We start from the raw sequence: 115343 nt of genomic DNA, 5'->3' as shown, positions 1-115343 counted from the left end.
GCGGCGCTCCTCACTGTCGCGGCCGAGGAACAGAGCAACTTACCCCTGCCGCCCGGCCCCTGGCAGGCGCGGAATGGCTGGCGGCTGGGAGCACCGGCACCCCGGCGGATCAGTTTGGGAACGCCGGACGGCGGCGTCGCAACAGTGCGAATCAGCGGCGCCGACTCCGGTGCGGTGGTGGGAGACGGCATGGTGGCCCGGGGTGCAGTTCCTGACTTCACTGTCTCTGGCGGCACTGTCCTTGCGGCGGTGGACAACGGGTCCGCACGTCCGGCGCGGCTGGAGTTCCTTTCCCCGCGCGCGGCCGTGCTGACCCTGGACGGCCGCGCAACAACCTATGCTGTGGCGCCGGTCTTCCGTGGCCCGGTGACCCCTACACGTGATTCGCCGGTCATCGGGGTACCCGCGGAGCTGTTCCTAGGCAACGAAGGCTGGTCCTGCCGGCTGGAGGTGCTTACCCGCGAGTCGCGGCTTGAGCGGGTGCTCGCTGCCATCCACCGGGAGGAGGGCGCCGCCGATCCCGCGGTACGCTCACCGATGCCGGGAACAGTGGTGTCCGTTCCGGTCAGCGACGGCGACGCCGTGGTGGCCGGACAGGTGTTGCTGTCCGTAGAGGCGATGAAGATGGAGCACCAGTTGCTGGCACCCCTGGACGGGACGGTCCACCTAAGCATCCGGCCGGGTGACCTCGTAAAGGCGGACCAGGTCCTGGCCACCATCCACCCGTATGCCCCCACAGATGGCACCCGCCCCATAAACATCAATTCATCCAACGGCAGAGGAGCCTAGACATGGCAGGTTTTGAACTCAGCGAGGAATACCAGGACCTCAGCGACACCGTGCGGGACTTCGCGGACAACGTGGTTGCCCCGGTATCGGCCAAGCACGACGAGGAACACAGCTTCCCGTATGAGGTAGTGAAGCAGATGGCGGAAATGGGGCTGTTCGGCCTGCCCTTCCCGGAGGAGTTTGGCGGAATGGGCGGGGACTACTTCGCCCTTGCCCTCGCGCTGGAGCAGCTGGGCCGGGTGGACCAGTCCGTTGCCATCACCCTCGAGGCGGGTGTCTCCCTGGGTGCCATGCCGATCCACCGCTTCGGAACCGAGCAACAGAAGCAGGAATGGTTGCCCATGCTGGCATCCGGCCAGGCGCTCGCCGGCTTCGGCCTGACCGAACCGGAGGCGGGCTCGGACGCGGGCGGCACCAAAACCCACGCCCGGCGGGAGGGAGGGCAATGGGTGATCAACGGCAACAAGGAGTTCATCACCAACTCCGGCACTGACATCACACGCCTGGTCACCGTCACCGCCGTCACCGGCCAAAAGGAACGCGCGGACGGCAGCATCCAGAAAGAAATCTCCACCATCCTGGTCCCCACCGACACCCCCGGCTTCAGGGCGGAGAAGCCCTACAACAAGGTGGGCTGGAACGCCTCGGATACCCATCCGCTGACACTGAAGGACGTGCGCGTCCCGGAGGCAAACTTGTTGGGAGTGGAAGGCCGCGGCTACGCCAACTTCCTGTCCATCCTGGATGAGGGCCGCATCGCCATCGCGGCACTTGCCACCGGCGCAGCCCAGGGCTGCGTGGACCTTTCGGTTAAATACGCCAAGGAACGCAGTGCCTTCGGCAACCAGATCGGCAAGTACCAGGCGATCTCGTTCAAGATCGCGCGCATGGAGGCAAGGGCCCATACCGCCCGGCTGGCCTACTACGATGCGGCGTTCCGGATGCTCGCCGGAAGGCCGTTCAAGACCCAGGCGGCCATCGCTAAGATGGTCGCAGGCGAGGCGGCCATGGACAACGCGCGGGATGCCACCCAGGTATTCGGCGGCTATGGCTTTATCAACGAGTTCACCGTGGCACGCCATTACCGCGACTCCAAGATCCTTGAAGTGGGGGAGGGCACCACGGAGGTCCAGCTGATGCTGATCGCCCGCGAACTGGGTCTGTAGTAACTCCGGACTGTAGCCGGCCTGAAAGGATCACCGATGATTAACAAGGTTGTTGCCACCGCCGAGGAGGCCGTTGCGGACATTCCCGACGGCGCCTCGCTGGCCGTGGGAGGTTTCGGTTTGTGCGGCATCCCGGTGTCCCTCATTGACGCGCTGCACCGGGCCGGCACGTCGGAGCTCGAAACGGTCAGCAACAACTGCGGCGTGGACGATTGGGGCCTCGGTATCCTGCTGCGCGACGGCCGGATCCGGCGCACCATCAGCTCCTACGTCGGCGAGAACAAGGAGTTCGCCCGGCAGTACCTGGCCGGCGAGCTTGAGGTGGTGCTCACCCCGCAGGGAACGCTGGCCGAGAAACTCCGGGCGGGCGGCGCCGGCATCCCGGCCTTCTACACGAAGGCGGGGGTCGGCACCCAGGTGTCCGAGGGCGGCCTGCCTCAAAAGTACGACGCCGAGGGCGGCGTCGCGGTCGCGTCCCCACCGAAGGAGGTGCGCTCCTTCGACGGGGTCGACTATGTGCTGGAGGAGGCTTTGACCCCGGACTTTGGTTTGGTCCACGCATGGAAGGGCGACCGGCACGGAAACCTGGTCTTCCACGCCACCGCCATGAACTTCAACCCGCTTTGCGCCATGGCAGGACGGATCACCATCGCCGAGGTAGAGGAACTTGTGGAACCGGGCGAACTGGATCCGGAACACATCCACACCCCGGGAATCTTCGTCCAGCGGGTGGTGCTGGCCGCCGGCGCCGAGAAACGCATCGAGAAACGGACCGTTGCACTCGCAGCCCCGTCCGGCCAGGCTGCCAACCAGCCCGGCACCAGCCCGAACGGCGGCAACGAGACCGGCGCCAACCAGCAGGCAGGAGCTTAGCCATGGATCCGAACAGCCCCTACGCACCACGGCCCGAAGGCGTCCGTCCCGAGTACCGCCGGGCAGCAGCCCAGCAGCACGACGTTCCGGCGGGCGGGGCCGATGCCAAAGGCTGGACCCGGAACGAGCTCGCCGCACGGGTGGCGCGGGAGCTCAGCAACGGCCAGTACGTCAACCTTGGCATCGGCATGCCAACCCTCATTCCCAATTACATTCCCGCTGGCGTGGAAGTGGTGCTCCATTCCGAAAACGGGATCCTCGGCGTAGGCCCCTACCCCGCGGAGGACGCTGTTGATCCGGACCTGATCAACGCCGGCAAGGAAACTGTCACGGTCAACAGCGGGGCTGCTTTTTTTGATTCGGCTTCCAGCTTCGGCATGATCCGCGGCGGCCACGTGGACGTCGCGGTGCTGGGCGCCATGGAGGTGGCCGAGAACGGCGACCTCGCCAACTGGATGATCCCGGGCAAGATGGTTAAAGGCATGGGCGGCGCCATGGACCTGGTGTTCGGCGCCAAGAAGGTGATCGTGATGATGGAGCACGTGGACCGCAACGGGAACCCCAAGATTGTCCAGCAGTGCTCCCTGCCCCTGACCGGCAAGGGCTGCGTGGACAGGATCATCACGGACCTGGCCGTTATCGACGTCGTAGCAGACAGCTCCGGGTCACGGCTCGTGCTCAGGGAGTTGGCGCCCAACGTTTCCGTGGAGGATGTGGCAGCCGCCACCGGCGCCGAGCTTTTCGAGGAAGACCGGGAACTGACTGTATGACGGGCGACGGGGTTTCGGCAGGATCAACCACCGGTGGGAAACGCGTGGTCGAGCAGCGCGGACTGTACTTCGACGAGCTGGAGGAGGGCGTCCTGTACGCCCACCGTCCCGGCCGGACCGTCACGGAAGCGGACAACGTCCTGTTTACCACCCTCACCATGAACACCCAGGCCCTGCACCTGGACGCTGCCTGGAGCGCCGGTCAGCCCTTCGGTCAGCGGCTGGTGAACTCCATGTTGACCCTGGCCACGATGGTGGGCCAGTCCGTCTCCCAGCTCACCCAGGGCACCATCATCGCCCAACTGGGCCTGACCGACGTCTCCTTCCCGCACCCGCTCTACCACGGCGACACCCTTTACACCGAAACGGTGATCAGCGGGAAACGGCTCTCCGGCTCCCGGCCGGGACAGGGAATCGTGACCATGGAACACACCGGCCGCAACCAGGACGGCACGGTAGTGGCCCTCGCGAAGCGCAGCTGCCTGATGTGGACGCAGGATGCCCATGCCCAGCAGCCAAGCACGGGAAAGGGGACAATACCGGTATGACCTTTGTGATGGGCCCTGCCCTGCTTTTTTGCCCCGCTGACAGGCCTGAGCGCTACCAGAAAGCTGCCACCCGGGCCGACGCCGTCATCCTTGACCTTGAGGACGCGGTGGCACCTGCCCACAAACAGCGCGCCCGCGGTGCCATTCTCGCCCAGCTTGGCGCCGCCGGTGACGAGCCCGAGCTGGATCCAAGCCGGACCATTATCAGGGTCAACCCGGCCGGGACAGGGGAATTCGAGAAGGACCTCCACTGCCTGGCCCACACCCCATACAAAACCGTGATGCTCGCAAAAGCCGAGAGCGCAGAGCAGCTGGAGGCCTTGGCCCGCTACCAGGTGATTGCGCTGTGCGAAACGGCAACGGGCGTCCTCAACGCCCCGGCAATCGCCGCGGCCCCCAACGTAGTGGCCCTGATGTGGGGGGCCGAGGACCTGCTCGCGTCACTGGGTGGAACTTCCAGCAGGAAGGACGACGGCGGCTACCGGGCAGTTGCGTTCCATGCCCGGTCCTCGGTTCTCCTGTCCGCCCGGGCGTTCGGCAAGGAAGCCGTGGACGCCGTCTATACCAACATCCCGGACCTGACGGGTCTTGCAGCCGAGGCTGCTGACGCCGTCGCGTCAGGCTTCGGATCCAAGGCATGCATCCACCCCAGCCAGGCAGCCGTGGTCCGGGGCGCCTTTGCGCCGTCGGAAGCGGAAGTCTCAGCCGCGGCAGCGCTGCTGCAGGCCGCCGCCGCGGCAGGGCAGGGCGTTTTCCAGTACAAGGGCCAGATGATTGATGGACCCATCCTCAAGCACGCCGAAGCCGTCATACGGCGTGCAGGGGAGCACGTCTAGCGTTTCCGGCCGCTGGAACGCGGCAGCGAAACCGGTGGAATGGGCTCGTGGAGCAGCGTCCGCACCCACCGGTCACCGGTTTCCCGGAACTCCTGGCGCGTCGCAAACCGGTAGTGGTAACTGCGCACACGCACCCAGTGCGGCGGCACGCCGTCGAACGGGTCATGGCGGAGGAGCCGCAGAGTCGGGCGGTCCGCTTCCAGCAGCTTTCCGAGGAACGCATAAAACCACTCCTCATGGACGCTTCGCAACGGCAAGAACCACATCAGCCAGTCAAGCCGCAGGTGGTACGGCGCCCATTGGCGCGGGACCCTGCGGACATCGCCCGGCTTGCCCTTGAAGCCGTACTCCCGCCACTTGGAGGAGTCGTCCGGGTCCTCGTCGAGGGTGCCTTCGACCACGATCTCGATGCGTTTCCTGGTCACTGATCCGAACGCCCCGTAGGTGTTGACCAGTTGCCAGCGGTTGAAGCTGGCGTTCATCAGCTGGCGGCGGGAGAACAGATTGCGCAGGGGAAAGTAACTGAGCACCACCAGCAGCAGGGTGACGGCCAGGGTAATCACCAGCCACCACAGCGGAGTATCCCTGCCCGCGGCGGCACTATCCACAACCGCCCCGTGCCAATCAAGCGGGATCACGGGGAACACAGCGTGTGCCACCGGATCGCTGACCGCGGCGAACGCCAGCACGATGGCGATCCAGTTCAGCCAGGCGAAGTTGCCGCTGGCCACGAGCCACAACTGCGTGAGGATGACCACCGCCGCGGCCAGGCTGCCGACCGGCTGGGGCGCGAACAGAAAGAAGGGCACTACCAGCTGGGCGAAATGGTTGCCCAGCACTTCGACTTTGTGAAGCGGCTTGGGCAGCAGATGCGCCTGGCGGCTCAGGGGCCCAGGCATGGGCTGGGTTTCGTGGTGGTAGTACAGGGCGGTCAGATCGCGCCATTCCCGGCCGCCGCGGATCTTGATCATGCCGGCGCCGAATTCCAGCCGGAACACCAGCCACACGATCAGGATCAGGATGGTGCGCGGCGGGTCCGTCTGGTTCGATCCCAGGAAGGCGACAGTGAAGCCGGCTTCCAGGAGCAGCATTTCCCAGCCGAATCCGTAAAACGTTTGGCCGACGTTCACGATGGACATGTAGAGCAGCCACAGGCCCAGGAACGCAATAAGCGGAACCCACGGCGGCCCCTGCTGCGGGACACCGGCCACCAGCAGCGCCGAAACCAGCAGCCCTGCGGCGCAGACCCAGCGCAGCAGCCGGTCCGAATACCGCCAGCGGAAAAGGGTGGGCCGGCGCAAGCGGCTGGAACCGGAAAGGTACTCCGACGCCGGCAGCAGGCCCCGCTCACCCAGCAGCGCGGGGAACTGGTTCAGTGAGGACAGGAACGCAATGAAGTACAGTGCCGCCACGCCCCGCTGCAGAACCTGCCGGGCGAACTCATATTCCGGCGCGTCAAACCAGGAGAGCCAGTCCACGCAGTCCACGTTACGCCCGGCCGTCCCGTGGTCAAGGCGCAGCGGGTCGAGGATGGTGCGCGATACTTAAGCAATGCAGCCACGCAAGATCGCCCTCCTCGGATCCACCGGCTCCATCGGCACCCAGGCGATTGACGTCGTCGACGGCGCCCCGCACCTTTTCGAGGTGGTGGCCCTCAGCGCCGGCGGAGGGAACCAGGAGCTCCTCGCCCGCCAGGCGGTGCATACGGGGGCGGCGGCAGTCGGCATTGCCGGCGGCGACCCCCGGCGCCTGGCAACGTTGATCGATGAGGCGGCGGCCGCTGCGGGAAAGCACGGCTACCGGCCGGAGATCATCGCCGGACCGGACGCGTCCACCCGGATTGCCGAGGTCGAAGCCGACGTGGTGCTCAACGGAATTACGGGATCGATCGGCCTTGCACCCACCCTGGCAGCCCTGAAATCCGGCGCAACCCTGGCCCTTGCCAACAAGGAATCCTTGATTGTGGGCGGAGCGCTGGTGAAGGCGGCAGCACGGGAGGGCCAGATAGTCCCGGTTGACTCCGAGCACTCCGCCATCGCCCAGTGCCTGCGCTCCGGGTCAGCGTCCGAAGTGGACAAACTCATCCTCACCGCCTCCGGCGGCCCTTTCCGGGGCAGGACCCGGGAGGAGCTCCACGATGTCACTCCGCAGGAGGCACTGGCGCACCCCACGTGGGACATGGGCATGATGGTTACCACCAACTCGGCCACCCTCGTGAACAAGGGGCTGGAAGTCATCGAAGCGCACCTGCTGTTCGACGTGCCGCTGGACCGGATTGACGTGGTGGTCCATCCGCAGTCCGTGGTGCATTCCATGGTCCAGTTCATAGACGGCTCCATCATCGCCCAGGCCTCCCCGCCGGACATGCGCCTCCCCATCGCCTTGGGCCTGGGCTGGCCGGACCGCGTGCCCAAGGCCGCGGCTGCGTGCGACTGGACCCGGGCGGCCACCTGGACTTTCGAGCCGTTGGACGTGGCTGCGTTCCCTGCCGTTGATCTCGCCAAGGACGCCGCAAAGCAGGGCAGCACCTTCCCCGCCGTGTTCAACGCCGCCAACGAGGAAGCCGTGACGGCTTTCCACGCCGGCCGCATCAGGTTCACGGACATCGTAGACACTGTCGCAGCAGTTCTCAGCGAACATTCAGGCTCCTCCGGGCTGACGGTGGAAACCGTGCTGGATGCTGAAAGCTGGGCACGCGCACGCGCCAACGAACGTTTAGCAGTCAGCAGTCTCTAGGAAGCAGCAAGTACCTCCATGACCCCCGTTCTCCTTTTTATCCTCGGTGTCGTTTTTGTGGCCATCGGCATCGCTGCCTCCATCGCGCTCCACGAAGTGGGCCACCTCCTGCCCGCCAAGCTTTTCAAGGTCCGCGTCACCAAGTACATGATCGGTTTCGGTCCCACGCTCTGGTCGCGGCGGAAAGGCGAGACCGAGTACGGCGTGAAGGCCATCCCGCTGGGCGGCTACGTGTCCATGATCGGAATGTACCCGCCCAACCAGGACGACGGATCCGTGCGTCCCTCCAGCACCGGAATGTTCCAGACCCTGGCAACGGAAGCACGCTCCGTGGCGCACGAGGAAGTGGGCCCGGGCGATGAAAACCGGGTGTTTTATCGGCTTCCGGTGTGGAAAAAGATCATTGTGATGCTGGGCGGCCCGGCCATGAACATGGTCCTCGGAGTGGCGCTGACGGCGGTCCTGCTGATGGGCTTTGGCATGGCCACAGCCACCACCACCATTTCCGACGTCTCCAAGTGCCAGGTGGCAGCGGGCGAAACCGTGGACCCCGATTCAGCAGACTGCCAGCTGACGCCCGCCGCCGCGGCCGGGCTCAAACCCAATGACACCGTCACCTCCTTTGACGGCAAAGCCGTGACCAGCTGGGACCAGCTGACGGAATGGATCAGGGCCTCGGCCGGACGTGAAGTGCCCATCACCGTGGAGCGGGACGGCGCCCCCGTTTCCACCACTGTTACTCCTGTGCTGTCGGCCCGGCCCATCATCGGCGCGGATGGCCGGCAGGCGAAGGACGACGCCGGCACCCTCCTGTACCAGGACGTCGGCTTCCTGGGCATCGGCGCGCAGACAGAACTGGTGGCCCAGCCGGCGTCGTCCGTTCTGCCCATGGCCGGGGAGAATATCCGGCAGGTGGCAGGAGTGGTGTTCAACCTGCCCGCGCGTGTGGTGGGCGTGGCGAAAGCCGCCTTCAGCGAGGAACCACGCGACCCCAATGGCCCCATCAGCGTGGTGGGTGTGGGTCGGGTGGCCGGTGAAGTTGCCGCCATGGAGGAAATTCCGGTCCAGTCGCGGGTTGCAACACTGGTGGGACTGCTTGCCGGGCTGAACTTCGCCCTGGCGGTCTTCAACCTGATCCCGCTGCTGCCGCTTGACGGTGGCCACGTTGCGGGCGCGCTCTACGAAGGCGCCCGGCGGCAGGTGGCCAAACTGTTCGGCAAACCGGATCCCGGAGCCTTCGACATCGCCAAGCTGCTCCCGGTGACCTACGTGGTGGCGGCCCTGCTCATGGGCATGAGCGCGCTCCTCATCTACGCCGATATCGTGAAGCCCGTGAACCTCTTCGGCTGACCTTCCGGTTCCAACGGGAAATAGGTGATTTCCCGCCTATCAGCCTTTTATGGCTGATAACCGATAATCAGCTATTAGTGATTGATTATCTGGGATCAGCTGCCTAGGGTTATGGCATGTACGTTCTTACCATTGACCAACGGGGCAGCTCTTCCGACGTTGACCGGGTCCCGGACCTGATCTCCGCCCTGCGGGATCTCACGCCTGCAGCTTTCGAACGTTCCGTAGGGGACGAGCTCCAAGGCGTCGTGGAGCATGCCGCAGAGGTGGTGGACGTAGCACTCCAGGCGCTTCGCAGTGGTTATTGGTACGTCGGAATCGGAATTGGCAGCGTGCAGCTGGCTCCGGGGGACAGTCCCAGGGAGGGATCCGGAAGCGGCTTTGTAGCGGCGCGAAAAGCTGTTGAATTGGCGAAGAGTGCAGCAGGCCAGGTTCCGTTGTCAGTGGTATCGGGCACCATGGGCCGTGGCAGGGACATCCAGCCCCAAACCCAGGAAGGGGCCATGGCCAGTGCAAATGCCCAGGCGGTGCTTCGCCTGATCGGGAGGGTGGTGCAGCAGCGTACAGAGGCGCAGTGGCGGGTGGTGGACCGGCTGCGCGCATTCCAGGGCGGCGAGGGCAGGCATGGCAGCCAGAAGCATGTTGCCCAGGAGCTGGGAATTACGGAGCAATCGGTAAGCCGGGCCGTCCTTCGATCCGGCTGGCAGGAAGAATGGGCAGCCAGGCCGGCAGCAGCAATGCTTTTGGACCACGCCCACTCCCACCTTGTCCGTTCCCAGAATGAAGGAGCCCGGTGACCGCGCTTTGGATCACTGTCGCACTGCTCGTGGCTGGCTTCGCCGGTTGGCCGGTGACCGCCCTGGTGTTCCGTCTCGCCAGAACCATCGACGACAAAGCCGATGCCGCCAAGGCCGCCGGGGAAGCCAGGAGGGCAGCCGAGGACCCGGCAGCTGACGTTACGGTGGACGCGCCGCACGCCGAAACCCAGAACGTGGATGGCGAGCTGACAGCGGCGGCCGACGCGCCGTCGTCGGGCGCTTCCGCTTTGGCGACCCCTGCCCCCAGCCAGCGCATCCTCCGCGGCGGCGCCATTATCGGAGTGCTGGAGCGGCTCGGCGTGTGCCTGGCGATCCTCACCGGACAGCCTGTGGCCATCGCATACATTGTTGCCATCAAGGGCCTGGGCAGGTTCGCGGAGCTGAAGGAAACGCCCGTGGCGGCCGAACGCTTCATCATCGGCACTCTGACCTCCATGCTGTGGGCTGCCGGAACGGCCGCGGTGGTCAAAGTACTGTTCCTCTCCTAGGAACAGGCGTGTCCGGGCTAGACCGCCCCCGCAGGCTTCCCGGATGGGTGCAAGGGCAGGCAGGGCGATAGGGTAGCGGTATGACAGTTTTTGCCGTTGAGTATGTTTACGCCGCCGATTCCACCGAAGCCCGCAGCGCCGCCCGTCCGGCCCACCGTGAATGGACGTCGGGCCTGGCGCAGGACGGTGCCATCCTGGCCAGCGGGCCGTACGGTGACGGAGCAGGAGCACTGCTGATTTTCAAGACAGCAGACGAGGCCGCCCTGAACTCCATCCTCAAGCAGGACCCCTTCGCCGCTGCCGGGGTGATCGCCGGAACCCGCATCACCGAATGGTCACCCGTTACCGGCATGCTGGCCGGCTTCGCCGCGTAGCCGCTTCAACACCCCTTTCAACTCTAGGAGTCCACGTGACCTCGGTCAGCCTGGGAATGCCGTCAGCACCGCCGCCCGTCCTCGCCCCCCGCCGCAAGACCCGCCAGATCAAGGTTGGTTCAGTAGGGGTTGGCTCGGATTTCCCCATCAGCGTGCAGTCCATGACCACAACCCCCACCACGGACATCAACGCCACCCTGCAGCAGATTGCGGAACTCACAGCGTCCGGCTGTGACATTGTGCGCGTGGCCTGCCCTTCTGCGGATGACGCCGAAGCGCTGCCCATCATCGCCAAAAAGTCCCAGATCCCGGTCATCGCGGACATCCACTTCCAGCCCAAATACGTCTTTGCGGCCATCGAAGCGGGCTGCGCTGCGGTGCGGGTGAACCCGGGCAATATCCGGAAGTTCGACGACCAGGTCAAGGAAATCGCTGCTGCAGCCCGCGACCACGGCACCTCCATCAGGATCGGCGTCAACGCGGGCTCGCTGGAGCCCGGCATCCTGAAGAAGTACGGCAAGGCCACCCCCGAGGCGCTGGTGGAATCCGCCGTCTGGGAAGCTTCCCTGTTCGAGGAGCACGGCTTCCACGACTTCAAAATTTCCGTCAAGCACAACGACCCCGTGATCATGGTGGCGGCATACGAGATGCTGGCAGAAAAAGGCGACTGGCCGCTGCACCTCGGCGTGACCGAGGCAGGCCCGGCATTCCAGGGAACCATCAAGTCCGCCACCGCCTTCGGTGCCCTGCTGTCCCGGGGCATCGGCGACACCATCCGCGTTTCCCTTTCGGCTCCGCCGGTAGAGGAAATCAAGGTGGGCAACCAGATTCTCCAGTCCCTCAACCTGCGTCCGCGGAAGCTGGAGATTGTCTCCTGCCCGTCCTGCGGCCGTGCACAGGTGGACGTGTACACACTCGCCGAGCAGGTCACTGCAGGACTTGAGGGCATGGAGATTCCGCTGCGGGTGGCCGTTATGGGCTGCGTAGTGAATGGTCCCGGTGAGGCCCGTGAGGCTGATCTCGGCGTTGCTTCCGGCAACGGCAAGGGCCAGATCTTTGTGAAGGGTGAAGTCATCAAGACTGTGCCCGAGAGCCAAATTGTTGAGACACTGATCGAAGAGGCCATGCGTATCGCGGAAGAGATGGGGGAGGCCGATGGCGAAGATGCTGTCAAGGGTAGCCCCGTGGTTAGCGTCTCGTAAGGACGTCCCCGACCCTCCGGGAATTTCCGTCCGCACGCTGGACGGAACGGATACTGCCGCGCTCCGGCTGCTGGCGCAGCGGGATCCGGTGGCCAATGTATTTATCCTCGCGCACCTGCGTGCTGCCGGTACTGCCGCACCCACAAGCGGCGGCGCCGGCGTCATTGGCGTCTTTGACGACGGCGTCCTGGTGGGTGCGTGCTGGGCAGGAGCCAACCTGGTTCCGGTTCAGCTGGAACCAGAGTTTGCCGGGGCCGTCGCCGAGGCCGCCAACGCGTCCGGACGACGCTACGCCTCCGCGTTCGGACCGGCCCAGTCCGTTCTTGCCCTCCATGCTGAACTTGTGGAACTGGGCCACCGGGCGCACGAAGTTCGCGCCGAGCAGCCCCTGATGACCATCGAGGGCCCGCCGTCCATCCAACCCGACCCTGGCCTTGGGCTGGGAAACCTTGCGGACTTTGACCGCATCCTACCGGCCTGCGCCGCCATGTTCGAAGAAGAAGTGGGATATTCCCCGTTCCTCGGTGGCAGGGAGTTCTACAGCCGGCGGGTGGAAGGGCTGATTCGCCAGGGCCATTCACTCGTTCACCTCAACAACGCCCGTGAGGTGGTGTTCAAGGCCGAACTGGGTGCCGTTACGTCGGAGGTCACCCAGATCCAGGGTGTCTGGATGAATCCGCTCTACCGGGGCCAGGGCCTCAGCTCCCCATACATGGCCGCCGTAGTGGAGCAGGCAAGGAAGATCGCTCCCGTCACCAGCCTTTACGTCAATGGCTTCAACGTGCGCGCCCGTGCCACCTACGAGCGGGTCGGCTTCCGGCAGGTGGGCACGTTCGCCACGGTGCTGTTCTAGGCTGGGAAGATCATCTCCGCGCGTGTTTGCCAGCTTACGCAGTCTGCCTGCGCAGCGTCAGGGACGCCAGTACCAGGACGCCCAGCACAATCGCCGCCATGATGCCCGCGTCCTGCCACATCCGGTCCGTGGCCTCCGTGTTGGAGGCTATCTCCTGCAACGTATCCACGGCGAAGGTCAGGGGAAGAACGTTCGAGATTGCCTCCAGGACGTGGCTCGAAACGAGCAGGGTTGTCCCTTTTTCGGCCATGGAGCGGAAGCGGCTCCAGAGGTCTGCGCGCAGCACAGGGTCCAGCCCGACGGTCGGTTCGTCCAGGACGAGCAGCCGCGGGTGCGCCACCAGTGCGCAGGCAAGGGACACGCGGCTGAGCTGGCCCCCGGACAGGTCAGCGGTTTTCTGCCGCGCCTGCCGTTCAAGTCCGACGGCGGCAATCGCCTCCGCCACGGCGGGGGCGCCTTTGTGGTGCATGGCTCCGAAATACCGCACGTTGGCTTCCACTGCCAGGTCCGGGTAGACGCTTGGCGACTGGGTGACGTAGCCGACCCGGTGTCGCAGGGAACTGCTGCCGGCGGGGAGGCCCATTACCTGGATGGCGCCCGAGGAGATGCGCTGCACCCCCGCAATGGCCCGCATGAGGGTGGTCTTTCCGCTTCCGGACGGCCCCAAGAGCCCCGTTATTTGGCCGGTGGGGATGGCGAAGGTCAGGTCCCGGAGGACGGGAAGCCGGCCGCGCAGGACGGTGAGGCCGCTGGTAGCCACCGCCCCGCCGTCGTCCTGTCCCCGTGGCTCCTCAACGGCCGAACGTGACATCGCCGCCTCCGCTGAACCGCCAGGTGCTCCGGCCCGTCCGGCCCTCTAATTCTCACCCGGTGAACTAAAACTAGGCCTGGACATGTCGCTAATCAACGTCTTGATAGAAAGACTACTTGTCAATTGTGGCCGTCATCACTTAGGTTCGATCTAGCTGCGCTGGAGTGGCGTGGGCGGTCGCACCAATCCTCACCAGTACTTAGGCGATAACGGCGTTGAGCCACGCCCGGATGCAATGACCAGCCCTTCTGGGGGGCCAGGGGCTTTGTATTCCCGGGCGTGGCTCTTCTGTGCTTGGCGGTAGATTAGTACCCAGACGAAATGCCCGGCCTGCTGTTGCTCCAGCACCTCCCCAGAAACGGATACCCACCCGTGGTTACAAGACTGTCCCAGCTATTCCTGCGCACCCTGCGTGAAGATCCCGTCGACGCCGAGGTGGCAAGCCACCGACTGCTGGTCCGTGCCGGCTACATCCGCCGCGCAGCCCCGGGTATCTACACCTGGCTGCCGCTGGGACTGAGTGTCCTGCGCAAGGTCGAGGCCATCATCCGGGAGGAAATGGCGAACATCGGGGCGCAGGAAGTTCACTTCCCGGCACTGCTGCCGCGTGAGCCGTACGAAACCACCAACCGCTGGACCGAATACGGCGAAGGTCTGTTCCGCCTTCAGGACCGCAAGGGCGCCGACTACCTGCTTGCCCCCACGCATGAGGAAATGTTCACGCTGCTGGTCAAGGACCTCTACTCCTCGTACAAGGACCTGCCGCTTAGCCTTTACCAAATCCAGAACAAGTACCGCGACGAAGCCCGCCCCCGTGCCGGGCTCCTGCGCGGACGCGAGTTCATCATGAAGGACTCCTACTCGTTCGACGTCGACGACGCCGGCCTGGACGCCAGCTACGCCGCCCACCGCGGCGCCTACCTGCGGATCTTCGAACGCCTCGGCCTGGAAGTCATCCCGGTGACCGCAACCGCCGGCGCCATGGGCGGCTCCAAGAGCGAAGAATTCCTGCACCCCACGGAGATCGGTGAGGACACCTTCGTCCGCTCAGCGGGCGGCTACGCCGCAAACGTTGAGGCTGTCACCACGGTGGCGCCGGCGGAAATCGACTTCTCCGCTGCTCCCGCCGCCGAGGTCCTCGACACCCCTGACACCCCCACGATCGAAACGCTGGTGGCGGCCTCCAACGAACTCGCCCCCCGTTCGGAGGCCGACGGCGGCGCCTGGACTGGCGCGGACACGCTCAAGAACGTTGTCCTCGCGGTCACCCTGCCCACCGGGGAACGGCAGCTGGTGGTCATCGGGCTGCCCGGCGACCGCGGGGTGGACCTGAAGCGCGTGGAAGCGAACATCGGATCCTTCCTGCCCATCGCCGGCGAGATCGGCCTCGAAGCAGCAAACGATGACGATCTCAAGAAGCAGCCGCTGATCGTCAAGGGCTACCTCGGACCCGGCCTGGCGCTGGACGAACCGCTGCTGGGCGCCGAAAGCGCCTCGAAGCTGCTTTACCTGGTGGATCCGCGCGTTGTCAGCGGCACCACCTGGATCACCGGCGCCAACGAAGCCGGCAAGCACGTTTTCGGCCTGGTGGCAGGCAGGGACTTCACCTGGGACGGTGTCATCGAGTGCACCGACGTCCACGAAGGTGACCCGGCTCCTGACGGCTCCGGCCCCCTGGAGATTGCCCGCGGGATAGAAATGGGCCACATCTTCCAGCTCGGCCGGAAATATGCCGAAGCCCTGGAGCTGAAGGTCCTGGACCAGAACGGCAAGCAGGTCACTGTGACCATGGGCTCCTACGGCGTGGGCGTCACCCGGGCCGTTGCGGCGCTGGCCGAATCCAACAACGACAGCAGGGGCCTGGTCTGGCCGCGGGCCGTGGCGCCGGCTGACGTCCACGTTGTGGCTGTGGGCAAGGGCGAGGACATCTTCGCCACGGCGGAGCAGCTGGCAGCAGACCTGGAAGCAGCGGGCCTTGATGTCCTGCTCGATGACCGGCCCAAGGTCTCGCCGGGCGTCAAGTTCGGCGACGCCGAGCTGCTGGGCGTCCCCACCATTCTCGCCGTGGGCCGCGGCCTGGTGGACGGTGTGGTGGAGATCAAGGACCGCCGCAGCGGCGACGCCGAGAACGTTGCAGTAGACAAGGCAGTTGACTACGTAGTCAACGCTGTCCGCGCCAGCTGACTCCGCAGAGGTGCTCTTAGGGCTTGAATCCATCCAGCTCACAACACTGGTTTTGATCGTGCTGGCGGGTTTCGCCGCGGGCTGGGTGGACGCCGTGGTGGGCGGGGGCGGATTAATCCAGCTCCCCGCCCTGTTGCTGGTCCCGGGCATTACGCCCGTCCAAGCACTGGCAACGAACAAAATGGGGTCCATCTTCGGAACCGCAACCAGCGCCGTCACGTACTACAGACGGGTGGGGCCGGACCTGAGGACGGCACTGCCGATGGCCGTGATTGCCCTTGCGGGCAGCTTCGGCGGTGCAATACTCGCCGCCACGCTGCCGTCCAGCGTTTTCAAACCCATCATTGTGGCCGCGCTGGTGGCAGTGGCGCTGTTTACGGCCCTTAAGCCGGACGCCGGCCACATCACCGCCCTGCGGCACAACGGCCACAAGCACTATGTGGTGGCGTGCCTGATCGGCGCCGTCATCGGCTTCTACGACGGCCTGATTGGCCCCGGGACGGGTTCCTTCCTTGTCATCGCCCTGGTTTCCGCGATGGGTTATGCGTTCCTCGAAGCCAGTGCCAAAGCCAAGATCGTGAACATGGCCACCAACGCAGGTGCGCTGATGTTCTTCCTGCCGCACGGCTCCATCCTGTGGGGCCTGGGCCTCCTTCTGGGGGTTGCCAACATGGCAGGCGGCTACCTAGGAGCCAGGACGGCGGTGGCGCAGGGGAGCCGGTTCGTCCGGGTGGTCTTCCTTGTGGTGGTGGCTGCCCTGATCCTCAAGCTCGGCTTCGACGTGTGGCAGGAAAACTTCGCCCAACAGGGGTAGAAGAGGGCCTCGTGGCCGTCAAACGCGGGGCGTAGCATGCAGCTATGCCACACGGTGAAGACGAGTACGCCCGAGCTTTAGCTGCCGCGGCAGTGCACGCCGGGAACTGGCTGCGCAGCATGCCTGACAGGCCCGTCGGCCCGCGACTGCCCGCCCAGGACCTCACGGGTGCTTTCGGGGGGCCGCTGCCCACCTCCGGCATGCCTGCCGAGGACGTCGTTGACCTCCTGGCCCGAACAGCCGAGCCGGGGCTCATGGCCATGCCATCCGGCCGCTTCTTCGGCTGGGTGATCGGCGGAACGCTGCCCGCTGCGCTTGCCTCTGATTGGCTGGTGAGCGCCTGGGACCAGAACGCCGGCCTCCGCTACGCCACCCCCGCAATGGCGGCCATAGAGGAAAGTGCAGGGGCCTGGCTGCTGGAGCTGCTGGGTCTTCCCCCGGAGTCCGACGTCGGCTTCGTCACCGGAGCAACCATGGCCAACTTCACGGGGCTGGCAGCAGGCCGGTGGCGGCTTCTCGCCGACGCCGGGTGGGACCTGGACCGGGACGGGCTGAGCGCGGCACCTCGAATCAGATGCTTTGTGGGCCGGGAACGGCACGATACCGTGGACCTTGCCCTCCGGTATCTTGGGCTGGGAAGGCCGGTGGTGGTTGATGCTGACGATCAGGGGCGGTTGATTCCTGCAGCCCTTGAGGCGGCGCTGGCTGGAAGTTCCGGGCCGGCTCTGGTCTGCCTGCAGGCAGGAAACCTTCACTCCGGGGCTTTTGACCCCTTCCCCCAAGCCATTCGCATCGCCGGGAAGCACGGCGCGTGGGTCCACATCGACGGTGCTTTCGGACTCTGGGCTGCGGCGGTGCCCGAACTTCGGGACCTGACAGGCGGCTACGAGGACGCTGACTCGTGGGCAACTGACGCGCACAAGACGCTGAACGTGCCGTACGACTGCGGTATTGCCATTGTCCGCGACGCATCGGCTCTCCGCGCGGCCATGGGCCTGCACACCAGTTACCTCATTCAGGACGCCGAGGGCCCGGGTGACCCCTTCGAAAAAGTGCCGGAGTTGTCCCGCCGGGCCCGGGGTGTGCCCGTATGGGCGGCACTGAAGAGCCTGGGCAGCGACGGCGTGGCAGCCCAAGTGCGGGGGCTTGTGGCCGCGGCCTCGGAGATTGCGGGAGGGCTGGCAGGAATCGACGGCGTGGAGGTCCTGAACGACGTCGGCTACACACAGGTGTGCGCGGCGTTCGGCGACGACGCCACGACCCGTGCCGTGACAGCACACATCATCGCGGACGGCAGGGTATGGATGTCCGGCTCCCGCTGGCAGGACCGGGACATCCTGCGTATTTCCGTCAGCAACTGGCAAACGGCAGCGGACGAAGTGCGCACCGCCGTGGCGGCAGTCGGATCCGCCCTTGCCGCCGTGCGGGGAACCTGACTGCCACGGGGAAAGTCAAGTGTCAGCGCGCCCCGATAGCCTCTCCCGGTTCTGGCAGGCGATGTGCTGACGGTAGCCCGTCAAGGGTTCGGCCAGCCAAAGTGCTGGCCACCCACAGGGACCGCTCGAGGTCGCCTCGATGGTCCGGCTTTCCCGCGTAAGCGAGGGCGTTCTCCACTTCCCGGGCGATGCCCCATTGCCGTGCAACCTCCGGGTCCAGGCCGGCAGCAGAGCTGAAATCAGAGCAGCGCCGCCGCAGGCCGGCTCCGCTGTCGTTCACAGGCAAGTCCGAAAGGCGGTTCCACAACAGCGGAGCCACTGCAAACTCCGGCTCGCCGATCATGGGCTGCGGGTCGATGGCGGCGAAGCCTGCCGCCGTCCGAAGTGCCGGCGGGGATGGAAGGCTTGTCCGTGCGGACGCAGATGGCCTGGCCAGGACATTGAGGAAATGCAGGTCCGCATGGACCAGGACATCGCGTGCCGCACGCCGGCCCACCGCCCCGCGGGTTTGGCACACCTCAAGGGCTGCCTCGAGCAGCCAGCGCGGGAAGGGACGCCCCAGCTGTTCCCATTCCACGGGCAGGTCATCACTCCATTGCTCTGCCCGCGCGGCGATGTGTTCGAACTCCTGCCACTGCGGCCGGTCATCGGGGTTGAGGCTAAGCTGCCGCACCAGGCCTCCCCAGACCTCCACGGCGTCCTCCATGGGGACAGCGGCGAGTGAGCGTTCGCCGTCGAGCCTTTCCAAAAGCATGGCGCAGGTACCCGCATCGGACGCCAACAGCGCCACCGCCCCCCGTCCCTGCCACAAGGCAAGGGCGTGCCGCTCAACCCTGGCTTCGTCATGCGGGAAAGCGATTTTGAGGGCAGCCGGAGTGCCGTCCTCCTGCTGCACCGGGATGACCACCCCGCCATGGCCGTTCCAAGGCAGGGAGCCGCGGGGCAGGTCCGGCGTCAGCTTCCAGTTGTCCAGCCGGCTCTGGATAAGGCCCGGCAGGGATGCCAGCCAGGCCCGGCCTGCGCTGCTGCGGCTGTACCGAGCAGTGAGGTCGGGTGGGATTGGTACTGCCGCCGGTTCGCTCATCAGTTCCAGCGTAGGGGCAGGGGAGCGGCCAGCGTGGCAGGATGCTTCGTTAGAACACGCCCGTGGCCCCGAGCAGGTTGCCAACGCTGAAGGTAGCGGCGAGCGCAAGGGCTCCGCCTGCTACCACACGGACTGCTGCCCGGGCTTTGGAGCCACCGCCGATCCAAGCCCCCAGCGCACCCGTCATTGCCAGGGCAAGGAGAACCGCGGCGAAGGTGACGGGGACCCGGATCTCCGGTGGTGGGAGCAGGATTGCCAGCATGGGGAGGATGGCGCCGGTGATAAAAGCGATGGCAGAGGCAAAGGCCGCATGCCAAGGGCTGACAATGCCCGTCTCGTCGATGTTGAGCTCGGCGGACAGGTGAGCGGCCAGTGCGTCGTGCGCTGTGAGTTCCTCAGCTACTTTGCCGGCTGTGTGCGGGCTGAGGCCCTTGGCCAGGTAGAGGGCAGTCAGCTCCGCAAGTTCCTCTTCCGGTTCTTCCGCCAGTTCACGGCGTTCCTTCTCTATCAGGGCCCGCTGGCTGTCACTTTGGCTGCTGACGGAGACGTATTCGCCCAGCGCCATGGACACGGCTCCGCCCACCAGGCCCGCAGCTCCTGCCGTCAGTATCGGCCCGGTTGCGGCGGTGGCCCCGGCTACACCTACAACGATGGCCGCCACCGAGACAATGCCGTCATTGGCACCAAGGACGCCTGCCCGCAGCCAGTTCAGCCGCTGCGCAACGTCGTTGGCGTGCGGTTCGTTCTCATGGAAGGAGGGTGCGGGGGCGGCGTCCATCCCTCCAGCAAACCACCCGGTGCGGCGGACCCGCCAGCACCAGCAACTCCGGGCTGCCCTGGGCCGGTCCCAGGACAGCCCGTCGGGGCCATGCTGCCCTATTCCGGCAGTTGCGGAAGCTGCCGTTCGTCCAGGACAAGGCCCGGAAGGGGGTGCGGATCCGCGCCCCAGTGCTGTGCACGGCGGGCTGCTTCCTCCAGCGCTGACAGGGCCCAGGCCCGCGTTCTGCCGTCGGTAACTGCCACAATGTCCCCGTAGGCCGGCAAGGTGTCGGCCTCCAGCCGGGCAAGTCCTGCCACCGGAGCGTCCAGGAACACCTGGTCCAGGACGTACCCGGGTGGCTGCGGAGCCGGGACCCCGCAGTGCAGCAGGCTGAACATTGTGGCCTGATCAGCGAGGTCCTGGTGCTGTTTCAGGAAGTTCGACGCCGCGCGTGCCCCTTCCGGGGGAAGGCGGGTGAGGGCGGCCTGGTACCCGTACACCGTCTCCAGTTCCGCCTCAGCCGCGGCTACAAGGGCGCTCCCCACGCTAATGCCGTTCTCGTTCGCGTTGGCCTCAGCGGCGTCGGCGTCCGCGGACGCGTCCGCGCCGGCCTGCCCGGCCGGAGTGGACGGGCAAGCGGACGCCGCTGCCGGGTCCGTCGCGCCGGGCGTGCGTGCCGTCCCGTCCTGTGCTGTGCCCTCCTGCCGCTGGTCGCCCTGGGATGGTGAAGCTTGCGCCCCAAGCTGTTCCGCTGCCAGCAGCTGCGCCGTGCCGGCGCCGGCCAGCAGGCGCGCGATGCTGCCGTCGGCCGTTTCCGCGTCCTTCAGGCGTTGCTGCCCGCTGGCCGCGAGGGCGGCGGCCAACCCGGCCATCGTCACCCCGGCAGGAGCGCTCGACGACGGGGGAGCAGCTGAAGGCGGGGCACCGACTGAAAGCGACGCCGACGCCGACGCCGTCGCTGACGCCGTAGCCCCAGGGGAAGCCGGACTGTCCGGAAGCAGCAGCGCCCGGGCCTGGAAGGTCAGCAACGTCACAACCTGGTCCAGCGGGGCCGCCGCAGTCCCGCCGGCAGCAACATTCCCTCCGGCGGCGCCGAGTTCCAGCCCGGCCGAACGGAGCCGCAGAGCCTCTTCCAAGGCGGCAGCGCGCGCCTGTTCGGAGAACGGCGGTTCCGCAGGTGCAGGCGGTTCAGGCGGGATCAGTGCGAAACCCAGGCTCAGGACGAGGAGGGCCGTGAGCGAAAAGACGGCGTACCGGAAATAGGACATCCGCGGGCGGTCTTCCTGGTTGGCGTCTTTCACAACAGACCATGGTGTCACGCCGAGGGGGGACTCCGTGCACCAATGAACCGCTAAAATAGCTACGCTAGTACACACAACATCATCTATCGGGAGGCGGCCGGCATCGTGAGCAATGCAGAAGCCACAGCTTCATCAGACCAGACCGCTACGGGTAAGGCTGAGGCCGCACACAATCCGGAAGCTGCACGGCTCAGGGCACTCCTTGAACCCCCGGTCCAAGCCAATCGCCTGTACCTTGAGGACGTCGCCATCATCCCCGGTTCCCACCGGGTGGTCCACGTTGTGGTGGACCTTCCCCAGGAGGAAACCGGCGGGGTAAGCCTTGACGTCATTGCTGACATCTCCAAGGTGCTTTCCGACGTGCTGGACAACGATCCCGACGACGACGGCCGTCCTTACGACCTTGAGGTCTCCTCGCCCGGTGTCGGCCGGCCGCTGACTGAGCCGCGCCACTGGCACCGCGCCAAGGGCCGGATGGTGAAAGTCAACGTTGTCCAGGGCGACAACCTCATGGGCCGCATCCAGGCGGTGGATGACGGCGGTGTGATGATCGTGCCCGAAATCGCCGTTAAAAAGGGGATGAAGCCCAAGCAGGGCGATCCCATCAAGCTTCCTTTCGACAGGATCCGCAACGGAAAAGTCGAGATCGAATTCAGCCACCTCAACGGGGACGGTCTGGAAACTGAACACAATGGACCTTCTGAGGAGGCCTGATGGATATTGACATGAGCGCACTGAGACTTCTGGAGCGTGAGCGTGAAATCCCGCTGGACCTCCTGATCCCCACCATCGAGCAGGCGCTCCTGGTGGCTTACCACAAGTCTCCCGGCGCCTTCGAAAAGGCCCGCGCGGAACTGGACCGCAAGAGCGGCCACGTGACCATCTGGGCCGTGGAAATCGACGACGACGGCGCCCCCATCGGCGAGTTCGAGGATACCCCGGAAGGGTTCGGCCGCATCGCTGCCAGCACCGCCCGCCAGATCATCCTGCAGCGGCTGCGCGACGTCGAGGACGACAACGTTCTGGGCGAGTTTAAGGGCCGCGAGGGCGAACTCGTGGCCGGCACCATCCAGCAGGGACACAACCCGCACATGGTCCAGGTCAACCTGGGCGCCGTTGAAGCACTCCTGCCGCCGCCCGAACAGGTGCCGGGGGAGAAGTACATCCACGGCAACCGCCTCCGTGCCCTGGTCATCGACGTCCACCGCGGCTCCAAGGGCCCGTCCGTCACGCTGTCGAGGTCGCATCCGGGACTGGTCCGGAAACTCTTCGAACTGGAAGTACCGGAAATCGCCGACCGCTCCGTCGAGATCGTCGCGCTGGCCCGGGAAGCAGGCCACCGCACCAAGATCGCCGTCAAGGCAAACGCCCCCGGCATTAACGCCAAGGGCGCGTGCATCGGCGAAATGGGCTCACGCGTCCGAGCAGTAATGACTGAATTGAATGACGAAAAGATCGACATCGTCGATTTCAGCGAGAACCCCGCGACGTTCATTGCCAGTGCGTTGTCCCCGTCCCGGGTGAATTCGGTCACGATTACCGATGAGGCCACCCGTTCCGCCCGCGTGGTGGTCCCCGATTACCAGCTGTCTCTGGCCATCGGCAAGGAGGGCCAGAACGCCCGCCTGGCGGCCAAGCTCACCGGCTGGCGCATCGACATCGTTTCCGACGCCGCAACCGCGCGCGAAAACTAGCTCCGCCCGTTAGGGGTGGGCCACGCCGGAACCGCACTGTGGTTTCGGGCAGAACGGCCCGGAGGGGCTAGAATAGAAAAGGCCGCGCCCAACGGCCGGCAGTTGTGCGCCCCGTGCGTGCCCCCTTCGCTGAGAATGCGGAGGTAAGGCCTTGCAGGGCCAGCAGATATAAACGTCAGGAAGATAACCGTGGCAGTGCTTTCCAACGGGAATCAACCGGAACGTACCTGCATCGGCTGCCGGAAGAAGGGCAAGCGGCATGAATTACTCCGGCTCGTCGCCGAAGGCAGCGGATCAACCGCTGTCCTGGTGGATGAACGACGCCGGATGGCTGGCCGGGGTGCATGGCTGCACCCCAGCGAATCGTGCCTGGCTCTGGCTATTAAACGGCGGGCTTTCGGACGTGCCCTTGCGGGCGCATCCGGAACGGCCGCCGTCGAACACTGGATCAAGTCGGGAGCGAGCGTTGCAGCCACGGCAACTGCAACACCAATCGTCCAACCTGAAAGCGGGTCAGAAATCTGATGGAAACCCGATGAGTTTTCACCGATGAGTGCGCAACGATGACAACTTTGTTGCGCTCTGCAATGGGCCCTACTGCAGTATTCGCGGCTTGGGCCCGCAGTAAGAAGTAGACGGTTCGTGCCTGGCTCGGTGCGGACCGAGAACAGGAGAAATGTGGCCAAGGTCCGCGTACACGAGCTCGCCAAAGAGCTCGGTATTACTTCCAAAGATGCAGTGACAAAGCTGCAGGAACTGGGCGAATTCGTTCGCTCCGCCTCTTCCACCATTGAGGCCCCCGTTGTGCGTAAACTGCGCAACGCCTTCCCCGACGCTGCTGCCAAGGCATCAGCACCGGCCGCCGCGCCCAAGGCAGCAGCCCCGGCGGCAGAGGCACGTCCTTCAACCCCCGCTCCCGGTCCGGCAGCGCCCAAGGCCCCGGCCCCGACGGCGCAGGCACCTGCCCCCGCAACTCCGGCTGCACCGGCACCCGCCGCTCCTGCCGCACCGGCAGCACCTGCTGCCAGCGTGCCGGCAGCTCCGGCTGCCCCCGCTGCTCCGTCCACCGGCGCGAAGCCCGGTGCACGGCCGGCCCCCAAGGCCGAGACTCCGGCTGCACCCACCCGCTCCGGCGGACAGGGCGGTTCCGCTCCCCGTCCCGGCGGTCCCCGTCCGGGCAACAACCCCTTCGCTACTTCGCAGGGCATGCCCCGCGGCCGTGGCGGCGACGGTGAGCGCGCTCCCCGTCCGGGCAACAACCCCTTCGCTACTTCGCAGGGCATGCCCCGCGCGGGTGGAAGCCGTACCGACGGCGACCGTCCCGGCGGTCCGCGTCCCGCAGCAGGTGCCGGCGGCCCCCGTCCGGGTGGTCCCCGTCCCGCTGCAGGCGCCGGTGGGCCCCGTCCCGCCGCAGGTGCGGGCGGCCCGCGCCCCGGTGCACCGCGTCCCGGTGGTGCCGGTGGTGCCGGTGGAAACCGTCCTACTCCAGGCATGATGCCCAACCGCACTGAACGCCCGGCTCCGGCCGGTGCCGGACGTCCGGGTGCCGGCGGCCGCGGCCCGGGACGCCCGGGTGGCGCTCCCGGAACCGGTGGTCCCGGTGCAGGCGGCGGTGCTCCCGCTGGTGGTGGCTTTGGCAAGGGCGGCCGCGGACGCGGCGGCACCCAGGGTGCCTTCGGCAAGGGCGGCGCCGGACGTGGCAAGCAGCGCAAGTCGAAGCGCGCAAAGCGCCAGGAACTTGAGCAGATGAGTGCCCCGTCGCTGGGTGGCGTGAGCGTACCCCGCGGTGACGGCAACACTGTGATCCGCCTCCGACGCGGCTCGTCCATCACGGACTTCGCTGACAAGATCGAGGCAAACCCCGCCGCACTGGTAACCGTGCTGTTCCACCTTGGTGAAATGGCAACGGCCACGCAGTCGCTGGACGAGGAAACCTTTGCGCTGCTGGGCGAGGAGCTTGGCTACAAGCTCCAGGTTGTATCGCCGGAGGATGAGGAGCGCGAGCTGCTCTCCACCTTCGACATCGACTTCGAAGCAGAGCTCGAAGCCGAAGGCGACGAAGACCTTGAGGCACGTCCTCCGGTTGTCACCGTTATGGGCCACGTGGACCACGGTAAAACGCGCCTGCTTGATGCCATCCGCAAGTCCGACGTTATGGCGGGCGAGCACGGCGGCATCACGCAGCACATCGGTGCCTACCAGGTCACACACACGCATGAGGATGTGGACCGGAAGATCACCTTCATCGATACTCCGGGCCACGAGGCGTTCACCGCCATGCGTGCCCGTGGTGCGAAGGTCACCGACATCGCCATCCTGGTGGTCGCAGCGGACGACGGCGTAATGCCCCAGACCGTTGAAGCCCTCAACCACGCCCAGGCAGCCAACGTGCCGATCGTGGTGGCCGTGAACAAGATCGACAAGGAAGGCGCCAACCCGGAAAAGGTCCGCGGCCAGCTGACCGAGTACGGCCTGGTTCCCGAAGAATACGGTGGCGACACCATGTTCGTGGAGGTATCTGCCCGCCAGAACCTCAACATCGACGAGCTGCTCGAGGCAGTCCTGCTCACCGCAGACGCTGCCCTGGACATGCGCGCCAACCCGAACAAGGACGCTCGCGGTATCGCCATCGAAGCCAACCTCGACAAGGGCCGCGGTTCCGTGGCCACCGTCCTGGTGCAGTCCGGCTCGCTGCGCGTCGGCGACACCATCGTTGCAGGCACGGCCCACGGCCGCGTCCGTGCGATGTTCGACGACGACGGCAGCGCCCTGACCGAGGCCGGCCCGTCCCGCCCCGTCCAGGTGCTGGGTCTGTCCAACGTGCCGCGTGCAGGCGACACCTTCTTCGTGACCGCTGACGAGCGCACCGCCCGCCAGATCGCCGAGAAACGTGAAGCGGCCGACCGCAACGCTGCCCTGGCCAAGCGCCGCAAGCGCATCAGCCTGGAAGACTTCGACCAGGCAGTGGCCGACGGCAAGATCGACACCCTCAACCTCATCCTCAAGGGTGACGTGTCCGGTGCCGTGGAAGCCCTCGAAGACGCCCTGCTCAAGATCGACGTCGGCGAAGGCGTGCAGCTGCGCGTCATCCACCGCGGTGTTGGTGCCATCACGCAGAACGACGTCAACCTGGCGACGGTCGACAGCGCCGTCATCATCGGCTTCAACGTCAAGCCTGCCGAGCGTGTTGCCGAACTGGCAGACCGCGAAGGCGTGGACATGCGCTTCTACTCCGTCATCTACGCGGCAATTGATGACATCGAGATGGCGCTCAAGGGCATGCTCAAGCCGGAATACGAAGAAGTCCAGCTGGGCACCGCCGAGGTCCGCGAAGTCTTCCGTTCCTCCAAGTTCGGAAACATCGCAGGCTCGATCGTCCGCTCGGGCATCATCCGACGCAACACCAAGGCACGCATCAGCCGCGACGGCAAGATCATCGGTGACAACCTCACCGTTGAGACGCTCAAGCGCTTCAAGGACGACGCCACTGAGGTCCGCACGGACTTCGAGTGTGGTATCGGTCTTGGTTCGTACAACGACATCACCGAAGGCGACATCATCGAGACCTTCGAGATGCGTGAGAAGCCTCGCGTCTAACGTGTTCGTTTGGGCGGGTTCCGTTGGAATTTTCCGGCGGCCCCGCCCCTACGCTGGGTGGCCTACGTCTTACGACGTCGGCCACCCAGCTTCGGCAGGCCCGATGCCACTCCCGGGCCGCCGGAAAATTCCAACGGGTCCGTTCGTGACTCACGTTGGGTGCGTGGCCAAAAACCAGACGTGCGCGCAGTCCATTTGGGACGCCGTCGTACGTCCCCAATTTTTTCTTCTTCTTTAGGAGTTGTTCATGGCTGATCCGGCACGTGCTGCCAAGTTGGCGCAGCGGATTAAGGTTGTTGTTGCTGAGGCCTTGGGCCGGAAGGTTAAGGATCCTCGGCTGGAGGGCATCACCGTTACCGATGCCCGGGTGACGAATGATTTGCAGCATGCCACCCTCTACTACACCGTTTTTGGTGACCAGGCCGTTCAGGCTGATGCTGCCAAGGGTCTGGAGAAAGCCAAGGGTGTGCTTCGCCAAGAGGTGGGGCGCAATCTCAGCATTCGCCTGACTCCCACCCTTGAATTCGTCTCCGACGAAGTCCCCGTTATCGCATCCAACCTGGAGGAACTCCTCCGGGAAGCCAAAAAGCGCGACGCCGAAGTGGCAGCCCTGGCTGCCAGCGCGAGTCACGCCGGGGACGCCGATCCCTACAAGAGTGATGCGTCGGCCGATGTGGACATCGACGAAGACGACTTTGATGAAGAGGACTTCGACGTCACGGACGACGAGGAACTCGACGAGGACGGCAACAAGCAGTAGTCGGCATGACAGCAGAAGCCCCGGACCGCAGTTGCGGTCCGGGGCTTCTGCTTCCCAGAAAACTATTCCTTGTACTACCGGATGCCGGCTTTGATCACCTTGCCTTTGCTTGGATCAGCGAAATTGAATCCTGCCGTGGCATAAACCGTTGATCCACGGACTTCGACCGCTGCCGGCCCGTCGATGGCGAGGAACTGTGACTTGTCGCAGGTCCAGGCATCGATCTTGATGATCTCGTTGCCGAACATGGATGCCACATACACGTCGCCGTCGTCAGCGATGGCAAGGCCAGTGGGGCTCAGGATGTCCTCAGCCCACACATGGGAAGAGCCGCTCCAGGGGTTCACGCGGAAGATGGCTCCCCGGGCTCCGAGCGAAGGGTCCTCCGGCCCGCCGGGAAGAGACGTAACGTACAGCCGGCCATCCGGGCCGAACTCCACATCCGTCGGTACGGGTTCAAAGGCGTATTCATGGCCCACCACGCACGCAGGAACTTCCACAGTGGTCCCCGCCATGTCCACCGGAATCTTTGTCCCTGCGGGAATCACTGCAGGCCGGGCCGGTAGAACTGCCAGCGTGGAAACGTCGCCTGTCTCAATGTTCACTTCCAGAATGGCGTTCGCTCCCGCGTCAGCGACGTAGGCCGTATCGCCTCGCACGGCCACGCCGTAGGGGTGCGAGTCCAGGGCGCCCCGGTAACGGGCCGGCGGGAAGGCAGGCCAACCGGCCAGGCATTCGGCTGAGACTTCGGGGCCGAAGCCGTAATGCTGGTCGCGATCCGGGTTATTTTCGCGTTCGTAGCTGGCCAGGTTGGCAATAGTGCGAACTTCCCCCTGTGGGTTGATGGACTTCAGATAGCCCTCAAGAGCGTTCGGATCACCGGCGCCCACGCTTTCCACAAAGTAGGTGGTTCCGCGCCGGGTTTCCACACCTGCTACGTCCCAATCCTTTTTGCCCTTGTGGAGGGTGGTGGTGGAACCGTCGTCGTTGACACGGCTGAGGAGCCCGGCGAAATTCTGCGTGACCAGAACGGACTCATCGGAGTTCACGGCCATGCTCAGGGGTCCAACCAGGTTCTCGGCCAGCGTGCGCGGCTCCGAGTGCTCGGGGGTGGACCCCGCCAGTGCGGGGCCGGCAGGAATCACCATCGACGCAGCAGCGAGACACGCGACGATTGAAAACTTCTTCTTCATTGGGTACTCCGGGTTTGACGCCCTTAGAGGGCCGGTACAAGGAGCCTCGCCAGAGGCATAAATACGGACACCCCCGGCGCCAGATTATTCCTGCAAAGCAAGTATGTCGCCGAGATTTCCCCCTATTCCGCCCCCTATTTTCGTCCCCTAATGCCAACCACGTTGGCTAGGATCTAGCTATGACTCAGGCGGACCACGGCAATACCAACCAGTACCTCGAACGGGCGGTAGCCTTGGCCACCCGAAACGTCGCGGACGGGGGCGGGCCGTTCGGTGCGCTGGTGGTGACGAAGGATGGGCAGGTGCACGAGGGCGTCAACCGCGTCACCCGCGACAACGATCCCACGGCCCACGCCGAAGTGGTTGCCATCCGTACGGCTGCGGCGGCGGTGCGGAGCTTCGACCTGCACGGTGCGGTCCTCTACACCAGCTGCGAGCCGTGCCCGCTGTGCCTGGCTTCGGCCCTCTGGGCGCGGATAGACCGCGTGTATTTCGCAGCGGACCGGTACGGTGCCGCTTCCGCAGGGTTTGATGACGCCGTCTTCTACGACTACTTCTCCGGGACCCGCCCGGAACTGATGCCGGTCAGCAGGGGCGACGTGCCGGCGTCGAACGCTCCTTTCCAGGCGTGGGGCGCCCACAAAAGCAGGAAAGACTACTAGGTATGGAAGCCACCCTCGTCAAATGCCCGCACTGCGGGAAGACCAACCGGGTGCCCGCCAGCGCTGCCGGCCGGCCCCGCTGCGGCAGCTGCCGAGGCGGGCTGCCCTGGATTGTGGACGCTGGGGATGCTGACTTCGGCACCGTGGCGGAGGAGTCGCCCGTTCCGGTGCTGGTGGACTTCTGGGCGGCGTGGTGCGGGCCCTGCCGTATGGTGAGCCCTGTCCTGGACAAACTGGCGCGTGAACGGGCCGGCGAAATCAAACTGGTGAAGGTGGACGTCGACAAATCCCCGGGCCTGTCCCGGCGTTTCGACGTGCAGGCCATTCCCACCCTGATGGTTCTGGTTGACGGCAAAGTGACAGCCCGGCAGGCCGGCGCCGCCCCCGCGGAGGTCCTGCGCCATTGGCTGGACGGGGCTCTTTCCGGAACCCGCCGCTGACGAAGGACCTGCCATTCGGCTTAGGCGCGTTCCGGCAGCCGGGCCAGGCCGTCCAGCAAATCCTGCCTCTTGCCGCACAGCGCTATCCGCACCCAGCCCTCGCCGATGGAGCCAAATGCCGTTCCTGGTGCAAGTGCAACGCCTGATCCCGCAAGGAAGCGCCGCACCCACCCGCGCACGTCGCCGCCGCTGACATGGGACACGTCGGCCCAAAGGTAGAACGCGCCCTCGGCCTTCAAATAAGGAATACCCTTGGCGTCCAGCACGGCGGAGGCCGCGTCCCGGTTGGCCCGGTAGTGCCCATGCGTGTGCTGGACGTACTCCTGCGGCCCCGTGAGGGCGGCGAGCGCAGCGTACTGCGACGGCGATGCCACACACGAGACGATCGACTCCATCACGTTGTTCATCTTCTGCTCCAGGCCCGGCGGGCACACCAGGGCGCCGATGCGGAGTCCCGTGAGGCCGTAGGTCTTGGACAGGGTCAGCGAGGTGAAGACGCGGGCCTCACCCGGCAGGACGCCGTCGAACCTTGCAGGGCTTACATGCGGCACATCGTAGGTGAACGCTTCGTAACACTCGTCCGAGATGACCCACAGGTCGTACCGGCGGGCCAGTTCCACGAGTTCCCGTGTCAGGTTCTCGCTGAGGACTGCACCCAGCGGGTTGGACGGGGAGTTCAGGACCAGCACCCGGGTCCGGTCGGTGATGAGCGCCTCGATGTCCCCGGTCCTGGGCTGGAAGCCGTTGTCAGGGTAGAGCGGGTAACCTACCGGCACAGCGTTCAGGAGGCGGCTGGTCATCGCAAACGTGGGATAGCCCGGGTTGGGAATCAGGATTTCGTCCCCGGGGGAGAGCAGCAGGCTCATGGCGAAGTGCAGGCCCTGCTGGGCGCCGTCCACCACGTACACCCGGTCAGCGCCGATGCTGTGGCTGGCGCCTGCGCGCTCCCTGAACCTCGCCGCGAACGCTTCGCGCAACGCCGGAATGCCGGCGTTGGGGGTGTAGTTGGTCTCGTCCCTGTCCAGGCAGGCCATGCCGGCGTCGAGGATATGGCGGGGGAGCGGGAACCCGGGCTCGCCGATGCTGAGGACCAGAGCGCCCGGGGTACGCCACGCGGCTTCGGTGATTTCCCGGATCTGGTTGACGGGGACGTCGCGGACGTGGGCGGCAAGCTCAGGCATGCCTGCCATCCTAACTGGCTGACCTCCGGCTTTGACGTTGCTTCTGGGGCGTTGCTTCTGGGGCCACATTGGAGGTGGGCGGGCGCCGGGACCAGCGCCGATATACTGGGAAGCGTGCTTTCTGGACTGGTGATAGTGGACAAACCGCAGGGATGGACCAGCCATGATGTGGTTGGCCGGATGCGGCGCCTCGCCGGAACCCGGAAAGTGGGGCACGCCGGCACGCTGGACCCGATGGCAACAGGCGTCCTGGTGGTGGGCATCAACAAGGCGACCCGCCTGCTCACGTACATCGTGGGCACCTCCAAGACCTACACCGCCACCATCCGCCTGGGCCAGTCCACCGTCACGGACGACGCCGAAGGTGACGTCACTGCCACGGCAGGCACTTCCGCGGTGGGCGAGCAGGCAATTCACGACGGAGTTGCGGCCCTGACCGGGCAAATTCAGCAGGTGCCTAGCAGCGTGAGCGCCATCAAGGTCAACGGGGAACGCGCCTACGCCCGGGTCCGCTCCGGTGAAGAGGTGAAGCTGGCGGCCCGCCCAGTAACCATCCACCGGTTTGAGGTGCACAGCATCAGCAGGGACGCCGGGGCCGATGTTGTGGACTTGGACGTCACAGTGGAATGCTCCTCCGGGACCTACATCCGTGCCCTTGCCCGCGACCTCGGCAACGCACTCGGCGTTGGCGGACACCTCACAGCCCTCCGGCGCACCCACGTTGGGCCCTACTCGCTTGACCAGGCGCGCACCCTCGAACAGCTTGCGGAAGAACTCAACGTTCTTGACATGTCCGAGGCCGCCCGGGCGCTGATGCCCAACCGCGAGCTCAGCCCGGAAGAAACCACTGAGATCTCCTTTGGCCGGCGGATTGCTGCCGGTGCTGCCCCTGGCAGCCCGGACGCAGCCACAGCCGAACATCCCGCAGCCGCCTTCGCCCCCGACGGAAACCTGGTGGCGCTGCTGGCCGACGCGGGCAGCTTCGCCAAACCCGTGCTGGTATTTGCCCCCGGCAATGGAGGCCCCAGCAACGGCGCTCCCGGTACCGGCGCCTCCGGGGTGGCCTGAAGGTGGACGCGTATTTCTACATCATCCTGGTGGTGGGGCTCCTGTCCAGCGGGGTATGCCTGCTGGCCGGCATCCTGAAAAAAGCACCCAACGACGTCACCATCCTCTCAGTCGCCGCCGTCGAGGTGGCCCTCCTGGTGTACCTGGTGGGATCCACTGTGCGTGTCCTTGCCGGTGAGCCCATCGCCGGGGAGGCGTGGGAATTCTGGGGCTACCTCGCCACGGCGATGCTCCTGCCGCCCGCTGCCGTCTACTGGTCCATTCTGGAGCGTACCCGGTGGAGCAACTTTGTCCTGGCCGCCGTGGGCGTCACCGCGCTGGTGATGGCCGCCCGCATGAACCAGATCTGGTACTGAAGTGGAAGAAGCACGAAACGTGAATGACCAGCACTCCGCCGTCCCCGGCCCCGCCCAGGACGCAGCCGTGGAGGGAACCACGTCCAGGAACACGCGCAACACCGGGCCGGGACGCCTGCTGATCGCGGTTTATGCGGTCTTCGCCATCTCCGCCTCGGCCCGCGCCGGGTACCAGATCCTCACTAAGTTCTCCGAGGCGCCGCTGGCGTACCTGCTGTCCGCATTCGCCGCGCTGGTGTACGTCATTGCCACGATCTCCCTTGCCCGGGCCGGCAGCACGTGGTTCAAGCTTTCCGTCGCAGCCGTCCTAGTGGAACTGGTCGGCGTGCTGGTGGTTGGCGCCCTGAGCGTCTTCGACCCCGTCCAGTTCCCGCACGAGACGGTGTGGTCACTTTTTGGCCGTGGTTATGCGTTCATTCCCTTGCTGCTGCCGATTCTGGGCTTGGTGTGGCTCTACCGGCGGCGGCCGTCCCGCAAGTCCTGACGCCGGTCCGGCTGGACGGATGGTGTCCCGCGCCGCCTGGCAAAGTTGACAGGGTGAATACGGGTAATCTTTAGAGAGTTCCGCGGCCGGCAGGGTCCGGAACGTTGGTATTTGCACGCAGTAAAAGGCGAGGGTGATGGTCTACATCTGGAACGATTCGTCCGAGGTCCCGGCGGACTTCGGCCCATCTGTTGTCACCTTTGGGAACTTCGACGGGGTTCACCGCGGCCATCAGCAGGTGCTGTCACAGCTGATCCGCACCGCCCGCCTCAACCGGTCCAGGTCGGTGGCCGTCACTTTCGACCCCCACCCGGCCCTGATCCACCGCCCCGAATCCGCGCCCGAGCTCATCATGGGGCTGCAGGACAAACTGGAGGCGCTGGGGGAGTTGGGCCTGGACGCGATCCTGGTAATGAAGTACTCCCTGGACCTCGCCAGCCTCACTGCGGAAGAGTTCGTGGAGCAGTTCCTCGTGGACTGCCTGCACGCCAGCCATGTGGTGATCGGCCATGACGCCCGGTTCGGACGGGGCAACTCGGGCGACCTGGACACCATGAAGGCGCTCGGCGGGAAGTTCGGGTTCGAGGTCCAGGTCATCAGCGAATTCGGCTCCGAGGGCTACCCCCTGCATGACGACGACGGCACGGACCGCCGCTGCTCCTCCACCTGGGTGCGCGAGGCCCTGCAGGAAGGTGACGTCTCAACTGCCGCGGCGGTGCTGGGGCGGGCCCACCGGATGCGGGGGGAAGTTGTCCACGGCGCCGCCCGCGGCCGCGCCCTCGGGTTCCCGACTGCGAACCTGTCCAGTAACGCCAGCGGGCTCATTCCGGCTGACGGCATCTACGCCGGCTGGCTGGTGGACCAGGCCGGGACGCGCTGGCCTGCCGCGATTTCCGTGGGGTCGAATCCCACGTTCGACGGCGTGAGCCGCCAAGTCGAAGCCCATGTCATCGACCGACCCCACGAAGCCGTGGAGGACTTCGATCTGTACGGCCAGACAGTAGTTGTTGAATTTGTGGCCCGGCTGAGGGGCATGGTGGCATACCGTGGGCCTGAGGCGCTGGTGGACCAGATGCGGCTGGATGTGGTCCAGGCGCACGACCTCCTCGCCAGGCGCTGAACCTTCTGCAGGGGAAGCGCCCCAAGGAAAGGCAGTTCCGTGTCCGTTGAGAAGAACACCAGGAAACTGGACGAAGGTATTGTCCGTGATTTCAGCTCGCGGATGAGCTACGCCTCGTACCTGCAACTGCCAACACTGCTGAGTGCACAGCAGCCTGTCAGCCAGCCCCAGCATCACGATGAAATGCTTTTTATCATCCAGCATCAAACCACTGAGTTGTGGCTCAAGCTGGTGCTGCATGAGTTGCGGAGCACTGCTGCCTGGCTCCGTGCGGACGACCTCGGCTCTGCGCTCAAAGGCATTGCCCGCGTCAAGCACATCCAAAAGACCCTCACCGAGCAGTGGTCGGTACTGGCCACGCTGACTCCCACGGAGTATTCGCAGTTCCGCGGCTTCCTGGGTAATTCCTCCGGCTTCCAGTCAAGCCAGTACCGGGCCGTCGAGTTCATTCTCGGCAACAAGAACCACAAGATGCTTCCCGTGTTCGACTCGGATCCGGAAGCTTACGCCATGCTGGATGAGTTGCTTCACGCGCCCAGCATCTATGACGAATTCCTGGCTTACCTCGCCCGCCAGGGGTTTGCTGTGCCCCGGGCTGTGCTCGAGCGGGACGTCACCCAGGCCCATGAGTTCACGCCAGAACTGGTGCCGCTCTTCAAGCACATCTACGAGAACGCCGCGGACAACTGGGGCGCATACGAGGCCTGCGAGGAGCTGGTGGATCTTGAGGACAACTTCCAGTTATGGCGCTTCCGGCACCTGCGCACTGTGCAGCGGACCATCGGCATGAAAACGGGAACCGGCGGCTCGAGCGGCGCCGCATTCCTGCAGAAAGCCCTTGAACTGACCTTCTTCCCTGAGCTTTTCGCCGTCAGGACGGAGATCGGCCAATGACCACACAGGAGCAACTAACCGTGGAAAACGCAGACGACAAGGAGGCGGCCCTGCAGCAGCTCGCTGCCGATCTGGACCGGCAGGACCCGCTGGCGCACTACCGCCGCCGGTTCATCGGCACTGAAACACCGCTGTCCTACCTCGACGGCAACTCCCTGGGCCGCCCGCTCCAGCGCACCGCAGAGGACATCAGCGCCTTCATCAGGGACGGCTGGGGCGGACGCCTGATCCGGGGCTGGGACGAGGAATGGCTGGAGCTGCCCCAGGCCATCGGCGACCAGCTGGGCCGCGCCGTGCTCGGCGCCGCACCCGGACAAACGATCATCGCGGACTCCACCACTGTGGTTTTGTATAAGCTGATCCGCGCTGCCCTGGCGGCCGTGGCCGACCCCGACCGGAACGAACTGGTCCTGGACACCGAAAACTTTCCCACGGACCGCTACCTCGTGGAGGGCATCGCCCTCGAGGAAGGCCTGACGCTCCGCTGGATCGAAACGGACCCCAACGCGGGGGTGACCGTTGACCAGGTGCGCGAAGCTGCCGGGCCGCGTACCGCCGTCGTACTCCTGAGCCACATTGCCTACCGTTCGGGCCACCTGGCCGATCTGCCTGGCATCACAGAAGCAGTGCACGACGCCGGGGCGCTGGTGGTGTGGGATCTTTGCCATTCTGCCGGTTCAGTTGAGATTGGCCTGGACAGTGCGGACGTGGACTTCGCTGCCGGCTGCACCTACAAGTACCTCAACGGCGGTCCGGGATCGCCTGCCTTCGCCTACGTCAACCAGCGCCACCTCCCCTCGCTCAACCAGCCGATCTGGGGGTGGATGGGTCGCAAGGACGCCTTTGACATGGGCCCTGGCTACGAGCCGGCCGCAGGTATCCGGGGATTCCTTAGTGGCACCCCGGCGATCTTCGGGATGCTGGCCATGCGGGGCACGCTCGACCTTATCGAGGAAGCATCCATGGCCGCCCTCCGGGAGAAGTCGGTGAAGCTGACCGCCTTCGCCGTCGAGGTCTTCGAAGCCTGGCTGGCACCCTTGGGCGTGGAACTTGCCTCGCCGCGGGAGCCGGCGGAGCGCGGCAGCCACATCACCCTGGACCACCGCGGTTTCACCAAAGAGAGCGTCGCGTCGCTCTGGCACGAGGACGTCATCCCGGACTTCCGCGCCCCGCACGGCATCCGGGTGGGACTCTCGCCGCTGAGCACCAGCTTCGCAGAGGTCCTGCACGGCATGGCGGCAATCCGGGAGCAGCTGGCGCACTAATTGACGTGCCCGCTGACCAACGGTGGTCTGTTCCGACAAGATTGGCTGTTTCGACAAGATTGACCGGGGGCCGGTAAACTGGGGGATGGATCCGGCTGCAGTCCGTGGCGGCTGGTTCCTGTTGTGTGTGGCACTGTCCGGGTTTCCCGGACCAGCCGCGGCGGCAGACCCGGCAGTGATTTACTGACCTGGGCCCTCACGGCACATCCCTAGGAGTTATCGTGGCACTTGAAGCCGCTGTAAAGCAGTCCATCATCAAGGAATACGCAACCGGAGAAGGCGACACCGGTTCACCGGAGGTCCAGGTTGCTGTCCTTACCCAGCGGATCAAGGATCTGACTGAGCACATGAAGGAGCACAAGCACGATTACCACACCCAGCGCGGTCTGCTGGCCATGGTTGGTCGTCGCAAGCGCATGCTGAGCTACCTCAAGAAGACCGACATCGCCCGCTACCGTTCGCTCATCGAGCGCCTCGGCCTGCGCCGCTAGTCGGACTTAGGGGCGGCCCTTTCCCGCACGGAACGGGCCGCCTCCTTCAAATGAAAAATTAAACAGGAGGATCAACCGCATCACGCATTCGCGGTCCTCGGTAGTGATCCCCGGGAACGGCTTCGTTGACTGAAGCCCCGGCCCGTGGGTCTCGATCGACGACCGGGTGCAGGGCCAGTAGACAGATGCTGGCCTGGGTTGATGCGGCTGGACTTCCGTAAGAAAGAAACGGAGGTGACTCTCTTGGAGGGTCCCGAAATCCAGTTCTCAGAAGCAGTCATTGACAATGGCCGTTTTGGCAAGCGTGTAATCCGCTTCGAAACCGGCCGCCTTGCCAAGCAGGCAGCCGGCGCAGCGATGGTGTACATCGACGATGACACCGCCCTGCTGTCCGCCACCACTGCCGGCAAGCACCCGCGTGAAGGCTTTGACTTCTTCCCGCTGACGGTTGACGTCGAAGAGCGCATGTACGCTGCCGGCCGCATCCCGGGCTCGTTCTTCCGCCGCGAAGGACGCCCGTCCACCGAAGCCATCCTGGCCTGCCGCCTGATGGACCGCCCGCTGCGCCCCGCTTTCGTCAAGGGTTTGCGCAACGAGGTCCAGATCGTGGTGACCGTCCTGGCCATTAACCCTGACGAGCTCTACGACGTGGTGGCCATCAACGCCTCCTCCATGTCCACCCAGCTTTCCGGCCTGCCGTTCTCCGGCCCCATCGGCGGCGTTCGCGTTGCCCTGGTTGCTGACGAAAACGGATCACAGTGGGTTGCTTTCCCCAAGCACTCGCAGCTGGAGAACTCCGTCTTCAACATGGTGGTAGCCGGCCGTGTTGCCGGTGACGACGTCGCCATCATGATGGTTGAAGCCGAAGCTACCGACAACTCCTGGAACCTCATCAAGGAACAGGGCGCCACCGCCCCCACCGAAGAGGTTGTCTCCGAGGGCCTTGAGGCTGCCAAGCCGTTCATTAAGGCACTCTGCGATGCCCAGGCCGACCTGGCTGCACGCGCTGCCAAGCCCTCTGTGGAGTTCCCGGTGTTCCTCGATTACGAGGACGATGTCTACTCCGCCGTCGAGTCTGCTGCCGCTGACAAGCTGACTGCTATCTTCCAGATCGCGGACAAGACGGAGCGCAACGACGCTTCGGATGCGCTGAAGGACGAAGTTACCGCTTCCCTGAGCGCCCAGTTCGATGGCCGCGAGAAGGAGCTGTCCGCAGCATTCCGCTCGGTCACCAAGCAAGTTGTGCGCCAGCGCATCCTCAAGGACCAGATCCGCATTGACGGCCGTGGCCTGACGGACATCCGCCAGCTCACCGCCGAGGTTGAGGTTCTGCCCCGCGTTCACGGTTCAGCCATCTTCGAGCGCGGCGAAACCCAGATCATGGGTGTCACCACGCTGAACATGCTGAAGATGGAACAGCAGATCGACTCGCTGTCGCCGGTGAAGACCAAGCGGTACATGCACAACTACAACTTCCCGCCGTACTCCACCGGTGAGACCGGACGCGTTGGGTCACCCAAGCGCCGCGAAATCGGCCACGGCGCCCTGGCGGAGCGTGCACTCATGCCGGTCCTGCCGTCCCGTGAGGAATTCCCGTACGCCATCCGCCAGGTGTCTGAGGCTCTCAGCTCCAACGGCTCGACGTCGATGGGTTCTGTCTGCGCCTCCACCCTCTCGATGCTGAACGCCGGTGTGCCCCTGAAGGCCGCCGTCGCCGGTATCGCCATGGGACTGGTCTCCGACCAGGTTGACGGCCAGACGCGCTACGCGGCACTGACCGACATCCTCGGCGCCGAAGATGCCTTCGGTGACATGGACTTCAAGGTTGCCGGAACCTCCGAGTTCGTCACGGCCATCCAGCTGGACACCAAGCTCGACGGTATCCCCGCCTCAGTCCTGGCAGCAGCCCTGAAGCAGGCCCGCGAAGCACGCCTGCACATCCTCGAGGTCATGGACTCGGCCATTGACACCCCGGACGAGCTCTCCGAGTTCGCACCGCGCGTCATCGCCGTGAAGATCCCCGTGGACAAGATCGGCGAAGTCATTGGCCCCAAGGGCAAGATGATCAACCAGATCCAGGAAGACACCGGCGCCGACATCTCCATCGAAGACGACGGCACGGTCTACATTGGCGCCACCGACGGCCCGTCTGCAGACGCAGCACGGTCCGCCATCAACGCCATTGCCAACCCGCAGGTCCCGGAAATCGGCGAGCGTTACCTGGGTACGGTCGTTAAGACCACCACCTTCGGAGCCTTCGTATCGCTGACCCCGGGCAAGGACGGCCTCCTGCACATCTCCGAGCTGCGCAAGATCGCCGGTGGCAAGCGTGTGGACAACGTTGATGACGTTGTTTCCGTTGGCCAGAAGATCCAGGTGGAAATCACCAAGATCGACGACCGCGGAAAGCTGTCCCTTTCCCCCGTAGTGGCTGAAGAGGAAGGTGCCGGCGAGACCGAGCGCGTTCACGCCTCAGTGGCTGCCGAGGGCGCCGACTCCGAGTAATCGGTTTTCCGGCACAAGCATGAATCGGCGGGGCCGGTGGATGATCCACCGGCCCCGCCGCTGTTACGATGGCAGCCAGATCCCGGCTGCCCCTTTTTGAAAGGCCTCAATGACTGTTGTACCCCTGCCGCTTGAGCAGAACCACCGCGGCGACACCCTGGTTCACGGTTCCGACGGCGGCTCCGAGGTCCGGCGTTCGGTGCTGCCCGGGGGAGTGCGGGTGCTGACAGAGGCGATGCCGGGCCAGCGGTCAGCCACCATCGGTTTCTGGGTTGGCGTAGGGTCCCGGGATGAGGCCCCGGGACAGCACGGCTCTACTCACTTCCTGGAGCACCTCCTGTTCAAGGGAACCAAGCGCCGTACCGCGCTGGAAATCGCTTCGGCCTTCGATGAGGTGGGCGGTGAGTCAAACGCGGCCACGGCCAAGGAAAGCACCTGCTACTTCGCGCGGGTCCTGGATTCGGACCTGCCCATGGCCATCGATGTCATCGCCGACATGATCACCGGAGCCGTCCTGGACCCGGCGGAGATGGAGCAGGAACGGGACGTCATCCTCGAGGAAATAGCCATGGACAGCGACGACCCCACCGACGTTGCCCACGAACACTTTGTGGCAGCCGTCCTGGGCAGCCACCCCCTGGGCCGCCCCATCGGGGGCACCCCGGACGCTATCAAGGCGGTGGCCCGCGACTCCGTGTGGGAGCACTACCAGCGTTACTACCGGCCTGACGAGCTGGTGATCACCGCAGCAGGCGGCCTGGAGCACGACGTCGTCTGCAACCTCGTGGTGGACGCCCTCGAGACCGCGGGCTGGTCGCTGAAGACCGACGCAGCGCCGGTGGAAAGGCGCTCCACTGACCGGGCCCTGATTACGGGGACCGCCGGACTTCATGTGGTCAAGCGCGCGGTGGAGCAGGCGAACATCATCATGGGCTGCCCCACCATTGTTGCCACCGACGAACGGCGTTACGTTATGAGCGTCCTGAACGCCGTGCTGGGCGGGGGCATGTCGTCGCGCCTGTTCCAGGAAATCCGCGAGAAGCGCGGCCTGGTGTATTCCACCTACTCCTTCGCTTCCTCCTACGCGGACGCAGGGTACTTCGGTATGTATGCGGGGTGCACACCGTCCAAGGTGCGGCAGGTCGTGGACCTGCTCGGCGTGGAACTGGACAAGCTCGCGGAGCACGGAATTACCGACGACGAGCTGCGCAAGGCTGTGGGCCAGCTCGGCGGCGGAATCGTTCTGGCACTGGAGGATACCGGGTCGCGGATGTCCCGGCTGGGCCGGGCGGAACTCGTCTCCGGCGAGTACCAGGACATCGACGAAACACTGCGGCTAATCAAGTCGGTGACGGCCGAGCAGGTCCAGGACCTGGCCGCGGAGCTTGCAGCGGCACCAAGGACCGTGACCGTCGTCGGACCGTTCGAGGAGACGGAAACGTTCGGACTCTGATGGCTGCGCGGCAGTAGCGTTGCTCGCAAACGACAGGACTTAGCTCTGGAGGATGAGGCGACAGTGGGACGGACCCCGATCGGCCGCGCGCCGGGAGCCTTGGCTGGATTCCTGGGCCACTGGCGGGGGAGCACCCGATTCGCTGCAGGCCCCTGGGGTCCTGAACGGACGGTCGACGCCGAGGTGAACTACACCACGGTGGCTGGCGGAGCTGCCGTCGTGCAAAGCTACCGACACCGTGAACCGGACGGGACCCATTTCGAAGGTCACGGAATTTTTACTGTCGATCCTGACCACCAGGACGTTTTCTGGTACTACGTGGACAACGTAAACCCGGCCCCGAGCGCCCCGGCTCGCTGCACTTGGCACGACGGCGCCCTCACGGTGGAACGCCGAGGTAGCGGCGGTTGGACCCGTCATACACTGCGCGTCAACGGTGATGTGCTCACGCATGTGACTGACCTACGTACCGGTGCCAAGGCCACGGGAAAAGAGTCCGGTGTGCCGAACGGGACTGGTTCGGCCTACATTTCGCTCATGACCTCATCGTTCCAGCGAGGCTAACGTTATCAGCCGACTTCAGAAGTGCAGCAGGTCCTTGGTCGCTGAGGGCTCGGGCGTCTGCGAATAGGGCATCGCATAGAAGTCATCCCACAAACCGTCTCCGGCCGGAATGTCGTCCGGATCCACAAAATTGTCCTCGGCTGGTTCGTCAGGCGGCAGTTCCGCAGGCAGGAGCCCAGGTTTTTCACCCGCGGGCAGAAGCTCTGGTGGCCATTGTGGTGGTTCCCAGTCGTGGTGTTCGGCTTTGTAGTGTCTGCCGGTGGGTGAGGTCCAGCCGGGTGGTTCTTGTTCCGTTGCCGGTGTGGGTGTCCAGGGGCTGTTGTGTTTGAGGCGGTGATGTTTTGGGCAGAGTTGGGCCAGGTTGCTGATCCCGGTGTTTCCGCCTTGGTGCCAGGCTTTAAGGTGGTCGGCGTCATTGTCGAGGGAGGGGTTGCTGCAGCCGGGGAAGGTGCATTTTTTCCGTCCCGCAGCTGCAGTGCCTGCTTCATGGCTTTCGTGAGCCGGTATCTTGTGCGTCCGATCTCCAGCGGCGCCCCGTCGCGGGGGTCTACGAGGACCCGGTAGAACGAGCTGGCACCGTCGGCGAGAAGTATTCGTGCCATGGAGGCGGGGATGGGTCCGTGGCCGTCGAGCGTGGCGGGTTCGTCGGTGAAGCCCATCAGCGAGAACACTGGGACCGTGACCAGAACGTCCACTTTGGGGGCGGGGACCTTTCCGATCTCGACAACGTCATCCCTGGTGCCGACGCCGCTGGCAACAGGAGCGTTGAGGAGCAGGCCGGCGGCGATGTCGAGCCGGAGTTGTGTCATGGTCCGGGGCTCGTCGGGGCCTTGGAGGCCGCGGGCGAGGGCGGTGGTGCGGTTCCAGATGGCATTTGCGGTGTCGGCTGGCATATATAGCGAGAGCCAGGCCATGCCGTCTCGGTCCGGGGTGTATTCCATCCGCCGGTCCTCGGCGCTTTTGGTATGCCGTTTCTCCAGCGATTCGGGGTGGTGGCGTTCGCGCCAGCCGCGCACCCTTGCCCGGAACCGTGAGGGCACCAGTTCACCGGCGGCGGCTCCGCGGGCGGGGTGGGGGTTCAGGAAGTGCGCGGCCAGGGCGGTTGCGCCGGCGGCGCCCAGGGAGTCGGTTTCCTCGGCGATGATTTTGGCGTGCTGCCAGGAGATGGTCCCGGCGGACAGGGCGTCCATGGCAAGGGGCAGGGAGCAGAGCTGCCGGGACTGGGTGACGAGCGCCCCGGCTGCTGGGGAGCTTATTGTCAGGACGCCGGCGATTTCCTCGACCGCGGACATTTCGGTATAGGTCCGTTCGTGCACGGGCGCTTCCGGCGGCGTCATCGCGTGCTGGATCTCGACGGCCTCGGCGGCGTCCCGGGCCTTGACCGCAGCGAGCTGGGCTTCCAACTGCTTCACTACCGCCAGCCGATCCAGACGGATCTCGTACCGGCGCTGCAGCACATCCACAACAGCACCGGCGCCGGCAGCTGTATCCAGCCGGTCATCTTCGAGGAACAGCGCACCCAGACCCGCGACGGAGGCGTGAATGCCCTCCATCCCCGCTGCGGTGCCAAGCTCGATTCCCATAGAAACATCTTCTAGTGGGGGTCTGACATTTTGTCCCCGTCCAGGTCCGGACCTAGCTCCCGGTCCGGGTGCCGCTGCCGGGGAGGCTGCTCCTAGCCCCCGGCGAATGGCGGCAGCACATCCACCACGTCGTCGGCCTTGAGGACAACGCCGTGGTCCCGCACGGCCACCTCGTTGAGCAGGAAGCTGCTCCGGGACAATATGCGGGGCAGCGGAGGAGTGCCGGCAGGCGCCTCGGGGCGCTGCACGGACAGAACGGTCTCGAGAAGATCAGCAACTGTGGCGCCCGGCGCCAGATCGAAGCGCTCTTCCTCCAAACCTGCGGCGGCGCGCGCGGCAGCGAAGTAACGTACGTTCAAAAGGTTCAGCCCCCGATGGCGCTCATGCTGCGGTCCGGCTGGACGAAGTCCGGAGCGTCAAGTCCCACGTGGTCCATTCCGTGAGCTTTAGGTTTGAGCCACATCGCGTCCTGCCACCGCTGGGCGAGGGCATCATCGCTGGCTCCTGAGCGCAGGAGGCCCAACAGGTCGAATTCTTCCCGCGAGAACAGGCAGCTCATGATCTTGCCCTCTGCCGTGATCCGGGTCCTGCGGCAATCCGAGCAGAACGGCTCGGTAACGGAGGCAATAATCCCCACCGTGCCCAACACAGGGCCCAACGCGCCCGCAGCGCCGTCAGCGGACGCTGCCACCCGCCGTCGTACTTCAAAACGCTCCGCCGGGGCACCGTCACGTGCCCGGGGATCGGGACTGAGGACAAAATCAGCGGAGAGAATCTGGCGGATCTCGGCGGCCGTAATCATGTTCCGCCGCGTCCAGCCATGGTCCGCGTCCAGCGGCATCTGCTCAATAAAACGGAGTTCATAGCCACGCCCCAGAGCCCAGGCGAGCAACGCCGGCGCCTCGGCGTCGTTGATGCCGCGCATCAGTACCGCGTTGAGCTTGACCGGGCCCAAGCCCGCGGCCCAGGCTGCGTCCACCCCTGCCAGCACCTGGTTCAGGAACGGCCTGCGGGTCAGCTGGGTGAAGGTTTCCTCGTGCAGCGAATCCAGCGACACGTTGATGCGCGTCAGGCCGGCAGCCTTCAGCGCCGCCGCCTTTTTCGCCAGTCCGACGCCGTTGGTGGTCATGGAGATGGGCAGGTTGGGGTGGTTGCTGCGAAGGGCCGAAATGATGTCCACCAGGTCGTGCCGCACAAGGGGCTCCCCGCCGGTAAGCCGCAGTTCGCGGACGCCCAGCTGTTCTACCCCGATGCGCACAAGGCGGACTATTTCCGACGCCGACATGACCGCCTGTTTCGCCAGCCATTCCAGGCCTTCGGCAGGCATGCAGTAGGTGCAGCGAAGGTTGCATTTGTCCGTCAGGGACAGCCTCATGTCCGTGGCGCGGCGTCCATAGCGGTCCGCGAGTCCAGCCGGAGCATCAGTGGGGCGGGCAGCAGGAACCGACGGCAGGGGTGCTGCTTCCTCCGGCGGCTGGGGCATGCCTAGCTGGACACTCATGAATTCAGGCTACGCCACGTTGGGTCGCGCATCACACCCCGTGACGGCCGCAGGGGAGGCAGCAGGGTACCCGGCAGAACCTAATGCAGGACCGGCGCCACAAGTACTCCGCGAATCTATGCTGGAGGAGTGGACACCACACGGCCAGGGCAGGCAACGGACGACGGCGGGTCGGGGCTTCAGGAGCACCCGGCACCTTCGCCGCCGGTCCAGCCAGCGCCACGCCTGAACGGGTTGGACGGGCGGTGGGCGGCGGCCGCAGGTGCTGTTGCGGTGGGCAGCGCAGTGGTGCTGGGGGAACTGTTCGCAGGCTTGTTCAGTCCGTCGTTGTCGCCTTTGACCGCTGTAGGTGGTGCCGTCATCGATGCCGTTCCTCCCGGCGTTAAGGACTGGGCCGTTGCACTGTTCGGCACCGCGGACAAAGTGGCTCTCCTCATCGGAATGGGCCTGGTGATAGCTGCACTGGCTGCGGCGGCGGGAGTGTTGGAGGACCGCCGTCGCTTTACGGGCGTCGCAGTGGTTGCCGTCTTTGGGCTCGCGGGCCTGGCAGCGGTCCTGACCCGCGCCCAAGCCACTTTCAACGCGATTGCACTGGCGGTCCTCACCTCCGTCGCCGCCGGCGTCCTGCTCAGGTTCCTGATCCGCCGTCGTCAGGAATGGGGGAGCGAAGAACCGGGGACAGGAGCAGATGCCGCTCCCGCCCGCCGTCGTTTCCTGCATGTTCTGGCAGGCGGAGCCACGTTCGCTGTCGTCGGGGGCGCCCTGGCGGCCAAATGGCGCGGTGCAGCAGCAGTTGTCAACGACGCCAGGAACCGGGTGGCGTTGCCGGACCCCGATTCACCGGCGCCGGCCATACCGGCAACCGCGGAGGCGAAGGTCGACGGCATGCAGCCACTGGTCACGCCCAATCCGGACTTTTACCGCATCGACACGGCCCTCACGGTTCCCGCCGTCGATCCGGACACATGGGTTCTGAAAGTCACCGGGATGGTGGCCAGGGAGGTGGAGCTGACCTTCGCCGAACTCCTGGCCAAACCCCTGACCGAACGCCACGTGACCATCGCCTGCGTGTCCAACAACGTGGGCGGGGACCTCATCGGCAACGCACGCTGGCTGGGATGGCCTGTGCGCGAACTGCTTGCCCTCGCAGGGCCGAAATCCGGCGCAGACATGGTGCTCCCACGAAGTGTGGACGGCTGGACCGCGGGCACACCACTGGAAGTCCTCACCGACAGCAGGGATGCGCTGCTGGCCGTCGCGATGAACGGTGAGCCCTTGCCCCTCGAACACGGATTTCCCGTACGTCTGGTGGTGCCCGGGCTGTATGGGTACGTGTCGGCCACCAAGTGGGTCACCGAGCTGAAGGTCACGAGGTTCGCGGACGACGTCGCCTATTGGACGCCCCGGGGCTGGTCGGCGCGGGGCCCCATCAAAACCTCCTCCAGGATCGATGTTCCGCGCAGCGGCCGGCCGGTGAGGGCAGGCACGGTGATGTTTGGTGGCGTCGCCTGGGCGCAGCACACCGGCGTCGAAAGGGTGGAGCTCCGCGTGAACCGGGGGCCGTGGCAGCAGGCGCAACTTGCGGATGGTATTTCCCTGGACACCTGGTACCAGTGGAAGCTCGGCGTGGAACTGACAGAAGGGCAGCACGAGGTCCAGGTCCGCGCCACGGATCTCGCAGGCAAGACGCAGGACGAGCAAAGCAGGCCAGTTGCCCCTGACGGAGCCACCGGGTTCCACACGATTAGAGTGGACGTGCAACCGTGATGGCTTACTGAAGGCGGAACCATGACCAGCCCGCAACCGCATGGAACGTTCCCTGGTGGAACGATCGCAGGCCAAGCGCAGCATCAGGGCGGCGGCGAAACGCTGCACCAGGCCAACCACCATGCCGGGCACCGGGGGCGTCACGCCGGGCACCAGGCGAGGTCCGTGGCTGAGCATGTGGCTGCCGTCGCCGAACTGTTGCGTCCGTTGCGGGCACTCAACCGGATCGAAGTCCTGCCCCTGCATGAGGCGCTGGGCCGAGGCCTGGTCAGCGACGTCACCGCCCCCATCAGCCTGCCGCCCTTCGCCAATTCCCAGATGGACGGCTATGCCATCCGTTCCGCGGATGTGCCCGACGGCGGAACGGATTTTCGCGTTATGCCTCCCGTCCCAGCCGGCGCAAGCCCGGCAGCCCTTGGGCCCGGTATGGCTGCACCGATCATGACCGGGGCGATGCTCCCGGAAGGGGCCGACGCCGTCGTCCCCATTGAGCGGGCCATACCGGACCGATTCCTGCCGCACACTGAGCAGGCAATGGTAAAGCTGCCTGCGGCAGCGCCCGGCGCCTTTGTGCGGTACACCGGCAGTGATGTCCGGGCCGGCGAAACGGCCCTGGCATCGGGCACTTTCCTGGGCCCGGCACAGCTGGGTCTCTTGGCGGCGCTCGGTATCTCCGAAGTGGCGGTCCACAAGGCCGTGACAGTCCTGCTGGTCACTACGGGCGACGAAGTGGTGGAACCCGGCCAGGAGTTGCCCGCCGGCAAGATTTACGACTCCAACGGAACACTCCTCGAAGCAGCCATGAAGCAGGCTGGACTGCAGGTCCGCCGCGCGGGGATTGCCTCTGACAATCCGGGGGAGCTTCGCACGCTGCTGCGGACCGAGGGCGGCGTGGATCTGATCGTCACCACCGGCGGGGTCAGCAAAGGCGCGTACGAGGTGGTCCGTCAGGCGATGGAGGACCAGCGGGTGGAGTTCCTGCATGTGGCCATGCAGCCGGGCGGCCCGCAGGGGATTGGTACCTTCGAAGGACGCCCCTTCCTCGGATTCCCCGGGAACCCCGTCAGCTGCCTGGTGTCCTTTGAGATGTTCCTCCGCCCCGTCCTGGCCGGCCTGTTCGGTACACCTGCACCGCGCCTGCCCATCCGCGCGCGCCTGAGCCGTCCCCTTACGTCACCCGAGCACAAGCACCAGGTCCGCCGCGGCACCCTGCAGCCCGACGGAACGGTGGAGCTCCAAGGTGGGGAAAGCTCACATCTGATGCACGCGCTCGCGGGCTCCAACGTGCTGGTCCACGTGCCGGAAGGAGTCGCCGCGCTCACGGCAGGGGCAGAGGTGGAAGTATGGATGCTGTGAATGCAGAACAATCCCCGGCCGCGCTGACTCACCTGCGCCAGGACGGCAGCGCCCAGATGGTGGATGTCTCCGCCAAAGCAGAAACCACCCGGGAGGCCACCGCCACCGCCACGGTCCGCACCACCGCAGAGGTCATGGGCCTGCTCGGCTCAGGTGGCCTGCCCAAGGGCGACGCCCTGGCCGTGGCACGGGTTGCCGGCATCATGGCCGCCAAGAAGACCCCCGAGTTGATTCCGCTGTGCCATCCGCTCCCGCTGTCCAAGGTCACCGTGGACTTCGAGCTTGCACCTGACTCGGTCGCCATCCTCGCGACCGTCAAGACCCGCGGTGTCACCGGGGTGGAGATGGAGGCACTCACTGCAGCCTCCGTGGCAGCCCTCAGCGTCTACGACATGATCAAGGCTGTGGACAAGCACGCCGTCCTGAACGACATCAAAGTGCTCGCCAAAAGCGGCGGCAAGAGCGGGGACTGGACACTGTGATCAATCCCAGCACCGTGAATGCGCCCGAACCCCACCGCCACGGCGATGTCCAAGGGCGGAAGGCCGGCGTCGTGATCGCCTCCACCCGGGCCGCCGCAGGCATATACGACGACGAAACCGGCCCCGTGATCACCGACTGGCTGACCGAACACGGTTTCGACGTTTTTCCCGCCATGGTGGTCCCGGACGGCGAGCCGGTAGGTGCAGCCATCCGCGCCCTCCTGACCCAGCGCCCCGCCGTCGTTATCACCAGCGGAGGCACGGGCCTCAGCCCGGACGACCGCACACCGGATGTCACCCTGCCGCTGCTGGACCGCGAGATACCCGGCATCATGGAAGCGATCCGCCGCGCCGGCGCCGCAAAGACCCCACTGGCCGTGCTCAGCCGTGGTTACGCAGGTGCTGCCGGAACTACCTTCATCATCAACCTGCCCGGATCACCCAAGGGGGTCATGGACGGACTGACCGTCCTGGACCCGGTGATCGGGCACCTCTGCGACCAGCTGGAAGGCGGACATGGGCACTGAAACAGCATTCGAGGTGGTCAACGCTGTCCTGAGCGCTGATCCCATCTCCGTCGACCAGGCCATCGCGGCGGTGGAAAGCGACACCGCCGGTGCGGTGGTCAGCTTCAGCGGCATGGTACGGAATCATGACGGCGGCAAGGCAGTTGAACGTCTCAGTTACAGCGCGCACCCCACGGCACACCAGGTGATGGCCGACGTCGTTGCCCGCCTCGTTGCGGAACAGCAGGCCCAAGGGGGCGGGGACAGTGGCGCTTCCTCGCAGCCGGTGCGCATCTGGGCGGCCCACCGGATCGGCATGCTCGAAATCGGGGATCCCGCGCTGGTGTGCGCCGTGTCCGCAGCCCACCGTGGCCAGGCATTCGCTGTCTGCTCCGAGCTGGTGGACAGAATCAAGGAGCAGGTTCCCATCTGGAAGGAACAGTTCTTCACTGACGGAACGGTCGAATGGGTGGGCGCCGGCAGCTGATGCTGCCACCTTCTCCATTGCCTGGCCGGCCTGGTGTGCCCACCCCTTCACGCCGTCACCGACCAGGTCCTGCGAGGTAACGCACAGTCCGCGGTTCCTGTCCGCCGCAGGCCCACCGGTAGGGTTAACACCATGACCGAACAACTTTCTGCTCCCTTGCCCGTTGCCGTGCTGGGCGCGAACGGGCGCATGGGCGCCGAGGCCGTAAAAGCCATCGAAGCCGCCACTGACATGAAGCTCGTGGCAGCCCTGGGCCGGGGCGACTCGCTGGACCAGCTCACCGCTGCAGGTGCTCGTTTCGTGGTGGACCTGACGGTCCCCGAAAGCACCGAAGCGAACGTCCGCTTCGCCGTCGAACACGGCATCCACGCCGTGGTGGGCACCACCGGCTGGGACAGCGGCAAACTGGCCGCGCTGGAGGACCTGCTGGCCGGTCACCCGGAGACCGGTGTGCTGATCGCCCCGAATTTCGCCCTGGGTTCGGTGCTGGCCTCTGCCTTCGCTGCGAAGGCCTCCAAGTACTTCGAATCGGTGGAGATCATCGAACTGCACCACCCGGACAAGGTGGACGCACCGTCGGGCACGGCAGTCCGCACCGCCGAACTCATCGCTGCCAAACGCAGTGCCGCGCAGGTGCCACCGGGCCCAGATGCCACCACCAGCGAACTTGCCGGCGCCCGCGGCTGCGAAGTGGACGGCATACGCGTCCACAGCGTGCGGCTCCGCGGCCTCGTTGCCCACCAGGAAGTATTGCTGGGCAGCGCCGGCGAGCAGCTGACCCTGCGCCACGACTCGTTTGACCGCGCGTCCTTTATGCCCGGCGTGCTGCTTGGCCTGCGGAAAGTACCTGCCCACCCCGGACTGACGGTTGGCCTGGACGGCTACCTGGACCTGGGGCTTTAACCGTGGGCGGAGTGTTGGCTGGCTTCCGGAAGAACCGCACCAAGATCTGGGTGGGGGCGGTAACGCTGCTCCTGGTCTTTTACCTGGTGGTGTCATTCCAGCGCTCAGTTCTGCTGCTGACAGACAGCAACCCTGCAGCTGTAGCCATCGGAGCGGCCTACCTCGTGCTGCCCGTGATCGGTGCCTGGGCGCTGGTCCGGGAGCTGATGTTTGGGGCCCGCACCGAGCAGATGGCGAAAGTTCTCGAAGCCGAAGGCGGGCTTCCGGTGGACGAGTTGCCCAGGACTCCGGCAGGCCGGATTATCCGTTCCGCAGCGGATGCCGAGTTTGAGAAGTACCGGGCGGAGGCTGAGGCAGCACCGGATGACTGGCGTTCCTGGTTCCGGCTCAGCTGCGCCTACGACGCCGCGGGCGACCGCAAGCGCGCCCGCGCCTCCATGCGGGACGCCGTCAAGCTCTTCCGCGGCAGCGTTCCGGCTTAGCCTTTCAGAGATGGGCGCTCCACTGATGGGCGCTCCACTGATGACCGCCCGCCCTAGCGGATGTCCTTGACGCCGCCGCGGCCCACCTGGTTTGCCGCGTGCCCCAGCCATTCGAGGGGCCCGCGCCACTTCAGCAGCACGAACACGATGCCCACCACCGCTGCACTGGCAGCCTGGGCGAAGTACATCGCCTCCTCAGTCCAGCCAGCGGGGAGGGGTTTCAGGTAGAAGCCCGAAACCACCCATACATGGACGGAGTACAGCGTCAGGGTCATAGCGCCTGCACCGCGAAGGGGCAGCAGCAAGTCAAGAGCCACCCATTCGGCCAGCCTGCCCAGCAGGAGGAATGCCCCGATCACCGCTGCTGCCACCGCTGATGTATGCAACAGGTCGAGCGGAGTGGCCGAATGGGGCGCCGCGGACGCCAGCCACCACCAGGACCCCTCCTGAGGGATGCCTGTCAGGTTGACCTGCAGGACACTATGCAGCGGGTAGCCGGGGGAGTCCAGCAGCTTTTCGAGGGCGGCCCGGCCGCCCCAGCTCTCCATTGCGGCGGTGCCCAGCGCCTTGGCAAGGAAAGCAACAAAGGTGCCGCCGATCAACAGCACCCAAGGGACCAGTCGCTTGTTGAGCATCAGGCGGCCGACGACGAGCCCCACCAGCAGGTAGGACAGCCACTGGAAGACGGGGTAGTAGCCGGTGAAAAAGAGGTCGGCCAAGGGCCGGGTGGGGGTTGACAGATCCTCCCAGGAGGGATTGTGGCCCAGTCTCAGCGGCGGGTTCGCAGCCAGCAGCCAGGGACGCAACAGGAATGCCAGCACCGGCGAGGCCAGGATCCAGCCCGCGGCCCAACCGAGGAGCGGCTTCAGCCGCATACCCAGGAACGGCAGGACACACAGGAACAGCGCTGCGTAATGGACCAAAATGATGGCCACGCTGACTTCCAGGCCACCCAAGGTGAGTCCGACGGCGGCAATCACCAGGGCCCGCAGGGCCACCCCGCGCCTCGCTGCCGAAAGGTCGGAACCATCCAGCGGATTCTGCTTACCAGTAGACAAGGCGAGGCCCACCCCTGCCAGTACTGCGAAGAGTGCGGCGGCCCTGCCCGAAAAGGTCAGGCCGATCCAAGTGGGGGTCAGGTCGGCGTTCGATTCAAAAGTGGGAAGCAGGTGGGTGGCCATCATTCCCAGCAGGGCAAGCCCGCGCGCTGCGTCGATGCCGTGCAGCCGGCCCGGGACGGAGCGGCCGGCAACCGTCCGGGAGGAGGCGGCGGCGTTTCGGGAGGTCATGCCCAGATCGTCTCACACCTGCCTGTACCGGAGCTGTCAAGAACCTGCCCTTGTATTCGAATATATGTTCGAATAGCATTGACGGCATGCAAACCCCATCACCTGAAGTCCCCGCCTCGGAGTCCCCGCATGCCGGGCCCCTGAAGGCCATGAGCCCCGGGGTGGTTGATTACCTCTTTCGCCAGCTGGTGACCGGAAAATCTTCAGACGATATCCAGTGGGAGCGGGAGGGCGTCAGCCTGTCCGCGCAGCCGGAGGGGGCAGAACTCGCACGCCGCCTCGGTGAGACGGACATTGACGCACTGACTCCGGTGGAACTGTTCCACTACGTCAGGGCAGCCCAACGGTTGGCCGCATGGGCGGAAGGGCTCCGGCAGACGGCGGTGGGCAGGTATTGCCACCCCGGGCCAGGGGAGCCGCCCCGCGCCGATGAGGTCCGCCGCCGCTGAGCCGTGTATGCGGGTGTTTGCCTAGGATGGAGGCGTGACAGACACCCTCACCGCCGCCGCCATCCAGTACGAGCCGCTGGATGGGGGTATCACGGCCAACGCCGCCGAGCATGTGCGCCTCATCGAGGACGCAGATGACCACGGCTGCCGCCTGGTGGTCTTTCCGGAACTGTCCCTCACCGGTTACCGACTGGACCACTTAGAAGACCCCGGCTTTTGGCTGAAGCCGGATGACGAACGCCTCGGCGATGTCCGGGAGATCTGCCGCAGGACCGGAGTTACAGCTGTTGTAGGTGCTGCCTTCCGCGAAAGCGATGGTACGCCCCGGCTGGCATCAGTTGCCCTTCATCCGGACGGAAGTACCGAAACGACCTTCAAGGCCTGCCTGCACGGGCAGGAGCAAGAGCTGTTCACGCCCGGGCAGGGCGTCACTTTGATGGAAATGGACGGGTGGAGGATTGCACTCGCCCTCTGCTCCGATGCCTCCGTGCCTGAGCACGCGGCGGCCGCGGCGGCCGCGAATGCCGATGTGTATTGCGTGTCCGCCCTCTACACCAAAGACGAGGAGCACCGGCTGGGCCTCCACCTCGGAGCGCGGGCCATGGAGAACAGGATGTTCACGCTGCTCGCCAACCTGGGAGGCAGGAGCCCCCTGGGTGAATCGTGCGGCTTAAGCGGCTTTTGGGGCCCGGACGGCTACCCGTTGAAGCATGCAGCGGGAACCCGAACTGAAGTGGTTCCCTGCGTCCTGCAGCGAAGCCGCCTCGAAAAATACCGGCGGCCAACCGGCAACGCCGCCGGAGAAACCGCTATTTGACGTTCATCACGCCGATCCTATTGTCCTAACCAGCCGGGGACAGGGTAACGTTTTTTCCATGGCTGACACTTCCGCGCGCATCCCTGCCCTTGGCACCCTCCTGACCGCCATGGTCACGCCGTTCACCAAAGATGGCACCGTGGATTACCAGCAGGCAGCGGAACTGGCCAGCAAGCTGGTGGACGACGGCTGCGACGGCCTGGTGGTCACCGGAACCACGGGTGAAACTTCCACCCTCACCGACGAAGAGAACCTCGGCATGTTCCGTGCCGTCAAGGAAGCAGTCGGCGGCCGGGCGGCAATTATCGCCGGCACCGGCACCAACGACACCGCGCATTCAGTGCACCTCTCCCAGCAGGCAGCAGCGCTCGGCGTCGACGGCATCCTGCTGGTAACCCCCTACTACAACAAGCCCAGCCAGTCCGGCCTCCGCGCACACTTCGAGGCCATCGCCACTGCCGCTGACGTGCCCGTGATGCTGTACGACATCCCTGGCCGGTCCTCCATTGCGATCGAACCCGAAACCATGATCCGCCTGGCGCAGCACCCCAACATTGTGGCCGTCAAGGATGCCAAGGCCGATTTTGTTGCGGCGACCCGCGTTATGGCAGAAACTGACCTGCTCTTCTACTCCGGCGACGACGGACTGACCCTGCCCTGGATGGCGTTGGGCGCCGTGGGCCTGGTTGGAGTCACCACGCACGTGGCTACCCGCCAGTTCCGTGATCTCATTGATGCAATCAACGCCAATGACCTCGAAACTGCGCGGAAGATCAACTTTGAACTTCTGCCCGTGGTCCGCGCCACCATGACCAGGGTCCAGGGGGCCGTTGCGGCCAAACAGATTCTTAAATGGCAGGGAGTCCTGCCCAACTCGATTGTCCGCTTGCCCCTCGTGGAGCCGGACGAAGCCGAGATCGAAACCATCCGCGGGGATTTGGCGGAAGCGGGGCTGGTCTTTTCCTGAGGGCTGAGACCAGCACCCTTCCGCCTGGAAAGTAGTGCAATATGACCCAAATCGCCCTAACCGGCCTTGTCACCCCTCCGCGCCTGCCGCAGGGCACGCTAAGGATCGTTCCGCTTGGCGGACTGGGGGAGATCGGCCGGAATATGGCCGTGTTCGAAATCGACGGCAAACTGCTGATCGTGGACTGCGGCGTCCTCTTCCCGGAGGAGACCCAGCCCGGCGTCGACCTGATTCTGCCTGACTTCTCCTACATCGAGAACCGGATGAACGACATCGTGGCTGTTGTCCTCACCCACGGGCACGAGGACCACATCGGCGCTGTTCCGTACCTGCTGCGCCTCCGCAACGACATTCCGCTGGTGGGCTCGCAGCTGACTCTTGCCCTGATTGAGGCGAAGCTGCAGGAGCACCGCATCCGGCCCTACACCCTCACTGTCGAGGAAGGCCAGGTGGAGAAGTTCGGGCCCTTCGAATGTGAGTTCGTGGCCGTCAACCACTCCATTCCCGATGCTCTGGCCGTGTTCATCCGCACAGCGGGCGGCACAGTCCTGCACACCGGCGACTTCAAAATGGACCAGCTTCCCTTGGATGGCCGCATCACCGACCTGCGGCACTTCGCCAAGCTCGGCGAAGAGGGCGTTGACCTCTTTATGTCGGATTCCACCAACGCCGACGTACCCGGCTTCACTACGGCAGAGAAGGAAATCGGCCCTACGCTGGAACGCCTCTTCGGCCAGGCCACCAAGCGGATCATCGTCGCATCCTTCTCATCCCACGTGCATCGGGTCCAGCAGGTCCTGGACGCAGCCGCGAAGCACAACCGCAAAGTGGCCTTCGTCGGCCGTTCCATGGTCAGGAACATGGCCATCGCGGAGAAGCTGGGCTACCTGGATGTCCCGCCGGGTCTCATCGTGGACATCAAGAACATCGACAACCTGCCGGACAACCGCGTGGTGCTGATGTCCACCGGTTCCCAGGGCGAGCCGATGGCGGCGCTGTCCCGCATGGCAAACGGCGACCACCGTGTGGTGGTGGGCGACGGAGACACTGTCATCCTCGCGTCCAGCCTCATCCCAGGCAACGAAAACGCCGTCTTCCGGATCATCAACGGACTGCTCAAGCTGGGCGCTGACGTGATCCACAAGGGCAACGCCAAGGTCCACGTCTCCGGGCACGCTGCCGCCGGCGAACTGCTGTACTGCTACAACATCCTGGAACCGCTCAACGCCATGCCGGTGCACGGTGAAACCCGCCACCTGATTGCCAACGGCAAGATCGCCATCGAATCCGGTGTCCCGGAAGCCAGCGTCATCCTCGCGGACAACGGCACCGTGATCGACCTCAAGGACCACCGGGCTGACGTCGTCGGCCAGGTTGAAGTGGGCTTCGTCTACGTGGACGGATCCAGCGTCGGCGAGGTCACGGAGGCCGACCTCAAGGACCGCCAGACCCTGGGCGATGAGGGCTTTATCTCCATCATCACGGTTATCCACCGCGCCACCGGCAAGGTGGTGTCCGGGCCGGAGATCCATGCCCGCGGCGTGGCCGAGGACGATTCCGTGTTCGACGAGATCATCCCCAAGATCAACGCCGCACTGGAAGAAGCCGTGCTGAACCGGACGGACCACACCACCCACCAACTCCAGCAGGTGGTCCGCCGCGTGGTGGGCACGTGGGTGAACCGCAAGCTCCGCCGCAAGCCAATGATCATCCCTGTGGTGCTTGAGGCCTAACAGTCCGTCGCCGGCTCCGGCCCATACTCCCCGCTTGAGCGGGGAGTATGGGCCGGATGTGTTTAAGCGGCCCGAACCGGGATCGTCCGCCCTCAAATCCCCGGAATACCGGCGCAGTTCCGGTACCGTGGCTGGTATGGCCACTCGTACTACTTCCGCGCCCAATGGTTCAAGCAGGGCCAGCTCCGGCAGCAAATCCAGCGGCTCCGGCGGCCGCGGTTCCGGCTCCACGGCAGCGAAAACCACAGCAGCCAAGTCCGGGCGGACCGGGAGCTCCGGTACGGCGCGGACCCGCCAGCTTCCCGCCGTCGAACAGCACCAGCCCTGGCTGCTCCGGGTAGTGGGCGGAGCATGGCTGGGCATCGGCCACCTCGTCGGCGGGGGAGTGCGGCGCATTGGCCATGACGTCAGCGACCTTCCCGCCGACGAGCGCCGCGACGGTGCTGCCCTCTTCAACCTGGCACTGGGCGTCTTCATCGCCACCTTTGCCTGGTGGGGCCTCACCGGCTGGTTCCCGGACGCCGTCTACAGCGTGGTGAACGGTACGTTCGGTTGGATCTCGCTGTTGCTCCCGCTGATGCTTTTTGTGTGCGCCTTCCGGCTTTTCCGCCACCCCTCCGACGGGCGGGGCAACAACAGGGTGGGCATCGGCTTCCTCATCATGGCCTTCGCCGGCTGCGGCCTGGCCCACGTACTGGGCGGCCAGCCCACCGTCGCCCAAGGTTTTGACGGGCTGCGACAGGCCGGTGGAATGCTGGGATTCCTGGGCGCCTCGCCACTGGCAGCCATCCATCCGGCCGTTCCACTGGTGCTCTACGGGCTGCTGGCCTTCGTCTCCCTGCTCATCATCACCGCCACTCCCTTCGGCGCCATCCCGCGGCGGCTGCGCGGTGCCTATGAGCACCTCATGCGCATTGACCTCCTGGACGAGGAGCAGGACAGGGACCGCCACGACCGCAGCTACCTTGAGCGCACCACTCCGGCCGCACCGAAAAAGAAGAAGCGCCGCCTGTTCGGCAAGGACGACGACGCCGACGCCGGCCTGGAAGGCTACGTAGGCGACGAAGCGTTCGAGCATGCCGTCATCGACGACGACGAAGAGCCGACGCAGCAGCCGCCCCGCCCCGCCCCGGGGGTGCGCCGTCCCACCCAGGCGGAGATCGCCGTCGAGAAGATCAAGGCGGCCCAGGGCCTGGGCGCTGCTGCTTCCGCTGCGCCCGGGGAGAACGCCACCGAGGCCATCCCGATGATCACCCCGGGCATGTCAGCCCCCGGCGGCCAGGCCGGTTCCGCGGCACCCACCGTGCCTTCCAACCCTGTGGCTCCTGCCCCGCCGCCCGTTCCGATCCCGCAGCGGACCGAGCAGTTGTCCCTCGCCGGCGACGTTACCTACACCCTCCCTGCATCGGACTACCTGACCCCCGGCTCAATCCCCAAGGAGCGCACGGAGGCCAATGACGCCGTCGTCGCCGCCCTGACGGACACCCTTCAGCAGTTCAACGTCGATGCCACCGTGACCGGCTTCAGCCGCGGTCCCACCGTCACCCGGTACGAAATCGAACTCGCCCCGGGAACCAAGGTGGAACGGGTCACCGCACTGTCAAAAAACATCTCCTACGCCGTGGCCTCCAGCGACGTGCGGATCCTCAGCCCCATCCCGGGCAAGTCCGCCATCGGCATCGAGATCCCCAACACGGACCGCGAGACCGTTTCCCTTGGCGATGTGCTGCGCAGCCAGAACGCCCGCCGCACCGACCACCCGATGGTGATGGGTGTCGGCAAGGACGTTGAGGGCGGCTACGTGGTGGCCAACCTCGCCAAGATGCCCCACCTGCTGGTCGCCGGCGCCACCGGTGCCGGTAAGTCCTCCTTCGTGAACTCGATGATCACATCAATCCTCATGCGCGCCACCCCGGACGAGGTGCGCATGGTGATGGTGGACCCCAAGCGCGTGGAACTCACCGCCTATGAAGGCGTCCCGCACCTCATCACGCCCATCATCACCAACCCGAAGAAGGCCGCGGAGGCGCTCCAATGGGTGGTGCGCGAGATGGACGCCCGGTACGACGACCTCGCGAACTACGGCTTCAAGCACATCGACGATTTCAACAAAGCCGTCCGTGCCGGCAAGGTCCAGCCGCCGGTCGACTCCAAGCGAATCATCCGCCCGTACCCCTACCTGCTGGTGATCGTGGACGAGCTTGCCGACCTCATGATGGTGGCGCCGCGCGACGTGGAAGACTCGATCGTCCGCATCACCCAGCTTGCCCGCGCCGCCGGCATCCACCTGGTCCTGGCCACCCAGCGGCCGTCCGTGGACGTCGTCACCGGCCTGATCAAGGCGAACGTTCCCTCCAGGATGGCCTTTGCCACCTCCTCAGTGACCGACTCCCGCGTGGTCCTTGACCAGCCGGGCGCGGAGAAACTTATCGGCCAGGGTGACGCACTTTTCCTGCCCATGGGCGCTTCAAAGGCGATGCGCGTCCAGGGCGCCTGGGTCACGGAGTCCGAAATCCACAAGGTGGTTGAGCACGTTAAGGGACAGCTTCAGGCCACCTACCGTGAGGACGTCGCCGTCGACGCGCCCAAGAAGCAAATCGACGACGACATCGGGGACGACCTCGAGGTGCTGCTGCAGGCCACCGAGCTGGTGGTCACCACGCAGTTCGGCTCCACGTCCATGCTCCAGCGCAAGCTGCGGGTCGGCTTCGCCAAGGCCGGCCGCCTGATGGACCTGCTCGAATCGCGGGGAGTGGTGGGACCCTCCGAAGGCTCGAAGGCCCGCGACGTCCTGGTGAAGCCGGACGACCTCGCACCGGTCCTCGCTGCCATGAAGGGCCAGGAGGCGCCCAAGGCACCGGATGCCCAGACCGCGGCCCTCAGCGACAATGCCAACTCCAACATCGCGCAGGGCGGCTACGCCGAGGACCTGGTGGCGGCGGACCTGGACCAGCGGAAGCAGAACGTCGAATATTACGACGGCTCGGATTCCGCGCCGGGCGGCTATGACGACGAAGAGGGATCGGAGGACGCCTGGTCCCTCACCGGACGGTAGCCTAGAAAGGTGACTAGCACCGATGCAACCGCCGCCGGCAAGGGCCGTGCCGGGGTCTGGAACCTTCCCAATGTCCTGACCATGCTCCGCATCGCGCTGGTGCCGTTCTTCGTATGGTTCCTGCTCCTGGACGCGCCGGGCCTGCACAGCGAAGCAGGGCCCTGGCGCTGGGCAGCGGCGGCGTTGTTCGCCGTGGCGATTTACACGGACAAGCTCGACGGCGACATCGCCAGGAGCCGGAACCTCGTGACCGACTTCGGCAAGATTGCCGATCCCATCGCGGACAAGCTGCTCATCGGTTCCGCACTGGTGATGCTGTCCGTACTCGGTGAACTGCCCTGGTGGGTCACCGTGGTGATCCTGGTCCGTGAATGGGGCATCACCGCCCTGCGTTTCTTCGTCATCCGCTACGGCGTCATCCCGGCGTCCCGCGGGGGCAAGCTCAAAACTGTCGTCCAGACCGCCGCCATCTTCCTTTACCTCCTGCCGCTGGCAGCCATGGCGCCCTGGCTTGGCTGGGTGGCTTTCGCCGTGATGATGGTGGCCGTGCTGATCACGGTGTGGACCGGCGTCGAGTACGTTGTTGAGGCGCTGCGCCTGCGGTCAAAGGGCAAGCTGCAGGGGACCGCCAACGGGCAGGAGCAGGCATGACCAACGTCCAGCACGTGTCTCTTCACCATCTGTCTGAACAGGCTGTGACAAAGGCCCTGGAGCACCGCCGCACGGTCGCCACGGCCGAGTCGCTGACGGCCGGCATGGTGTCCGCTGTCCTTGCCGACACCCCGGGAGCCTCCGGAATGCTGCAGGGCGGCGTGGTGGCCTACCAGAACTCCGTCAAGGAAAACGTCCTGAAGGTATCCCCGGAACTCCTGGCCGACGTCGGATCCGTTGACAGCGGCGTTGCCGCCGCCATGGCGGACGGGGCCAGGGCCGCCCTGGGCGCCGATATCGGTATCTCCACTACCGGGGTGGCGGGACCGGAAGCACACGATGGAAAGCCTGTGGGAACTGTGTACATCGGCGTAGCTACGGGTACGGGATCAACAGGCTTCGAGTATTTGTTTTCCGGAAGCCGGGCGGAGATCCGCGGACAGGCCTGCGGGGCTGCCCTGGAACGGCTGCTCGAAGCGCTGGCATCCTGAAGTTACCCGCCTGTAAAGTTGGCGGGAACAAAAGCCGGTACTGATTAGTTATTACATTGTGTCGCTTCCGGAGAGCGGAGGCGCCTAGGATGAAAACACTAATGGTTCGCCCACGGCGGACCGGACTATGAGGAGCAAGGCGATACAGATGGTAAAGCAGCCCGTATCCGTGAACGGCGTTGTCCGCTGGAAGGATGTGGGCCTCGCCGATCAGGCTAAGAGCGAACAAAAGGAGCGCAAGATGGTTGTACTTCGTCACGAAATTGGTGATGTCCTGCGCGATGTTCGCCAGCGTCAGGGGCGCACGCTCCGCGAAGTCTCGCACAGCGCCCGTGTCTCCCTGGGGTACCTCAGCGAGGTAGAGCGCGGCCAGAAGGAAGCATCCTCCGAGTTGCTGTCCTCGATCTGCTCGGCCCTGGACGTACCCTTGTCCAGCATGCTTCGTGAGGTCAGCGACCGTGTGGCTGTCGCCGAAGGCGTTGCCGTTCCGGACACCGTACCCCAGGAATTCTCCCAGCGTTACGGACGTGACCTCGATCGCGACCTTAACAATGAACTGAACGACGAACTTTCAACGGGCCTGTTCTCAGGCGCCCGGTAAGGGCTGAACCACCCTTAGGTTGCCCTGCAACTAATGAAGCCTCCGGCGGTGTGCCGGGGGCTTCAGTTGTGTCTGGCTGCTTCCTCCGAGGCTTAGCCTTCCTGCCCTGCTCCGGCTGCTGCCGTGCCATGCTTGTGCGGTGCTGGTTGCGCTCGCTGCTTGTCCCCGGCGGCCGGGGCCGTGGGGCCGTCGTGCGGGAAACCGTCACGCTCATACGTGGAGTTCAGCTTGGACATGAACCGGGCCAGCTCCTGAAGGTCCTCCACCGGCCATTCCCCCAGCCGTTCCCGGAAAACCTGCCGGCGGGCATCCTGGACCTGGTGCATCTTTTCCTCCCCTTGGGGGGTCAGCCTGATGGCCTGGGCCCGTCCGTCCAGCGGGTCAGCCTCCTTGGACACCAGCCCGATGCTTTCCAGGAAGGCAATCTGCCGGCTCACGGAAGGTTTGCCGACGCCGATGTTCAGCGCCAGATCCGTGAGACGGATGGGACCCTCCCGCCGGATGACGGTCAGCAGGCCATAGGCCGCTGGTTCCATGTCCGGGTGCACCTGCCGGGAGAGTTGGTTGGAGATGGCCCGTGCGCGCCGCCAAAAAAGGCTGATTTGATGTTCCACGTTCTGCAGCGCGGCGTCCACGGTGGCGTCATCTTCGCGGCCGTTCGCGGGCGGGACGGCAGGGGAGTTGCTCATGGCAACAATTCTAGGGGGCGGGATCGTGAGAGACTTTTCTGGTGCGAATCAGCGACTATTGGCGACTTATGGACGACGAATTTGGCGCTGGGTACTCGCGGGTCCTCAGCAATACCCTGGTTCTTGCCGGGGTTGGCGGGCGCACGGCGGACCAGGCACTGGCTGCAGGCGTGGAACCGCGGAAGGTGTGGCTGGCCGTTTGTGATGTGCAGGACATTCCGGCTGAGCGGCGGCTGGGCCGGGACATCAAACCGCGGGTGGAATGAGCGTTTTCTCCTGACACGCCGCACGGTTGTTCGAATACCTGTTCGGGTAAAGCTATGCTTTTCACAGAGGGTTTTCCACATAACCGCCGTCACCCGGCCGGAATGTCAGTGGGTCCCATTAGCGTCAGAGATGACCAATAAACGGCCGCTGAGGCCACTCCAAAGCGAGAAAGCATTAGAGGTGTGAACCATGGCGGCAGCCCCGGATCGTGCAAAAGCGCTCGAAGCAGCGCTGGCCCAGATCGACAAGCAGTTCGGTAAAGGCTCGGTCATGCGGCTGGGGGACGAAGTCCGGGCCCCGATTGAGGTTATCCCTACCGGTTCCATTGCCTTGGACGTAGCTTTGGGAATTGGCGGCCTGCCCCGTGGCCGCGTTGTAGAAATCTACGGGCCGGAATCCTCCGGTAAGACCACCGTGGCCCTCCACGCCGTGGCAAACGCCCAGCGCCTGGGCGGCATCGCTGCCTTCATTGACGCCGAGCACGCACTCGATCCTGAGTATGCCGCAAAGCTCGGCGTGGACACGGATGCGCTCCTGGTTTCCCAGCCGGACACGGGTGAACAGGCCCTGGAGATCATGGACATGCTGGTTGGCTCAGGCTCTCTGGACGTCATTGTCATCGACTCCGTCGCCGCCCTGGTGCCCCGCGCTGAAATCGAAGGCGATATGGGCGACAGCCATGTAGGTCTCCAGGCACGCCTGATGAGCCAGGCCCTGCGAAAGATCACCGGCCGCTTGAGCCAGACCAAAACCACGGCGATCTTCATCAACCAGCTCCGCGAAAAGATCGGCGTCTTCTTCGGTTCGCCCGAGACAACCACCGGCGGTAAGGCGCTGAAGTTCTACGCCTCCATCCGTATTGACGTGCGCCGCATCCAGACCCTCAAGGAAGGCGCCGACTCGGTCGGTAACCGCACCAAGGCCAAGATCGTCAAGAACAAGATGGCTCCGCCCTTCAAGATCGCCGAGTTCGACATCATCTACGGCCAGGGCATTTCCCGCGAGGGCGGCATCATCGACATGGGTGTTGAGCACGGCATCATCAAGAAGTCCGGCTCCTGGTTCACCTATGACGGCGACCAGCTGGGCCAGGGCATGGAAAACTCGCGCAGGTTCCTCCGGGACAACCCCGAGTTGGCTGCTGAGCTCGAGCGCCTGATCAAGGAAAAGCTCGGTGTTGGTGTGAAGCCGGCTGAGCCCGAGTCCAAGGACTCCCCGAAGCTGAAAGCCGTTGACGGGTTCTAACCCTTGACCAGTGCTGAAAGTGCGCGTCCCCGCCGGGCCAAAACCGGCGGGCGGCGCGCTGCTTCGTATTCGAACGACTTCGAGGACGGCCCGGGTTCAGGCTCGCCGGTTGCCGGTGACCCTGAACCGGATCCGGTTTCCGTTGCCCAGGCCATCGTGTACCGGCAGCTCGCGGCTTCCGCGAAAAGCAGGCTTCAGCTTGCCCGCAAGCTCGCCGAGCGGAATGTCCCGGAGGACGTTGCCGAGGCGGTGCTGGACAAGTTCGAGGAAGCGCGGCTTATCAACGACGCCGAATTTGCGGACATGTGGGTGCGCAGCCGGTCGCAGTCCCGGAAGTTGGCGAAGGGGGCGCTCCGCCGGGAACTGGCAGAGAAGGGCGTCGACCAGGAAACCGCCGCCGCAGCGCTGGAGCAGCTCTCTGACGCTGACGAGGAAGCCGCCGCAAGAGGCCTGGTGGAGCGAAAGTTGCGCCCCGGGACTGACCTGGGGGACAGGGCGGAGCGGGACAAAGTTACGCGCCGGCTGGCTTCCCTGCTGGCCCGCAAGGGTTACCAGCCCTCCCAGGCGTTCCGTATTGTCACCGAGGTCCTCGATGCCCACGCTGCTCCCGACAATGACCAGCCGCTGAACCGGTACCCTTAACAGGTGAGTTTGACCATTCCTTCCCCTCTTTCCGGCACTAACCCCTCTTCAGGATCCAGTGTCGTGGCCCAGCCTGCCCCCGCTCCGGAACCCGGCCAGGGGAAGGCCCGCACCTACGAGGTGCGCACCTTCGGCTGCCAAATGAACGTGCACGATTCAGAGCGCATGGCCGGCATGCTGGAGGACGCAGGCTACGTGCCGGCAGATGGTGCGCAGGCGGATGTGGTGGTGTTCAACACCTGCGCCGTCCGTGAGAACGCCGACAACAAGCTGTACGGCAACCTCGGCATCCTGGCCCCGGTCAAGGCAGCCAACCCCGGCATGCAGATCGCTGTCGGCGGCTGCCTGGCGCAAAAGGACCGTGAAACCATCCTGAAGAAGGCGCCCTGGGTGGACGCCGTCTTTGGCACCCACAATGTCGGCGCCTTGCCCGCCCTGTTGGACAGGGCCCGCCACAACGATGAGGCGCAGCTGGAGATCCTGGAGTCGCTGGACGTTTTCCCGTCCACGCTGCCCACCAAGCGTGACTCCGTGTACTCGGGCTGGGTCTCCATCTCAGTGGGCTGCAACAACACCTGCACGTTCTGCATTGTTCCGGCCCTGCGCGGCAAGGAAAAGGACCGCCGGCCCGCGGACATCCTCGCGGAGATCCAGGCCCTGGTGGATGACGGTGCCATCGAAGTCACCCTCCTGGGCCAGAACGTCAATTCCTACGGCGTGGAGTTCGGTGACCGGCAGGCTTTTTCGAAGCTCCTGCGCGCATGCGGGCAGATTGAGGGCCTGGAACGGGTGCGGTTCACCAGCCCGCACCCTGCGGCTTTTACGGACGACGTCATCGATGCCATGGCCGAAACGCCCAACGTGATGCCGCAGCTGCACATGCCGCTGCAGTCGGGCTCCGACAAGGTCCTGCGGGAGATGCGGCGGTCCTACCGCTCCACGAAGTTCCTTGGCATCCTGGAAAAAGTGCGGGAGAAAATTCCCCATGCCGCCATCTCCACGGACATCATCGTCGGCTTCCCCGGTGAGACTGAGGAAGACTTCCAGGCAACCTTGGACGTGGTGGAACAGTCCCGCTTCGCGACGGCCTTCACTTTCCAGTACTCCAAGCGCCCCGGCACCCCGGCGGCGGACCTGCCGGACCAGCTGCCCAAAGCTGTCGTGCAGGAGCGCTTCGAGCGGCTCACCGCGCTGCAGGACCGGATCGCGGCAGAGGAGAACCGGAAACAGCTCGGCCGCCGGGTGGAGGTTATGGTCACCGCGCAGCCAGGCCGCAAAGCCGGAGAAACCCACCGGCTGTCCGGGCGCTCCCAGGACCAGCGCCTCGTGCACTTTTCGGTACCCGATGGTGCCCCTGCGCCGCGCCCGGGCGATCTTGTCACGGTCACCATCACCGGGGCCGCCTCCTTCCACCTCGTCGCCGATCCCACCCTTGAGGATTACAGCCTGCGCCGTTCCCGCGCCGGTGACGCCTGGGACAGGTCCCAGGCCGATTCCTGCGGAGCGCCGGTACCGGGAACCCCCAACGGCCGGGCCGGCGTTTCCCTCGGGATGCCTTCGCTGCCTGTCCGCAGCCGCTGACCCGTGGGCTCTCCGCCGGTTATCGCCGTCGTCGGTCCCACGGGTTCCGGTAAGTCAGACCTCGCGGTAGGCCTCGCCCTTGAGCTGGACGGCGAAGTCATTAACGCGGACGCCATGCAGTTCTACCGCGGCATGGATATCGGCACAGCGAAAATCACGGTTGATGAACGCAGGGGAGTAGCGCACCACCTCCTGGATATCCTGGACGTCACGGACGAAGCCAGCGTTTCCCAGTTCCAGCAGCAGGCTCGTGACGCTATCGCCGACATCCACGCGCGCGGCAAGCGGGCCATCCTCGCCGGCGGCTCGGGCTTGTACGTTCGGGCCGCCCTTGACGTCCTGGAATTCCCGGGGACGGACCCGCGGCTTCGGCAGCAGCTTGAGGATGAGCTGGCTGCGAAGGGCAGTGGTGCACTGATGGCCCGGCTCGCAACAGTTGACCCGGTGTCGGCCGGCAGGCTCTCGGACGACAGGCGCATCATCCGTGCCCTGGAGGTCCATCAACTCACTGGCCGGCCGTTCAGCTCCTTTATGCCCCGGCGCGAGTACTTCCAGCCCGCGGTGCAGATAGGCCTCACCGTGGACCGCGACCAGCTCCGGGAGCGTTTGGCACGCCGAGTGCACGGGATGGTGGAGAACGGACTGCTCGCCGAGGTGGAGCGGCTTGAAGAGCAGGGGCTCCGGCAGGGCAAAACAGCGCCCCGCGCCTTGGGTTACTCGCAGTTCCTGCGGGTCGTCGACGGCGCGTCAACAGTCCCCGAGGCCGTTGAGGAGACCATCGTAGCCACCCGGCAGTTTGCCCGCCGCCAGCTGACCTGGTTCCGTGCCGACCCCCGGATCAAGTGGCTGGACTGGCAGGATCCGCACCTGGTGTCCGCTGCAGCAGCACTGAGCCGGTAGGCACGTGTGGTTACGGGGACACTGCGGCCGGCCGGTACCCTTGAAACCATGAACGCAACCCTTGCCGCGACAACAGAGCACGCCTTTCGGACGTTGGGCGGGCTCCGCTTCTCCAAGGGGCACGGCACCGGCAACGATTTTGTCCTGGTCGCCGATCCCGAGGGCCTGCACACCATAGCTGCGGAGCAGGTGGCAGCCCTGTGCGACCGCCACCGCGGCATCGGTGGAGACGGCCTTATCCGCGCCGTTCCGTCCCGCCTCCTGCCCGAGGGCCGGGAACTGCTGGCCGCAACACCCGACGCCGAGTGGTTCATGGATTACCGCAACGGTGACGGGTCACTGTCCGAGATGTGTGGCAACGGCGTCCGGGTCTTCGTCCACTTCCTCCGCACCGAGGGCCTGGTGGACCTTCCCGACGGCGGCGCGCTCACCATCGGCACCCGCGGCGGAGCAAAAACCGTCGTACGGACCGGCGAGGACTACGCCGTCGACATGGGCCCATGGGAGTTCATCTTCCCCGGCGAGGCCACAGCCAAAGCTATGGATTCGCTGGTTACGGCGGACGGACTGGAAGTTCCCCGTCCCGCGTTGTCCGTCAGCATGGGCAACCCGCACACAGTGGTTGCCCTCGCCGAAATCTCGGAACTCGCTGGGACCCGCCTTTTCACCGCACCCGTGGTTGACCCAGTACCGGCCAACGGCACCAACGTCGAGTTCGTCGTTCCGTCCGAACCACTGGTGCACGACGGCGTCGGTTCGGTCACCATGCGTGTGCACGAACGCGGGGTGGGGGAAACCCAGTCCTGTGGAACGGGAGCCTGCGCCGCAGCCGTGGCCATCAGGCACTGGGCAGGGGCGGAAGCGCCGGACACCTGGCTGGTGCACGTTCCCGGAGGGGTGGTTGGCGTAAAATTCTTCGCCGGCCCCGGGGGACACGAGCACGTGGAGCTCAGCGGTCCCGCCGTTATTGTGGCGACAGGGACGCTTTCCTGACTTTCAGGATCCGGAAGGACTTGGACGTTGATTCCCGGCTTACGCTAAAGGAGTTGTCCAGGTCTGCCGTGAGCCAGCGCTGAAGCGAGTCCGAGCCCAGGTTCTTCTGCACCACCAGCCAGGCCGTTCCGCCGGGCGCAAGGCGCGGCAGCCACAGCTTCAGGAGCGAATGCAGTTCGTCCTTGCCGATCCTGATGGGCGGATTGGACCAGATGGTGTCGAAGCGCACCTCCGGGTCCACAGCGTCAGGCGTACTGGCCGCCACGTTGGACAGTCCCAGCGCAGCCGCATTCTCGTTGGTGAGCGTGACGCACCGTTCGTTGACATCCACCGCGTAGACCCGGGAGTGCGGCGCACGCAGTGCCATGGTGAGCGCAATTGGACCCCAGCCGCAGCCGATGTCCAGCAGGTTCCCCGTAGGTGCGGGCGCGGGAACCTCGGCCAGGAGCACAGCGGTTCCCTTGTCGATCCCGTCCGGGCTGAAGATGCCCGAGGAGGTTTGCAACCTGCGCGTTTCCCCTGCAAGTTCAACCGTGAGCGGCTTTCGCGTGAACGGGCCGGCGGGGGATGCGCTGAAATAGTGTGCGGACTCCATAACTCGCCAGAGTAGTTCCCCTTGCAGCGTAAAGTGAAACTCTGCCGTTTGCCCCTCTGCTAGGGTTGAACGCATGTTCCTGATCTTCGAGTAGCCGGCACGGGCCTTGCCCGTCCCGCAGCCATGTCCCACAGCGACGCAGGGTATTAATCCTTCCGCACAGTGCACCGGACCGCGCGTATGCGTTCATTCCGGCCGCCGGACAATACTCGAAGGCCAGCCGCCCGCTGTCCCTTTCGCCGATTCTCCGGCTCCTTCAACTTCGCCACCTCCCCGCGATGTGGCCGCCACCGCCGTCCGCTTTTCAGCCCGGCGCGACAAACCAGGAGAACCGCATGACCGCAGGCCGTCAGCCCAGCGCGAATACTTCCCCAAGCACCAGCAATCGGCACTATTCTGGAATTGCCGAATCTTCCAAGGAGACCATGACCAGCCAGCCCAACACCGGATCCGATCCAGCCGCCCAGGACATGAGCCCTGAGGAAATCCAGGCCGTGATCGACCGGATTCTCTCCAAGGACGTACCGGCCAAATCCGTCAGCACGCCAGGTGATGCCAGCCGCGGCGACGGAAGGGCAGTACTGGGCAAAGCCCAGGCCATATCCCGCCTGGACGAAGAACACACAACGTACGACGGCGACCAACAGGACCTCGAGGAACGCCGTGCCCTGCGGCGCACGGCAGGCCTTTCCACGGAACTGGAAGATGTCACCGAGGTCGAGTACCGCCAGCTCCGTCTGGAACGCGTAGTCCTCGCCGGCATCTGGTCTGAGGGAACCCTCGCAGACGCGGAAAACTCGCTGCGGGAGCTTGCCGCTTTGGCCGAAACAGCCGGCTCGGAGGTTCTGGACGGACTTGTGCAGCGCCGCGACAAGCCGGACCCGGGCACGTTCCTCGGCTCAGGCAAAGCGCTGGAACTGAAGGACATCGTGATGTCCACCGGCGCGGACACCGTAGTCGTTGACGCCGAATTGGCTCCGTCCCAGCGCCGTGGCCTTGAGGACATCGTCAAGGTCAAGGTGATCGACCGGACAGGGCTGATCCTGGACATCTTCGCCCAGCATGCGAAGAGCCGGGAAGGCAAGGCGCAGGTAGAGCTTGCGCAGCTCGAGTACCTCCTGCCGCGCCTCCGCGGCTGGGGCGAGTCGATGTCCCGCCAGGCCGGTGGCCAGGTGGGTGGCGCAGCGGCCGGTATGGGCTCGCGTGGTCCCGGTGAGACGAAGATCGAACTGGACCGGCGGAGGATCCGGACCCGTATGGCCAAGCTCCGGCGCGAGATCGCCGCGATGAAGCCCGCCCGGGAGACGAAACGCGCCAACCGTCGTCGTAATGAGGTGCCCTCAGTGGCAATAGCCGGGTACACCAACGCCGGCAAATCCTCACTGCTGAACCGCCTGACGGACGCCGGGGTGCTCGTGGAGAACGCACTGTTCGCCACGCTGGATCCCACGGTGCGCAAGGCAGAAACCGCCGACGGGCTGGGCTACACGCTGGCCGACACCGTCGGATTTGTCCGCTCCCTGCCCACCCAGCTGGTGGAGGCGTTCCGCTCCACCCTCGAGGAGGTTGCCGACTCCGACTTGATCCTTCACGTCGTGGACGCCTCGCACCCGGACCCCGAGGGCCAGATAACTGCAGTCCGCAAGGTCTTCAGCGAGGTGGACGCACGCAAGGTTCCGGAGATCATTGTCCTCAACAAGGCGGACGCCGCAGATCCCTTTGTGGTGGAACGGTTGAAGCAGCGCGAACCGCGCCACGTTGTGGTTTCGGCCCGGACGGGGGAGGGCATCCCGGAGCTGCTGAAGGCGATCAGCGAGTCCATCCCGCGTCCGTCGGTCAAGCTCGAGCTGCTCATCCCCTACGACCGTGGGGACCTGATGAGCAAGCTGCACGACTCAGACGCTGAGATCATCAGCGTTGACCACGATGAAGCCGGCACCCGGGCAGTTGTTAAAGTCCGGGAAGGCCTTGCGGCTGAACTGGAACCATTCGTCAGTAATGACTGATCTCGTGGCAGAAGAAGCCACAGGCACGGCCGGCGAGCAGTTCGTCATCGAGCTGCTCGACCGCGCCGTTGCCGGCATGGGCGGGCAAAGCCGCAGTGGGCAACATGAAATGGCCAGGCAGGTGGCCCGGGCAATCGAAACCGGCGACCACCTGCTTGTCCAGGCCGGGACGGGTACGGGCAAGTCCCTGGCGTACCTGATACCCCTGATAGCCCACGCCCTGGAGAGCGACAAGCCTGTCCTGGTGTCCACCGCAACGCTTGCCCTGCAAACGCAGATTGTCGGCAGGGACATTCCGCGGCTCTTGAAAACCATCACCCCGGCGCTTGACCGGCCGGTAAAAGTTGCCCTGGTCAAAGGGCGGTCCAATTACGTCTGCGTGCATAAACTCGAAGGCGGGTTTCCCTCCGAGGAGCCCGCAGAAGGCCAGCTGTTTTCTCTCGGGGAGGACACCAGCGTCCCGCACTTCGCTGCGGCAGTGGGCGGTCCTGCCTCCCAGCTGGGCAAGGAAGTGGTCCGCTTGCGGGAATGGGCGGAGAAGACCACCACCGGCGACCGCGATGAGCTCCTGCCCGGCGTCACCGACCGGGCCTGGCGGCAGGTCTCTGTCACGTCGATGGAGTGCCTGGGCGCCCAGAAGTGCCCCATGGCGGCAGAGTGCTTCAGCGAGCTCGCACGGCAGGACGCCGCCGAAGCCGACGTTGTGGTCACCAACCACGCCATGCTCGCAGTCAGCGCCTTTGAAGGCCTGGCAGTGCTGCCCGAGTACGACGTCGTTGTGGTTGACGAGGCCCACGAACTCCAGGACAGGGTCACCGGCGCCGTCTCCGGACAGCTCTCGGTGGCAATGGTCCACGCCGCTGCCGCCGGTGCCCGCAAGCACACCGCCATCACGGTAGACGCGCTTAACGCCGCCGCCGCAAACCTCGAGGTGGCCCTCGCCGGAGTTCCCAACGGGCTGCTCCCCAATGGCCTCAACGACGAGCAGTTGGACTGCGTGGACCAGCTGCGCGAGGCCTGCCGGGCAGCCCTGTCTGACTCCAAGGGGGACAGCAGCACCACTGCCGACGGCGGCCGGCAACTCGCGCGCTCCCGGCTGATGCTCATCCTGGAACTGTGCGAACGGCTCCTTGCTGCCCGGGAGAACCGCGAAGTGGTGTGGTTTTCCCGCGCCAGCTCCTTTGACCCCCAGCAGGGATACTCCCAGCCCGACGAGACAGCGCCCGCTCTGATCAACATCGCTCCGCTGTCCGTAGCAGGGCGGCTGCGTGAGGGCCTGTTCGCAGGCCACACGGTGGTGCTGACCTCCGCCACCCTCGCGATCGGCTCAGCCTTCGAGCCCGCAGCTGGGGGACTCGGGCTGGTGGGCGAAGGCGCCCCCAGCTGGACCGGCGTTGATGTGGGGTCCCCCTTTGATTACCCCAAGCAGGGAATCCTGTATGTGGCCGGGCACCTGCCCAAGCCCGGCCGAGGGGCGTCCCCCGAATCGCTGGCCGAACTTGAGGCCCTGATCCGGGCTTCCAACGGTGGCTCTCTGTGCCTGTTTTCGTCCCGGCGGGCGGCAGAAGAAGCGGCAGATGCACTGCGGCCAAAGCTGGATATGACCGTCCTGTGCCAGGGCGACTCCACCATGACGGCCCTGGTGAAGCAGTTCGCCGACGAGCCCGACACATGCCTGTTCGGCACCATGTCCCTGTGGCAGGGCGTGGACGTTCCCGGGGGGTCCTGCCGCCTGGTGGTCATCGACCGGATTCCCTTCCCCCGTCCCGATGATCCACTGATGACCGCACGGTCCCGGGCTGTGGCACAGTCCGGTGGCAACGGCTTTATGTCAGTCTCGGCCACCCACGCTGCAATCCGGCTCGCGCAGGGCGCGGGACGGCTGATCCGGTCAACCGGGGACAGAGGTGTGGTGGCAGTGCTGGATTCGCGCCTGGCCACCGAACGCTACGCCGGCTTCCTCCGCGGTGCCCTGCCGCCGTTCTGGTCCACAACGGACAGGAAGACGGCCATCGCGGCGCTGGAGAGGCTGGCCAAAGAAACGGTTTGAGCGCCCCGGCCGGAGGCCATAGCGCGCAGGCCATAGCGCGGAGGCCATAGCGCGCAGGCCAGGCGCGAACGCCGGGCTTAAACGCCTCGATGCTAACGTCAGGGCGCTAACGCCTGGATGCTAACGCCATGCTCGCCGGGCGGGCCGGTTAGAGCGAGCGGAGCACCGACACAACCTTGCCCATGATGGTGGCGTGGTCGCCAAGGATGGGCTCGTACTGGGTGTTCTGGGGAAGCAGCCAGGTATGGCCGTCGCGCTGGCGGAAGGTCTTGACAGTGGCTTCGTCGTCGAGCAGTGCAGCAACGATATCTCCGTTGGCCGCGTCTGCCTGGCGGCGGACCACTACCCAGTCGCCGTCACAGATGGCGGCATCCACCATGGAATCGCCGGCAACCTTGAGCATAAACAGTTCTCCCTGGCCCACGAGCTGGCGGGGGAGCGGCATCACGTCCTCCACCACCTGGTCCGCCAAAATGGGACCACCGGCAGCGATCCGGCCCACGAGCGGAACCATGGCAGTGTCCATGGCGGTGGGAAGCACAGTGACAGTGCCGCCGCCGCCCTGCAGGAGAGGAGCCGGCTCGGCTGCCTGCTTGGGAGAACCGCCGTCCAGGGTGAGGGGCATCAACACCTCCATGGCACGCGGCCGCTTGGGATCGCGCCGGAGGTAGCCAAGTTTTTCCAGCTGCGAAAGCTGGTGGGTGACGCTGGACAGGCTCGCCAGGCCAACGGTGTCACCAATTTCCCGCATTGACGGCGGGTACCCGTTGTCATTGACCGAGCGCTGGATGGTCTCGAGGATCTTCTTCTGCCGCGGCGTCAGGCCCTTGGCGGTCTTCTTCGGTTGGGAGGTTGCCCTGCCCCCGGCGGCTGCTGCTGCCATATTCGCCAATGCCTTTCGGTTGCCCCGGACTCCTGTGGTCCGGACCTGAAGTTCACGCCGTAATTGTCAGACCCTGCTGATCAACTTCAGAGTGGTTGTTCTTTCCTTCCAAGCTAGGCCAGCCACAGAGCTTTTTCAAACATTTGTTCTAGCGAGTCTCGACATTGTTCGTTGATAAGTGCTAAAACAGTAGGAGCAAAGTTCGAACATCTGTTCTACTCTGAAACGCAGGCATTCGAAGACTCGGACCAAGAGTCGCCCGGGCCGCGGATCCGGAGGGGAACATCGGGCAGCACAGTACGGTCCAGGAGGGCTAAGTCATGTCAGCTACATCTGCTTCGCAGGATTCATTCTCGGTGCACCACCTCATGTCCGGGTCGGACCAGCGGCCGGCGGAGCGTCCCACGCCCCTCCCGCCCCTGCGCCTGACGCGTCGCGGAAAGATCGTCCTGATCGGCATTCCCCTGGTCCTGCTGGCGGCGCTGCTGCTTTCCCTGGCCGGCTTCTTCAACTCGCCGGCAAGGGCCTCCGATTCGGCGACGGACCTCTCCGTTACCCCGACCGTTACCGTTACTGTGCAGGCGGGCGAGTCCCTGTGGGCCATCGCCGGCAGCGTTGCCCCGCAGCGGGATGCCCGCGACGTCGTGGCTGACATCGTCCAGCTCAACAACCTCACCGGTGGTACGGTCCTCCCGGGCCAGCAGTTGTACGTCCCCACCCGGTAGCCAGGCCGCGGTGCGCAAAACGGTGCCCACAGCGCGGGGGCACGCTGAGGGCGAACAGGAGGCCGTCACATTTTCCGGCGCCCGGCGCGGGCACTAAACTGTTCAGGTGAATGACCAGCTTGAGCGCCTCAACCGGCTACCCCTCCGCAGCAACCTCCGTGGGCTTACCCCTTACGGCGCACCCCAGCTGGAAGTCCCCATCCTCCTCAACGTCAACGAGAACACCCATGGTGTCCCCGCGGACGTACGGGCCGCCATCAGCGCGGCAGTGACGGAAGCCGCGGCCGGTCTCCACCGGTACCCGGACCGCGAGTTTACGGAGCTGCGCAGAGCCCTGTCGGAATACCTGGGGCATGGGCTCGATGAGTCGAATGTGTGGGCGGCCAACGGGTCCAACGAAGTGCTTCAGCAAATTCTCCAGGCTTTCGGTGGCCCCGGCCGCACGGCGCTGGGCTTTCCTCCCACGTACTCCATGTACCCGTTGCTGGCCAGTGGTACGGACACCGAATACATCGTGGGGGAACGCGCTGACGGCTACGGTCTCAGCGCGGAATCCGCAGCGCTCCAGGTGAAGGAACTGCAGCCCAGCATCGTTTTCCTCTGTTCGCCGAACAACCCCACGGGAACGGGCCTGGGGCTCGACGTGGTGGAAGCTGTCTACGAGGCCGGGCAAGCGAGCCAGACCATTGTCATCGTTGACGAGGCGTACCACGAATTCGCGCACGACGGAACGCCAAGCGCCGTAACCCTCCTGCCCGGCCGGGAGCGGCTGATCGTCTCGCGCACCATGAGCAAGGCCTTCGCCCTCGCCGGAGCGCGCCTGGGTTACATGGCCGCGGCTCCGGAGGTTGCCGACGCACTGCGGTTGGTGCGCCTGCCGTACCACCTGTCCGCCATAACCCAGGCAACTGCCCTCGCAGCCCTCCAGCACCGTGACGCGCTGCTGGCTGATGTTGAAGACATCAAAAAGCAGCGCGACCGGATTGTGGCTGAACTGACCCGGATGGGCCTCAAGCCGGCGGCATCCGATTCCAACTTTGTGTTCTTCGGCGGGCTGGAAAACCCCCATCAGGTCTGGCAGGAGCTGCTCGACGCCGGTGTCCTGATCCGCGACGTGGGGATCCCGGGCCATCTTCGGGTGACCGCAGGCACTGAGACGGAAACCACTACGTTCCTGACTTCCCTGGAAAGCATCCTTACCGGCCAGACCAAGCTTCCGGCCTAGACTTGAAGCAGCGGCGCTGGACGCCCTGAACCACTCCTTCTTCCCAAAGGACACTTGACCATGAGTTCCACCGGATCCAATGCGGCCGCGGCCCGGACCGCACGCATGGAGCGTGCCACGAGTGAATCCTCCGTGCTCGTGGAGATCAACCTGGACGGCACCGGCATCTCGGACATTGACACGTCGGTGCCCTTTTACGACCACATGCTGACAGCGCTCTGCAAGCACTCGCTGATCGACCTGACCGTGAAAGCCACCGGGGACATCCACATTGATGTCCACCACACCGTGGAAGACGTTGCCATCACGTTCGGAGAAGTGCTGCGCACGGCCCTGGGAAACAAGGCAGGAATCCGCCGCTTCGGCGAAGCCACCGTTCCCTTGGACGAGGCTCTGGCCCACGCAGTGGTTGACGTTTCGGGCCGCCCTTACCTGGTTCACGGGGGTGAGCCCGCAGGCCAGGAGTACCACCTGATTGGCGGCCACTTCACAGGCTCGCTCACCCGCCACGTCTTTGAGGCGATAACCCTCCACGCCGGGATCTGCCTCCACATGAACGTCATCGCCGGCCGGGACCCGCACCACATCGTCGAGGCCCAGTTCAAGGCGTTCGCACGGGCCCTCCGCGCCGCCGTCGAATCCGATCCGCGTGTTGAGGGCATTCCCTCCACCAAGGGTGCGCTGTGAGCGGCCAAGTGCTGCGGGACGGCGCCATCATTGATCCGTCCGCTTCACAGAAGCTGCCGTCGCCGGAGGGAAAGCCCACGGTAACCGTGCTGGACTACGGCTCAGGAAACGTCCGCTCAGCCGTCCGCGCGCTCGAACGCGCAGGTGCAGAGGTAATCCTTAGCTCCAAGCCGGAGGACGTTTTGAACGCCGACGGCCTGGTGGTTCCCGGCGTCGGCGCTTTTGAAACCGTCATGCGCGAACTCAAGGCCGTGGACGGCATCCGCCTCATCGGCCGCCGCGTTGCCGGCGGCCGCCCTGTCCTGGGCATTTGCGTTGGCCTTCAGGTGCTTTTCGAGGCCGGGGTGGAACACGGCACGGAAGCTGAGGGCATGGGCGAATGGCCCGGCAAGGTGGAACTCCTTCCAGCGGAAGTTGTCCCGCACATGGGCTGGAATACCGTTAAGGTTCCCGAAGGGTCAAAGCTGTTCGCCGGCGTCGAAAACGAGCGGTTCTACTTTGTGCACTCCTACGGCGTGCAGGACTGGAACTTTGACGTCGTCCAGCCGCGGATGGCCGCACCCCTCGTCACCTGGTCCGAGCACGGCGCCCCTTTTATCGCCGCGGTTGAGAACGGGCCGCTGTGCGCCACCCAGTTCCACCCGGAGAAATCCGGCGACGCCGGCGCCCGGCTCCTCCACAACTGGGTGGATGCCCTCCGCAAACCATCCGTGGAAGGTAAACCGGAGCAAACCGGCGAAACCTCTCCCGGTGGCGATGCCTGAATGTGGTCCGTTATCCTGATGGGCCTCGCCGGCCTGCTGATCGGCGGCGCCCTGTCCTTCCGGCAGCAGCATAAGCCGCTCTGGACGCAGGTCTCGTTCTACGTCCTGGCCGGCATGGCGCTGCTGGCCGCCTATCTGCTCACGCTGCCAGCCAACTAGCTGCCCGCCCACTAGCCGCCTGCCAGCCAGCCAGCCGCCGCACATCCCTGCCCCTAACACTGAGGATCACCATGAACTCCGCTACCGACCTGCCGGTTCTTGAACTGCTGCCCGCCGTCGACGTCGTCAACGGCCAGGCCGTCCGGCTGGTCCAGGGTGAAGCAGGCAGCGAAACCAGTTACGGGACGCCGCTCGAGGCGGCACTGAACTGGCAGCAGCAGGGTGCGGAGTGGGTCCACCTGGTCGACCTGGACGCAGCCTTCGGCCGTGGCTCCAACGCCGGGTTGCTCCGGGAAGTTGTCGGCCGGCTGGATATCAACGTTGAACTTTCCGGCGGCCTCCGGGACGACGAAACACTTGAGGCCGCATTGGAACTGGGCGTGGCCCGTGTGAACCTCGGTACGGCAGCGCTTGAGAACCCTGAATGGACCCGCCGGGCCATCGAGCGCTTCGGCGACAAAATCGCCGTCGGGCTCGATGTCCGCGGAACCACCCTGGCCGGCCGCGGCTGGACGAAGGAAGGCGGGGACCTCTGGGACGTCCTGGGCCGGCTCGAAGAGGCAGGCTGTGCGCGGTATGTGGTCACCGACGTGACCAAGGACGGCACCCTGCAGGGACCCAACGTGGAACTGCTCCGCCAAATGGTCGACAAGACCGGCAAGCCCGTGGTGGCGTCGGGCGGCATTTCCAGCCTGGACGACCTCAAGGTACTGCGTTCCCTGGTGCCCCTGGGTGTTGAAGGCGCCATCGTGGGCAAGGCTTTGTACGCCGGCGCGTTCACCCTGCCCGAAGCCCTCGACGTCGCCGGCCGCCGCTAAGCAGCGGGCACTCTACGTACCGAAACACCATGAGCAACGAACCCGGCACCCCTCCGCAGCGCCACCTCCCTGGCCACATCGCCGCCGCACTGGCGGGGGCCGGTGGTGCCGGTGACTCTGCCGGGCAGCCATGGGCCGGGCGGAGCCTTGCCGGGAACGACGCCAAAATCCATAACTTCGAGGACGACGACGGCACGGCCGACGCCGGCTACCTGGCCGCCGTCACGGCCCTGAAGGCAGGACGCGGCGACGAGGCCGGAGTCGTTGCCTCCCTTGCTACAGCCCGCGTTTTTATCCCGATTGTTGCCCAGCTTGCCGAAGAAGCTGAGGGGCAGGACGGCCTGCAGGCCGATAAACAGGCCGATATGGCCCTCGTTACCCTCAAGGCAGCCGATGGCAGGACCGCCATGCCCGCCTTCACCTCTGCCGCAGCGTTGGCCGCCTGGCATCCTGAGGCGCGGCCGGTGGCCGTTTACGCGGCCCGGGCTGCCCTCTCAGCTGTGTCAGAGGGCGCCGAACTCCTGGTCCTGGACCCAGGGGCGGACGTGACTTTTGTGGTGCGGCGGCCGGCCATGTGGGCCCTGGCCCAGCAGCACAACTGGATCCCGTCCTATACTGACGGCGAGCTGGCAAGCGAGATGCGCTTGGCCGCAAGGGGCTTCACGGCAGTCCGGAGCATGGAACTCCTGCCGGGCAGGGGAGTGGCTGCCCGCGCCGCCGGCGGATCCGTCCTTGCCGGCGGCGGCGCCGGGCCTGAGCTGCAGGTGGTGCTGTACCTGGCGGACGGCCTGGACGCCGAAGGGGTGCAGCAGCTGGTGACCGGACTGCAGGCTGAGTGGTCCCGGAATGTATTGTTTGGTGAGCGGGTCGACTCCATCGAAATCAAGCTGCGGCGCGCTGTCCACTAGCTGCTGCCTGGAGGGGGATCCCCGGCCGGCTGCGGCAGACCGAAGGATCCTTTCGTGAATTTCGCTCGCTACCGGGAGTTGCTCGCCGTCCAGCCCATCAGGCGGCTGCTTCTGGTCGGCATGATCGCCCGCATCCCGCACTCGGCGGCCGGGGTGCTGCTGACCCTGCATATTGTGCTCACCCTTGGCCAGGGGTATGCCGCTGCCGGTGCAGCTGCTGCCGTGATGACCATCGGTATCGCCCTGGGTGCTCCGTGGCGCGGCCGGCGGGTGGACACGGTGGGCCTGCGCAAGGCATTGATCCCTTCGGTGGTGTCCGAGACTGTCATCTGGTCGATCGTTCCGCATGTCTCCTACCAGTGGCTCCTGCCCCTGGTGTTTGTGGGCGGACTGCTTACGTTGCCCATCTTCAGCGTGGTGCGCCAGTCCCTCGGCGTGCTGGCCGACGGCGAACAGCGCCGCACCGCCTTTGCCCTCGACGCAATCACCACCGAAGTGGTCTTTATGATCGGTCCTGCTGCAGGCGCCATCGTGGCCACCAGCGGCTTCAGCGTGGCGGGCCTGACCACCGTGGGCGTCTGCACTTCCTTGGCCGGCCTGTTCCTGATGTGGTTCAACCCGCCCACGCGCAGCAGCGCGTCCGTGGACGACGGCGAGGCGGACCAGCAGCGTGCGGCCGAGGCCGCCGTGGTCTCCACAGCCCCCGCCCACCTGCAGGAAGCTGCCGCGGACCTGGCCCCGGCTGCCGCCCACAATGCCCGCAGCGCGGGGTTGAAGGACAAGGTCGCCGGCAGCTTTACCTGGTTCACCGCTACCGTGGGCGCACTCTTCGCTGTTGCCGCCGGAGCGGGAATGGTCCTCAGCGGCACCGACGTCGGCATTGTTGCAGCTCTGGAGACGGGCGGTCATCAGGCCGAAATCGGAATCGTTTTCCTGTTCTGGTGCGCGGCCTCCGTGGTGGGCGGGCTCATCTACGGGGCCATGCACCGGCCCGTCTCGCCGATTGTCCTGCTCCTTGGTATGGCGGCCCTGACCATCCCCATGGGATTCGCCCACGACACCTGGTCGCTTGCTTTGGTTGCCATCCTGCCGGGGCTCCTCTGCGCGCCTGTGCTCTCGGCAGCCTCCGAGAAGGTGGCGGACCTGGTGGATGAGGCGAGACGCGGCGAGGCGATGGGCTGGTACGGCTCTGCACTGACCGCCGGCGTTGCGCTCGGGGCGCCGCTGGCGGGAGTGTTCATTGACCAGGTGGGACCGTCCGGAGGCTTTGTCTCAGTGGGCGCTGCAGGTGTGGCGCTGTGCCTTATCGGGCTGGTTCTCCAGCAGCGCCGCCGCAGCCGCACCGCCGCCTGACGCCCTTGGGATCCTGCCGACCCCCTGAAGGCGCGGGACAACTGCCAGGATTACGGCCGACGGCGGGCCTCCCCTCGTGTGGGGTGGCCCGCCGTCGTGAATTGCTCAGTTCTGATTGACCGCGTCAGTTGACCGCGCCGGTGTATTTCTCGCCCGGGCCCTTGCCCGGGGCATCGGGGATCAGTGACTCCTCGCGGAAGGCAAGCTGGAGTGAACGCAGGCCATCACGCAAAGGCCCTGCGTGCTGGGAACCGATCTCCGGCGCGGCCGCGGTGACCAGGCCGGCAAGGGCGGTGATCAGTTTCCGGGCCTCGTCCAGGTCCTTCAGCTCTTCGGCGTTGTCTTCCGCGGCAAGGCCCAGCTTGACCGCAGCGGCACTCATGAGGTGGACGGCTGCGGTGGTGATGACCTCGATGGCCGGCACTTCGGAAATGTCGCGGATCTGCTGAGAGACATCGGAACCGGCGTCCGCAGGCTCGAAAACGTATGAATTACTGTCTGGGGTGCTCATACTGGTAAGCTTGACACAGACCGACTGGATGTCGTTATTTCAGAGATTGTTCCCAACGATCAAGGTTCCCAGCAGCGCTTCACTGCGTTGACGGGAACTTCTTCTGTAAGATGACATTCAGTTTGCAAGCGGAGTTCTCTCCCACCCGCGTCAGCCGCTGTTCCGCAGGATCTATGGAACGCAAGGTTGCCGGGTACTGGTTGGCACCGGAACTGGCATGAGCTGGAACCATTCGTGCAGTCCCGTGATTGGGGCGCGCACAGCCAATCTTCGAGGCCTTCGATTGCTCCGGCAATTGGGGGCCTTCTCTATTTGCCGGGATCCCACAACAACACAGGAGCTTTAACATTAGCGAGCCAAGAATCAATGAGCGTATCCGCGTCCCCGAGGTGCGGCTGGTCGGCCCTGCAGGTGAACAGGTAGGAATCGTCCGTATTGATGATGCCCTGCGCCTGGCTGCCGAGTCCGACCTTGATCTCGTTGAAGTTGCACCTCAGGCGAAGCCTCCGGTGTGCAAGCTGATGGACTTCGGCAAGTACAAGTACGAGGCCGCAGTCAAGGCACGTGAGGCCCGGAAGAACCAGACGAACACTGTTCTGAAGGAAATCCGGTTCCGCCTGAAGATTGACACCCACGACTACGAGACCAAGCGCGGCCATGCACTGCGCTTCCTCGGCGCGGGTGACAAGGTCAAGGCCATGATCCAGTTCCGCGGCCGTGAGCAGCAGCGTCCCGAGATGGGCATCCGCCTTCTCCAGCGCTTCGCCGACGACGTCGCCGAAGTTGGCGTTGTTGAGTCCAGCCCCCGCATCGACGGCCGAAACATGGTCATGGTGGTTGGACCGCTGAAGAACAAGGCTGAAGCCAAGGCCGAAGCCCGCCGCGCCACGCAGCGTGCAGACGCCATAGCGCAGAACGAAGCGAAGGCTTCCGGCCGCATCGACGTCTCCGGCGACGACCAGGCACCGCTGACGCAGTCCCTGGCGGATCTTCTTCCGGAAGGTTTCGCCATCACCACGGAGCCGGAAGCCGAGGCGCCCAAGGTGGAGTCGCCCGCAGCGGCCGAAGCTCCCGCCGAGGCCGCACCTGCAGCTGAAGTTTCCGTCAAGGAAGCCGCGCCGCAGGCAGCACCCAAGCAGGAAGCCCCGAAGCAGGCTGCGCCCAAGGTTGAAGCCCCCAGGGCTGCCGCTCCGAAGGCTGCTGCACCCGCCCCCAAGGCTGCTGCTCCCGCGCCGAAGGCTGCTGCGCCGGCCGCCAAGCCGGCTGCAGAGAAGCCCGAAGCTGCCAAGCCGGCAGCTGCGGCGCCGAAGCCTGCCGCAGTTCCTGCTCCACCGAAGCCGGTGGCCAGGCCGGCTGCACCGAAGCCCGCCGCACGCCCTGCCCCCAAGGCAGTGCCGAAGCCGGCTGGTAAGAAGACCACTTAGTCCACAGCTGCCGGAGGTCGCCCTCCGGCAGTCAGCAACCAGCACGCCGCCCCCAGGGGCAGCTGCGCGATAGAACTGCAGGCCCAGCCTGCGGACACGTAAGGAGATCGGTTCCCATGCCGAAGATGAAAACCCACAGTGGTGCTAAGAAGCGCTTCAAGCTGACCGGCAGCGGTAAGCTGCGCCGCCAGCAGGCAAACCGCCGCCACTACCTCGAGCACAAGTCCTCCAGGCTGACCCGCCGCCTCGCCGGCGACAAGATCGTCTTCAAGGGCGACGCCAAGGTCATCCGGAAGATGCTCGGCATCTAGTTTCCAAGTTTTTTGACTGACCACCACCTGGTGTAAGTCACCTACCAAAAAGCCTTCTCAGGCCGCCGGGAATCCCGGCAGTAGATGCTTGGGAGCAGAATTTTCGAAGGAGTACGCACGTGGCACGTGTGAAGAGGGCGGTCAACGCCCACAAGAAGCGCCGGGTTATCCTTGAACGCGCAAAGGGCTACCGTGGACAGCGTTCACGCCTGTACCGCAAGGCAAAAGAGCAGCTGCTGCACTCGTTTGTGTACAGCTATGGCGACCGCAAGAAGAAGAAGGGCGACTTCCGCCGCCTGTGGATCCAGCGCATCAACGCTGCATCCCGCGCCAATGGCCTCACCTACAACCGTCTCATCCAGGGCCTGAAGGCCGCTGAGGTTGAGGTTGACCGCCGCATGCTGGCCGAACTGGCTGTCTCCGACGCCAACGCCTTCGCTGCGCTGGTCCAGGTTGCCAAGGACTCGCTGCCTGCCGACACCTCCGCCAAGAAGGTTGCCGCTGCGCAGTAGCAACTGCCTTCCCTCGCAAGAGGGGCAGTTCAGGAACTCGTGGCCCTAGCCACTAAAGTTTCCTATATGAACGACACCGGGCGCCCGCAGGATTTTCCACTCTCCAACCCCCGAGCAGATCGGGTGAGGGATGTGGCAAAACTTGCCGGGCGCCCTGCGCGTTTAAAGCGCGGACAGTTCCTGGCTGAGGGACCCCAGGCAGTCCGCGAAGCGTTGAAGCTCCACCGGCAGCGCCTGGCTGACGGAGCCCCTGGATTGGTCACCGAAGTGTTCGCAAGCGTTGCCTGCCTGGACCGGTTTCCCGAATTCGAGGAGCTGTCCGAAGGCACGAACGCCCGGCTTGCCACAGACGAGGTCCTGGCCGCCATGGCAGATACCGTTAACCCCCAGGGCATCATCGCCGTCTGCCGGTTCCTGGACGCCACGCTTGAAGAAGTGCTCGACGCCGGTCCCCGCCTCATCGCCGTCCTGTGCCAGGTCCGCGATCCCGGCAATGCCGGAACGGTACTGCGCGCAGCGGATTCCGCCGGAGCAGACGCCGTGGTCCTCACCGGCTCCAGCGTTGACATCTACAACCCCAAGGCAGTCCGCTCCACCGCTGGATCCCTGTTCCACCTCCCCGTGGTGCTGGGGGCCGACGTCAACGATGTCGCGGCTGCATGTCGTGCCCGCGGGATTGGCATCCTGGCGGCGGACGGATACGGCTCCCTCAACCTTGATGCGTTACAGGACGAGAACGCCCGGCGCCGGCTGACGGGTGATGGCGCCCCGTCAGAGTACGATTTGGAAAACCCGACGGCCTGGCTGTTTGGCAACGAAGCGCAGGGGCTGTCGCCGGAAGAGCTCGACCTGGCTGACCACAGGGTGGCGGTTCCGGTTTATGGTGCTGCAGAAAGCCTCAATCTGGGCACGGCAGCCACCGTCTGCCTTTACGCGAGTGCCCGTTCGCAGCACCTGCCTGCCGCCCTGACGGCATAGCGCTACCAGGACTACGCACAGCGGGGCCTCCGGATTCTCCGGAGCTATCGCTCGTGTTGAAGAGCAGGCCGCCGACCCCCCGCCCACTATTGCGCCCCACGCCCATAGTGCTTTGCCGATGTCAGCAGGCTTAGTGTCTGTCGCTCGCTGGTAGTGCATGCCGGGCGCTGCGGCGGGTACGGTACCACTGGGCGGAGCCATGGCCGGATGTCGGTGCCATCCTTGGAGAGTCCTTTTCGTTCCGGACGGCAATCAGGGAATCAAACCACGTCCGCGGGCAGCAGTCCTGGACCAAGTTGATCCGCAGCGCCAAGCAGCCGGAACTGCCCGTCATCCTGCTTGAGGACCTGGGAGCGCACCTTGGCCTGATCTTCGCCCTCATCGGAGTCAGCCTGGCGCTCATCACTGGAGACGGTCTGTGGGATGCGGCAGGCACCGCCATGACCGGCCTCCTGCTGGTGGCAGCGAGGATCGCCATCAGCCGCAGCGGTAGGAGCTTTTTCGAAGCTACTGCCAGCAAGCCGCTGGCCGCCGGATGATCAGGTGGCCAGCGGCTTTTTGCGTTCCAGCAGTCCGCTGGCGACCGCAACGCCCAGTCCCAGGACAGCCAGGCATGCGCCCACCAGGGCGGGGGCAACGTAACCCCATCCCCAGGCGATGACCAGGCCGCCCAAAAAAGCCCCCAGGGCGTTGGCCACGTTCAGGGCGGCGTGGTTCAGGGATGACGCCAGGGACGGCGCGTCCGGGGAGGCGTCCAGAAGGCGGGTCTGCAGCGCGGGTACGAGCATGGATCCGGCGGCGCCCACCACAAAGACCATCACCAGCGCTGACCATGCCCACTGGGCGGCAATGGCATACACCACCAGGGCTACCGCGATGGCAGGCAGCACGCTGTACAGGGTGCCCATAACGGATTTGTCGGCGATCCGGCCGCCCACCACGTTGCCGGCTACCATGCCCAGGCCGTACAGCGCAACCACCAGTGGAATCAGCGCGGATGGGAGGCCGGCCACATGCGTCATGGTGTGGGAGATGTACGTATAGGTGGCAAAGAAACCGCCGAAGCCCACGATGCCGATCAGGATGGCAAGCCACACCTGGAGCCGCTTCAGCGCCCCGAGCTCGCGGCGGATGCTCGCGTCAGGATGGGCCTTCTGGAAGGGAACAAACCGCCAGATCAGCACCAGGGTGAGCACTCCGAGGAAGCCCACAAGGATGAAAAGCAGCCGCCAGCCATAGGCCTGTCCCACCCAGGTCGCCGCCGGTACGCCGATCACATTCGAAATGCTGAGGCCCGCCATCACCATGGAGATGGCCCAGCCGCGGCGTGTGGGCGGCACGAGCGAGGCGGCGATGACCGCGGCAACGCCAAAGAATGCGCCGTGCGGCAGCCCTGCCGCGAACCGCGAAAGCAGCATGGATCCGTAGTCAGGGGCCAGGAAGGACGTGAGGTTCGCGACGGTAAAGAACAGCATGAGGCCGAGTGCCAGGTTCTTGCGCGGAAGCTTGGCGCCGACGGCGGCAAGCAGCGGTGCACCGACCACCACTCCCAGCGCGTAGGCGGAAATGAGGTGCCCGGCTTCGGGTGTGCTGATTCGAAGGCCTTGTTCCACTTCCTTGAGCAGGCCCATCATGGTGAACTCGGTGACCCCGATTCCCACCCCACCCATGGCAAGGGCGACGATGGCCATGGCGATATTGGGGGAGGAAGTGCTTTTTGCCGTGGGCGACTGTAGGACGCTGCTCATGTGCCTGCTTTTCGAAGTGCTGGAGATTCAAGGTAGGGCTGCAGCCACGGCAGTGGGGCTGGATTGGGCCTGGACCCCCGGGAAAACCGCTGGCGGGACGCAGGTATTCCCGCGACGTGGAAAGAGTGCCCGGGTGCTTCCATTGTCCCCCATAGAATGGGGCGGTGACTGGACTGATACAGGTGGTGGGCGGCGCGGTAGTTGACCGGCTGCAGGAACCGTCCATGCTGCTCGTGGCCCGCCGCAGTGCCCCGGAAAAGCTGGCCGGCCTCTGGGAGTTCCCGGGCGGCAAGGTGGAACCGGACGAGGAACCGGAAGCGGCGCTCTCCCGCGAGCTCATCGAGGAACTGGGAATCGACGTTCGGCTGGGGGCAGAGCTGCCGGCAGGAACTCCCCATGGCTGGCCGTTGAATGACCGTGCCAGTATGCGGGTGTGGTTTGCGGAAATCGCCCAGGGTGAGCCGCAACCCCTCGAGGATCACGATGAACTTCGGTGGGTATCACTGCACAACCATGATGAGGTGCTTGGCCTTCCCTGGATTCCAGCCGATTTCCCTATTGTGCGGGCTCTGTTGGCGGCCCTGGCCGTACCGGCAGGAGGAGCGCGCTCCTAGAAGAGCGTTGCTTGTTCCGCTGACCCTGAAGCTGAACTTCCTGGACCTGAACTTCCTGACGGCGACGTTCCTGAGGGTGCCATAGCCGGGATGCTGCCGGCCGGGTACTCCGCCTCCTCACCACGGGGATCGTCCAGGTCCCGGTGGCTGAAACCGGACGAATGAGAAAAACCGTGCTTTGCCTTGAAGTAGCGGACTTTTCCGGCGAGCCAGGTGCGGTATTCCTTTGAGGCGTAGGAGCCCGTTCCGTAGAGGCGCCGGTAGCGGCCCGCGAGGCCGGGATGGTTCGCGGCGATCCACTTCATGAACCATTCCCTGGTCCCGGGTTTCAAGTACAAAGCCCCGGCAGTTACCCCGGTGGCCCCGGCGGAAGCGAGCGAGGCGAAAAGCGAGTCCAGGGCTTCGTCGCTGTCCGAGAGCCACGGCAGGATGGGCATGGCCATCACCCCACAGGGCAGCCCGGCCTCACGAAGCCTCGACACAAGCTTCAGCCGTGCCCGCGGCCCGGGCGTACCGGGCTCGACGGCCTCGGCCAGCGCTTCGTCGGTCATGGCGAGGGAGATGCCAAGGCCCACCGGTACCTGGCTGGCTGCGCTCTTCAGCAGTGGAATGTCCCTGGCCAGAAGTGTTCCCTTGGTGAGGATGGACAGGGGAGTGCCGGACTCAGCCAGGGCGTTGATGATCCCGGGCATAAGCTGATAGCGGCCCTCGGCGCGCTGGTAGGGGTCCGTGTTGGTACCCAGGGCCACCTGCTGGCGGGTCCAGGACGGTTTGGCCAGTTCTTTCCGAAGGACTTCGGCCGCGTTGACTTTCACCACCACCTGGCTGTCAAAGTCCAGGCCGGCGTCGAAATCAAGGTAGGTGTGGGTCTTCCTGGCGAAGCAATACACACAGGCGTGGCTGCAGCCACGGTAGGGGTTGATGGTCCACTCAAAAGGCATCCGGGAACCCGCCGGAACTTTGTTGAGCACCGATTTGGAGGTGACCTCATGGAACGTGATGCCGGCGAAATCGGGCGTGGTCACGGACCTGACCAGGCCGGCAAGGGGAAGCAGCGCGGGCGGTGCGCCAGCCGCATCAGTTTCCGCCGGCGGCGGCAGCAGTGCTTGGGCATCCCATCTCATGACCTCCATTCGAATATACGTTCGAACTTAAGTCAAGCATGCGCCGCGGAACCGGCATGTGCTGGCAGGCCTAGTCGCCGGCCTGAAGCTCCCACACCACGGCGATGGCAGCGCTCACTGCGGAATCTCCGGCCTCCACGGCCAGGGATTCCACGGCGGCAGCCCGCTGCATCCTGACCACGGGCACCGGACTCTGGACCGGCGCGTTGTCCGCTATGGAAAGCACGCGGCCCAAACGGGCGGAGGCAAGCCGGGCGTACTGCTGTGCGGTACTTAGTGCATCAAGCCAGGCGGCCTCCCGCGCACGCGCCCGCACCGCGGCGTCGTCGCTGAACGTGAGCTCCAGACCGTTCAGCCGGACGTCGTTGCCGCCCACCTCAACGGCGTGGGAAATTGCGGCGGACGCAGTATCAAGTGCCCGCAACCTCACGGTAAGGGTGCTGGCCGCAACGTACCCGGTGACGCGCTGTCCTTCGCCTTCCCTCCACACGAGGTCCGCCAGCACGTTGAGGCCTGTCGTGCGGATATCGGAACCCTCAACTCCCCGCTGGCGGAACGCCGACGTAACGGCTTCGGAGCTCGCGCCCGCCCGGGAGTAAGCCGCCTCCACGGAGTCGGCCCTGCACTCCACGCCGATTGACACCACCATGAGGTCAGGGGCAGCTTCTGCCGAGCCGGTCCCGGTGACGCTGACAGTACCGGCGGGCCCGGTGCCACCGCTATCAGTGCCACCGCTATCAGTGCCATTGGAGCGGGTGCCGCCGGGCTGGTACCCGGCGGGTCCGACGCCGTCACTCGCTTCACCGCGGCTTGGTTCCGTTTGCATGGGTCACGCCTCTCCTTCGGATGGGCGCCAAGGCCGGCGGCCCGAGGGCGGTGCAGGGTATCCGCCGGCTGCCAGCCCGGCGCGGCGTTCGAAGATATTGCCCGTGCCCGGATTGCCGATGCGGATCAGGGACCAGCCTGCGGCGAGAAAGTACAGCGGGAGGAAGGGGACGCCGAGGCACCACGCGTACTGGGAGCAGTGTTTTTCCTCGTGCCCCAGCAGCAATGGCCGGGTCAGCAGGTCATCGGCAGTGCAGCGGCACAAGACCACGTTCCCGAGCGTGAACGCGGCGGCGAACGGCAGGAGCCACCGGTACCCGGCCGCAATAATCAGACCCCGCGGGCCCCGGCGGAGTTCCGTCCGTGCCGCGGCGGCCACGGCGAGGCCCAGTAATGTGCTGCCGTTGACCACATTGGCGGCCAGCCGCACCTTCTGGAAACCAGTCAGGGGCAGCCGGGAAACCGAAACCAGCCGTGGTGTCATGAGGACATGGTAGCCGGGGGTTCAATTAGACTGGAGGGCAGTGGCCGCCGGATTTTCCGGTATGCCCTGACCTGGTCATTGAATGAACTGATATTTGCACGAAAATTTAGGGCATTCATCCATGACCTGCCAGTGACGGACGCGCCGCCGGGAAACCGTGCAGGCTGCCCTGTTCACCGGCAGCCACGACTCGTAGCTAAGAACAGTAGATGACTGAAACTTTGCCGGGCGCCGCCATCCCGAACCCCACGGATGAAGCCGCCATCACTGCCGCTGTAGACCAGGCCATCGCCGCCATCGCCGGCGCGGCCACCCTAGACGAGCTGAAGGCGGTGAGGCTCGCGCACACCGGTGAGAAGTCGCCGCTCAGCCTCGCCAACCGCGAAATCGGAAAGCTGCCCAAGGACCAGAAGGCCGTCGCCGGGAAGCTGATGGGCGCGTCCCGGGGGCGCGTTAACAAGGCGCTCGCCGACCGCACAGCAGAGCTGGAAGCCGAAAACGACGCCCGGATACTGCTGGAAGAGACAGTTGACGTGACTGCCGCCCCCCGCCGTCGTCGGGCTGGTGCCAGGCACCCCCTGTCCACCCTCCAGGACCGCGTTGCGGACATCTTTGTGGGCATGGGCTGGGAAATCGCAGAGGGGCCGGAAGTCGAATCGGAGTGGTTCAACTTCGACGCCCTGAACTTCAAGCCGGACCACCCCGCCCGCGAGATGCAGGACACCTTCTTTGTGGAGCCGCCCGAGGCCCACCTCCTGATGCGCACCCACACCTCCCCGGTGCAGGTCCGGTCCATGCTGGAACGCGAGCTGCCCATCTACGTACTGTGCCCGGGCAAAGTGTTCCGCACGGACGAGCTGGACGCCACGCACACTCCGGTGTTCCACCAGTTCGAGGGCCTGGCCATCGACAAAAAGCTCAGCATGGCCGACCTGCGCGGCACCCTTGAGCACTTTGCCCGGCAGATGTTCGGCGATGAAGCCCAGATCCGGCTGCGCCCCAACTACTTCCCGTTCACCGAGCCATCCGCGGAGCTGGACATCTGGCACCCCGGCGCCAAGGGCGGCCCGCGCTGGATCGAATGGGGCGGCTGCGGCATGGTCAACCCCAACGTGCTCCGCGCCGCGGGCATCGACCCGGAGGTTTATTCAGGTTTTGCCTTTGGCATGGGCATCGAGCGCACCCTGATGTTCCGCAATGAGGTGGGGGACATGCGCGACATGATCGAAGGCGATGTACGTTTCAGCGAGCACTTCGGGATGGAGATCTAACAGTGCGTATCCCACTTTCCTGGCTGCGTGAATTCGCAGAGGTACCGGCCGGAGCAACGGCCGAAGACGTTATGGACCAGCTCGTCAAGGTCGGTTTCGAAGAAGAGGACGTCCACCGTCCCACGGACACCCTTCAGGGCCCCATCGTGGTGGGCCAGGTCCTGAGCCTGGTCAAGGAACCGCAGACCAACGGCAAAACCATCAACTGGTGCCAGGTCCGGGTTGTCCCCGAGGGCCAGGAGCAAACCCTCACGGGCAAGGGCATCGACCCGTCCGGCGTGCAGGGCATCATCTGCGGCGCCCACAACTTCGTTGAGGGCGACAAGGTGGTGGTCACGCTTCCGGGCGCAGTATTGCCGGGCGACTTCCACATCTCCGCGCGGAAGACGTACGGCCACCTTTCCGCCGGCATGATCGCCTCAGTCCGCGAACTCGGCATCGGCGAAGACCACGACGGCATCCTGGTGCTGTCCCGCATCGGGCTGGACCCCGAAATCGGCACCGACGCCATGGAGCTCCTGGGCCTCTACGACCAGGCCGCGGAAATCAACGTGACCCCGGACCGTGGCTACGCCTTCTCCATCCGCGGCGTGGCACGCGAGTACGCCCACGCCACCGGCACCGTCTTCACCGATCCCGCTTCCCGCGTCAACGCTCCCGCGGCGCTCGCGGGCGGCTACGGCGTCAAAATCAACGACGACGCCCCCATCTACGGCAAGCCGGGCTGCGACCGGTTCGTGGCCCGCACGGTCCGCGGCGTGGACGCAACGAAGCCGACTCCGCCGTGGATGACCTCCCGGCTTCGGCTGGCCGGCATCCGCTCCATCTCCCTGCCGGTGGACATCTCCAACTACGTGATGCTGGAACTCGGCCAGCCCACGCACTGCTACGACCTGGACAAACTGTCCGGGGACATCGTGGTGCGCCGGGCCCTGGCGGGCGAGAAAATCACCACCCTGGATGACAAGGAACGGGCGCTCGACGCCGAGGACCTCCTAATTACCGACGCCTCCGGTCCCATCGGCATCGCCGGCGTGATGGGCGGGGCAGCCACCGAGGTGGGCGATTCAACGTCGAACATCCTTGTTGAAGCCGCGCACTTCGATGAGGTTTCGATCGCGCGCTCACGCCGCCGGCACAAGCTGCCGTCCGAGGCTTCCAAGCGCTTCGAGCGCGGCGTGGACTGGCAGGTGGCCGGCATCGCCGCGCAGCGGGTGGTCGACCTCCTGGTGGAGCTGGCGGGCGGCACAGCCGACGAGGCCGGAACCGACGTCGGGACCGCCCCTGACTCGGTCACGATCGAGCTGCCGGCAGCCTTTGCTGCCGCCCGGATCGGCATCGATTTCACGGATGAGCAGATTGTTACGTCCCTTGAGGATCTTGGTGCTTCCGTGGTGAAGAACGACGGCGGCTGGAGCGTTACTGCCCCGAGTTGGCGGCATGACCTGGAGACCAAGGAGGACCTCTCCGAGGAAATCGCCCGCCTGGTGGGCTACGACCAGATTCCCGCCACGTTGCCGGTTGCGCCTCCCGGGCGCGGCCTGACCCGCGTGCAGCAGCAGCGCCGCCGCCTGATCCAGGCACTGGCCGACGCGGGGCTCACCGAAGTGCTGTCCTACCCCTTTGTGTCCAAGGCGGCGAACGACACCTTCGGCGCTGCAGAACTGGGAGCAGGCCGGACCGCGGTCAAGCTGGCAAACCCGATTAGTGAGGAGCAGGGCTTCCTGCGAACGTCCATCCTGCCGGGACTTATTGAGGTGGCCAAACGCAACCACTCACGCGGCTTCCGCGACTTGGCGCTCTTCGAGTCGGGTTTGGTGTTCCTGCCGGCTGAGCGGATGGGCACGGACTCCATCCCGCCGCTTGGGGTCAAGCCAAGCGACGAGGTGCTGGACGGACTGTACGACGGCGTCCCCGCCCAACCGTTCCACCTTGCTGTGGTCCTCACGGGTCACGATTCCCCTGCCGCCGCGGCACATGCACCGCGGGTGTGGGACTGGGCGGACGCCCTGGACATCGCCCGCCTTGCCGGCGACGTCCTGGGCGTGGAAGTGGTTGTCAGCCAAGGCAGTCACCAGGCGTTCCATCCCGGCCGCGCGGCGCAGTTGTCCCTGCGGTCAGGGGAGGTGGTGGGTTACGCGGGAGAGCTGCACCCGAAGCTCCTTGCCGCCTCGGACATGCCCGCCCGCTCGGTTGCCCTGGAGCTCAACGCCGACGCGCTGTTCGATGCTGCTGCTGACGTTATCGTGGCGCGCCACATCTCCTCGTTCCCGGTGGCCACCCAGGACGTGGCGCTTGTGGTCCCTGCCGACGTACCGGCCGATGAGGTACAGGCCGCACTCCGCGAAGGTGCCGGCGAACTGCTGGAGGATGTAGCGCTGTTCGATGTCTACGCCGGCAAGGGAATCGAAGAGGGCAAGAAGTCTTTGGCCTTCGGACTCCGGTTCCGTGCCGCCGACCGTACCCTCACCGCGGACGAGGCATCAGCCGCCCGGGAAGGCGCTGTGGCTCTGGCAGCGGAGCGCTTCGGCGCGGTTCAGCGCTAAGCCTGAAGCACGCGGTCCCATGGACTCAAGGCTGGTCCTGCGGGCAGTGGATATCTCTGCCGATGTTCCCTGCCCGCAGGCGGGCCCTGGTCCCGCCTGCGGGCTGGTTCCCATGCCGGCAGAGTCACTCCGGGCAGCAGCGATGCAGCCCGACGCCAGCGCACGCTTCCTGGCGGGAAGAGCAGCACTGCGCCGCTTCGCCGCCCAACTCCTCGGCATCCCGGCCGCACAGCTGCGGGCGGCATACTCCTGCCCGCAGTGCGGTTCCGGACCTGACCTGTCCCATGGCCGCCCGGGCTTCACGCACCACTGCCAGCCGCTGCCCCTGCTCCTGAGCATGGCCAGGGCTGGAAATTGGGTTCTGCTGGCGGGCCTCACGGCGCCGGTGGCAGGGGAGCAGCTGGGTGTCGACGTCGAAGATCCCGAACGGCTTGGCTTTGATGGCTTTGACGCCGTGGCCCTGGCGGAGGCGGAAAAGCGCGCCGTTGCCGGACTCGAAGGAACAGCTCTTCGCCGCCAACGGGCCCGGCTGTGGACCCGAAAAGAGGCCTGGCTCAAAATGACCGGCGATGGACTCCGGACGGACCCCCGGGAAGTGGCCGTCCTGGACAAGCCGGGGCTGACGGACCTGACGCCTGCCGCAACGGGACTGCCGGCGTCGTTGGTTGCTGCCGTAGCGCTCGGCCAGCTGGGTTAGCCGGGCCAGGTTCGGCTAGGCAGGCAACGGCGGAAGCGCCAATTCAAAGAGCCAAGGGTGGAGCACCGCTTCGGCGTCGATGCCCGCCACGCGGTTCGCCACCAGCACGAAGTCTGCCGTTGAGACAGATCCGTGACGGTGGGTCCTGGTCCATTCCTGCAGCAGCGTGAAGAAGGCAAGATCCCCGCAATGCCGGCGGAGTGCATGCAGTGCCAGCGCGCCGCGCTTATAGACACGGTCGTCAAACATCATTGCCGGTCCGGGATCTCCAATCAGCAGGTCCTGTTCCGCAACGGACAACCCCCGCCAGGCCGACGCCGCCCGCTGGTGGGCTGTTAAAACACCGGCCTCCTCGGACCAGACCCATTCCGCGTAGCAGGCGAAACCCTCGTGAAGCCAGATATCGTGCCAGGCAGCGACGGTCAGGGAGTTGCCGAACCACTGGTGCGAGAGCTCATGGGCGATAAGCCGCTGGGATTCCCAGTCCGGGCTGAGGTGGTTCCGGCCCAGAATCGACAGCGATTGGGCCTCCAGCGGGATCTCCAGGACGTCATCGGTCACCACCACCGTGTAACCCGGGAAGGGGTAGGGGCCGAAGCGCCGGACGAAAGCCGCCATCATGTCACGCTGTCGGCTCAGCCCGGCCGCCGCCGCATCAGCCAGCGCCGGGGGCACGGCGACGGTCTGCACCACGCTGCCGGCAGAACCGTCGTCGAGGACCAGGACGTCATACCTGCCGATCTGTACCGTGGCCAGATACGTGGCCATCGGCTCGTGCTGCTCGTAGGTCCAGGTCTCCCTGCTGGACCCGCGCGTGTGGCCGGCCAGCACACCGTTGCAAACGGCGCGGTAGCCAGCGTCCGTGGTGACGGAGATGCGGTAGGCAGCCTTGTCCCGGGGGTGGTCATTGCAGGGGAACCAGGAGGGCGCGCCGTTGGGTTGTCCGGCCACCAGCACGCCGTCGGTCAGTTCTTCCCACCCCACCTCGCCCCACAGGCCGCGGCGGGGAACGGGATTGCCCTCGTAACGGACGTCCACGATGAAACCCTCGCCGGGAACGAGGGCTGTTTCCAGATGCACCACCAGTTGTTCGGCCCGCTGCGAAAAGCGGCGCACCCGGCGGCCGTTGAACTGCACTTTGACTGCCCGAAGCCCCACCAAATCAAGCACAACAGCCGAAGCAGCGCGGTTGGCCACCGCGTGGAGCAGCGCCCTGCCGTTCAGCCTGTTGCTCGCCAGCTTGTAATCCAGCTCCAGCTCGTAGCGGGACACGCTGTAGGCGTCAGTGCCGTGGTGGGCCACATAGGGGTCGGACCGCAGGTCGGGTCCGGGCTCGCGGGTGGAGGTTCCGCGGACTGATTCTGGCGAACTCATAAGGGGAAGGGCCTTTTACTAACTACTGTTGACGGACGGCGGTGGGTTTGCTTCAGGTGTTGCCCGGGCGATTTATTTCCCCCGCGGCAGGGCCGGCCCGGCCCACGGGCTGACGGGGTTGCCCATCCAGTAGGTTCCAGCCGGTACTGTTTCCCCGCGCATCACCAGCGACGCGGGGCCAACTGTTCCGCCGTGGCCGATCCGTGCCTGCGGGAGGATGACACCATGTGGTCCCATCGTTGCGCCATCCTCGAGCGTAACAGGGCCAATGCTCATGATGCGGTCGTGGAACAGGTGGGTCTGCACCACGCAACCCCTGTTGACAGTGGAGTTCGAACCCAGGGAAACGAGATCAGCCTCCGGCAGCCAGTAGCTCTCGCACCACGTCCCGGAACCGATCTTGGCGCCGAGGGCGCGCAGCCACCAGACAAGGGCAGGCGTCCCGGTGGCGGCGCGGGCGAACCAGGGTGCGCTGATCATCTCGATAAACGTATCCACCACTTCATTGCGCCAGATAAATGAACTCCATAGGGGGTGTTCCCCGGCCTTGATCCGGCCAATGAGCAGCCATTTGGCGGCCACGGCGCTCCCGGCTGCCACTGCCCCTGCCAGGAGCATCACCAAACCGCCAAGCAACGCAGCTATGGCATAACCGTTGGCTGAGGCCAGCCAATCGAAGGCCAGCAGGACGCCCGCGGCCAGTCCCACCGTCAACACCACAGGAATGAACCGGCAGGCTTCCCACAGCGCCCGGGCGATTTTCAGCCTGCGTGGCGGCTGGTAGGTGAGCGAGTTGTCTGACGCGATGGCGGTGCGGCGCAATCGGACGGGAGGGCTTCCCAGCCACGACGTTCCGGACTTGGCCTTCGACGGCGTTGCCGAGAGCACGGCCACCAGAGAATTCTTCGGAACATTGCGGCCCGCTCCGGTCATTCCCGAGTTGCCGAGGAATGATCGCTTGCCGATCTTGGCCGGCGCGATCCGCAGCCATCCGCCGCCGAGCTCGTAGGAGGCCACCATTGTGTCATCAGCCAGGAATGCGCCCTCGCCCACTGTGGTCATCTTGGGAAGCAACAGCACGGTGGAGGCCTCCACGTTTTTGCCCACCTTTGCTCCCAGCAGGCGGAGCCAGACAGGGGTGAAGAGGCTGGCATAAATGGGGAACAGCAGGTCCCGGGCCAGGTCGAGAACGCGTTCCGTAGCCCAGACCTGCCAGCCGATCCGGCTACGGACACGGTAGTAGCCTTCGTGCAGGCCCAGCCCCAGCAGGCGCGTGGTGCCGAGGATCAGGAGCAGGTTGGCGGCGAACCAGACGAAGGCAGCAAGAGGCAGGGAAACCAGCAGGGGAAGCCAGGCCTCCGACAGCGAACTGTGGCCCCTGATGAACAGGAAAACCACCAGGCAGGCAGCTCCTGCGGAAAGGTAGGGAATCATGGCCAGCACGGTGCTGGCGGCAGCGAAAGCCGAAAACCAGAGCCTGGCCAGTAACGAGCTGGTGGCAGGCTGTGCCGGCCAGTTCTGTTTCGCTTTGCCCCGGCGTTCTGCAGGGGAGCCGGCCACAACCTGGCCTGCCTTGACCTTGCCCAGGACTGCCGAACCCGGCTCCACCTGCCCGCCGGCCCCGATGCTGGCGCCGGGCATCAGGGTGCTTCGGGCACCCACCGTGGCGCCTGCGCCGATGCGGATGGCTCCAATGTGCACGTTGTCACCGTCGATCCACCAGCCCGAAAGGTCCACCTCGGGCTCCACGTTTGCTCCGGCGCCCAGAGATAGGAAGCCGGTTACCGGCGGCAGCGAGTGCAGGTGCACGTTACTGCCGATCGTCGCGCCTAGGGCCCGCGCGTAGTACGGAACCCAAGGTGCGCTGGCCAGACTTACCGCCCCGGCCAGGTCCTGGATCTGCTCAGCAAGCCACAGCCGCAGATGGACTTTCCCGGACCTGGGGTAGGTCCCCGGCTTAACCTTCCGGAGCAGGAGACGGGCCGCTGCCACCGACAGGCCCATGCGCCCGGCAGGGCTGACGAACACCAGCCAGGACGCACCCACCCACCACCAGGACACTGTTACCGCGCCGGTGAAGCCGGCCAGCCCGCCAAGCAGGTTATTGCCTGCCATCAGGTACGTCAGCCACCGCATACCCACGAGAATGTGCAGCGGCACGCCCATCAGTGTTTGGAAGACCTGGGACTTGCGGGCGGTAGGCCGGACGACGCGCGCCTCGACGGGACCGGCCACCGTTCCCTCCGGCACCGACTGGCGTGCCACATCGATGAGGGCCCCTACCCGCGGCGTGGCGTAGATGTCCGCCACGGTAATGGTGGGGTACCGGACCCGGAGCGCAGAAACGAGTTGGGCTGCCGCAAGTGATCCACCGCCGGCGGCGAAAAAGTCGGCGTCGAGACTGGTTGCCTTGATGCCGAGGACAGCGCCCCACTGCTCAACGATCCACCGGGCGTCGTCGGGAAGGTTCAGCGGGGCACTGTCTGCGTCATCGGCGCCGGAACCGGCAAGCGGCCAAGGCAGGGCGTGCCGGTCCACCTTGCCGCTGGTCTTGGTTGGCAAGGAATCGACTACAGTCAGCAGCGGAACCAGCGCCGCGGGAAGGCTGGCCGCAAGGAGTTCCCGGGCAGCGGCCAGGTCCGGCTGCGCAGCCCCGACGGGCGCAAGGTACCCCACCAGGATCTGGTTCCCGGCCGCCGTCGTCCGCACAGCGGCGGCAGCGCCGGCGATGCCGGGCAGCGCCTGCAGTGCCGCATCCACTTCGCCGAGTTCGATGCGGCGTCCGCCCAGTTTCACCTGCTCATCAGCGCGGCCCATAAAGACGAGTCCCTCGGCTTCGTATCGGACAAGGTCGCCCGAGCGGTAGGCGCGCTGCCAGCCGAGCGACGGGAATGGCGCATACTTTTCGGCATCCTTGGCCGCGTCCAGGTAGCGGGCCAGCCCTACGCCACCGATGATGAGTTCGCCAATGGCTCCTTCCGGGACCGGAACGCCCTCCCCGTCCACTACCGCCAGATCCCAGCCGTCCAGGGGGAGCCCGATCCGCACAGGACCCGGCCCGCCCAGGGGTGCAGCGCAAGCCACGACGGTGGCCTCGGTGGGCCCGTAGGTATTCCAGACTTCCCTGCCGTCAACGGCAAGCCGTTCAGCAAGTTCCGGCGGGCAGGCCTCCCCGCCGAAAATCAGCAGCCGGACGTTCTCGAGTGCTTCCGTGGGCCAGAGGGCAGCCAGGGTGGGGACTGTTGACACAACAGTGATGCCATGGCTGATAAGCCAGGGGCCCAGGTCCATGCCGGTACGTACCAGGGCCCGCGGGGCGGGAACCAGGCAGGCGCCGTGCCGCCAGGCCAGCCACATCTCCTCGCAGGAGGCGTCAAAGGCAACTGACAGTCCGGCCAGCACCCGGTCCGACGTTCCGATGGGCTCCGCCGGAAGGAAAATCCGTGCTTCGGCATCCACGAAGGCGGCCGCAGAACGGTGCTGCACGGCAACGCCCTTGGGGGTTCCCGTGGAGCCGGAGGTGAAGATCACCCAGGCGTCGTCATCAGCCTCCGCTGTCCGGGCTGCGGGGAAAGGCGAGGGCCTGCTGCCATTGAGAGTAACTCCGCTTTCCGTGACGACGGCGGCAACCTTCGCTTCGCCGAAAACCAGCCTTGCGCGCTCCTCGGGATCATCCGCGTCAACGGGAACGTAGGCGGCCCCGATGAGCAGGATGGCCAGGATGGAGATGTACAGCCTGTTGGTGCCGGACGGGATGCGAACGCCGATCTTGTCGCCGGCGCCGAGCCCGGCAAGGTGCATTTCCCGGCCGGCGGAGCGGACGGCCGCCAGTAACTGGGCATAGCTCAGGGACTCCCTGCCGTCGTCGAGGGCGGAAGCATCCGGGTAGCGTTCCGCCGTGTCCTTGAGGACGTCAACCAGCGTCCTTGCCGGGGGAGTGGCGGCAGACCCGGCCAACTGCGGCTGGTAACGGGGCCCGGGTCCGGGGAAGCCGTCGGTTGCAAGGCTGCTGCTTTGTTGCTCGGTCACCAATGCAGTGTGCCGGGACAACATGAACAGAAAGTGTCCAGGTTTGCCGGCTGTCCACCCGTTGTTCGGAGGTAGTTCAACGCGCGTTCCCCAACTTGCTCCCTACACTGCCCCTCCGGTCCCAGCACTGCTCCTACGGAATGAGGACAACCTTGCCGGTGGTGCGGCGCCCCTCGAGGTCGCGGTGCGCCTGCCCGGCTTCAGCCAGCGGATACTGGGCGCCGACCCGGACCTTGAGGCTGCCGTCTGCGGCGGCGGCGAAAATCTCGTCTGAGCGCCAGCGCCGTTCCGCCGCGTCCTGCAGGTAGTGGGCCATGGTGGGCCTGGTCAGGAACAGTGAGCCGCCTGCGTTCAGGCGTTGCGGATCCACCGGCGGGACGGGGCCCGAGGCTGCGCCGAACAGGGCCAGCGTGCCCCGCACGCGAAGGGCGCTGAGGGAACCGTCGAAAGTGTCCTTGCCCACGCCGTCATAGACAACGTCAACGCCCCTGCCGTCGGTGAGGTCCCGCACGGCCTTGTCGAAGCTGTCGTACCGCAGGACGTGGTCCGCGCCGGCGCCGAGCGCGAGGGCTTCCTTTTCGTCCGTGGATACCGTGGTGATGACCCGGGCGCCCTTGGCCTTGAGGAGCTGGATGAGCAGCAGGCCCACCCCGCCTGCGCCGGCGTGCAGCAGGACAGTATGGCCGGCTTCAACCTTGAAGGTGGAATTGACCAGGTAGTGGGCCGTCAGGCCCTGCAGCGGGAGGGCGGCTGCGGTGGCATCGTCCAGTCCTTCCGGCACGGGCAAGGCTTTATCCGCGTCCACCAGGGCATAGCCGGCGTAGCAGTCGGCCCCCTCGGCCGTGGCTATCCGGTCTCCCTCGGCGAATCCGGTGACCCCTGCGCCGAGACCCACAACCGTTCCCGCTGCTTCGGAGCCGGGAGTGAAGGGATACTGGACCTTGTACACACCGCTGCGCTTGTAGGTGTCAATGAAGTTCACGCCGGCTGCCGCTACCCGGATCAGCAGTTGTCCGGGACCGGGAACGGGCCGCTCAACCGGAACGTAGGACAGGACTTCGGGACCACCGGCTTCCCCGGCGACAATGGCGTGCGTCATGGTTTTCCTTCCGCGGGCGGGAGTTTCCGGCCCGGTCCACCAATCCTAGGCGTCACGGATGGAGGGCAGGGCGTTGCCACTGTAGCCGGGCGTCATGCGTACTATTGGTGCTAGCGTGCATAAATATCGGCTGTAGTGAATACTTTTACTGTAAGGTGGGAACCATGACTATTTCTGTTGCAGTCTCAGGTGCCAGCGGCTACGCCGGCGGGGAGGTGCTGCGCCTCCTGGCGGGCCACCCGGACGTGACCATCGGAGCCATCACGGCGCACAGCAACGCAGGTTCGCGCCTGGGCGAGCTGCAGCCCCACCTGCACGGCCTTGCCAGCCGCATCCTTGAAGACACCACCGTGGAGAACCTCTCGGGCCACGACGTCGTCTTCCTTGCGCTGCCGCACGGCGCCTCCGCCGAAATCGCTGCCCAGCTTCCGGAGGGCACCGTGGTGATCGACGCCGGCGCCGACCACCGCCTGCAGGACCCGGCAGCATGGGAGAAGTTCTACGGCTCAGCCCACGCCGGAACCTGGCCCTACGGCCTGCCCGAACTGCCTGGCCAGCGTGAAGCCCTCAAGGGCGCAAGCCGCATTGCAGTGCCGGGCTGCTACCCGACGTCGGCCCTGCTGGCACTGACGCCCGGGTTCGCCGCCCACCTCCTCCAGCCCGACGACGTCGTCATAGTTTCCGCCTCCGGCACCTCCGGTGCGGGCAAGGCAGCGAAGGTCAGCCTGATTGGCGCTGAGGTGATGGGCTCCATGAGCCCCTACGGCGTTGGCGGCGGCCACCGGCACACCCCGGAGATCGAGCAGGGCCTGTCCAACGCCGCGGGGGAGCAGGTGACAGTTTCCTTCACGCCCACCCTTGCGCCCATGAGCCGCGGGATCCTCACCACCGCGACGGCGAAGGTCAAGCCGGGAACCACTGCGGAACAGCTGCGCCAGGCGTGGACCGACGCCTACGACGACGAGCCTTTTGTGCATGTACTGCCGGAGGGCCAGTGGCCGGCCACCAAGTCCGTCCAGGGATCAAACCACGCGGCCATGCAACTCGCCTTTGACGCGCACACCGGCCGGGTGATTGTCACCTGCGCCATCGACAACCTCACCAAGGGGACCGCCGGCGGCGCCGTCCAGTCCATGAACATCGCACTCGGTCTGGTGGAAACCGCCGGCCTTGACCTGCAGGGAGTAGCCCCGTGACCATTACTGCACCCCGAGGATTCCGGGCCGCCGGCGTTACCGCCGGACTCAAGGCCTCCGGCAACCCCGACCTTGCCCTGGTGGTGAACGACGGGCCCACCAAGTCCGCAGCGGCCGTATTCACCAGCAACCGGGTGGCTGCCGCCCCTGTCCACTGGTCCCGCCAGGTGGTTTCGGACGGCCGGGTGGACGCCGTGGTCCTCAACTCCGGCGGAGCGAATGCCTGCACCGGACCCACCGGCTTCCAGAACACCCACAGCACCGCCGAAAAAGTGGCCGAAGTACTCGGCATCTCGGCCACCGATGTTTTTGTCTGCTCCACGGGCCTGATCGGCGAGCAGCTGCCCATGGACAAGATCCTCCCGGGTGTGGAGGCCGCCGCCGCTGCCCTCAGCACTGATGGCGGACCTGCTGCCGGCACCGCCATCATGACCACTGACTCGGTTCCCAAGGCCGCGCTGTTTATCGGCACCGATGCAGATGGCCAGGAATTCTCCATCGGCGGCATCGCCAAGGGCGCGGGCATGCTGGCACCGGGCCTCGCCACCATGCTGGTGGTCCTCACCACGGACGCCACAGTGGAAACGGAAATGCTCGACGTCGTCCTCCGCGATTCCACCCGCGTCACCTTTGACCGGGCGGACTCCGACGGCTGCATGTCCACCAATGACACGGTGGTCCTGCTGGCCTCCGGTGCCTCCGGTGCCGTGCCGTCCGCCGAAGCCTTCGGCGCCGGACTTACCCAGGTGTGCGCCGAACTGGCCCGGAAGCTTATTGCCGACGCCGAAGGGGCCAGCCACGACATCGCCATCCGCACCTTCAACGCCGCCAGCGAAGCCGATGCCGTCACCGTCAGCCGCTCAGTGGCCCGGTCCAACCTCTTCAAGGCCGCCATCTTCGGCAAGGATCCCAACTGGGGCCGCGTGCTCTCCGCCGTCGGCACCACCGACGCGGCGTTCGAGCCGGACCAGCTCAACGTGGCCATCAATGGAATCCAGATCTGCCGGAACGGCAGCATCGGCGACGACCGCAGCCTGGTGGACCTGGAACCGCGCGAGGTGCTGGTGGAAATCGACCTGCGGGCCGGCGATGCCGAGGCCACCATCTGGACGAATGACCTCACCCACGACTACGTGCACGAGAACAGCGCCTACTCAAGCTGAACCCGCCCCGCAGCCCGGCAACCCTGGAGATACTGCCTTATGAACACCCGCACCCGCGAGAACACCACCATGCTTGATGCCCAAAGCAAAGCCGGCACGCTCATTGAGGCGCTGCCCTGGATCCAGCGCTTTGCCGGTACCACCATGGTGATTAAATACGGCGGCAATGCCATGGTCAACGACGAACTGCGCCGTGCCTTTGCCGAAGACATTGTTTTCCTGCACCACGTGGGAATCCATCCCGTTGTGGTGCACGGCGGCGGACCGCAGATCAACTCCATGCTGGCCCGGCTGGGCATCGAGTCCGAGTTCAAGGGCGGGCTGCGCGTCACCACACCGGAAGCCATGGACGTGGTGCGCATGGTTCTGACCGGCCAGGTGGGACGCGAACTCGTGGGGCTGATCAACTCCCACGGCCCCTACGCCGTGGGCCTGTCCGGTGAAGACGGCGGGCTGCTGCGGGCCGTCCGCACGGGCACCGTCGTGGACGGCGAAGAGGTGGACCTGGGCCTCGTGGGTGAAGTGGTGGGAGTGAACCCGGAAGGAATCCTGGACATCCTCGCCGCCGGCCGCATCCCCGTAATCTCCACGGTTGCCCCGGAAATCGAAGGCGACGCGCTGCCTCCAGACGGCCGGGTCCAGACCACCGGGCAGGTGCTCAACGTCAACGCCGACACCGCAGCGGCAGCCCTCGCCGAGGCCCTCGGTGCGTCCAAGCTGGTGATCCTCACCGACGTCGAAGGCCTCTACGCCAACTGGCCGGACAAGTCCTCGCTGATCTCCTCCCTGAAGGCATCGGACCTGCGCGAGCTCCTGCCCTCCCTGGAGTCCGGAATGATCCCCAAGATGGAAGCCTGCCTTAAAGCGATCGACGGCGGGGTTGAACGCGCGCATATCGTGGACGGGCGCCTGGCGCACTCCATGCTGCTGGAAACATTCACGACGGCGGGCATCGGCACCCAGGTCGTCCCGGACGAGGAAGTGGAAGCACAATGACCCGCACTGAACTAAGCGAGCCCACCGAAGGCCGCAGTAGCGATGGGGGCCAGGGCGGGGCCCCTATCGCTGCGGAGGCCGCCGCAAGCGCGCTCGTTGACCACACCAGTGAATCCGAATGGCTGGCCCGTTACTCCACGTCATTGATGGGCGTGTTCGGCACCCCGCAGCGGGTTCTGGTGCGCGGAGCCGGCTGCCTGGTCTGGGATGCCGACGGCAAGGAGTACCTCGACCTGCTGGGCGGCATCGCCGTCAACGCGCTGGGCCATGCCAACCCGTTCGTCACGTCGGTTATCTCCAGCCAGCTGGCCACGCTCGGACATGTCTCCAACTTCTTCACCAGCCCCACCCAGATCGCGCTGGCCGAAAAGCTCCTGGCCCTCACCAACGCGCCGTCCGGTTCCAAGGTGTTTTTCACCAATTCCGGAACGGAGGCCAACGAGGCTGCCTTCAAGCTGGCCCGCCGCAACGCAGGTTCTACCGGCACGCCGCGGACCAAAATCATCGCCCTCGAAGGCGCCTTCCACGGACGGACCATGGGCGCACTGGCCCTCACCGCCAAAGAGGCCTACCGTGCGCCGTTCGAGCCCCTGCCCGGCGGTGTGGTCCACATTCCGTTCGGCGACATCGATGTCCTCGACGCCGCCCTGGATGAGACTGTGGCAGCGGTCTTCCTGGAGCCGATCCAGGGCGAGGCCGGCGTCCGTCCCCTCCCTCCCGGATACCTTCGGGCTGCACGGGCGCTGACCACCAAGGCTGGCGCGCTGCTGATCCTTGACGAGGTGCAGACGGGCATCGGACGCACCGGCAAGTGGCTGGCCAGCGAGGACGCAGGGATCGTGCCGGACGCTGTCACCCTGGCCAAGGGCCTGGGCGGCGGCTTCCCAATCGGTGCCCTGATCACCTTCGGCAGCGGGACGTCGTCGTTGTTGACCGCAGGCCAGCATGGCACCACGTTCGGCGGCAACCCCGTTGCGACGGCGGCTGCCCTCGCCACCTTGCACGCGATCGAAAGCCAGGATGTCCTGGCGAACGTGGCAAAGGTGGGGGAGCACCTGCGTTCCGCGCTGGCGGCCATCCCGGGCGTCACCGAAGTCCGGGGCGAAGGTTTGCTCATCGGCTTCGACCTGGAGGCGGACGTCGCCCCGGCCGTGGTGCAGGCTGGCCTCGAGGCCGGCTTCATCGTCAACAGCCCCGGGCCCCGCACCATCCGCCTGGCGCCGCCGCTGGTGCTCACCATCACCCAGGCGGACACCTTCCTCGCCGCCTTCCCGGCAATCCTCCAATCAGCTAAGGACGCCCAGTGACTTTTGTAACCGGCACTACCCGGCACTTCCTCAAGGACACGGACCTCAGCCCTGCCGAGCAGGCCGAGGTCCTGGACCTTGCCGTCCGCATGAAAGCCGCGCCCTACAGCGTCCAGCCCTTTGCCGCGGACGGCAACGGCCGCAAGACCGTGGCCGTCATTTTCGACAAGACCTCCACCCGGACCCGGGTCTCGTTCGCCACGGGCATCGCCGATATGGGCGGCAACGCCCTCATCATCAACCCGGGTGAGGCCCAGATCGGCCACAAGGAATCCGTGGAGGACACCGCCAAGGTCCTGGAGCGCATGGTGTCCACCATCGTGTGGCGAACGGGTCCGCACGCAGGCCTGGTGGCGATGGCTGAAAACTCCAAGGTGCCGGTCATCAACGCGCTGTGCGACGACTACCACCCGTGCCAGCTGCTCGCCGACCTGCTGGCCGTGAAGGAGCACAAGGGCGACCTCAAGGGCCTCACCATGGCCTACCTCGGGGACGCGGCCAACAACATGGCCAACTCCTACCTCCTTGCAGGCGTAACGGCGGGCATGCACGTCCGCATCGCCGGGCCCGAGGGCTACCTCCCGGTCGCGGAAATCGTGGGCGCGGCTGAGGAGCGCGCCGCAGAGACCGGCGGCTCGGTGCTGATCACCAGCGACGCCGCGGCCGCACTGAAAGGTGCCGACGTTGTGGCAACAGACACCTGGGTATCCATGGGCCAGGAAGCCGAAAAGGAAGCCCGGCTGCAGCTGTTCCGCGAGTACTCCGTGGACGAGGCGGCCATGGCACACGCGGCGGATGACGCCGTCGTGCTGCACTGCCTTCCCGCCTACCGCGGCTACGAGATCTCGGCGGGCGTGATCGACGGGCCGCAGTCCATCGTTTGGGACGAGGCCGAAAACCGGCTGCATGCCCAGAAAGCCCTGATGGCCTGGCTGATGCACCAGTCCGGGTTGGCATTCGTCGAGGGCCTTTCTCCCGTTGAAGGCACTGGGGAGAGCACGTTCTAGTGTCCGCCCAACCGGCGTCGCCGGGCTCCAGCCCGGCCACCAAAACAGCCCGCCAGGCGCGTATCACCGCCATTCTGACGGGTGAATCGGTGCGTTCCCAGGCGGAACTGGCAGCTTTGCTGGCGGACGACGGCGTGCAGGTCACCCAGGCGACGCTGTCCCGGGACCTCGTGGAACTCGGCGCCGTCCGGGTCCGCGGCAAGGAGGGCGTGCTCGTGTACGCCGTCCCCGGCGAAGGGGGCGGGCGGGCCCCGAAGAGCGGAGTGAGCCAGGAAATTTTGGACGCCCGGCTGGCGCGGCTGTGCAGCGAACTCCTGGTCACCGCGGAAGCCTCGGCCAACATCGCAGTGCTCCGCACCCCGCCCGGCGCGGCCAACTTTCTCGCGCTGGCGATCGACCATTCTGTGATGCCCTCGATCCTGGGGACCATCGCCGGCGACGACACCGTGCTGCTGGTCTCCCGGGACCCGCAGGGCGGCCCGGACCTCGCGGCCAGGTTCCTGCAACTGGCTGAAGAAGCCGGGCAATAAGCTTGAAGACAACATCTACAACCCCAATCACAAGGAGCAATTGAAGTGACTGAACGCATTGTGCTCGCCTACTCCGGCGGCCTGGACACCTCAGTAGCCATCGGCTGGATCGGTGAAGCCACCGGTGCCGAGGTCATCGCCGTGGCTGTTGACGTCGGACAGGGCGGCGAATCCCTGGAAACCATCCGCCAGCGCGCCCTGGGCTGCGGCGCCGTCGAAGCCTACGTGGCCGACGCCTCCGACGAGTTCGCCAATGAGTACTGCATGCCCACGCTGAAGGCCAACGGCCTCTACCAGGGCCACTACCCGCTGGTGTCCGCCATCTCCCGCCCGGTCATCGTTAAGCACCTGGTCAAGGCTGCCCGTGAATTCGGCGCCACCACCGTTGCCCATGGCTGTACCGGCAAGGGCAACGACCAGGTCCGCTTCGAAGTAGGCATCCAGACCCTCGGCCCGGACCTGAAGTGCATCGCCCCCGTCCGCGACCTCGCCCTCACCCGCGACAAGGCCATCGCCTTCGCCGAGGAAAAGGGCCTGCCGATCGAAACCACCAAGAAGAACCCGTACTCCATCGACCAGAACGTCTGGGGCCGCGCGGTGGAAACCGGCTACCTCGAGGACATCTGGAACGCTCCCACCAAGGACATCTACGACTACACCGCCACCCCGGAATTCCCGCCCGCACCGGATGAGGTCACCATCAGCTTCGAGGCCGGCGTGCCGGTTGCGATCGACGGCGTGAAGGTCACCCCGCTGCAGGCCATCAAGGAACTCAACCGCCGCGCCGGTGCGCAGGGCGTGGGCCGGATCGACGTCGTCGAAGACCGCCTCGTAGGCATCAAGTCCCGGGAAATCTACGAAGCCCCGGGTGCGATGGCGCTGATCACCGCCCACAAGCACCTCGAGGACATCACTGTCGAGCGCGAGCAGGCCCGCTTCAAGGCCACTGTTGGCCAGCGCTGGTCCGAGCTGGTCTACGACGGCCAGTGGTTCTCACCGCTCAAGCGCTCCCTTGAAGCCTTCATCGAGGACACCCAGAAGTACGTCTCCGGCGACATCCGGATGACCCTGCACGGTGGCCAGGCCATCGTCAACGGCCGCCGCTCCGACACCTCGCTCTACGACTTCAACCTTGCCACCTACGACACCGGCGACACGTTCGACCAGTCCCAGGCCAAGGGCTTCATCGAGCTGTGGGGCATGTCCGCCAAGGTAGCCTCCGGCCGCGATATCCGGGTTGCGGGTCAGTGACTTCCGCTACCAATGAAGGCGCACTGTGGGGCGGCCGGTTCGCCGGCGGCCCCGCAGATGCCCTCGCGGCACTGAGCAAGTCCACGCATTTTGATTGGCGGCTGGCACGCTATGACATCGCGGGCTCCAAGGCCCACGCCCGTGTGCTGCACAAGGCCGGCCTGCTGGACGACGCCGAGCTGGAAGGCATGCTCGCGGCCCTCACCCAGCTTGATGAGGACGTTGCCTCCGGGGCCTATGTGCCGGCCGAATCCGACGAGGACGTGCACGGCTCGCTCGAGCGCGGCCTGATCGAGCGCGCCGGAACGCAGCTGGGCGGAAAGCTCCGTGCGGGCCGGTCCCGCAACGACCAGGTGGCCACGCTGGGGCGGATGTTCCTGCGGGACCATGCCAGGATCATTGCCCGCGGCGTGCTGGACACGGTGGATGCGCTGGTGGAGCAGGCCAAGGCCCACCACGGCGTGGCCATGCCGGGCCGGACCCACCTGCAGCATGCCCAGCCGGTGCTGCTGAGCCACCACCTCCTGGCCCACGCCTGGGCGCTGCTGCGCGACGTGCAGCGGCTCCAGGACTGGGACAAGCGGGCAGGCGTTTCGCCTTATGGTTCGGGTGCCCTTGCCGGGTCCTCCCTGGGGCTGGACCCGGAAGCAGTAGCCTCGGACCTGGGCTTCTTCTCCGCGTCGCACAACTCGATCGACGGCACCGCTTCCCGCGATGTCTTCGCCGAGTTCGCCTGGGTGTGTTCCATGATCGGTGTGGACCTCTCGCGGGTGTCGGAGGAAGTCATCCTCTGGGCCACCAAGGAGTTCTCCTTCGTCACGCTGCACGACTCCTACTCCACCGGTTCCTCGATCATGCCGCAGAAGAAGAACCCGGACGTGGCGGAGCTGGCCCGCGGCAAAGCGGGGCGCCTGATCGGCAACCTGACCGGGTTGCTGGCCACGCTTAAGGGCCTGCCCCTGGCCTACAACCGTGACCTGCAGGAGGACAAGGAACCGGTGTTCGACGCCGCCGACACCCTGGAGCTCCTGCTCCCGGCCGTCTCCGGCATGATCGCCACCCTGAAGTTCAACACAGAACGGATGGAGTCGCTGGCACCGCAGGGCTTCGCGCTGGCTACTGACATCGCCGAATGGCTGGTCCGCCAGGGCGTTCCGTTCCGCGAGGCACACGAACTCTCCGGTGCGGCCGTTAAGCAGGCGGAATCCCGCGGCGTGGAGCTGTGGGACCTGACGGACGAGGAATACGCCGCCATTTCCGGGCACCTCACGCCGGAGGTCCGCACCGTCCTGTCCACGGAGGGGTCGCTCAACAGCCGCAACTCGCAGGGCGGAACCGCACCGGCCGCCGTCGAACGCCAGCTGGTTGCACTGGAAGCCGAGCTGGCCGGCGTGCGGGAATACGCAGCCTAACGCCCAGGACGCTCTCTCACTTAATGCCGTTACCGGGCCAACGCTCTCTCGCTTCCCTCAGGAAAGTGAGAGAGCGTTGCCTATTTTCCCTCAGGAAAGTGAGAGAGCGTCCGGGGGTGGGGCGCAGGGCCCGGCCAGACGGTCCCACTATCATGGCGCCATGAGCGAAACCTTCCAGAAGTTCCTTCGCGCCCTGCCCGACTTCCCGGACAACCTGCCCGGCTTCGACCCGGCCACCGCGCCTACAGATCCCACCGAACTCTTCCGCCAGTGGCTGGATGAGGCCCTGGCAGCAGGGGAGCGCCAGCCGCATGCCTGCAGCCTTGCCACGGTTGACGGCAGCGGCCAGCCGTCGTCGAGGATGCTGATCCTGAAAAACATTGACGACGACGGCTGGCACTTCGCCACGGCCCGCTCCTCGCGCAAAGGCAGGGAGCTGAGCGCCAACCCGCACGCCGCCCTCAACTTCTACTGGCCATCGCTGGCCCGGCAGGTCCGGGTGGCCGGCCCAGTGGTGGAGCTGTCCGCGGAGGCGTCGGCCCGGGATTGGGCCGAGCGTCCGCGGGCGGACGGCGGCCGCAATCCCGACTGGCAGCTCTACGCCATCAGGCCTGCAGAGATCGAGTTCTGGCAGGCGAGCCACGACCGCTCCCACATCCGCCATCGGTTCGGCCCCGACGGCGTGCTTCCCGGTTAGGATGAGCGCCATGACTGCTCCCGCACCCGAAGTCCTGCTCGCCGGGCTCCACAAAGCCGCAGACGACGTTGCCTCCGATGCTGCCAAGCTTAGGGACGAGGACCTGCGGGCCCCGTCCGCCCTGCCCGGCTGGACCCGGGGCCATGTCCTGGCCCACCTGACCGGGATCTCCAACGCCATGGCCCGGCAGCTCGAGTACGCTGCCCGCGACGAGACCATCGAGCTGTACGACGGCGGCATGGACGGCCGGAACAGGGCGATCGACATGGCTGCCTGCCACGACGCCGCCACCCACGTGGCGGACCTGACGGCAGCCCTGAAACGGGCGATAAAGACATTCGATGCCCTGCCCGGCATCAAGGATTCGTCTGCCAACCGCACCGGCTGGTACGCACCCATCACCTACCGCGGGGGAGTTGTCCTGGACGGCGGCCTGGCGCTGTGGCGGGAACTCGTTATCCATAACTCGGACCTGCTGACGGGCAGGGGACCGGAAACCTGGAGCCGTGAATTCTGTGAGCACCTGTTCGATTTCCTCGCAGCCCGCGTCCAGCCCGACGACAGACTGGTACTGCAGCCCCTGGGCCTCCCGCCGCTGAGCATGGGCAGCGGCAACAGGTCCACCGTAATCAGCGGGACGGTCACGGATATTGCCGCCTGGCTGGCAGGGCGTGAACCCACCCTGGGCAGCCTGCGGGCATCCGCAGCGGCCGACGGCGTGGACCTGCCTGCCCTGCTGCCGTGGCCTGCGGGAACGCCAGCCCCTAACCAGGACTTGCTTCCCTAAAATTAGGATCAGGCGGCTTCGCGCGCCAGCAGGCTCTGCTTGATGGGCAGTCCCCAGCGGAATCCGCCCAGCGAACCGTCGGTCCGGATGACGCGGTGGCAGGGGACGAACAGGGCTGCTGCATTGAAGGCGCAGGCGCTGGCAGCCGCCCGGACAGCCTTCGGGTTGCCGGCCAGCCCGGCGTATTCGGTGTAGGTCACCGGGAATCCAGGCTTGACCAGCCGGAGCACGTCCCAGGCGTGGACCCGGAACGGCCCGGACATTTGCCGCACGGGGACCTGCATCGCCGGGGACGGATCCCCGGCGTAGAACGCTTCGACGGCGGCCGAAATCTCGCCAAGTTCGCTGACCAGTTCCAGGGTGGCGGGCCGGAGGGTCGGATGGATCTGCCCGGTCAAATCACCCGGCTTTTCGGTCCAGCCGCTGGAAAGGACCACACCGTCGTGGGCGAGGATGGTGAACGGGCCGTCCGGTGTGGACATGTGAAGCAACTGGGCCTTCATCATTTCGCTTTCTCTGTTGTTCTGGTACTCGCTTTGGCAATGTCCGTCGTTGTGCCGTTACGGGAACCGGCTGCGGAGCGGGCTGCTGCCCGCCACAGGTGCATGGTGGCGTAGGAGCGCCAAGGGCTGACTTCGCGGAAGTCCGGGTCTGCGGTCCACGCTTTCCCGGAGCCAGCCGGGCCGGGGTTGTCCGGGCAGTTCAAGGCCTTGATCCCGTTCCGCACCGCCGCGTCATTGGCCAGGAACACGTCCGGGGCGCCGAGGACACGCATGGCGAGGTAGCCCACCGTCCAGGGTCCCACGCCGGGCAGCGGAAGCAACTTTGCATTCAGGCTTGCCACGTCGTCGCCATAGCCGAAGTCGAGCGTACCCTCCGCCAGGGCAGAAGCTGCCGCGCCGAGGGCATCGATGCGTTTCCGGGGGCCGCGAAGGAGGGCGCAGCCGTCGGCGGCAATTTCCACGGGTGTGGGAAACATCCGGTCGAGGCCCTCGCCGGGGCTTCGGCTTGAACTTCCGACGGCGGCCAGCTGGGTGAGTGCGGTCCGGGCCGCCGCCACGGTGATCTGTTGGCCGATCATGGCCCTGATCAGCATTTCGGCGGGGTCGAGCGCCCCGGGCATCCTGATACCGGGGGTGCCGGCCACTGCGGCCGCCAGCCTCCCATCCCCGGCCAGGGCGCTGTCGATTGCCACCGGGTCTGCATCCAGGTCGAACAACCGCCGGACGCGGCTCAGAAGGGCCGGCAGGTCCCGAAGGTCCACCGCGCCGATGGTGAGGGTCAGTGGCCGTCCCCTGGCGCCGGCGTCGTACTCAATTTTGAAGCGCGCATCACCGTGAGGCAGCCTCAGCGTGCGGGCGTAGGAGGTCGCTGTTCCTGCTTCGATCCCCGGGATGGCGCGCACCGCCAGGAAAGTGAAGACGCCGGGGTCGAAGGGCTCGCGGTAGGGGAGGCTGAGGGTGAGGGCGGTGGAGCCGGGGGCGGCTTTTGGATGCCTGGCGGAGCGGAGGGCGGTGGGGGTCATGTCAAAGACTTCCACCATGGTTTCGTTGAACTGGCGAACGCTGCTGAAGCCGGCGGCGAAGGCGACGTCGGCGAGCTTCATGGTGGTGGAAACCAGCAGCGTGCGTGCCGTCTGTGCTCGGCCGGCACGCGCGAGCGAGAGGGGACCGGCGCCCAGCTCCTGGCTGAGGATGCGGTTCAGCTGACGGGAGGAATAGCCAAGGCGGGCGGCCAGGCCATCGACGCCGTCCCGGTTCACCACGCCGTCGTTGATCAGGCGCATGGCACGCCCCGCGATGTCCTGCCGCACGTTCCAGGCAGGCGTTCCCGGAACCGCCTCGGGGAGGCAGCGCTTGCAGGCCCGGTAGCCGGCGTCGTGGGCTGCGGCTGAGGTCTCATAGAAGGTGACGTTCGCAGCCTTGGGTGTCCTGGCGGGGCATGACGGGCGGCAATAGATGCCCGTGGTGCGGACGGCAGTGTAGAACTGCCCGTCGAACCGGGTATCGCGGGCGTCTATTGCCCGGTAGCGCTGCCAAAAGTCCATTACTCCATCCTGCCAGCAGCACGGGAGCGGAGCTAGCGGAAATCGGACATGGCCGTGAGCCCCTTTTGTGGCGTTGCGGCCAGGCTCCGTTGCCGTAGTTGGATAGAGTCTGGCCATGAGCAGAAGTCCCTCGCCGGCCCGGGATCCGCTGCGGGAGTTCCTGTCCGGAGACGCCCGTGAGCTGGCACCGCTGCTGCTGGGAGCCGTCCTGACGCACGATTCGCGGGAAGGCAGGGTTTCCGTCCGGCTGACCGAAGTGGAGGCCTACCTCGGACCTGAGGATTCCCTGCACCCCGATCCGGGATCGCATACGTACCGCGGCCCTACTCCCCGGAACGCTCCCATGTTCGGCCCCGCCGGGCACCTGTACGTCTACTTCACCTACGGCATGCATCACTGCACGAACATTGTGTGCGGTCCGGCCGGCGTCGCCTCCGCCCTGCTGCTGCGCGGCGGAGAGATCGTGGAGGGCCTCGAGCTTGCACAGCACCGGCGGCCTACCTCGAAAAGTCCGGCCGACCTGGCCAGCGGCCCCGCCCGGCTCGCCAAAGCCCTGGGCCTGACAACTGCCTACAGCGGCCGTGACGCCCTTGTGGCCCCTTTCGGGCTGACGCTTCCGGACAGGCCGGTTGCGGCGGTCAGTTCGGGTCCGAGAGTGGGGGTTTCCGGCGTCGGCGGATCCGGGCAGTACGCCTGGCGGTTTTGGATCACGGGCGATCCCACAGTGTCGAAGTACAAGGCGGCGAAAACAAGAACGTCGTAGTTTCGCAAGCGTTAACGGAAATGGTTGTAGAATGGACGGTCTGTCTTTTGCGATAGGGGAACGTTAAATGCTCGACGCCGATTTGGCCCACGAACGGGACTATGTTGCCGGCCTTTATGCCCGGCTGGAGGAGTTGCGCGAGGAAAAACGCAAGCAGCTCGCGCAGGTCCGGCGGTCAGGGGCCGTGGGCACCATGCAGAACGTTTCCGAGCGTGACGCTTTCGCCGCTCTGTACGAGGACCGCCTGGCGCAACTGGATGCTGTTGATGACCGCTTGGTCTTCGGCCGGCTGGACCTGGACTCCGGGGAAGCGCAGTACATCGGCCGCATCGGCCTCACCACTGAGGACCTGCAGCGGCTCATGGTTGACTGGCGCGCGCCCGAAGCCGGGCACTTTTACCAGGCCACGGCCTTTGACCGGCAGGGCGTCCGCCGCCGGCGCCACCTGATCCTGCAGGGCCGCGAGGTTAAGGCCATCGAGGATGACGTGCTGGACGCGGACATGCTGGCCGACGACGAATCCCTGCAGGGTGAGGGCGCCCTGCTGGCCGCCCTGAACTCCAAGCGCACCGGCCGGATGTCGGACATTGTCAGCACCATCCAGTCGGAACAGGACCGCATCATCCGGTCCTCCATCTCCGGCGCCGTGGTGGTGCAGGGCGGTCCGGGTACCGGCAAGACCGCCGTGGCACTGCACCGCGCCGCCTATCTGCTGTACACCCACCGGGACCGCCTCAAGTCCGCGGGCGTGCTGCTGGTAGGGCCGTCGTCGTCGTTCATGAAGTACATCGAAAGGGTGCTGCCCTCCCTGGGCGAGACCGGCGTCGTCATGGCCAGCGTGGGCCGCCTGATGCCCGGCATCAACGCCGTACCGGAACCTGATGCGGGCGTAGCCGCCATCAAGGGCCGCCTCGACATGGCCACCGTGGTGGCCAACGCGGTCTCCAACCGCCAGCGGATCCCCGCCGAAGACCGGATCCTGGAAGTGGACGGCCGCAGGCTGGTGCTGACCCCGCGCCAGGTGCGCCGTGCCCGCGAACGCGCCCGATCCACCGGGAAGCCGCACAACGAAGCCCGGGTGACGTTCGTCAAGATCCTGCTGCGCGAACTGACCGAACAGATGACCGAGCTCGTGGAAGCCGGCAACATCGGCAACAACGCGGACCGCTCCTACCTGGCCGAGGATGTCCGCACCGCGCGGGACGTGCGGATTGCCCTCAACCTGTGCTGGATGCCCATGACGCCCGAAAAGCTGATCTCGGAGCTGTTCAGCAAGCCGGCCGTGCTGGAATTCTGCACTCCCCACCTGGCTCCGGCTGAGCGCGCTCTGCTGCAGCGCCCGGCCGATGCGCCCTGGACTGAATCCGATGTCCCGCTGCTGGACGAGGCCGCCGAGCTGCTGGGCGAGCTGGACCCGGCTGCAGGCCGTGGACTGGCTCAGCAGGAGCACGACCGCGCCCGCGACCTTGCCAACGCCAAGCAGACCCTGGTCAACATGGAGGCCGCAGGGGTGGATCCGTTGATGTCCGCCGAGGAACTTGCCGAGCAGAACCAGGAACAGGAAGCGCGGCTGACCGCTGCCGAGCGCGCCACGAGCGACCGCACGTGGGCCTTTGGCCACATCGTGGTGGACGAGGCGCAGGAGCTTTCCCCCATGCAGTGGCGCCTGCTGGTCCGCCGTTGCCCCCTCAAGTCCTTCACGATTGTTGGGGACATCGCGCAGACGAGCTCAGTGGCCGGTGCCAACTCATGGCAGGGTGCACTGGCCCCGATGTTTGGCGACCGCTGGCAGCTGGAGGAGCTGACGGTTAACTACCGCACACCGTCCCAGATCGCCGAGGCAGCGGTGCGGATGGCCAACGCCGCGGGACTCGTCGTCTCCGCGCCCAAGGCGGTCCGGGAAGGGCGCTGGTCGCCCGTTATCGACGAAGTGGACCCCGGCCACGTGGTCAGCCGCCTGGTGGAGGTCCTGCCGGAGGAACTGGAAGCGCTCGACGGCGGCCTGCTGGCCGTCATCGCGGATGGTCACCTTTTGCCGGAGGCCATGGCCGCCCTGCGCGCCGAGTACGGCCGCCGGATCGGCACCGGCGCCGGCGGTTATGAGCAGGACATTGTGGTGATCAGCCCCCGCGAGGCCAAGGGCCTGGAGTTCGACGGCGTGGTGGTGCTGGAGCCCGGCATGATGCTCAACCATGAGCACGGCAAGGTGGGGAACCTCTACGTAGCCATGACCCGGGCAACGCAGCGGCTGCGGCTGATTGCTGCAGAGCCTGTGCCCGCGGGGATCAAGCGCTGAGCTTCTTTGGTTCAAGCAGCCCGATCCGGGTCCAGGCGCCGGTGCCGTTCACCCGGCGCCTGGACCGGGTAATACTGCTAACTTAGAAGGCGTGTCAGAACTTAACAGCCTCGAATCGCAACAGAACGACCCCACTTTTGCCAACGTCTGGCAGGAGTTGAAGTGGCGTGGCCTGGTCCACGTCTCCACCGACGAAGCAGAGCTGGAAAAGCTCCTCGCCGGCGGACCGGTCACGTACTATTGCGGCTTCGATCCCACCGCGCCGAGCCTCCACCTGGGCAATCTGGTGCAGCTGCTCGTCATGCGGCGGCTGCAGCTGGCCGGCCACAAGCCCCTCGGGCTGGTGGGCGGTTCCACCGGTATGATCGGTGACCCCCGCCCCACGGCCGAGCGCACCCTGAACACCAAGGACACCGTGGCGGAGTGGGTGGGTTACCTCCAGGCGCAGGTCCGCCGGTTCCTGAGCTTCGACGGCGATAACGCTGCGCAGATGGTCAACAACCTGGACTGGACTGCCCCGCTGAGCGCGATCGACTTCCTGCGCGAGGTGGGCAAGCACTTCCGTGTGGGCACCATGCTGCGGAAGGACGCTGTCGCGTCGCGGCTGAACTCGGACGAAGGCATCAGCTACACCGAGTTCAGCTACCAGATCCTGCAGGGCATGGACTACCTCCAGCTGTACCGTGACTATGGCTGCATGCTCCAGACCGGTGGCTCCGACCAGTGGGGCAACCTCACCAGTGGAACCGAGCTGATCCGGAAGGTGGAAGGCAAGAGTGTCCATGCCCTGGGTACACCGCTGATCACCAATTCGGACGGCACCAAGTTCGGTAAGAGCGAGGGCAACGCCATTTGGCTCGACGCTGGCATGTGCAGCCCATACGCGTTCTACCAGTTCTGGCTGAACACCGCCGATGCTGACGTCGTGGATCGCTTGAAGGTGTTCACCTTCCTGACGCGCGCTGAGATCGAGGATGTTGCCAAGGCAGTGGCCGAGCGCCCGTTCGCCCGGGAGGGCCAGCGGAAGCTTGCTTTCGAAGTGACGTCCCTTGTCCACGGGGTGGAAGCCACCGAAAAGGTAATCGCGGCCTCCGCGGCGCTTTTTGGGAACGGCGACCTGTCAGCGCTGGACAAACCTACGCTTCAGGCAGCCACCTCGGAGCTTCCTACCGCCACAGTGCAGGTGGACGCACTGGGAATTGTCGACCTGCTGGTTGCCTCGGGGCTCTCGGAAAGCAAATCCGCTGCCCGCCGCACTGTTGGCGAAGGCGGCGCCTACGTCAACAACGAAAAGGTGTCAGACCCGGAAGCGGTGATCTCAGAGTCCGAATTGCTGCACGGGCAGTACCTGCTCCTGCGCCGCGGAAAGAAAAACCTGGCCACGGTGGAAGTGCTGGTTCCCTAGTCCGTTCCGGACCGGATCCAGCCCCCTTACACGCTCCTCCGCAGCCGATTTGCACGGCCGCGGGGGAGCGTGTAATGTCTTTTGAGTCGCCGCCGCTGATGCGGAAAAATAGCGACCGACCCCCAACAAAAACTGAAGCAACTTCACCATGTGCGAAAGCGCAAGATCGAAGAATTGCTTCAATTATGGTGGGCGGATTCATCTCCACAGAGTGAATTCCGGGAAAACAACCGGATTTGCAAAGTGAAAATGAATGAAATAACATTGAAACATCGCAGTGAAGAAATACGAAATAGAAATTCATTAAATGAATTGTTTCGGGAATATTCGAATGTGTCTGTTGTTTGAGAACTCAATAGTGTGCCAAGTTTGTTGATACCAATTGTTTTAGTGATTGGTTGAATTGACT

Annotated in this window: 109 protein-coding genes and 1 pseudogene (1 of these 110 running past the window's edge); 86 read left to right on the top strand and 24 right to left on the bottom strand. The window is 65.6% G+C overall.

The features are described 5' to 3' along the window. The 6 genes in view from CXQ88_RS03740 to CXQ88_RS03715 are tightly spaced (at most 36 nt apart) and all read left to right on the top strand, a layout consistent with a single transcriptional unit that may run on beyond the window. On the top strand, positions 1-789 hold the end of the coding sequence (locus CXQ88_RS03740; RefSeq protein ID WP_373637690.1) for an acetyl/propionyl/methylcrotonyl-CoA carboxylase subunit alpha. It extends 1521 nt beyond the left edge of the window; the window shows 789 of its 2310 coding nt (coding positions 1522-2310); its start codon lies off the left edge, out of view; it ends in the stop codon at positions 787-789. 2 nt (positions 790-791) lie between these two features. After that, on the top strand, positions 792-1955 hold the full coding sequence (locus CXQ88_RS03735; RefSeq protein ID WP_104042829.1) for an acyl-CoA dehydrogenase family protein: 1164 nt from the start codon (positions 792-794) through the stop codon (positions 1953-1955). Positions 1956-1991: 36 nt separating this feature from the next. Further along, positions 1992-2828, top strand: coding sequence for a CoA transferase subunit A (locus CXQ88_RS03730; RefSeq protein WP_104042828.1), 837 nt, complete (start codon positions 1992-1994; stop codon positions 2826-2828). A gap of 2 nt (positions 2829-2830) precedes the next feature. Continuing rightward, on the top strand, positions 2831-3598 hold the full coding sequence (locus CXQ88_RS03725; protein WP_104042827.1) for a CoA transferase subunit B: 768 nt from the start codon (positions 2831-2833) through the stop codon (positions 3596-3598). Continuing rightward, complete coding sequence (locus CXQ88_RS03720; protein WP_104042826.1) at positions 3595-4146, top strand: MaoC family dehydratase; 552 nt, start codon at positions 3595-3597, stop codon at positions 4144-4146. Before CXQ88_RS03725 ends, CXQ88_RS03720 begins: the two co-directional genes overlap by 4 nt. Next, positions 4143-4982: an HpcH/HpaI aldolase/citrate lyase family protein gene (locus tag CXQ88_RS03715; protein WP_104042825.1), complete on the top strand. Its 840-nt coding sequence runs from the start codon at positions 4143-4145 to the stop codon at positions 4980-4982. Before CXQ88_RS03720 ends, CXQ88_RS03715 begins: the two co-directional genes overlap by 4 nt. Here the strand turns inward: CXQ88_RS03715 and CXQ88_RS03710 are convergent. Continuing rightward, complete coding sequence (locus CXQ88_RS03710; protein ID WP_104043053.1) at positions 4979-6460, bottom strand: lipase maturation factor family protein; 1482 nt, start codon at positions 6458-6460, stop codon at positions 4979-4981. The genes CXQ88_RS03715 and CXQ88_RS03710 overlap by 4 nt on opposite strands. A 73-nt stretch (positions 6461-6533) precedes the next feature. On the opposite strand from CXQ88_RS03710, the gene dxr reads away from it, so the two are divergent. The 7 genes from dxr to CXQ88_RS03675 all read left to right on the top strand — a co-directional run bounded on the left by dxr (position 6534) and on the right by CXQ88_RS03675 (position 12803). Then, complete coding sequence (gene dxr / locus CXQ88_RS03705) at positions 6534-7718, top strand: 1-deoxy-D-xylulose-5-phosphate reductoisomerase (protein WP_104042824.1); 1185 nt, start codon at positions 6534-6536, stop codon at positions 7716-7718. A gap of 18 nt (positions 7719-7736) precedes the next feature. Next, positions 7737-9068, top strand: coding sequence for a M50 family metallopeptidase (locus CXQ88_RS03700; RefSeq protein WP_104042823.1), 1332 nt, complete (start codon positions 7737-7739; stop codon positions 9066-9068). Between the two features lie 116 nt (positions 9069-9184). After that, positions 9185-9865, top strand: coding sequence for a MarR family transcriptional regulator (locus CXQ88_RS03695; protein ID WP_104042822.1), 681 nt, complete (start codon positions 9185-9187; stop codon positions 9863-9865). Further along, positions 9862-10374, top strand: coding sequence for a hypothetical protein (locus CXQ88_RS03690; RefSeq protein ID WP_104042821.1), 513 nt, complete (start codon positions 9862-9864; stop codon positions 10372-10374). The genes CXQ88_RS03695 and CXQ88_RS03690 overlap by 4 nt, the downstream gene beginning before the upstream one ends. 80 nt (positions 10375-10454) lie before the next feature. Next, on the top strand, positions 10455-10748 hold the full coding sequence (locus tag CXQ88_RS03685) for a YciI family protein (RefSeq protein WP_104042820.1): 294 nt from the start codon (positions 10455-10457) through the stop codon (positions 10746-10748). A 35-nt stretch (positions 10749-10783) separates the two neighbouring features. Continuing rightward, positions 10784-11950 (top strand): flavodoxin-dependent (E)-4-hydroxy-3-methylbut-2-enyl-diphosphate synthase, encoded by a 1167-nt coding sequence (gene ispG / locus CXQ88_RS03680; protein ID WP_104042819.1) that lies wholly within the window; start codon positions 10784-10786, stop codon positions 11948-11950. After that, positions 11913-12803, top strand: a complete 891-nt coding sequence (locus tag CXQ88_RS03675; RefSeq protein WP_104043052.1) for a GNAT family N-acetyltransferase — start codon at positions 11913-11915, stop codon at positions 12801-12803. The genes ispG and CXQ88_RS03675 overlap by 38 nt, the downstream gene beginning before the upstream one ends. Positions 12804-12837: 34 nt before the next feature. Here CXQ88_RS03675 and CXQ88_RS03670 read toward each other — a convergent pair whose 3' ends face one another. After that, positions 12838-13614, bottom strand: coding sequence for an ABC transporter ATP-binding protein (locus CXQ88_RS03670; protein WP_104042818.1), 777 nt, complete (start codon positions 13612-13614; stop codon positions 12838-12840). Positions 13615-13986: 372 nt separating this feature from the next. On the opposite strand from CXQ88_RS03670, the gene CXQ88_RS03665 reads away from it, so the two are divergent. Genes CXQ88_RS03665 through CXQ88_RS03655 form a run of 3 tightly spaced genes read left to right on the top strand, consistent with a single transcriptional unit; the run spans position 13987 to position 18048 of the window. Beyond that, positions 13987-15798, top strand: coding sequence for a proline--tRNA ligase (locus CXQ88_RS03665; protein ID WP_104042817.1), 1812 nt, complete (start codon positions 13987-13989; stop codon positions 15796-15798). Between the two features lie 10 nt (positions 15799-15808). Beyond that, positions 15809-16612 (top strand): sulfite exporter TauE/SafE family protein, encoded by an 804-nt coding sequence (locus CXQ88_RS03660; RefSeq protein ID WP_104042816.1) that lies wholly within the window; start codon positions 15809-15811, stop codon positions 16610-16612. 44 nt (positions 16613-16656) lie between these two features. After that, positions 16657-18048 (top strand): pyridoxal phosphate-dependent decarboxylase family protein, encoded by a 1392-nt coding sequence (locus CXQ88_RS03655; protein ID WP_104042815.1) that lies wholly within the window; start codon positions 16657-16659, stop codon positions 18046-18048. 22 nt (positions 18049-18070) lie between these two features. Here the strand turns inward: CXQ88_RS03655 and CXQ88_RS03650 are convergent, their stop codons facing one another. The 3 genes from CXQ88_RS03650 to CXQ88_RS03640 all read right to left on the bottom strand — a co-directional run bounded on the left by CXQ88_RS03650 (position 18071) and on the right by CXQ88_RS03640 (position 21193). Continuing rightward, a complete protein-coding gene (locus CXQ88_RS03650; RefSeq protein WP_104042814.1) occupies positions 18071-19132 on the bottom strand; it encodes an aminoglycoside phosphotransferase family protein in 1062 nt (353 codons plus the stop codon). Positions 19133-19181: 49 nt separating this feature from the next. After that, positions 19182-19910, bottom strand: a complete 729-nt coding sequence (locus tag CXQ88_RS03645) for a VIT1/CCC1 transporter family protein (protein WP_104042813.1) — start codon at positions 19908-19910, stop codon at positions 19182-19184. 98 nt (positions 19911-20008) lie between these two features. Next, entirely contained in the window at positions 20009-21193 is a 1185-nt protein-coding gene (locus CXQ88_RS03640; RefSeq protein WP_258061675.1) for a ferritin-like domain-containing protein, read from the bottom strand. A gap of 105 nt (positions 21194-21298) precedes the next feature. Between CXQ88_RS03640 and rimP the strand changes: the two genes are divergently transcribed. The 5 genes from rimP to rbfA all read left to right on the top strand — a co-directional run bounded on the left by rimP (position 21299) and on the right by rbfA (position 27244). Then, positions 21299-21907: a ribosome maturation factor RimP gene (rimP, locus tag CXQ88_RS03635; protein ID WP_104042812.1), complete on the top strand. Its 609-nt coding sequence runs from the start codon at positions 21299-21301 to the stop codon at positions 21905-21907. Further along, positions 21907-22887, top strand: coding sequence for a transcription termination factor NusA (gene nusA, locus CXQ88_RS03630; protein WP_104042811.1), 981 nt, complete (start codon positions 21907-21909; stop codon positions 22885-22887). Before rimP ends, nusA begins: the two co-directional genes overlap by 1 nt. A gap of 189 nt (positions 22888-23076) precedes the next feature. Then, on the top strand, positions 23077-23412 hold the full coding sequence (locus CXQ88_RS03625) for a YlxR family protein (protein WP_373637689.1): 336 nt from the start codon (positions 23077-23079) through the stop codon (positions 23410-23412). 153 nt (positions 23413-23565) lie between these two features. Next, positions 23566-26484 carry a translation initiation factor IF-2 gene (infB, locus tag CXQ88_RS03620; RefSeq protein ID WP_104042809.1) on the top strand — a complete coding sequence of 973 codons (2919 nt, stop codon included), beginning with the start codon at positions 23566-23568 and terminating at the stop codon, positions 26482-26484. A gap of 247 nt (positions 26485-26731) precedes the next feature. Then, positions 26732-27244 carry a 30S ribosome-binding factor RbfA gene (gene rbfA, locus CXQ88_RS03615; RefSeq protein WP_104042808.1) on the top strand — a complete coding sequence of 171 codons (513 nt, stop codon included), beginning with the start codon at positions 26732-26734 and terminating at the stop codon, positions 27242-27244. A 74-nt stretch (positions 27245-27318) separates the two neighbouring features. On the opposite strand, the gene CXQ88_RS03610 is transcribed toward rbfA, so the two are convergent. After that, positions 27319-28437: a ScyD/ScyE family protein gene (locus CXQ88_RS03610; RefSeq protein ID WP_104042807.1), complete on the bottom strand. Its 1119-nt coding sequence runs from the start codon at positions 28435-28437 to the stop codon at positions 27319-27321. Positions 28438-28616: 179 nt separating this feature from the next. Between CXQ88_RS03610 and CXQ88_RS03605 the strand changes: the two genes are divergently transcribed. Together CXQ88_RS03605 and trxA are read left to right on the top strand one after the other, a co-directional pair. Then, positions 28617-29099 (top strand): nucleoside deaminase, encoded by a 483-nt coding sequence (locus CXQ88_RS03605; protein ID WP_104042806.1) that lies wholly within the window; start codon positions 28617-28619, stop codon positions 29097-29099. Between the two features lie 2 nt (positions 29100-29101). Continuing rightward, entirely contained in the window at positions 29102-29539 is a 438-nt protein-coding gene (trxA, locus tag CXQ88_RS03600; RefSeq protein ID WP_104042805.1) for a thioredoxin, read from the top strand. Positions 29540-29559: 20 nt separating this feature from the next. Here trxA and CXQ88_RS03595 read toward each other — a convergent pair whose 3' ends face one another. Beyond that, the gene (locus tag CXQ88_RS03595) at positions 29560-30720 is read right to left on the bottom strand and encodes a pyridoxal phosphate-dependent aminotransferase (protein ID WP_181037402.1); all 1161 of its coding nucleotides are present in this window, start codon (positions 30718-30720) and stop codon (positions 29560-29562) included. Between the two features lie 114 nt (positions 30721-30834). On the opposite strand from CXQ88_RS03595, the gene truB reads away from it, so the two are divergent. The 10 genes from truB (at position 30835) to CXQ88_RS03545 (ending at position 40920) form a co-directional block, all read left to right on the top strand. Then, positions 30835-31788 (top strand): tRNA pseudouridine(55) synthase TruB, encoded by a 954-nt coding sequence (gene truB, locus CXQ88_RS03590; RefSeq protein ID WP_104042803.1) that lies wholly within the window; start codon positions 30835-30837, stop codon positions 31786-31788. Between the two features lie 2 nt (positions 31789-31790). Continuing rightward, a complete protein-coding gene (locus CXQ88_RS03585) occupies positions 31791-32144 on the top strand; it encodes a hypothetical protein (protein ID WP_104042802.1) in 354 nt (117 codons plus the stop codon). A gap of 67 nt (positions 32145-32211) precedes the next feature. Further along, positions 32212-32628, top strand: a complete 417-nt coding sequence (locus tag CXQ88_RS03580) for a hypothetical protein (protein ID WP_104043050.1) — start codon at positions 32212-32214, stop codon at positions 32626-32628. A 136-nt stretch (positions 32629-32764) separates the two neighbouring features. Then, positions 32765-33748, top strand: coding sequence for a bifunctional riboflavin kinase/FAD synthetase (locus tag CXQ88_RS03575; protein WP_104042801.1), 984 nt, complete (start codon positions 32765-32767; stop codon positions 33746-33748). Positions 33749-33787: 39 nt separating this feature from the next. Next, positions 33788-34642 (top strand): tryptophan 2,3-dioxygenase, encoded by an 855-nt coding sequence (gene kynA, locus CXQ88_RS03570; protein ID WP_104042800.1) that lies wholly within the window; start codon positions 33788-33790, stop codon positions 34640-34642. Beyond that, entirely contained in the window at positions 34639-35907 is a 1269-nt protein-coding gene (locus CXQ88_RS03565; protein ID WP_104042799.1) for a kynureninase, read from the top strand. Before kynA ends, CXQ88_RS03565 begins: the two co-directional genes overlap by 4 nt. A gap of 221 nt (positions 35908-36128) precedes the next feature. After that, complete coding sequence (gene rpsO / locus CXQ88_RS03560; RefSeq protein WP_104042798.1) at positions 36129-36398, top strand: 30S ribosomal protein S15; 270 nt, start codon at positions 36129-36131, stop codon at positions 36396-36398. A 243-nt stretch (positions 36399-36641) separates the two neighbouring features. After that, a complete protein-coding gene (locus CXQ88_RS03555) occupies positions 36642-38903 on the top strand; it encodes a polyribonucleotide nucleotidyltransferase (protein WP_104043049.1) in 2262 nt (753 codons plus the stop codon). 109 nt (positions 38904-39012) lie between these two features. Then, positions 39013-40356, top strand: a complete 1344-nt coding sequence (locus tag CXQ88_RS03550; RefSeq protein ID WP_104042797.1) for a M16 family metallopeptidase — start codon at positions 39013-39015, stop codon at positions 40354-40356. 63 nt (positions 40357-40419) lie between these two features. After that, positions 40420-40920 carry a DUF1579 family protein gene (locus CXQ88_RS03545; protein ID WP_104042796.1) on the top strand — a complete coding sequence of 167 codons (501 nt, stop codon included), beginning with the start codon at positions 40420-40422 and terminating at the stop codon, positions 40918-40920. 15 nt (positions 40921-40935) lie between these two features. On the opposite strand, the pseudogene CXQ88_RS22825 reads toward CXQ88_RS03545, so the two are convergent. The 3 genes and pseudogenes from CXQ88_RS22825 to moaA form a co-directional block, all read right to left on the bottom strand. Continuing rightward, positions 40936-42503: pseudogene (locus CXQ88_RS22825) on the bottom strand (DUF222 domain-containing protein). Positions 42504-42595: 92 nt separating this feature from the next. Continuing rightward, positions 42596-42862 carry a MoaD/ThiS family protein gene (locus CXQ88_RS03535; RefSeq protein WP_104042795.1) on the bottom strand — a complete coding sequence of 89 codons (267 nt, stop codon included), beginning with the start codon at positions 42860-42862 and terminating at the stop codon, positions 42596-42598. A 5-nt stretch (positions 42863-42867) separates the two neighbouring features. Continuing rightward, on the bottom strand, positions 42868-44004 hold the full coding sequence (moaA, locus tag CXQ88_RS03530) for a GTP 3',8-cyclase MoaA (RefSeq protein ID WP_181037400.1): 1137 nt from the start codon (positions 44002-44004) through the stop codon (positions 42868-42870). Between the two features lie 234 nt (positions 44005-44238). Between moaA and CXQ88_RS03525 the strand changes: the two genes are divergently transcribed. From CXQ88_RS03525 to CXQ88_RS03495, 7 genes are all read left to right on the top strand, one after another. Next, positions 44239-45771 (top strand): molybdopterin-dependent oxidoreductase, encoded by a 1533-nt coding sequence (locus CXQ88_RS03525; protein ID WP_373637695.1) that lies wholly within the window; start codon positions 44239-44241, stop codon positions 45769-45771. A 21-nt stretch (positions 45772-45792) separates the two neighbouring features. Next, complete coding sequence (locus CXQ88_RS03520; protein WP_104042792.1) at positions 45793-47127, top strand: molybdopterin molybdotransferase MoeA; 1335 nt, start codon at positions 45793-45795, stop codon at positions 47125-47127. After that, positions 47115-47609: a cyclic pyranopterin monophosphate synthase MoaC gene (gene moaC / locus CXQ88_RS03515; protein WP_104042791.1), complete on the top strand. Its 495-nt coding sequence runs from the start codon at positions 47115-47117 to the stop codon at positions 47607-47609. Before CXQ88_RS03520 ends, moaC begins: the two co-directional genes overlap by 13 nt. Beyond that, entirely contained in the window at positions 47606-48136 is a 531-nt protein-coding gene (locus CXQ88_RS03510) for a MogA/MoaB family molybdenum cofactor biosynthesis protein (RefSeq protein WP_104042790.1), read from the top strand. Before moaC ends, CXQ88_RS03510 begins: the two co-directional genes overlap by 4 nt. Next, positions 48126-48602: a molybdenum cofactor biosynthesis protein MoaE gene (locus CXQ88_RS03505; RefSeq protein WP_104042789.1), complete on the top strand. Its 477-nt coding sequence runs from the start codon at positions 48126-48128 to the stop codon at positions 48600-48602. Before CXQ88_RS03510 ends, CXQ88_RS03505 begins: the two co-directional genes overlap by 11 nt. Before the next feature lie 132 nt (positions 48603-48734). Beyond that, complete coding sequence (gene dapB / locus CXQ88_RS03500; protein ID WP_104042788.1) at positions 48735-49505, top strand: 4-hydroxy-tetrahydrodipicolinate reductase; 771 nt, start codon at positions 48735-48737, stop codon at positions 49503-49505. Between the two features lie 2 nt (positions 49506-49507). After that, on the top strand, positions 49508-49987 hold the full coding sequence (locus CXQ88_RS03495) for a hypothetical protein (RefSeq protein ID WP_104042787.1): 480 nt from the start codon (positions 49508-49510) through the stop codon (positions 49985-49987). 53 nt (positions 49988-50040) lie between these two features. Here CXQ88_RS03495 and CXQ88_RS03490 read toward each other — a convergent pair whose 3' ends face one another. Further along, positions 50041-51276, bottom strand: coding sequence for a heparan-alpha-glucosaminide N-acetyltransferase domain-containing protein (locus tag CXQ88_RS03490; protein ID WP_104042786.1), 1236 nt, complete (start codon positions 51274-51276; stop codon positions 50041-50043). Positions 51277-51362: 86 nt separating this feature from the next. Here CXQ88_RS03490 and CXQ88_RS03485 point away from each other — a divergent pair, with 86 nt between their 5' ends. The 8 genes from CXQ88_RS03485 (at position 51363) to CXQ88_RS03450 (ending at position 60040) form a co-directional block, all read left to right on the top strand. Continuing rightward, positions 51363-51725 carry a hypothetical protein gene (locus CXQ88_RS03485; protein ID WP_373637688.1) on the top strand — a complete coding sequence of 121 codons (363 nt, stop codon included), beginning with the start codon at positions 51363-51365 and terminating at the stop codon, positions 51723-51725. A gap of 34 nt (positions 51726-51759) precedes the next feature. Further along, entirely contained in the window at positions 51760-52542 is a 783-nt protein-coding gene (locus tag CXQ88_RS03480; RefSeq protein WP_104042784.1) for a carbon-nitrogen hydrolase family protein, read from the top strand. Between the two features lie 58 nt (positions 52543-52600). Beyond that, positions 52601-53509, top strand: a complete 909-nt coding sequence (gene dapA / locus CXQ88_RS03475) for a 4-hydroxy-tetrahydrodipicolinate synthase (RefSeq protein ID WP_104042783.1) — start codon at positions 52601-52603, stop codon at positions 53507-53509. Between the two features lie 41 nt (positions 53510-53550). Further along, the gene (locus tag CXQ88_RS03470) at positions 53551-55242 is read left to right on the top strand and encodes a ribonuclease J (RefSeq protein ID WP_104042782.1); all 1692 of its coding nucleotides are present in this window, start codon (positions 53551-53553) and stop codon (positions 55240-55242) included. Positions 55243-55378: 136 nt separating this feature from the next. Next, positions 55379-58297: an FtsK/SpoIIIE family DNA translocase gene (locus CXQ88_RS03465; protein WP_104042781.1), complete on the top strand. Its 2919-nt coding sequence runs from the start codon at positions 55379-55381 to the stop codon at positions 58295-58297. A gap of 9 nt (positions 58298-58306) precedes the next feature. Continuing rightward, on the top strand, positions 58307-58948 hold the full coding sequence (pgsA, locus tag CXQ88_RS03460; RefSeq protein WP_104042780.1) for a CDP-diacylglycerol--glycerol-3-phosphate 3-phosphatidyltransferase: 642 nt from the start codon (positions 58307-58309) through the stop codon (positions 58946-58948). Next, positions 58945-59439 (top strand): CinA family protein, encoded by a 495-nt coding sequence (locus tag CXQ88_RS03455; RefSeq protein ID WP_104042779.1) that lies wholly within the window; start codon positions 58945-58947, stop codon positions 59437-59439. The genes pgsA and CXQ88_RS03455 overlap by 4 nt, the downstream gene beginning before the upstream one ends. 148 nt (positions 59440-59587) lie before the next feature. Then, positions 59588-60040, top strand: coding sequence for a helix-turn-helix domain-containing protein (locus CXQ88_RS03450; protein WP_104042778.1), 453 nt, complete (start codon positions 59588-59590; stop codon positions 60038-60040). Positions 60041-60132: 92 nt separating this feature from the next. Here the strand turns inward: CXQ88_RS03450 and CXQ88_RS03445 are convergent, their stop codons facing one another. Further along, on the bottom strand, positions 60133-60729 hold the full coding sequence (locus tag CXQ88_RS03445) for a MarR family winged helix-turn-helix transcriptional regulator (RefSeq protein ID WP_258061674.1): 597 nt from the start codon (positions 60727-60729) through the stop codon (positions 60133-60135). 41 nt (positions 60730-60770) lie between these two features. On the opposite strand from CXQ88_RS03445, the gene CXQ88_RS03440 reads away from it, so the two are divergent. The 6 genes from CXQ88_RS03440 (at position 60771) to dapF (ending at position 66357) form a co-directional block, all read left to right on the top strand. Beyond that, entirely contained in the window at positions 60771-60995 is a 225-nt protein-coding gene (locus tag CXQ88_RS03440) for a DUF3046 domain-containing protein (protein WP_104042777.1), read from the top strand. A 190-nt stretch (positions 60996-61185) separates the two neighbouring features. Continuing rightward, positions 61186-62241, top strand: a complete 1056-nt coding sequence (recA, locus tag CXQ88_RS03435; protein ID WP_104042776.1) for a recombinase RecA — start codon at positions 61186-61188, stop codon at positions 62239-62241. 3 nt (positions 62242-62244) lie between these two features. Continuing rightward, entirely contained in the window at positions 62245-62883 is a 639-nt protein-coding gene (locus tag CXQ88_RS03430) for a regulatory protein RecX (protein WP_104042775.1), read from the top strand. 3 nt (positions 62884-62886) lie between these two features. Further along, complete coding sequence (gene miaB / locus CXQ88_RS03425; protein ID WP_104042774.1) at positions 62887-64464, top strand: tRNA (N6-isopentenyl adenosine(37)-C2)-methylthiotransferase MiaB; 1578 nt, start codon at positions 62887-62889, stop codon at positions 64462-64464. Between the two features lie 3 nt (positions 64465-64467). Continuing rightward, positions 64468-65364 carry a tRNA (adenosine(37)-N6)-dimethylallyltransferase MiaA gene (gene miaA, locus CXQ88_RS03420; protein ID WP_104042773.1) on the top strand — a complete coding sequence of 299 codons (897 nt, stop codon included), beginning with the start codon at positions 64468-64470 and terminating at the stop codon, positions 65362-65364. A 48-nt stretch (positions 65365-65412) separates the two neighbouring features. Beyond that, positions 65413-66357, top strand: a complete 945-nt coding sequence (dapF, locus tag CXQ88_RS03415) for a diaminopimelate epimerase (protein ID WP_104043048.1) — start codon at positions 65413-65415, stop codon at positions 66355-66357. Here the strand turns inward: dapF and CXQ88_RS03410 are convergent. After that, entirely contained in the window at positions 66329-66952 is a 624-nt protein-coding gene (locus CXQ88_RS03410; RefSeq protein WP_104042772.1) for a class I SAM-dependent methyltransferase, read from the bottom strand. The two genes, dapF and CXQ88_RS03410, sit on opposite strands and share 29 nt — an antisense overlap. A gap of 425 nt (positions 66953-67377) precedes the next feature. Between CXQ88_RS03410 and hflX the strand changes: the two genes are divergently transcribed. Further along, the gene (gene hflX, locus CXQ88_RS03405) at positions 67378-68958 is read left to right on the top strand and encodes a GTPase HflX (RefSeq protein ID WP_104042771.1); all 1581 of its coding nucleotides are present in this window, start codon (positions 67378-67380) and stop codon (positions 68956-68958) included. Beyond that, the gene (locus tag CXQ88_RS03400) at positions 68951-71008 is read left to right on the top strand and encodes an ATP-dependent DNA helicase (RefSeq protein ID WP_104042770.1); all 2058 of its coding nucleotides are present in this window, start codon (positions 68951-68953) and stop codon (positions 71006-71008) included. The genes hflX and CXQ88_RS03400 overlap by 8 nt, the downstream gene beginning before the upstream one ends. A gap of 148 nt (positions 71009-71156) precedes the next feature. Here the strand turns inward: CXQ88_RS03400 and lexA are convergent, their stop codons facing one another. Next, positions 71157-71891 carry a transcriptional repressor LexA gene (gene lexA / locus CXQ88_RS03395; protein WP_104042769.1) on the bottom strand — a complete coding sequence of 245 codons (735 nt, stop codon included), beginning with the start codon at positions 71889-71891 and terminating at the stop codon, positions 71157-71159. Between the two features lie 368 nt (positions 71892-72259). Between lexA and CXQ88_RS03390 the strand changes: the two genes are divergently transcribed. The 8 genes from CXQ88_RS03390 to CXQ88_RS03360 all read left to right on the top strand — a co-directional run bounded on the left by CXQ88_RS03390 (position 72260) and on the right by CXQ88_RS03360 (position 78530). Then, positions 72260-72616, top strand: a complete 357-nt coding sequence (locus CXQ88_RS03390) for a LysM peptidoglycan-binding domain-containing protein (RefSeq protein ID WP_104043047.1) — start codon at positions 72260-72262, stop codon at positions 72614-72616. A 106-nt stretch (positions 72617-72722) separates the two neighbouring features. Then, a complete protein-coding gene (locus CXQ88_RS03385; RefSeq protein WP_104042768.1) occupies positions 72723-73841 on the top strand; it encodes a histidinol-phosphate transaminase in 1119 nt (372 codons plus the stop codon). A gap of 60 nt (positions 73842-73901) precedes the next feature. Then, on the top strand, positions 73902-74528 hold the full coding sequence (gene hisB, locus CXQ88_RS03380; protein WP_104042767.1) for an imidazoleglycerol-phosphate dehydratase HisB: 627 nt from the start codon (positions 73902-73904) through the stop codon (positions 74526-74528). Further along, positions 74525-75292, top strand: a complete 768-nt coding sequence (hisH, locus tag CXQ88_RS03375; RefSeq protein WP_104042766.1) for an imidazole glycerol phosphate synthase subunit HisH — start codon at positions 74525-74527, stop codon at positions 75290-75292. The genes hisB and hisH overlap by 4 nt, the downstream gene beginning before the upstream one ends. After that, positions 75293-75451, top strand: a complete 159-nt coding sequence (locus CXQ88_RS21710) for a hypothetical protein (protein ID WP_181037399.1) — start codon at positions 75293-75295, stop codon at positions 75449-75451. 71 nt (positions 75452-75522) lie between these two features. Further along, entirely contained in the window at positions 75523-76269 is a 747-nt protein-coding gene (gene priA / locus CXQ88_RS03370; RefSeq protein WP_104042765.1) for a bifunctional 1-(5-phosphoribosyl)-5-((5-phosphoribosylamino)methylideneamino)imidazole-4-carboxamide isomerase/phosphoribosylanthranilate isomerase PriA, read from the top strand. A gap of 29 nt (positions 76270-76298) precedes the next feature. Then, positions 76299-77177: an SseB family protein gene (locus CXQ88_RS03365; RefSeq protein WP_104042764.1), complete on the top strand. Its 879-nt coding sequence runs from the start codon at positions 76299-76301 to the stop codon at positions 77175-77177. Between the two features lie 54 nt (positions 77178-77231). Further along, on the top strand, positions 77232-78530 hold the full coding sequence (locus CXQ88_RS03360) for an MFS transporter (RefSeq protein ID WP_104042763.1): 1299 nt from the start codon (positions 77232-77234) through the stop codon (positions 78528-78530). A gap of 124 nt (positions 78531-78654) precedes the next feature. Here CXQ88_RS03360 and CXQ88_RS03355 read toward each other — a convergent pair whose 3' ends face one another. Then, complete coding sequence (locus CXQ88_RS03355) at positions 78655-79041, bottom strand: DUF1844 domain-containing protein (RefSeq protein WP_104042762.1); 387 nt, start codon at positions 79039-79041, stop codon at positions 78655-78657. A 389-nt stretch (positions 79042-79430) separates the two neighbouring features. Between CXQ88_RS03355 and infC the strand changes: the two genes are divergently transcribed. From infC to CXQ88_RS03330, 5 genes are all read left to right on the top strand, one after another. Further along, on the top strand, positions 79431-80465 hold the full coding sequence (gene infC / locus CXQ88_RS03350) for a translation initiation factor IF-3 (protein ID WP_373637687.1): 1035 nt from the start codon (positions 79431-79433) through the stop codon (positions 80463-80465). 116 nt (positions 80466-80581) lie between these two features. Continuing rightward, complete coding sequence (gene rpmI / locus CXQ88_RS03345; RefSeq protein ID WP_009358635.1) at positions 80582-80776, top strand: 50S ribosomal protein L35; 195 nt, start codon at positions 80582-80584, stop codon at positions 80774-80776. Between the two features lie 119 nt (positions 80777-80895). After that, a complete protein-coding gene (gene rplT / locus CXQ88_RS03340) occupies positions 80896-81288 on the top strand; it encodes a 50S ribosomal protein L20 (protein ID WP_104042761.1) in 393 nt (130 codons plus the stop codon). A 66-nt stretch (positions 81289-81354) separates the two neighbouring features. After that, positions 81355-82266, top strand: a complete 912-nt coding sequence (locus CXQ88_RS03335) for a TrmH family RNA methyltransferase (protein WP_104042760.1) — start codon at positions 81355-81357, stop codon at positions 82264-82266. Between the two features lie 296 nt (positions 82267-82562). Beyond that, positions 82563-82805, top strand: coding sequence for a hypothetical protein (locus CXQ88_RS03330; RefSeq protein ID WP_373637686.1), 243 nt, complete (start codon positions 82563-82565; stop codon positions 82803-82805). Here the strand turns inward: CXQ88_RS03330 and CXQ88_RS03325 are convergent, their stop codons facing one another. Next, complete coding sequence (locus tag CXQ88_RS03325) at positions 82806-84014, bottom strand: MFS transporter (protein WP_104042759.1); 1209 nt, start codon at positions 84012-84014, stop codon at positions 82806-82808. Between the two features lie 164 nt (positions 84015-84178). Between CXQ88_RS03325 and CXQ88_RS03320 the strand changes: the two genes are divergently transcribed. After that, positions 84179-84628: a (deoxy)nucleoside triphosphate pyrophosphohydrolase gene (locus CXQ88_RS03320; protein ID WP_104042758.1), complete on the top strand. Its 450-nt coding sequence runs from the start codon at positions 84179-84181 to the stop codon at positions 84626-84628. On the opposite strand, the gene CXQ88_RS03315 is transcribed toward CXQ88_RS03320, so the two are convergent. The 3 genes from CXQ88_RS03315 to CXQ88_RS03305 all read right to left on the bottom strand — a co-directional run bounded on the left by CXQ88_RS03315 (position 84625) and on the right by CXQ88_RS03305 (position 87061). Continuing rightward, a complete protein-coding gene (locus CXQ88_RS03315) occupies positions 84625-85752 on the bottom strand; it encodes an Rv2578c family radical SAM protein (RefSeq protein ID WP_104042757.1) in 1128 nt (375 codons plus the stop codon). The two genes, CXQ88_RS03320 and CXQ88_RS03315, sit on opposite strands and share 4 nt — an antisense overlap. Positions 85753-85822: 70 nt before the next feature. Next, positions 85823-86578, bottom strand: a complete 756-nt coding sequence (locus CXQ88_RS03310; protein ID WP_104042756.1) for an SIMPL domain-containing protein — start codon at positions 86576-86578, stop codon at positions 85823-85825. A gap of 3 nt (positions 86579-86581) precedes the next feature. Next, positions 86582-87061 (bottom strand): hypothetical protein, encoded by a 480-nt coding sequence (locus tag CXQ88_RS03305; protein ID WP_258061673.1) that lies wholly within the window; start codon positions 87059-87061, stop codon positions 86582-86584. A 209-nt stretch (positions 87062-87270) separates the two neighbouring features. Between CXQ88_RS03305 and pheS the strand changes: the two genes are divergently transcribed. From pheS to CXQ88_RS03290, 3 genes are read left to right on the top strand one after another with little or no spacing between them, the layout of a single operon-like run. Next, positions 87271-88332 (top strand): phenylalanine--tRNA ligase subunit alpha, encoded by a 1062-nt coding sequence (gene pheS, locus CXQ88_RS03300; protein ID WP_104042755.1) that lies wholly within the window; start codon positions 87271-87273, stop codon positions 88330-88332. Positions 88333-88334: 2 nt separating this feature from the next. Then, positions 88335-90878, top strand: coding sequence for a phenylalanine--tRNA ligase subunit beta (gene pheT / locus CXQ88_RS03295; RefSeq protein ID WP_104042754.1), 2544 nt, complete (start codon positions 88335-88337; stop codon positions 90876-90878). Positions 90879-90897: 19 nt separating this feature from the next. Next, the gene (locus CXQ88_RS03290; protein WP_104042753.1) at positions 90898-91575 is read left to right on the top strand and encodes a 4'-phosphopantetheinyl transferase family protein; all 678 of its coding nucleotides are present in this window, start codon (positions 90898-90900) and stop codon (positions 91573-91575) included. A 15-nt stretch (positions 91576-91590) separates the two neighbouring features. Here CXQ88_RS03290 and CXQ88_RS03285 read toward each other — a convergent pair whose 3' ends face one another. The 3 genes from CXQ88_RS03285 to CXQ88_RS03275 all read right to left on the bottom strand — a co-directional run bounded on the left by CXQ88_RS03285 (position 91591) and on the right by CXQ88_RS03275 (position 98077). Then, positions 91591-92949, bottom strand: a complete 1359-nt coding sequence (locus CXQ88_RS03285; RefSeq protein WP_104042752.1) for a M1 family metallopeptidase — start codon at positions 92947-92949, stop codon at positions 91591-91593. 72 nt (positions 92950-93021) lie between these two features. Next, positions 93022-96978 carry a Pls/PosA family non-ribosomal peptide synthetase gene (locus CXQ88_RS03280; RefSeq protein ID WP_373637685.1) on the bottom strand — a complete coding sequence of 1319 codons (3957 nt, stop codon included), beginning with the start codon at positions 96976-96978 and terminating at the stop codon, positions 93022-93024. Positions 96979-97111: 133 nt separating this feature from the next. Next, positions 97112-98077: a quinone oxidoreductase family protein gene (locus tag CXQ88_RS03275; protein ID WP_104042750.1), complete on the bottom strand. Its 966-nt coding sequence runs from the start codon at positions 98075-98077 to the stop codon at positions 97112-97114. A gap of 164 nt (positions 98078-98241) precedes the next feature. On the opposite strand from CXQ88_RS03275, the gene argC reads away from it, so the two are divergent. The 10 genes from argC to CXQ88_RS03225 all read left to right on the top strand — a co-directional run bounded on the left by argC (position 98242) and on the right by CXQ88_RS03225 (position 108423). Further along, entirely contained in the window at positions 98242-99273 is a 1032-nt protein-coding gene (gene argC / locus CXQ88_RS03270) for an N-acetyl-gamma-glutamyl-phosphate reductase (protein ID WP_104042749.1), read from the top strand. Beyond that, a complete protein-coding gene (gene argJ, locus CXQ88_RS03265) occupies positions 99270-100436 on the top strand; it encodes a bifunctional glutamate N-acetyltransferase/amino-acid acetyltransferase ArgJ (RefSeq protein WP_104042748.1) in 1167 nt (388 codons plus the stop codon). Before argC ends, argJ begins: the two co-directional genes overlap by 4 nt. A 39-nt stretch (positions 100437-100475) precedes the next feature. Continuing rightward, positions 100476-101432 (top strand): acetylglutamate kinase, encoded by a 957-nt coding sequence (gene argB, locus CXQ88_RS03260; protein ID WP_104042747.1) that lies wholly within the window; start codon positions 100476-100478, stop codon positions 101430-101432. Continuing rightward, entirely contained in the window at positions 101429-102739 is a 1311-nt protein-coding gene (locus CXQ88_RS03255) for an acetylornithine transaminase (RefSeq protein WP_258061672.1), read from the top strand. The genes argB and CXQ88_RS03255 overlap by 4 nt, the downstream gene beginning before the upstream one ends. After that, positions 102736-103746, top strand: a complete 1011-nt coding sequence (argF, locus tag CXQ88_RS03250; RefSeq protein ID WP_104042746.1) for an ornithine carbamoyltransferase — start codon at positions 102736-102738, stop codon at positions 103744-103746. The genes CXQ88_RS03255 and argF overlap by 4 nt, the downstream gene beginning before the upstream one ends. Beyond that, entirely contained in the window at positions 103746-104276 is a 531-nt protein-coding gene (locus tag CXQ88_RS03245; RefSeq protein WP_104042745.1) for an arginine repressor, read from the top strand. The genes argF and CXQ88_RS03245 overlap by 1 nt, the downstream gene beginning before the upstream one ends. 45 nt (positions 104277-104321) lie before the next feature. Beyond that, positions 104322-105527, top strand: a complete 1206-nt coding sequence (locus CXQ88_RS03240; RefSeq protein WP_104042744.1) for an argininosuccinate synthase — start codon at positions 104322-104324, stop codon at positions 105525-105527. Beyond that, positions 105524-106939 carry an argininosuccinate lyase gene (gene argH / locus CXQ88_RS03235; protein WP_104042743.1) on the top strand — a complete coding sequence of 472 codons (1416 nt, stop codon included), beginning with the start codon at positions 105524-105526 and terminating at the stop codon, positions 106937-106939. The genes CXQ88_RS03240 and argH overlap by 4 nt, the downstream gene beginning before the upstream one ends. Before the next feature lie 160 nt (positions 106940-107099). Further along, positions 107100-107636: a pyridoxine/pyridoxamine 5'-phosphate oxidase gene (locus CXQ88_RS03230; protein ID WP_104042742.1), complete on the top strand. Its 537-nt coding sequence runs from the start codon at positions 107100-107102 to the stop codon at positions 107634-107636. A gap of 10 nt (positions 107637-107646) precedes the next feature. Further along, on the top strand, positions 107647-108423 hold the full coding sequence (locus CXQ88_RS03225; protein ID WP_104042741.1) for a maleylpyruvate isomerase family mycothiol-dependent enzyme: 777 nt from the start codon (positions 107647-107649) through the stop codon (positions 108421-108423). An 8-nt stretch (positions 108424-108431) separates the two neighbouring features. Here CXQ88_RS03225 and CXQ88_RS03220 read toward each other — a convergent pair whose 3' ends face one another. Both CXQ88_RS03220 and CXQ88_RS03215 read right to left on the bottom strand, forming a co-directional pair. Then, positions 108432-108926, bottom strand: a complete 495-nt coding sequence (locus CXQ88_RS03220; RefSeq protein ID WP_104043043.1) for a methylated-DNA--[protein]-cysteine S-methyltransferase — start codon at positions 108924-108926, stop codon at positions 108432-108434. Beyond that, complete coding sequence (locus tag CXQ88_RS03215) at positions 108926-110470, bottom strand: DNA-3-methyladenine glycosylase 2 family protein (RefSeq protein ID WP_104042740.1); 1545 nt, start codon at positions 110468-110470, stop codon at positions 108926-108928. The genes CXQ88_RS03220 and CXQ88_RS03215 overlap by 1 nt, the downstream gene beginning before the upstream one ends. Positions 110471-110585: 115 nt before the next feature. Between CXQ88_RS03215 and CXQ88_RS03210 the strand changes: the two genes are divergently transcribed. From CXQ88_RS03210 to tyrS, 3 genes are all read left to right on the top strand, one after another. Beyond that, positions 110586-111233, top strand: coding sequence for a DNA-3-methyladenine glycosylase (locus tag CXQ88_RS03210; protein WP_104042739.1), 648 nt, complete (start codon positions 110586-110588; stop codon positions 111231-111233). Positions 111234-111300: 67 nt separating this feature from the next. Next, positions 111301-113529 carry a HelD family protein gene (locus CXQ88_RS03205; protein ID WP_104042738.1) on the top strand — a complete coding sequence of 743 codons (2229 nt, stop codon included), beginning with the start codon at positions 111301-111303 and terminating at the stop codon, positions 113527-113529. Between the two features lie 91 nt (positions 113530-113620). Then, complete coding sequence (gene tyrS, locus CXQ88_RS03200; protein ID WP_104042737.1) at positions 113621-114934, top strand: tyrosine--tRNA ligase; 1314 nt, start codon at positions 113621-113623, stop codon at positions 114932-114934. The last annotated feature ends 409 nt before the right edge of the window (positions 114935-115343 follow it).

This window comes from Arthrobacter sp. ZGTC412 (genome assembly GCF_002929215.1).
Taxonomy (GTDB): domain Bacteria; phylum Actinomycetota; class Actinomycetes; order Actinomycetales; family Micrococcaceae; genus Arthrobacter.
The sequence above is the reverse complement of the archived record's forward strand: the minus strand, read 5'-3'. Positions and strand labels throughout refer to the sequence as shown.

Coding starts and splice junctions, on each gene's coding strand:
- CXQ88_RS03700 (WP_104042823.1), top strand. CDS start 7,737: ATGACCCCCGTTCTCCTTTTTATCCTCGGTGTCGTTTTTGTGGCCATC.
- recA (WP_104042776.1), top strand. CDS start 61,186: ATGGCGGCAGCCCCGGATCGTGCAAAAGCGCTCGAAGCAGCGCTGGCC.
- CXQ88_RS03215 (WP_104042740.1), bottom strand. CDS start 110,470: ATGGACTTTTGGCAGCGCTACCGGGCAATAGACGCCCGCGATACCCGG.
- CXQ88_RS03655 (WP_104042815.1), top strand. CDS start 16,657: ATGCCACACGGTGAAGACGAGTACGCCCGAGCTTTAGCTGCCGCGGCA.
- CXQ88_RS03675 (WP_104043052.1), top strand. CDS start 11,913: ATGCTGTCAAGGGTAGCCCCGTGGTTAGCGTCTCGTAAGGACGTCCCC.
- CXQ88_RS03205 (WP_104042738.1), top strand. CDS start 111,301: ATGCTCGACGCCGATTTGGCCCACGAACGGGACTATGTTGCCGGCCTT.
- CXQ88_RS03565 (WP_104042799.1), top strand. CDS start 34,639: ATGACCACACAGGAGCAACTAACCGTGGAAAACGCAGACGACAAGGAG.
- dapB (WP_104042788.1), top strand. CDS start 48,735: ATGACCGAACAACTTTCTGCTCCCTTGCCCGTTGCCGTGCTGGGCGCG.
- CXQ88_RS03315 (WP_104042757.1), bottom strand. CDS start 85,752: ATGAGATGGGATGCCCAAGCACTGCTGCCGCCGCCGGCGGAAACTGAT.
- CXQ88_RS03390 (WP_104043047.1), top strand. CDS start 72,260: ATGTCCGGGTCGGACCAGCGGCCGGCGGAGCGTCCCACGCCCCTCCCG.
- CXQ88_RS03470 (WP_104042782.1), top strand. CDS start 53,551: ATGACCCAAATCGCCCTAACCGGCCTTGTCACCCCTCCGCGCCTGCCG.
- CXQ88_RS03230 (WP_104042742.1), top strand. CDS start 107,100: ATGAGCGAAACCTTCCAGAAGTTCCTTCGCGCCCTGCCCGACTTCCCG.
- CXQ88_RS03465 (WP_104042781.1), top strand. CDS start 55,379: ATGGCCACTCGTACTACTTCCGCGCCCAATGGTTCAAGCAGGGCCAGC.
- CXQ88_RS03595 (WP_181037402.1), bottom strand. CDS start 30,720: ATGCCTGAGCTTGCCGCCCACGTCCGCGACGTCCCCGTCAACCAGATC.
- CXQ88_RS03715 (WP_104042825.1), top strand. CDS start 4,143: ATGACCTTTGTGATGGGCCCTGCCCTGCTTTTTTGCCCCGCTGACAGG.
- CXQ88_RS03520 (WP_104042792.1), top strand. CDS start 45,793: ATGACCAGCCCGCAACCGCATGGAACGTTCCCTGGTGGAACGATCGCA.
- CXQ88_RS03720 (WP_104042826.1), top strand. CDS start 3,595: ATGACGGGCGACGGGGTTTCGGCAGGATCAACCACCGGTGGGAAACGC.
- CXQ88_RS03505 (WP_104042789.1), top strand. CDS start 48,126: ATGGGCACTGAAACAGCATTCGAGGTGGTCAACGCTGTCCTGAGCGCT.
- dapA (WP_104042783.1), top strand. CDS start 52,601: ATGGCTGACACTTCCGCGCGCATCCCTGCCCTTGGCACCCTCCTGACC.
- CXQ88_RS03550 (WP_104042797.1), top strand. CDS start 39,013: ATGACTGTTGTACCCCTGCCGCTTGAGCAGAACCACCGCGGCGACACC.
- priA (WP_104042765.1), top strand. CDS start 75,523: ATGAACTCCGCTACCGACCTGCCGGTTCTTGAACTGCTGCCCGCCGTC.
- CXQ88_RS03490 (WP_104042786.1), bottom strand. CDS start 51,276: ATGACCTCCCGAAACGCCGCCGCCTCCTCCCGGACGGTTGCCGGCCGC.
- CXQ88_RS03485 (WP_373637688.1), top strand. CDS start 51,363: ATGCAAACCCCATCACCTGAAGTCCCCGCCTCGGAGTCCCCGCATGCC.
- CXQ88_RS03455 (WP_104042779.1), top strand. CDS start 58,945: ATGACCAACGTCCAGCACGTGTCTCTTCACCATCTGTCTGAACAGGCT.
- dapF (WP_104043048.1), top strand. CDS start 65,413: ATGAACGCAACCCTTGCCGCGACAACAGAGCACGCCTTTCGGACGTTG.
- CXQ88_RS03735 (WP_104042829.1), top strand. CDS start 792: ATGGCAGGTTTTGAACTCAGCGAGGAATACCAGGACCTCAGCGACACC.
- CXQ88_RS03355 (WP_104042762.1), bottom strand. CDS start 79,041: ATGAGCACCCCAGACAGTAATTCATACGTTTTCGAGCCTGCGGACGCC.
- CXQ88_RS03650 (WP_104042814.1), bottom strand. CDS start 19,132: ATGAGCGAACCGGCGGCAGTACCAATCCCACCCGACCTCACTGCTCGG.
- CXQ88_RS03290 (WP_104042753.1), top strand. CDS start 90,898: ATGGACTCAAGGCTGGTCCTGCGGGCAGTGGATATCTCTGCCGATGTT.
- CXQ88_RS03335 (WP_104042760.1), top strand. CDS start 81,355: ATGAACGACACCGGGCGCCCGCAGGATTTTCCACTCTCCAACCCCCGA.
- CXQ88_RS03670 (WP_104042818.1), bottom strand. CDS start 13,614: ATGTCACGTTCGGCCGTTGAGGAGCCACGGGGACAGGACGACGGCGGG.
- CXQ88_RS03255 (WP_258061672.1), top strand. CDS start 101,429: ATGACCCGCACTGAACTAAGCGAGCCCACCGAAGGCCGCAGTAGCGAT.
- CXQ88_RS03645 (WP_104042813.1), bottom strand. CDS start 19,910: ATGGACGCCGCCCCCGCACCCTCCTTCCATGAGAACGAACCGCACGCC.
- moaC (WP_104042791.1), top strand. CDS start 47,115: ATGGATGCTGTGAATGCAGAACAATCCCCGGCCGCGCTGACTCACCTG.
- hisB (WP_104042767.1), top strand. CDS start 73,902: ATGAGTTCCACCGGATCCAATGCGGCCGCGGCCCGGACCGCACGCATG.
- CXQ88_RS03730 (WP_104042828.1), top strand. CDS start 1,992: ATGATTAACAAGGTTGTTGCCACCGCCGAGGAGGCCGTTGCGGACATT.
- CXQ88_RS03305 (WP_258061673.1), bottom strand. CDS start 87,061: ATGACACCACGGCTGGTTTCGGTTTCCCGGCTGCCCCTGACTGGTTTC.
- CXQ88_RS03610 (WP_104042807.1), bottom strand. CDS start 28,437: ATGAAGAAGAAGTTTTCAATCGTCGCGTGTCTCGCTGCTGCGTCGATG.
- CXQ88_RS03275 (WP_104042750.1), bottom strand. CDS start 98,077: ATGACGCACGCCATTGTCGCCGGGGAAGCCGGTGGTCCCGAAGTCCTG.
- trxA (WP_104042805.1), top strand. CDS start 29,102: ATGGAAGCCACCCTCGTCAAATGCCCGCACTGCGGGAAGACCAACCGG.
- CXQ88_RS03225 (WP_104042741.1), top strand. CDS start 107,647: ATGACTGCTCCCGCACCCGAAGTCCTGCTCGCCGGGCTCCACAAAGCC.
- CXQ88_RS03685 (WP_104042820.1), top strand. CDS start 10,455: ATGACAGTTTTTGCCGTTGAGTATGTTTACGCCGCCGATTCCACCGAA.
- CXQ88_RS03695 (WP_104042822.1), top strand. CDS start 9,185: ATGTACGTTCTTACCATTGACCAACGGGGCAGCTCTTCCGACGTTGAC.
- CXQ88_RS03220 (WP_104043043.1), bottom strand. CDS start 108,926: ATGAAGGCCCAGTTGCTTCACATGTCCACACCGGACGGCCCGTTCACC.
- CXQ88_RS03400 (WP_104042770.1), top strand. CDS start 68,951: ATGACTGATCTCGTGGCAGAAGAAGCCACAGGCACGGCCGGCGAGCAG.
- pheS (WP_104042755.1), top strand. CDS start 87,271: ATGACTGAAACTTTGCCGGGCGCCGCCATCCCGAACCCCACGGATGAA.
- dxr (WP_104042824.1), top strand. CDS start 6,534: ATGCAGCCACGCAAGATCGCCCTCCTCGGATCCACCGGCTCCATCGGC.
- CXQ88_RS03310 (WP_104042756.1), bottom strand. CDS start 86,578: ATGCAAACGGAACCAAGCCGCGGTGAAGCGAGTGACGGCGTCGGACCC.
- hflX (WP_104042771.1), top strand. CDS start 67,378: ATGACCAGCCAGCCCAACACCGGATCCGATCCAGCCGCCCAGGACATG.
- CXQ88_RS03725 (WP_104042827.1), top strand. CDS start 2,831: ATGGATCCGAACAGCCCCTACGCACCACGGCCCGAAGGCGTCCGTCCC.
- nusA (WP_104042811.1), top strand. CDS start 21,907: ATGGATATTGACATGAGCGCACTGAGACTTCTGGAGCGTGAGCGTGAA.
- CXQ88_RS03450 (WP_104042778.1), top strand. CDS start 59,588: ATGGTAAAGCAGCCCGTATCCGTGAACGGCGTTGTCCGCTGGAAGGAT.
- rbfA (WP_104042808.1), top strand. CDS start 26,732: ATGGCTGATCCGGCACGTGCTGCCAAGTTGGCGCAGCGGATTAAGGTT.
- argB (WP_104042747.1), top strand. CDS start 100,476: ATGAACACCCGCACCCGCGAGAACACCACCATGCTTGATGCCCAAAGC.
- CXQ88_RS21710 (WP_181037399.1), top strand. CDS start 75,293: ATGTGGTCCGTTATCCTGATGGGCCTCGCCGGCCTGCTGATCGGCGGC.
- CXQ88_RS03575 (WP_104042801.1), top strand. CDS start 32,765: ATGGTCTACATCTGGAACGATTCGTCCGAGGTCCCGGCGGACTTCGGC.
- CXQ88_RS03365 (WP_104042764.1), top strand. CDS start 76,299: ATGAGCAACGAACCCGGCACCCCTCCGCAGCGCCACCTCCCTGGCCAC.
- CXQ88_RS03605 (WP_104042806.1), top strand. CDS start 28,617: ATGACTCAGGCGGACCACGGCAATACCAACCAGTACCTCGAACGGGCG.
- CXQ88_RS03325 (WP_104042759.1), bottom strand. CDS start 84,014: ATGAGCAGCGTCCTACAGTCGCCCACGGCAAAAAGCACTTCCTCCCCC.
- lexA (WP_104042769.1), bottom strand. CDS start 71,891: ATGGCAGCAGCAGCCGCCGGGGGCAGGGCAACCTCCCAACCGAAGAAG.
- CXQ88_RS03410 (WP_104042772.1), bottom strand. CDS start 66,952: ATGGAGTCCGCACACTATTTCAGCGCATCCCCCGCCGGCCCGTTCACG.
- CXQ88_RS03210 (WP_104042739.1), top strand. CDS start 110,586: ATGAGCAGAAGTCCCTCGCCGGCCCGGGATCCGCTGCGGGAGTTCCTG.
- moaA (WP_181037400.1), bottom strand. CDS start 44,004: ATGAGTGTCCAGCTAGGCATGCCCCAGCCGCCGGAGGAAGCAGCACCC.
- argC (WP_104042749.1), top strand. CDS start 98,242: ATGACTATTTCTGTTGCAGTCTCAGGTGCCAGCGGCTACGCCGGCGGG.
- CXQ88_RS03285 (WP_104042752.1), bottom strand. CDS start 92,949: ATGAGTTCGCCAGAATCAGTCCGCGGAACCTCCACCCGCGAGCCCGGA.
- CXQ88_RS03445 (WP_258061674.1), bottom strand. CDS start 60,729: ATGAGCAACTCCCCTGCCGTCCCGCCCGCGAACGGCCGCGAAGATGAC.
- rpmI (WP_009358635.1), top strand. CDS start 80,582: ATGCCGAAGATGAAAACCCACAGTGGTGCTAAGAAGCGCTTCAAGCTG.